This is a genomic window from Dysosmobacter acutus, assembly GCF_018919205.1.
GTDB lineage: Bacteria > Bacillota > Clostridia > Oscillospirales > Oscillospiraceae > Oscillibacter > Oscillibacter acutus.
The window spans coordinates 1,595,859-1,711,201 of sequence record NZ_JAHLQN010000001.1 but is presented as its reverse complement, the minus strand read 5'-3'; the positions used below and the strand labels follow the sequence as shown (position 1 = coordinate 1,711,201).

The following is a 115,343-nucleotide window of genomic DNA, read 5'->3' as shown; positions in this document are numbered from 1 at the left end:
GGCCTTTTTCTCCTGCTCCAGCGCCTCCCGGCAGATGGAGGGATGGGGTGTAACCTCCAGTCTCTCTATGGCAGCGTACTTTCGGACATACTGGCGGATCCGGTCTAAAATCCCTTCGATGAGCGGTTCAAGCCGGATGGAGTGCCGGGTGCACTGTCCCCCTCCGGCGGCATAGCGCCCGCACCGGAGGTAATACGCCTTCGCCTGTCCCTTCCGCCCGCTTGAGGTTCTGCTCATAGTGCCGCCGCAGTCCATGCACTTCACCAGGGAGGACAGCAGGTGGGCCTCCCCCCTTCCGTCGGATCTGGCCCGCAGGCCCAGGCCGCGCTGGACATCGTCAAAAATGTTCCGGTCGATGATGGCCTCGTGGGTTCCCTCCACCCGGTACCACCGGTCCTTGGGCACGCTGAGAAGCTTTTTTGACTTATAGCTGAGTTTTTTTCGCCGCCCTTGGATCATGACGCCGGTGTACATCTCATTGCGGAGGATACGCCATACCGTTGTCTTGTTCCACAGGCCGTCTAACTTCTCCTCCGACCGATAACCAGCCGGACTCGGCGTCCCCCGCCGGTTGAGCAGCCGGGCGATCTCCTGGATGCCCCGGCCCTCCACGGACCAGAGAAAAATCTGGCGTACCACCGCAGCCGCCGGCGGGTCCACAAGGAGCCGGTTTCTGTCGTGTGGATCCTTTCGATAGCCGTAGAGCGCTGCCGCGCCGATGTACTGCCCTTCCCGCCTCTTCAGGTCCAGGACCATGCGCACATTTTCCGACAGATCCTCCAGATACCACTCATTGATGAGTCCGTTGATCTGGCGGGCCTTTTTGTTGCCCCGGACCTCGGTGTCCACGTTGTCGGCCACCGCGATGAAGCGGATGCCCCAGAGAGGAAAAAGGCCGTGAATGTACTTTTCCACCAGCTCCATGTCCCGGGTGAACCGGGACTGGCTCTTGCAGAGAATCACCTGAAAGCGCCCCTGCCGCGCGTCCTCCATCATCCGGTTAAAGTCCGGCCGCAGACCATCCGCGCCGGAGTAGTCCTCGTCGCAGTAGATCTGGTACACCTCCCACCCCCGCTCTAACGCATAGCGGACCAGGATGGACTTTTGGTTCTGGATACTTTCGGATTCGGTCTTTTTTTCCTCGTCCTCCTTACTCAGCCGGGCATAAACCGCGCAGAGCATCCGCTCCGCCTCCTCACTTGCGGCGCTGCGGCTCATCTGCTCAGCTCATCCCTGAGCCAACGCTCCACCTCCTGGCGGAGCCGCTCCCGCCGGGCGCTATCTTCATCGGACTGGAACTGCTCTTCCCATATGATGGTGGTTTCCTTCATGCAAATCGCCTCCACCAGAGCATATGCGCTCCCTTCCTCAGGATATGAAAAAGCAGATGTGCGGAGACTCCGCACATCTGCCATTTTTTATTTCTTTCGCTGACCGCTTATGGTCTGTTCAATGGCGCTTTCCATCATCTCCCGGGACATCTGACCGGAGACGTATCCGAATACATTTCCGTCAGAGTCGATGAGGAAAGTGGTGGGAAATGCCTGAATGCCGTAGTTGCCAAAGACCTGGCCTGTGGTATCCATCACCACCGGGAAGGTATAGCCTCCGTCCTTCAGGAACTGCTCCACCTCCTCCTGGGTCTTATCCTGATTATAGGGATACTCCTTGGACTTGGGATTGGCCACACCCAATACCACAATGTCCTCTTCGTTGCTGCCGTAATCCTCATAGAGCTCCTGAATCTCCGGCATCTCGCGCTGGCAGGGTCCGCACCAGGTGGCCCAGAAATTTAAAAACACGGTCTTGCCCTGATAGTCGGAGAGGGTATGCGTGTTCCCATCCTGATCCACAAGCGTGAAGTCCGGCGCGGCCACCGTGTCCTCTTGACCGGATTCCGGCGACACCTGGGAGGCGGACGGACTTCCGCTCTGCTGGGCTCCGCCGGTGGTGGAGAGATAGCCGGAGATGCCGTTCATAAAGCCGGTCATGGTCATGACTCCCATGAGGATCAAAAGCACCGCCCCGATCTTCACCGTGTAGCGCACCACCTGCTGGTGGTGCTTGAAAAAGCCCAGTACAGCCCCGGTAAAGAGTCCCACCGCCAAAAACGGAATCACAAAGCCCAGGGTATACACGCCGATGAGAAGGAATCCCATGCCGGCGCTGGACGCGGAGGAGGCCATCAGCAGCACGCTGCCCAGTGTGGGACCCACGCAGGGAGTCCAGGCAAAGCTGAAGGTAAAGCCAAGGAGCAGTGCCACTACAGGGTTCATGGCCCATTGATCAAGCCGGAAAGGCAGCCGGTGCTCCCGCTCCAACACGCCGGACGTCCCAAAGGCGCCAAGCTGGTAAACGCCGAACAGGAACATAATCAAACCGCTGACTGTGGTGAAAAGCCGCTGATTGGAGCTGAAAAAACGCCCCAGAGCGGTAAAGCCGAATCCCAGCAGGAAAAATGCAAAACTGACGCCCACCACGAAAAACGCCGTGTTGACCATAACCTTCCCCCTGGGGTAGCGGATGTTCCCCTGTCCATCCACCGTCCTGGCGCCTCCCGCCAGATAGCTCACATAAAGCGGAACCAGAGGCAGCACGCAGGGAGAGAAAAAGCTCAGCAGCCCCTGAAAAAACACCGTAATCGCGGGTATGCTGGTTCCAAGGGATAAGTTCATACCATGCTCCTTTCCGCATTTTTTTGCCGGTCAGTGCAGAAAATCCGATGATCCAGATCGGCAATGCTGACCTGCGCCAGCCGTTCTTTGCAGCGCGTATTCAGGTCAAGAAAAAGTTCATCCATCAAATCCGCCATGCCGGAGGCCACCAGACATTCCATGTCGGCGTCCCCGCTGTGCCACGAGGAATCCACAAACCGCGCTCCCAGTGCATCCGCAACCAGGTCCAGCGTAAGCTGCTCCGGATCGCCTGCAAACCGATATCCCCCCACACTGCCCTCTTTCGTATGCACCATCCCCGCCTTCTTCAGCGCGGACATCACTCTGCGCACCCGGGCCGGATTCGTGCAGATGTTTTCCGCCAGGTCCTCACTTGAGAGCATACACGCTTTGTGATTTAGATAGACCAGGGCATGCACCGCAACGCAAAACGAACTGTCCATATTTTATCACTCCTGTCCAAAGGCTGTTTGGCGAGCCCGTTTGAATCTGTAATATTTTCAGTTACAGTTTATACTGTAACAATACCAGATACAGTTTAATTTATCAAGCTTTTTCCGGAGTGCTCTCTCCAATTTCCAAAAAAACAGAGGAGAGCGTTCCTCTCCTCCGTTTTCCTGAGACCGCCATTTTTAAAGGGCGCTATTCTTCAAGCTCCTTCATCTGCTTCAGAAGGGTTTTCAGATTGTTGTAAAAGTAGGCGCACTCCTGAATGTCCAGATATTCGCCTGTGGAGTGGCAGTTGTAGGCGGAGGGTGTCAGAGACACCGCGTTCAGCCCGGGGATGTGCTTGGTAAAGTATCCGATCTCCCCCGTGCCGCCCAGCAGGAAGGGCGGATACTCCGGGTAGAGCCTGCGGACCATATCCATCCACCGGTCATTGACGCTGTACTCCCAGGCGGGAAAATCACACAGCAGCTCCACATCCACCCCTAAGATTCCAGCAAGGCGGCAGACCTGCTCATAGAGATAAAACCGCTTTGTATCGGTGCTGCGGATGGTCAGAGCGAATTCCACCACATCCTCCCGGCTCTCCAGTACGCCCACGTTGGACGAGCTGCCAAGGGTCTGGGCAAAGTCCTGATGGGTAGACCGCAGTCCATCGGGCAAAAGCGTGAGAAGGTCCAGTACCTTGGCCGCATCCTGGTCGCAAAGGGCGTCCAAGCGGCTCTTGCAAGGCTCCATCATGATTGAAATATCCGGATCCCGTCTGGCGTACTCCTTTTTCAGCATGGCCGCGCATGCGGCCACCACATCGCAGGCGCTGTCCGGACAGGATTCCGGAACGGCGATGAGCGCCGACGCCAAGGTGGGGATCGCGGTGGCCATGCAGCCGCCTGAGCGCCCACCCTGGAGGGAGAGAATCTGAATGTCCCCATGTTTCGTCAGCTCTATCAGAACACGGTTGAGCAGAGTGATCGCATTGGCCCGCTCAAAAAGCGCTTCCGCTCCGCTGTGGCCGCCCTTGAGCCCACTGACGGACACCTTATAAACCGCGCTGTGCTCCTTGACAGGCGTATGGCCGCGGGGCATCAAAAGGCGCACATCGATCTCGCCCGCACTGCCCACCGCAACCCCCATGCCGTCGATGTTGATATAGTACCTGCTTTGAATCCGACTATAGTCCAGCCGTCGGCCACCGTCCATATCGGTTTCCTCATTGGCTGTAAATACACACTCCAGGGCAGGGTGCTCCGCTTCAGTATCAGCCATGTATGCCAGCATAAACGCCATTCCGATCCCGTCGTCCCCACCAAGGGTAGTCCCTTCGGCAGTGACGATGCCGTTTTCCGCATACACACGGATTGGGTCTTTGGAAAAATCATGTTCCACGCCCTCGTCCTTTATGCAGACCATATCCACGTGAGAATGCAGGATGACGGAGGGCGCATGCTCATATCCCGGCGTGGCCGGGATCTCCGCAATCACGTTGTACGCTTCGTCCCGGCGCGCTTTGATTCCGTGCTTGCCGCAAAAGTCCATCAGATAGGCTGTGATCGGCCCTGCGTTGCCGGAATTCCTTGGGATTTGGGAAATCTGATAAAAATAGTTCCACACGTCCGCAGGCTCAATCCCGGAAAGCGTATAGTTTTTCCCCATTTGTTTTCCCCCTTAAAAATAATCAAGTCCTTCTCTCTTGCTGTATCATCGCCTTGGCCTATGTGTAGGATACACCCTTCCGCCGCCGTTGGGCAAGCTCCGATTTGTGTTTTCCTTCTCCCGAACGGGCGGGCCGGCGGCCTCAGCCCGGGTGATGTCTTCCTAATCTGCGGGAAGCACGCCCAAAGGGAAGCCTGTCCGAATTGTCTCTGACCTGGGCCCGGCAAAGCCGGCGGCACCTCTTTCGGACGCTGTGTCCTTTCGTTGCTCTCCCGTGGGGGGATGTGCCGTCCGCAATGGCGGTGCGGCACTCCGGCAGCAAAACCGCGTCCAGGGAATCCGGGTCTCCGGAACAGTAGATGTACTCCACCGGGGTGCCGGCCTGTTCGGCCGCCTGGGCGATCCGCTTCATAAATGTGGACTTGCCCGCCCCCGGGCCGCCCTTTAAAATCAGGAAATCGTGGGTTTCGTGCAGATCCAGCATCTGCGGGTATAGGCTCTGGAATCCCTCGCCGCTGTTTGCGCCGAGGAAAAAACGAATTGACATGCATCTTTCCTCCTCTCTCTCCAAGCTATGCGAAAGCGGTGGAAATGGCATCCGCAATCCATAAAAAAGAAGCGGGAAGTCCCGCTTCTTTTTTGTATCACCGCAATAAACACCCATGCGCCACTGTGGACGCGGCCAAAGCTTCAGCCATGTCCGCGGAGCGGCTATGGCGTAAAATGGCGCTTTTCCCTATTTTTATATCACAGTGTTCCGACAGGCAGCAGCGGCTCCGGACACTCCGGGTGGCCGGCCAGCATCTTCTCCATCCAAACCATGTCCCACCAGCGGCCCAACTTATAGCCGCACTGAGTGAAGTGGCCGATGGTCCGGTAGCCCATGTGCTGATGGAAGGCAATGCTGCCCGGGTTGGGATAGGCGATGCAGGCATAGACGTTGAGGACATTCTGCCGCGCCAGCAGCTCCTCCAAGGTTTGGTAGAGCCGCCTGCCCACACCGCCGCGCCGGCAGCCCTGCTCCACATAGACGGAGCATTCCACCGCCCAGCTGTAGGCGGCCCGGTCATGGAAGGCGGAGGCGTAAGCGTAGCCCATCGGCTTTCCGTCCCGCTCCGCCACCAGGTAGGGGTAGCGCTCCAACGTCTTTTGAATCCGGCCGGCAAACTCCGCTGCCGCAGGCACCTCGTACTCAAAGCTGATGGCCGTCTGCTCCACATAGGGGGCGTAAATGGCCACAAGGGCCTCAGCGTCCTCCGCCGTCGCCATCCGGATGCTGATTTCCATACGGTCCTCTCCTTTTTGATAGAAATCTCACAGGATCACCCTGTTCTCCTTCGCCTCTGAGAAGGTTTGCTCCAGCATGGCCTTGTGGGAGAGGAAGGCCGGGTCATCTAAGTACTTGGCGTGGGTGGGGCAGCGCTTGATGCAGGCGTGGCACTTGATGCATAGCCCCGGCACGTTGGACACATCCGCCGGATCGATGGCGCCCATGGGACAGATGCTGGCGCAGAGTCCGCAGGAGACGCACCTGCCGGGATCGGTCTTGGGCTTGGCCTTCAGGAATTTGGCGCTCTGGCCGTCCACGCCCATGGGCACATAGTAGGGCGCCGCCGGGTCGCCGGGCACCTGGATCGGCCCGGGAAGGGCGGTGAGGCCGCTCACCTTGTCGGCGACCTGCGAGGCAAAGTCCGCCGCCTGGCGCAAATCCGCCTCAGCCGGCCGGCCGGCGGCCAGGACGTCGGAAAAGGCGTGCTGGCCCACAAAGGCGGCCGCCGCCACCGTGTGGAAACCGTGGTTCTCCAGCTCGAAAGAAAGCTCCGCCAGGGAGTTGTCAAAGCTGCGGTTGCCAAAGAGCACCACGCTCACCGCCAAAGCTCCGTTTCCCACAAATTGGCTCTGAACAAAGGGCAGCACCTTGTTGGGCACCTTGCCCGCATAGGTGGGCGTTCCGAAAAACACCAAATCCGTCTCCCGGAAGGAAAACACCTTCTCCCGCATGCGGGGAAGCGTAAAATCGATCTTCTCCAGCGGCAGATTCAGGCGCTTTGACGCCTCCTCCGCCATGGCGGATACCACTTTCTCCGTGGTTAGCGTGGCGCTCCAGTAGACAGCCCAGACTTTTTCCATCTTCATCTTGATTTCCCCTTTTCTCTCAGTTCGCGCTCAGAGCGGAGCGCGGCAGCGGGCACGCCCCTACAGCGAAAAATCCTCCTGCTTCAGCTTGCCGGTGTCCAGTGCCGCAGGGCGGGGCGGCACCCGCTTCAGGGGGTCGTACCGGAAGGCCCGGCAGTGGCCTTCAGATGGCACGATGCCCTTTTTCAGGCATGCCACCTCTTTTTCACTGATGGGGCTTCCCTTTTTACAGTAAATGCAGCAGGGTTCGATATCCTTGCGAAACAGCACGCGGCATTCCCCCTTTTAAAGCGTGTACAGCTTGACGGCATTGTCCTCCACAGTGGCTCTGATCTGCGTCACCGGGGACTCGTAGCTCTGAATAATGGCCATGGCCATGGGGTCCTCCAACTCCTTTTGGATGGTGCGGCGCAGATTTCTTGCGCCGTAGGCCAGGGAGTAGGATTTGTGGGTCAGCCAATCCACCAGCGCGTCGTCGCAGCTGAGGGCAATGCCCTTCTCCTTCAGGGAGTCCGTCAGTTCTCCCAACATAATGCGGGCGATGGATCGGAAATTCTCCTCCGTCAGCTGGTTGAAGTAGACGATTTCGTCCACCCGGTTAATAAACTCTGGCCGCAGGAACTGGCCCAGCGCCTTCAGCGCCCGGTCCCTGCCCTGGTCGTTGCGGGTGCGGTCAAAGCCGACGGTACCCTCTTTTTTATCGCTTCCGGCGTTGGAGGTCATGACGATCACCGTGTTCTCAAAGTTGACCTTCCTGCCGTGGGCGTCGGTGATCTCGCCGTCGTCCAAAATCTGTAAAAGAATGTTCAGCACATCGGGATGAGCCTTTTCAATCTCGTCAAAGAGAATCACCGCGTAGGGCTTGCGGCGGATTTTTTCCGTCAGCTGGCCGGCCTCGTCGTAGCCCACATAGCCGGGCGGCGAACCCACGATGCGGGAGACGGAGTGCTTCTCCATAAACTCAGACATATCCAGCCGGATCAGGGCGTCCGGGGTATTGAACAGGTCGTCGGCCAGCTGTTTGACCAACTCCGTCTTGCCCACGCCGGTGGAGCCCACAAAGATGAAGGAGACCGGCTTATGCTTGGGGGAAATGCCCACCCGGTTGCGGCGAACCGCCGCGGCAACGGCGGCAATGGCCTCGTCCTGACCGATGATATGGGCCTTCAGCCGGCCCTCCAGCTCCGCCAGGCGGCGGAACTCCTCCTCCCGGATACGGGAGGCCGGAATCTTGGTCCACAGCTCGATGACATGGGCCAGGTTCTCCATGGAGAGCTTGGGATCGCCCTTGGCGCACAGCTCATCCAACTCGGTCTTCAGCTTCAGTTCCTTGCTCTTGAGGTAGGCCAGGCGCTCGTAGTCGCTGTTGGTCTTCTCCTCTTTCTCCTCCAGCATGGCCCGCTCTTTTTCATAGTCGTCCATCTCGCGCTGGGCCATCATCCGGCGTGAGATGGACGGGTCCTTCAAATTCAGGTCCGAGCAGGCCTCGTCAATGAGGTCAATGGCCTTGTCCGGCAGGAAGCGGTCGGTGATATAGCGCTCGCTGAGCACCACCGCCTGGCGCAAAATCCCATCCGGGATTTTCACGCCGTGATAGGACTCATAATAGTGGGCAATGCCCTTGAGAATTTTCAGCGTGTCCTCCAGGTTGGGCTCGTTCACCGTCACGGGCTGAAAGCGCCGCTCCAGGGCGGTGTCCTTCTCAATGCTCTTGCGGTATTCGGTGAAGGTGGTGGCGCCGATGACCTGGATTTCGCCGCGGCTGAGAGCGGGCTTTAAAATATTGGCGGCATTCATGCTGCCCTCCGCGTCGCCGGCCCCCACGATGTTGTGCACCTCGTCGATGACCAGAATGATGTTGCCCAGCCGCTTGACCTCGTCGATCAGGCCCTTCATCCGGCTTTCGAACTGGCCCCGGAACTGGGTGCCCGCCACCAGGGCGGTGAGGTCCAGGAGATAGACCTCCTTCCCCTGGAGCTTGAAGGGCACGCTGCCGCCGGCAATCCGCTGGGCAAGCCCCTCGGCAATGGCGGTCTTGCCCACGCCGGGCTCGCCGATGAGGCAGGGGTTGTTCTTCTGGCGGCGGTTCAGAATCTGGATCACCCGCTCGATCTCCTGCTCACGGCCCACGATATTGTCCAGCTTCCCGTCTATGGCCTTTTGACTCAGGCTGATGCAGTAGCTCTCCAGATACTTACGCTTTTTATCGCCCTTGCGCTCCTTTTCCCGGCGGCCGGTTTCCTCGCCCTCGCCGCCGGCGGGCGAGGAGTTGGCGGAGGAGCCGGACTCGTTGGAGAAGAGACGGTTCAGGAAGGGGAACGTGGCGGTCTTGCCCTCCTCTTCCTCCTCGTCGTCCCCGTCAGGCAGGTCCTCCGCGTTTTCAGCGCCGCCAAAGGCCTGGAGCATCTCGGAGTTGATGTTCTCCAGGTCCTCGTCGGAGATGCCCATGCGCTTCATCATGTCGTCCACCTGGGGCAGCCCCAGTTCCTTGGCGCACTTGAGGCAGAGCCCCTCGTTCACCGTTTTGCCCTCTTCTAACTTGGAAATAAAGACCACGGCCACGTTTTTCTTACATCTTGAACAAAGTGTAGGTTGCATAATCGACCTCCAGATTTACATTGGCGGCCACAGTCCGCCCTATAGAGATGACAGCAAGTCCAGAGGACTCTTTGTCACAAACAGTTCCAGCAGATAGGTGGACTCCACCAACTCCTTGGAAAAACTCACTCCAAACTGCTCCAGCGCCCAAACCGCTAAAAACAGGAGTAAAAATCCCTCTCCCATGCCCAAAAGTCCCCCGCCGGCGCTGTTGAGGAAATGGAGCCCCGGCAGCTTCAGCGCCAGGTCCGTGGCCGCGACCACAAGCCGCAGCGCGAACAGCACCACCACAAAGGACAACACAAACAAAATCCCATGTATGATGGAATACAGCAGACTCTCCCCCACAGCGGAGGCGATCTCCATACCGGTGTCCCGCACCTTCTCCTGGACCCGGTCCGCAAGGGACCCCGCCTGGTGATCCCCCATCCCCAGAGCCTGGAGCAGCTGCCGTGCCTGCTCCCAAATGGGATCAGGCCCGCTCTCCGGCATGGTGACGCCGCCGTCAGTGGCGGCAGCTCCTCCGTCCATCACCCGGTCCACCTTCTGCTCTAACTTTGCCTCCAGCATGGGATGGAAAATCTCCATCACCGGCTCCGTCAGCACGTTGGCCAGCAGCGTGGCGCACACCAGCGACACCACGATCACCACCAGGCCGGCCAGGGAGCGGAACAGCCCCCTGCGGGCGCCCATGAAAAAGGCGCACAGCAGCACTGCCAGCAGACACAGGTCTATTATAACAGCTTGATTCATTCTTGCCTACCTTTCAAAGCCTGCCTCTTTCCGGCAGGGCGGGGAATATCAGGGAAGGAACAGCGTAGCCTTCTCCGACTCCAGCAGCAGCGCGGAGCCGTCCGGGCGAACCAGCACGTCTCTTGCGCTGGAGGTGTCCATCAAAATGGCGTACTCCTGGAGCTCCTCGGTGTAGATCACCAGCCGGTCGGCATAGAGCACAGCCACATACCTGCCCGCGGCGGAGAGGTTGAACACCTCGTCATTCACGTCTAACGACGCGATCTCTTCCCCGGAGTTCGACACCGTCACCAGCCGTCCCACGCTGCCGGCTTTGTAGCGGTTCAGCAGCAGCGGCACAAAATCGCCGCCGCCCAGGTCATATTCCCTCAAATAGCCGCCGCCATAGGAATACGTCCCCTTCACGCCGCCGCTCTCGTCGGCAAAGGTCAGCTGGGTATCGGATACCGTGGCCAGCCGGCCGTTGACGCCGCCCATGGCCAGCACCATTCCGTCGGAGATGGTATAGCTGCCGGAGGGCTCCTCTGAATCCAGGGGATAGATCACCACAGTGCTGAGGAAGGTGCTGTCCTTCTGGCCCAGCGTCACCACAGCCACACTCCTGCAGTTTTCCAGCACATAGCCGTCCGTCACAAAGCGGTCGGAGGAGTGGAAGGAAAACAGCAGCTCGCCGCTGGGGTCATAGACGCTGACGCTCCCCTTGTACCCCCTTTTCTCCGATGTCACCGCCAGGTAGTCGGAGCCGTTGAGATTTGCGCTGAGGAAGGGCTCCTCCGCCTCCGCCTTCAGCTCCAGCATCGTCTCCTGGGCGCTGAGCACGTAGAGGCTGGTACCGCCGATGTCGTAGGCCACCATGTGGTCCTTGCCCACATCTATCGCAGGATGGGTCATCTTAACCTCCTGGGTGCAGCTCTCCTTGGCGGTCATCACCTGTGCGGCAGTGGCGGACACCATGGCCAATCCGCCGCCCATGGGGGCAAAGCGGTTGGAGGTACTGGCGTCATAAGTAAAGGGAACCGCGCCGGACCCCTCGGAGGTTCCATAGGAGAAATAGCGGCGCAGCACGTCAAAGCCGGTGCCGTCCCGGTAGGCCGCCACCAAAACGACGGCCAAAACCACAATTAGCGTCAGGAGGAAAATCAAAAAGCGGCGCAGCCGCCCTTGAGTCTTTTTCTTCTCATCCATTGAGCCGTTCATCCTCATACCAAAGTTTTGTCAGGTACAGTCCCCCCGGCGGAACCGTGGGGCCGGCCGCCGTCCGCTCACCCCGCTCCAGAATCAGCGGGATGTCCTCCGGCGTCAGCTTGCCCTCCGCCGCATAGAGCACCGTGCCTGTGATGGCTCGTACCATATTATACAAAAAACCGTTGGCGCAGACCTTCAGTTCCAGAAGGTCCGACTGCCGGGTGACATAACAATAGTAAATTGTCCGCACCGTGCTCCTCACATCCGTGCCCACGGAGCGCACCGCCGCAAAGTCGTGCGTCCCTTCAAACGCCCGGGCCGCCCGGTTCAGGAACTCCTCGTCCAGATGCTTTGGATAAAAATAGGCGCGGTTTACGTAAAATGGATTTTTGATCCGGGAGTTGTAGATCCGGTAGGTATACTCCTTTTTCAGGCACGAGCCGATGGCGTTGAACTCCTCCGGCACCTCCAGGGCCTCCCTCACCACAATGTCCTCCGGGGTGTGGGTGTTGACGGCAAAGGGCAGGCGGTCCACCGGGATGCGGGACTCCGTGCGGAAATTGGCCACATAGCACTCGGCGTGCACGCCGGCGTCGGTGCGGCCGCAGCCGGTGAGGTGGACCCTCCCACCGCAGACCTTGGCAATGGCCCTCTCCAGGGTGCCGCAGACGGTGACGTCGTTTTTCTGCACCTGCCAGCCATGGTAGGCCGTGCCGTTGTACATCAGCTTTAAGGCAATGTTTCTCATGCTCAATAACCCATTCTACCCAGCAAAATCACTGCTGTTGTCAAAATCAGTCCTCCCATGATCACAAGGTAATCCGCCGCCCTGTAGCGCAGCACGCGGAGCTTGGTACGGCCCTCTCCGCCGTGGTAGCAGCGGCACTCCATGGCCACCGCCAGCTCGTCCGCCCGGCGGAAGGCGCTGATGAACAGGGGTACCAGCAGTGGGATCATGGCCTTGGCCCGCTGGAGCAGGTTTCCGCTTTCAAAGTCCGCGCCCCGGGCCTTCTGTGCGGACATGATTTTATCCGTCTCCTCGATGAGAGTGGGGATGAAGCGCAGGGCGATGGACATCATCATGGAGAGCTCATGCACCGGCAGCCGGAGCTTTTTCAGGGGGTTCATCAGGCTCTCCAGCCCGTCCGTCAGGGTGATGGGGCTGGTGGTGTAGGTCAGGAGGAAGGTGCCCATGATGAGCATGGTGATGCGCAGCACCATGAACACCGCCATCTGAAGCCCCTGCTTTGTGATGCGGAACACCCACCACTGCACCAGAGTGTCTCCGGAGGTGAAGAACAGATTCAGCACCGCCGTGAAGGCGATGATCAGCAGCACCGGCTTTAACCCCCGGAACAGGGCTCTGGCGCCCACTTTGGACACTTTGACGCACAGAAGCAGCGCGGCCATCATCATGGCATAGGTCACCACGCTTTTGGCGCAGAACAGCCCCACGATATAGAGCACCACCAAAATCAGCTTGGTGCGGGGGTCCAGCCGGTGGGCAATGGTATCTCCCGGGAAGTACTGGCCCAGGGTGATGTCTTTCAGCATACGCCTCCGCCTCCCCTCAGCGCCAGAATCGCCCGGCGAAGCTCCTCCACCGTGTAGACCGCCGGGTCAATGGGCAGGCCCCGCCGGTGGAGGGCCCGGGCGATCTTCGTCACTTGGGGCACATTGAGTCCCGCGGACTCCAACTCCTCCGCCCGGGCGAACACCTCTCTTGGCGTGCCCTGCATCAGGACCTTGGCATCCTTCAGCACCAGGATGCGGTCCACGTTCCGGGCAATCTCGTCCATGCTGTGGCTGACCAGGATCACCGTATTGCCCTTGGCGGCGTGATAGGCCCGGATGTTGGAGAGCAGGCGCTCCCGCCCCTGCGGATCGAGGCCGGCCGAGGGTTCGTCCAGGATCAGCACCTCCGGATCCATGGCGATGACTCCGGCAATGGCCACCCGGCGCTTCTGGCCGCCGGAGAGATCAAAGGGCGACTGGTTCAGCTGCTGCTCGGAGACGCCCGCAAAGGCCGCGGCCTCCCGGACGCACCGGTCCACCTCCTCCGGTGTTTTCCCCATGTTGGTGGGACCGAAGGCAATGTCCTTATAGACCGTCTCCTCAAAGAGCTGGTACTCCGGGTACTGAAACACCAGTCCCACCCGGAACCGCACGTCCCGGATTTTCTTGGGCTCCGCCCAGATATCCTTCCCGTCCATGAGAATCCGGCCGGAGGTGGGCTTCAGCAGCCCGTTCAAATGCTGGATCAGCGTGGACTTCCCGGACCCGGTGTGCCCGATGACGCCCAAAAATTCGCCCCGGCGCACCGAAAAGGACATATCCTGCACCGCGCTGCGGCAAAAGGGCGTCCCCTCGCTGTAGGTGTGCACCAGGTGTTCCACTTGCAGTATCGGCTCCACTGTCATCTTCCCTTCCCTTCCGGCAGCGCCTGGATGACAGCGTCCGCGCATTCTTCCACGGAGAGGGCGTCCAGCGCCACCTCCACTCCGTCCTGTTTCAGCTCATATAAAAGCTCTACCGTGTCCGGCACGGTCAGTCCAAGCTCATGGAGCCTCTGCACCTGAACAAAGACCTCCCTTGGCGTACCGTCCATTTCCACTTTCCCGTCGGACATGACCACCACCCGGTCGGCCTCCGCCGCCTCGTTCATGTGGTGGGTGATGAGCACAATGGTGATTCCCTTCTCCCTGTTCAGACGGTGAACGGTGGAGAGCACCTCCTGCCGGCCGATGGGATCCAGCATGGCCGTGGACTCATCCAGCACAATACACTCCGGCTCCATGGCGATGACTCCGGCAATGGCGATGCGCTGTTTCTGGCCGCCGGAGAGAAGGTGGGGCGCGTGGCGGGCAAATTCGCTCATTCCCACCGCGCGCAGGGCGCTGTCCACCCGATGGCGGATCTCCTCCGTGGGAACGCCCATGTTCTCGGGAGCAAAGGCCACGTCCTCCTCCACCACATTGGCCACTATCTGGTTGTCCGGGTTTTGAAACACCATCCCCACCCGGCGGCGGATCTCCAGCAGGGCGGACTCATCCATGGTGTCGCGGCCCGCCACCCACACCCTGCCGCCGGAGGGCAGCAGGATGGCGTTGAAGTGCTTGGCCAGGGTGGACTTTCCGGAGCCGTTGTGGCCCAGGACCGCCACAAAGCTCCCCTTCTCTATGCTCAGGTCAATCCCGTGGAGGGCGGCGGCGCGCTTGTGCCCCTCCTCCGCCGGGTAGGAATATGCAAGCTGTTCCGTTTGGATCATAGTTGACATAACTTATTCCACTTTCTCCATGAAAGAATTGCTATTCGCTCATCCAGCGGCCGGTGGCACCGCAGGGCAGCCACAGCCCCGTCTCGGTGACGGGCAGTCCCAACTCGTCCCACTCGCAGCGGCCGCCGTACTTCTGCCCCACCAGCAGGCTGAGCAGATATCCTAATACAGACGGGGCCAGGCCGGTGGTGTAGGAGTTGATCAGCACAAAAAGGGGCTTGTCCGACAGCACCCCGGCGCACAGCTTCACAAACTCGTAGAGGTTGTCCTCCAACTTCCAGACCTCGCCGGAAGGGCCACGGCCATAGGAGGGCGGGTCCATGATGATGGCGTCGTAGGTCTTGCCCCGGCGGATTTCCCGCTCCACGAATTTGGCGCAGTCGTCCACAATCCACCGGATGGGGGCCTCCTCCAGGCCGGAGGCGCGGGCGTTCTCCCTGGCCCAGGAAACCATGCCCTTGGCCGCGTCCACATGGCACACCGACGCGCCCGCCGCCGCGCAGGCCACGGTGGCGCCGCCTGTGTAGGCAAAGAGATTCAACACTCGAATGGGACGGCCGGCGGAGCGGATTTTTTCCATGGCAAAGTCCCAGTTCACCGCCTGCTCGGGAAAGAGGCCCGTGTGCTTGAAATTCATGGGTTTGATCTGGAAGGTCAGCTCTCCATACCGGGCGCTCCACTGCTCCGGCAGGTTCCGTTTCTCCCAGTGGCCGCCGCCGGTGGCGGAGCGCAGATACCGGGCATTGGCCCTGCGCCAGTTGGGATTTTTGTGAGGCGTCTCCCAAATGGCCTGCGGATCCGGCCGCACCAGAATCTGCCTGCCCCAGCGCTCTAACTTTTCGCCTCCGCCGCAGTCCAGCAGCTCATAGTCCTGCCATTTGTCCGCAATCCACATGTTCGCTTCCCTCCGCTTTCCGTCCGCGCCCGATCGCGGCGGGCCGGTTCGTATAACAAATCATTTTATTATACCTCTGTTCTGTTTGCCCCGTCAACCGCTTTCACTTTATTTACAGGTCGTTCACAAAAAAGGACCGGGGAGAAACCTTCCTTTTTCTGGAAGATTCCTCCCCGGTTAAGCGATGCTTCAAATACAGGCCGCGCCTTTGGAGGTCAGCAGCACTTTTGCTTTGTGCCCTCTGGTCTCCGGAGCCGGTGAGCCGCCGGACTCCGCGGCCTCCTTCTGGGGAAGCCGCTCCCGGGCCACGGCAAGCATCAGCTTGATCCGATTCTCCTGGTTGACCCGGGTGGCGCTGGGGTCGTAGTCTATGGGCGTGATGTTGGCCTCAGGGTACAGGGCGCGGATTTTGCTGACCATGCCCTTGCCGCAGATGTGGTTGGGGAGGCACCCGAATGGCTGGGCGCAGACGATGTTCTCATAGCCCGAGCGGACAAGCTCCACCATCTCCGCCGTGAGCAGCCAGCCCTCGCCCATTTTATCGCCGGTACCGATGATGCCGTCGGCCTGGCGCACCAGCTCCACAAAGGGCAGCGGCGCATGGTAGCCGTTTTTTCGCAGCGCATCGGCCATAGCCTTCTCCGGTCCGGCAAGGAGGCGCAGCAGCCAGCCGGACAGGTGCTGTTCCACCCACTTCCCGCCGTAGAGCCTTGCCGTCTCGGACAGGTTGTAGATACAGTATTGCAAAAATCCCATCAGCCCCGGCAGGTTGACCTCGCAGTCCTGAGAGGCCAGGAACTGCTCCAGGTCGTTGTTGCCAAGGGGCGAGTACTTCACGTAGATCTCACCCACTACGCCAACCTTGACCTTGGGGACGGAGCGGTCCACGGGAATGGATGCGAACTCGGCGGCGATCCGGGGCATGGTGCGCTTCATGGCCCGGAAGGAATAGCCCTTCCCCCGGCGGATGTCGGCGCAGATGCGATCCAGCCACCTTTGGGTCATGGCCTCCGCCGCGCCCTTCTGCGTTTCATAGGGTGCTGTCTGGGAGCGCAGGGCCACCAGCATATCTCCGTAGAACACGGCGGCGATGAGCTGGCGGATCAGCGGCAGCGTCATCTGGAAGCCGCTGTCCTTCTCAAGGCCCGAGAAGTTCAGGCTGGCCACGGGAATCTGGCCGTAGCCCGCCCGGTCCAGCGCCTTGCGCAGCAGGTGGATGTAGTTGGAGGCCCGGCACCCGCCGCCGGTCTGGGTGATCAGCAGCGCCGTGTGGTCCAGGTCGTACTTTCCGGAGTTCAGCGCGTCTAAGAACTGTCCGATCACCAGCAGCGCCGGATAGCAGGTGTCGTTGTGCACGTACTTCAGCCCCAGCTGGGCAACCTCGCTTCCGCAGTTGCCCAGGATTTCGCTTTTATACCCCTCGTGATCCAACACGGCCTTTAAAATGGTGAACTGCGTCACCGCCATGTTGGGGATGAGAATGGTGTGTGTCTTCTTCATCTCCGGGGTGAACTTGGGATAATCCATCTCATCCCTCCCTTTCTTCTTGTTCGTCCAGAGCCGCGAACAAACTCCGCAGACGGATGTTCACAGCCCCTAAGTTTGTGATTTCGTCAATTTTCAGCTGGGTGTAGAGCTTGCCGCCGGCCTGGAGAATCTCCCGGGTCTCATCGGTGGTGATGGCATCCACGCCGCAGCCGAAGCTCACCAGCTGCACCAGGTTCATATCCCTCTGTGTACAGCAGTACCTGGCGGCCGCATAGAGCCTGGAGTGGTAGGTCCACTGATTCAGCACCGAGGTTGGGAATTTCTCCACCAGACAGGAGACGGAGTCCTCCGTCACCACCGCCGCCCCATAGCGGGTGAGCAGCGTGTCGATGCCGTGGTTTACCTCCGGGTCCACGTGGTAGGGCCGCCCGGCCAGGACAATGATCGGCCGGCGCTCCTCCCTGGCCCTGTCAATAATCTCACTTCCCCGCCGGCGGACCTGCTCCATGTGGCGGCGGTATTCCTCATAGGCATCGTCGGCCGCGTGCCGCACCTCCTGAAGGGAGATGCCGTCAAAGTACTTGGCCAGAATCCCCGTCATGTGTACGGGGAAGTCCTTGGGCCGGTGGATACCCACATAGTCATAGATGAACCGGGTGCCGGACAGTTCCGGGCAATTGCCGGCGATCACCTCCGGATAGTAGGCCACCACCGGACAGTTGTAGTGGTTGTCGCCCAGTCCCTCGTCCAGGTTGTAGGTCATGCAGGGATAGAAGATGGCGTCCAACTCCATCCGGGACAGCGCCTTGATGTGCCCGTGGGCCAGCTTGGCGGGGAAGCAGGCGGTGTCGCTTGGGATGGTGGCCTGCCCCTCCAGATACAGCTTCCGGGAGGAGACGGGGCTGACGTGTACCTCAAAGCCCAGCTTTGTGAAAAATGTGTGCCAGAAGGGCAGCAGCTCATAGAAGTTCAACACCAGCGGAAGCCCGATCCTGCCCCGGAAGCCGGGAACCGGCTGGTACTGATCTATCAGCTGCCGCTTATACGCATAGAGGTTCCACTCCCCGGAGTCGGCCTCTCCGGTGACGGGCCGGTCGCACCGGTTGCCGCTGACCAGCTTCTTCCCGTCGGAAAAGAGGTTCACCGTCAGCTGGCAGTGGTTGCCGCAGCCCCTGCACTGAACGGAGCGGGTTTCCTGGGTGAAATGCTCCAATTCCCGGGCGGAGAGCAGCGTGCTTCTCTTTCCCGGCACAGACTTCTTTTTTCCATGGAGGGCCGCGCCGAAGGCGCCCATCAGTCCGGCGATGTCCGGGCGGATCACCTCCACCCCCATCTCCTTTTCAAAGGCGCGGAGAACGGCCTCGTTGTAAAAGGTGCCGCCCTGGACCACGATGTTGCGGCCCAGTTCCTCGGGCGAGGAGGCCCGAATCACCTTGTAGAGCGCGTTTTTCACCACACTGATGGAGAGGCCCGCCGAGATATTCTCCACCGTGGCGCCGTCCTTTTGTGCCTGCTTCACGCTGGAGTTCATAAATACGGTGCAGCGGCTGCCAAGGTCCACGGGCCGGTCGGCAAAAAGGCCCAGCTTGGCAAACTCCTTCACGTCATACCCCAGCGTCTGGGCAAAGGTCTGGAGAAAGCTGCCGCAGCCGGAGGAGCAGGCCTCGTTGAGAAAGATGTTGCTGATGGCCCCATCCTCGATCTGAAAGCACTTCATATCCTGTCCGCCGATGTCGATGATGAAGTCCACATCCGGCATAAAGTGGCGGGCGGCAGTAAAATGAGCCACCGTTTCCACCACGCCGCAATCGGCGTGAAAGGCATGTTGGGCCAGTTCCTCGCCGTATCCGGTGGTGGTAACGCTGGCCACCTGCAAATTGGGGTGCTCCTGATAAATCTGCTGCAAAACGGTGCGGATCAGGGGGATGGGGTTGCCCAAATTGGGGCGGTAGTCGCTGAAAAGGATATGATCCTTCTCATCGATCACCACGATCTTCACCGTGGTGGAACCGGAGTCGATGCCGATGTGCACCGGTCCGCATGTCTCGTCAAAGGGCGCGTGAGGCACCGTGGCCCTGGCATGCCGGGCCGCAAATTCGTCGTATTCAGCCTGGTTTTGAAAAAGCGGCGACTGGCTCACATAGTGGGCCGTGGCATTGACCCCGCTCAGCCTCCGGGCCAGCAGTTCCAGGTCATAGGCCGTGTCCGCGTAGAAGGCAGCGCCCAGTGCAACGTAGAGCAGGCTGTTCTCCGGGCAGCTTCCCTCCACTCCAAGCGTGGCGTCGAAATCCTCCCGCAGCACCTGGCTGAAGGTCAGCGGACCGCCTAAATACAACACGTTCCCCTGGATGGGCCGGCCCTGGGCCAGCCCGGCAATGGTCTGGTTCACCACCGCCTGGTAGATGCTGGCGGCAATGTCCTCCGACCGGGCTCCCTGGTTGATCAGTGGCTGAATGTCGCTTTTGGCAAATACGCCGCAGCGGCTTGCAATGGTATAGGTCTTTTCGGCCCTGGCCGCGGCCAGGTTCATATCCTCGGCACTCATCTTCAGCAGCGTGGCCATCTGGTCGATGAACGCCCCGGTGCCTCCGGCGCAGCTGCCGTTCATGCGCACCTCCATGCCGCCGGTCAGAAAGAGGATTTTGGCGTCCTCGCCGCCCAACTCGATCACCACATCGGTGCCGGGCGCCAGCCGGTTCGCCGCCACGCGGGTGGCGAAAACCTCCTGTACGAACGAGATGCCGCAGGAGTCCGCAAGCCCCATCCCGGCGGAGCCGGAGATTGCAAACAGCGCGCTCTGCCCGCGGAGATACTGCTTTGCGACGTGATGCAAAAGCGCCTCCGACTTTTCCAGAATATGGGAGAAATGTCGTTCGTATGTATGATATATGATTCGGTCGGAATCATCCAGAACCACACATTTGATGGTAGTGGATCCGACGTCCAATCCAACTTTCAAGGAATAGCCTCCTTTGATAAAAATGCGAAGGATTCGCATTACGTCCTCATTTTAGCGGACTTTCTCCAAAGATTCAATGGGCAAACTGCCGGAAATGTTTAGCAGAGCCCTCCAGCGCGATTTCTTAACGGATTCTTTACTGGGACCGGCCGCTTGCCGGGTCAGGCAAGCCGTGTTATAATAACCGCAGAGCGGAAATACCGACTAATCTCTTCACGAATTGAGGCCACGGATATGGAATCCATTCTGCTGCACTGCTGCTGTGCCCCCTGCTCCGTCTTCTGCGTCGACTCTCTGCGGCAGGAGGGCATTGAACCCACCGCCTTTTGGTACAACCCCAACATCCATCCCTGGCAGGAGTATAAAGCCCGGCGGGATACCCTGACGGACTATGCGTCCTCCATCGGCATGGAGCTGATCGTCCGGGAGGAGTACGGTCTGCGGGACTTTGTGGTCCATGTGGCCAGTGACATCCCCCACCGCTGCGGCTGGTGCTACGCCTGCCGCATGGAGGAGGCGGCCCGCTGCGCGTCGGAGCGCGGCTTCTCCGCCTTCACCACCACGCTGCTCATCTCCCCCTATCAGCAGCATGAGCGCATCGCCGCCGTCGCCGAAGAGATGGCGGCGCGGTACGGCGTTCACTTCCTCTACCGGGATTTCCGTCCCGGCTTTCGCCAGGGCCAGGCCAAGGCCCGGGAGATCGGCCTCTATATGCAGAAATACTGCGGCTGCGTCTTCTCCGAGGAGGACCGCTATCAAAAGCAGATCCAGCGGGACCGGGACCGCTTTGGCGGCGCCGCGGAATAAAAAAGGAGGCTTCCGACCGGAAGCCTCCTTTTTTCAGCAGGGGATTGTGGCCAAGGCCGCCACATCGCTTGGGTCCAGAAACGGCCCCGCCATGGGCGGCAGAAACGTGAAGAGCACATAGGCCGCCGCCATTGCCGCCGCAAGAAGCAGCCACACCTGCCTCCCCTTGCAGCCGCGTCCGGAAAGAGCCCATCCCGCCGCCAGGGCCACCACCCAAAGAAGCAGGAAGTAGCTGCCGTGAGACTGGGTCAGCCACAGTGCAAGGCACAGTGCAATCGGCGTCAGCACCAGCATGGGCAGCTCTGCTCCGCCCTTTTCCTTTGTGGACACTCTTGCAATGGCCATTCCGCCTAAGATGGGCCAGAACGCCAGCTTGCTCTGTTCCCATGGGCTGCCGCATACGGGCGCGAACAGGTTGGTCAGCCAGCAGGGCCAGTTGGACTGCAGGCAGGCAAAGATCACTCCCAGAAAAATTGCGGCCAGAAAGCCGATGCAGAACCGGTAGAACGAAACCTGTTTCAATTCGGATCACCTCGTCCTATCCTTATGCGCAATTGGGAAAAAGAGAACAAAAGCCGGTCTCGGAATGAGACCGGCTTTTTGCGTTTAAACTTCGTCGAAGAACTTGGCATGGACGGCGCGGACGGCCCGGTCCACATCATTCTCGTCGATCAGCACGGAGACCCGGATTTCCGAGGTGTTGATCATCTGGATGTTGATACCCGCCTCGTAAAGCGCCTCGAACATCTTGGCGGCCACGCCGGCGTTGGACATCATGCCCGCGCCCACGATGGACACCTTGCCGATCTTGTCGTCCACCGCCACGTGATCGAACTTCAGCACATCCTTGTTGTCCTCCAACACCTGCTGGGCATCCTCCAGGTCCTTTTTGTGAACCGTGAAGCTGATGTCCTTGGTGTCGCCCCGGCCGATGGACTGGATGATGACGTCCACGTTGATGTTTGCCTTGCCCAAAAGGGAGAAGACCTGGAAGGCCACGCCGGGATTGTGCTGCAGGCCCACCAGCGCCACCCGGGCCACGCTTGTATCCTTCGCCACACCGGCGATATTGGTTTTTTCCATTTTGACGACCTCCTTGACTTTTGTGCCCGGCTTCTTTTCCAAGCTGGAGAGGACCTCCAGATTCACATGGTACTTCTTGGCCAGTTCCACGCTGCGGTTGTGCAGCACCTGGGCCCCCTGAGACGCCAGCTCCAGCATCTCGTCGTAAGTAATGGCCTCCAATTTCCGGGCGTTGGGCACAATCCTTGGATCGCAGGTGTAGATTCCATCCACGTCGGTATAGATCTGGCACAGGTCGGCCTGGAACGACGCCGCCAGCGCCACGGCGCTGGTGTCGCTGCCGCCCCGGCCCAAGGTGGTGACGTCACCGTTCTTGTTCACCGCCTGGAATCCGGCCACCAGCACCACCCTGCGCTGGTTCAGCTCTCCCCGGACGCGCTCTTCGTCAATGCGCTTGACCCGCGCGTCGCTGTGGACGCTGTTGCTTTGAATCCCCACCTGCCACGCGGCCAGGGAGACCGCCGGCACGCCGATTTTCTCCAATGCCATGGCGCACAGAGCGACGGATATCTGCTCCCCGGTGGACAGCAGCATATCCATCTCCCGTTTTGAGGCGTGAGGATTGATCTCATTGGCCTTGCTGATCAGCTCATCAGTGGTGTCGCCCTGGGCGGACAGCACAACGATCACATCGTTGCCGGCCCTGTAGGTCTCCGCGATAATGTCGGCAACATGAAAAATCCGCTGGGCGTCCCGGACGGAGCTGCCCCCGAATTTCTGGACAATTAAACTCATTGTTTTCCCCTCTTTACAAGTACTCACCGCTGGGGCGGTTTCATACCATTATAGTTGTATCCGGCACCTCAGGTGTCAAGCACCCGGAATTTGGACAGCACGTTCAGATTCTTTGCCCGGCTGGCCGCTTCGATGCCGGGGATGGGTTCGGTCAGAAACGCGGTTTCGCCATCCTCCGACAGCACCTCCACCTGGCCAAATGCCAGGGCGGCGTCGGTCAGACTGCCGTCGATGCGGAAGTAAAAGCGCATGGGCAGCGTCTCCGGCCCCACAAAGCCGGCGCCGTTTTCAGACCAGCCGATCTCCTTCCGTTTTTCCCGGTGCTGCAGCGCGTCGATCACATCGGCCACCACGGCGGAGGCCGTGGGCAGGGCGCCCGCGCCCCGGCCGTAGAACATCACCTCGCCGGTGGCATTGCCCTTGACCACGATGGCGTTGAACACGTCCTCCACCGTGGCGATGGGCACATCCTCGGGAATCAGATGGGGCGCCACATAGGCGGTGCGGCTGCCGTCGGGCAACCGCATGGCGCGGCCTAAGAGTTTGATCCGGTATCCGGCCCGCTCTGCCACCTTCACATCCCGCAGCGAAAGCCGGGAGATTCCCTCCATGGGCACGCTCGCCGGCAGCACCTGCTGGCCAAAGGCCAAATCCGCCAGAATGCAGGTCTTCCGCCCGGCGTCGATGCCCTCGATGTCGGCGGTAGGGTCCGCCTCCGCGTAGCCCTTAGCCTGAGCCTCCCGCAGCGCGTCGGTGAAAAAGGCGCCGGTGTGGACCATGCGGGTGAGGATGTAGTTGGTGGTCCCGTTGAGGATGCCGTAGACCTCTTCAATCTGGTTGGCGGCCATGCACTGGCTCAGAGGGCGCAGGATGGGAATGCCCCCGCCCACGCTGGCCTCAAAGAGATAGTTCACATTCTTCTCCTCGGCTATCCTCAGCAGTTCCGCGCCCCGTTCGGCCACCAGCTGCTTGTTGGCGGTGACCACGTGCTTTCCCGCCTCAAGGGCCCGGCGGGTGTAGTCATAGGCCGCGTCCACGCCGCCGATGGTTTCCACCACCACGGAGAGGTCCGGGTCGTCTTCAATCCGGGAAAAGTCGTCGGTCATCAGCGAACGGTAGGAACCGTCCTTAAAGCGGCGCACCAGGATGGTCTTGACGGCCACCTCCTCCCCCAACTTCTGGGCAATCTGCATGCCGTTGCGGGAAAGCACCTCGGCCACGCCGCCGCCCACCGTGCCAAATCCCATAATCGCGATCTGAATCATTTCTGCTCTCTCCTTATCCGGTTATCCGGCCAGAATTTCAAATTTCACCACTCCGGGCGCGGAGGAGACCTCCGCGATCAGCGCCTCCAGCGTCTCCTCCATGTCGGAGGTCTCCGCGGAGATGGTCACGGCGGCGCACCCGTTGGTGGGAATGCTCTGATTGATGGTCAGTATATTTGCCCCCGAGTTGGCAAAAATAGACAGGACGCTGGACAAAACGCCCGTGTTGTCCTTCAGCATGGCGTAAAAGGTGATGATCCGCCCGGCCTTCATGTCGTTGAAGGGCTGCACCGCATCCTTATATTTGTAGAACGCGCTGCGGCTGATGCCCACCTGCCGGGTGGCCGCGCCCACCGTATCCGCCTCCCCTGTCTGCATCATGCGCTTGGCCTCGGCCACCTTGATGAAAATCTCAGGCAGCGCGTCCGCCGCCACCAGGTAATATTTGATCTGAATACTCATGGTGTCCACCTCCTATAGGCATTTGTCTTTGAATGTTCATCATCATAACACATCTGTCCGCAATGGGCAAGCAAAATTTTATCCAAATTTCGACAGTTTCTTTCTCAGGAAATTTATGAACCGGAGAGGAGCCTCTATGAACCGTCAGATTTCCTTTTTGCTGTGGATCGGGTGCGCGTCTGCCGGGATCGCGCTCTTCTATCTGGCCTTTCGGTATTTTCTCCCCTGGATGCTGCCGTTTGTGCTGGCCCTGGCCATTGCCGCCTGCCTGGAGCCGGCGGTGCAGTGGCTGCGCCGGCGCTTTGGGTTTCAGCGTGGATTTTCATCCGCCAGTCTGACGCTCCTCCTGTTGGGGCTGGCGCTCTTCCTGCTGATCCGGGGCTTCACCACCCTGGCAGAGGAAGCCTACGGCTTTTTACAGCAGCTGCCCTCTTTGATGGCGCCGCTGCCAAATGTGCTGGCCGGGTGGGAACAAAAATTGGAGCGGTTTTGCGCGGCCTGCCCGGAAGGGATGCAAAACTGGCTGCGCACCCTGCCGGAGGCCGTGGCAAGTCAGGCGCCCCAGGCCGCCACCCGCCTGTCCCAGGAGCTGCTGGACCTTCTCTCCGCCTGCGCGGAAAAGCTGCCGGACCTGGTTCTGTTCCTTGTGACCACCGTGCTGGCCGTCTTCTACACCACCAGCCGCTATCCTCAAATCCGCGCTTTCATCGTGCGCCAGCTGCCCGAGCGGTGGCGCCCTTCGGCCCGGGGCGTAAAAAAGAGCGTGCTGGTCACGCTGAGCCGCTGGCTGCGGGCGGAGTGCATACTGATCCTCCTGACCTTTGTTCAGCTGCTGGCCGGTTTTTTACTGCTGAGGGTGGACTACGCGCTGCTGATGGCCGTGCTGACGGCGGTGATCGACGCCCTGCCCATCTTAGGGGTGGGCACGGTGCTGCTGCCGTGGGGGCTGTTCTGTTTTTTGAGCGGTGCCGTTCCCCGGGGTGTCGGATTGCTGGCCCTCTATGCGGTGATCCTCCTGGTCCACAGCTTCATGGAGCCGAAGCTCATGGCCTCTCAGGCCGGACTGCCCCCTATTGCCGCCCTGGCGGCCATGTATCTTGGCTACCGCTCCCTTGGTCTTGCGGGGATGATTTTCTTCCCGTTTTTGCTGCTGCTGCTCAAGCAGCTTCAGGACTCCGGCTGGCTGCATTTGTGGAAATAAAAGACAAAGAGGAGGCCTCCCGTGGGAGGTCTCCTCTTTTGGTTGAAATCGGATGGAGTCAATCGCGTCACTGGATGGGCTCGGAAGGCTCTGAGGGACCCCAGAACTCGTCAAACCAGTTGTCCCCTCCCCCCTCCGGGCTGTCTGTATTTCCACCGGAGCTGCTGCCGGAGCCGCTGCCGCCGGGGTTCTCTCCCTCGCCGCCGCTGCCGCCAGGATCTCCGCCGGGTTCGCCTCCCTCTTCCGGAGGCGGCTCGGGAGCTGTGGTGTGAACGGTGCAGGTAGTGCCCGAGGCGGCCTTGGCCTCTTCCGCGGCGGCCTCCAGCGTGCCCAGAAGATAGGGCGTGTCCGCCACAGAGGCGCCGAAGCTGTCACGGGTGTAGTCCAGGACGGACACGGTGGTCACCGTATCCTCCGGGCAATACTCACCGGCAATGCACTTTCCCTCTGTGCAGTACTGAATTTCCGTGTGGAGGCTGCAGGTTTCCGTAGGCTCGGTTCCCTTTGCCACCTCCACCGACTGAACCCGGCTCTCACCCCGGATGTCGTGGGCGCAGGCGTCTGTGGCCAAAAGGCCGCTGTCCTTGCAGACCTGCACCGTCACAAGACCGCTGCTTGGCTTGGAGAAGTCCTTGTTGGAAAGGCCCTCATGGACCTTGCTCATGACCTTGCGCCACAGGGCCGCGGAGGGGTTGACGCTGGAGACGATCTTCTCATTCTCCTTATAGCCGCACCAGACGGCGGCGCTGTAATAGGGCGTGTAGCCTACGAAATACCGGTCGTAGTTGTCGGAGGTGGTGCCGGTCTTTCCGGCGATGGTCATTCCGGGGAAGTAGGCGCCGCCGCCGGTTCCGCCGCTGACAACCCCCTTGAGCAGCTTGTTCATAAAGTAGGCCGTGGTCTCCTTCATAGCCACCTGGGACTCCTGGGGATTCTCCAGAACCAGCTCGTCCGAGGAATCCCGGACCTCCGTATACAGCCGGGGCTTGTTGTAGACGCCGTCATTGGCAAAGGAGGCAAAGGCGGCGGCCATCTGCTCCGTGGTGACGCCATAGGTCAATCCGCCCAGGCCCAGGGCCGACAGATTCAGGTCGTCGTCCACCAGTGTGGTGATGCCCAGGTTGTTCTCAAGGAAGGAGTAGGAGTTGGACACGCCTAACATCTGGTTGACCCGGACCGCCACGGCGTTGACGGAACCGGCCACGGCGGCGCTCAGCGTCATCAATCCGGTGTAAGTTCCGTTGGAGTTCTTGGGCCAGGGATTTCCATTGAGCAGCTGCACCGGCGAGTTGTCAAGGACAGAGGCCATGGTGATGACACCGGAATCCAGGGCCGGCGCATAAGAGGCAATAGGCTTGATGGAGGAGCCGCACTGGCGCACCGTGGTGGCCCAGTTCCACACCAGATCGCCCTCTTTCGCCCCCACATCGCCCACCATGGCCACCACGTTTCCGGTGGTGGGCTCCACAATGGTGATGGCTGAGTGAAGCGGCTGTCCTTTGCGCGACGTGTAGTCCGCGTTGGAGCGGTCCTCAAACACGGACTCGGCAATGGACTGGATCTCCGGATCGATGGTGGTGTAGATCTTATAGCCGTTGTAATAGAGCTGATGCGTGGCCGCCTTCTCCGAAATGTCTAACTTTTCAGCAAGATCCGCGGACACATCCCGGATCACCTGATCCACAAAGTAGGAGTTGTACTTCACGCCGTCGGAATCATCCTCCGGCTCCGTGGCGTCCTCGGTGAAGACCACCTTCTCCGCCATGGCGCTGTCGTACTCCTCCTGGGTGATGTAGCCCTGGTCCTGCATCTCGTACAGGATGGTCTCCTTACGGCTCTGGTTGTTGGCCAGGCTCTTCTCATTGCGCAGGGGGTCATATACCCAGGGGTTGTTGGTGATGCCGATCAGGCTGGCGCACTCCGCCAGGGAGAGCGCCGACACGTCCTTGCCGAAATAGTACTGGGAAGCCGACTGTACGCCATAGCAGTTGTATCCAAGGAAGATTTCGTTGAGGTACATCTCCAGGATTTCGCTCTTCTCGTACCGCTTCTCCAGGTCCAGGGCCCGGAAAATCTCCGTCACCTTGCGCTTGACGGTTCCCTCTTTGTCGCCGGTCAGGTTCTTGATCAGCTGCTGAGTGATGGTGGAGCCGCCGAAGGTATCCCGCATACCGAAAAACATGTTGACCACCGCGCCGGCAGTCCGCTTCCAGTCCACGCCGTTGTGGGTATAGAAGCGGGCGTCCTCAATGGCGACGCAGGCATCCTGCAAATTTTTCGGAATCTTGTCGATGGTCACCTCGATGCGGTTGACCTCGCTCTTGAGAATCTGCAGCTCCTCCCACTGGCCGGAATCCCTGTCCATATAATAGATGAAAGAGGTCTGGTCGCTGGTGAATTCACTCATGTCCAAGGAGGCTTCCTTGGACAGCGTGGTATTCACATAGGTCATAAAAATTCCCGCAAAGAAGCAGCAGGTCAGGACAAAGACCAGCATCAGTGTACCGATGATCTTCGCAATCCGTTTTCCGGTGCTCTGCTTTTTACGGCGTCTGCGCCGCTGAGCCGGCTGACGCTCCTGATGTTCATGATCCATGACAGGGCACCTCCCTTTCTTCCAAAATTCATGGAGTAAAAAACTCCAAGATAAGTTTTATTATAACACCGATGTCAACTTCTAAAATGACGCATTTTTGCTGGAAAATGTTCCAGGTTTTTTCTGAAAACGGCTTTTTTCTCCTTCCGCTTGCTTTTTGCCGCCAAACAGGATACACTACCCTTACCTTTATGAAGGAGGATCAGCCCATGAGCGAGGAGTTTGGACCCAATTTTATCACCCTGACCGACGAGGACGGCAACGAAATCGAACTGGAGTATGTGGACGCGCTGGAGCATAACGGCCAGACCTATATGGCCTTTTTCCCCGTGGTGGCGGATGAGCAGGACCCGGAGCAGGTGGAAAACGCCGAGGACTACGGCCTTGTCATTTTGAAATCCGTGCTGGAAAACGGTGAGGAGCTTCTCTCCACCCTGGATGACGACGCGGAACTGGACCGGGTTTACGAGCTGTTTATGGAGCAGCTGCTGGAAGACGAGGAAGAAGATTCCTAAAAAGCTGAAGCGCCTTTTCTCCAAAAACTGATTGCATGTTGACGGAAAACGTGCTATCTTAAAGTTGCCCTGCGCGGTACGTGTCAGATCATTTTTTATAACCCACATTTCGTTATAAGGGATGCCAGATCAGTCTGCGGATTGCAGGCCTCCCGGCTGCTGTCTGCGGCCGGAAGTTGGAAGCAGTGAACCAGGCTGGAGGCAACCCACCTGCCGGTAAAGGTGCAGGTTATAGCGGGGTCTGCACGGCCGCGGCGGGGCTTGGATCAAGCAAACGTCAGGGAGCCGGCCAGTTGGCCGGCTCCTTTTTGAGTTGTTTCAGGTATGTTTCAGCAAGCCGGCCTATAATTGGGACTTGCAGAATGCGCCGGCATCCAGTATAATAACAACTGCATTTTGTAATTTAACAAAGTTTGGTTTGCAATACTATTGAGAGGATTGAATGAAATGAGCGCTTCACGAGAGAAGAAAAACCGGCAGGGCCAGGAGGGCACCGGTTTCAACGACCCCCGCACCGCCCGGGAGGCGGAAAACCGCAGGCAGGAAAAGCGGTCCAACATCCTGTACGCCACCATCGGCGTGCTCTTTGCGGTGGTGGCTTTGATTGTCCTCGTGGTCAAGTCCGGCGTGCTGCAAAACACCGTCGCCGCGGCCACCATTCACGGCGAAAAATACAAGGCCGAGGAAGTCAATTACTACTATGTCAACGCCTACAACAGCTTCCTCAATCAGTACGGCGACTATATCTCCTATATCGGCCTGGACCCCACCCAGTCACTGAAGGCCCAGCAGTCCGCCTTCAGCGAGGGGCAGACCTGGCATGAGTATTTTGTGGACCAGGGCCTGGCAACCATGTCCTCCGTCCACGCCCTGGCCGACAAGGCCGAGGCGGAAGGGTTTACGGTGGATGATCTGGATCAGCAGGTCCAGACCAATTTGGATGACCTGGCCGCCTTTGTGGAGGAGTTCAACACCAACAACACCACCTCCTATACGGCCGAAACCTACCTGCAGGCCATGTACGGCGAAAAGATGACCATGGACCTCTACAAAGAGCAGGTCCGCCTGGCCATCATTGCCTCCGCATTCTCCAGCGACTATCAGAACAACCAGCTCTCCTACACTCCGGACGACCTGAAGGCCGAATATGAGGTCAACCGGCAGAACTACGATGTGGTGAACTACGAGAGCATTTACGTCAGCGGCTCCGTGCCCACCAAAGACGCCGACGGCAACGACGTGGAGGTCACCGATGAGATGACCGCGGCCGCCATGGCGGAGGCCAAGACCGCCGCCGACGGCGTGCTCACCGCCTTCCAGTCCGGCGAGACCCTGGAGGCCCAGTCCGCTGCAAATGAGGACCTGAGCTACAATTTTGCAGAGGAGTCCACTTACTCCTCCGCTCCCGCGGCCGCCCAGGAGTGGCTGTTCGACATCTCCCGCAAAGAGGGAGACGTCACTGTCCTTGAGGCCGACACCGGCTACTATGTGGCGCTCTTCCACTCCCGCAGCCGTCATGACTACAGCACTGTGGACGTCCGCCACATTCTGATCCAGACCGAAGCCTCCCAGCTGGCTGAGTCCGACGAGGGATACGACGCCGATGTGGAGCGCCTGAAAGCTCAGGCCAAGAGCCAAGCGGAAAGCCTGTACCAGGCGTGGAAGGACGGCGCGGCCACCGAGGACTCCTTTGCCGAACTGGCCAATGAGCAGTCCTCCGACCCCGGTTCCAACACCAACGGCGGCCTCTATGAGCAGGTCTACAAGGGACAGATGGTCGCCTCCTTCAACGACTGGTGCTTCGACGAGAACCGCAAGACTGGCGACACCGGCATCGTGGAAACCGACTATGGCTGCCACATCATGTATTTTGTGGGACAGGACGCCCCTTACTGGCAGGTGCAGGTGGAAAACACCCTGCGTACCAAGGATTACAACACATGGTACGAGGAAGTCACCTCCGGCTATGAGGCCACCACCTCAAAGTTGGGCCTGCAATACGTTGGTTGATTCGAAGAGCCGGCTTTGTTCACGCAAAGCCGGCTCTTTTATGAGGTTTTTATGGACGGACAATTTTTACGAAATGAAATGATCTGGGGGAGATCGGGCCAGGAGCGGCTTGCCGCCTCCCACGTCATCGTCTTCGGCCTGGGCGGTGTGGGCAGCTACGCCGTGGAGGCTCTGGTCCGCTCCGGCGTGGGAGAGCTGACCCTGGTGGACAGCGACACCGTGGCCGCCACCAACCTGAACCGCCAGCTGGAGGCCCTCCACTCCACCCTCGGGCAGAGCAAGGCCGAGGCCATTGCCGCCCGGGCCAGGGACATCCATCCGGAGGCGTTGCTTCATCCGGTCTGCGCCGCCTACGACGCGGCCCACCGGGAGGCGTTCTTTCCGGAGGGCTGCCGCTACGACTACATTGTGGACGCCATCGATCTGGTCTCCTGCAAGATCGATCTGATCGAGACCGCCCGGCGCCTCCGGATTCCCATTCTCAGTGCCCTTGGCACCGGCAATAAGTTAGACCCCTCCCTTCTGCAGATCACCGACCTCTCCAGAACCTACGGCTGCCCGCTGGCCCGGGTCATGCGCCGGGAGCTGCGGGGCCGGGGAATCGAGCACCTGAACGTGGTCTTCAGCCCGGAGGAGCCGGTCCCCACCGAGCAGCTTGAGGCTCCGCCGCCGGGACGGCGCAGCGTCCCCGCCAGCACGCCCTGGGTCCCGGCCTGCGCGGGGCTGATGCTGGCCTCCCGTGTGGTAACAGATTTGGTGAAAGAGAGAGAAGCACAATGTTGATTGGTACTACTGTCAATGCCCTTGCCATTATGGCCGGCGCGTTGGTCGGCCTGCTCCTCCGGCGTCTGGCGGGTCTGCCCGGCGAAAAAAGCGCGGCCGGGCAGCTGACCCTTGGCGACCGGCTCCAGGAAATTATTATGAAGGGCCTTTCCCTGTGCGTGTTTTACATCGGCGTGGACGGAATGCTGGAGGGGGAAAACACCTTGGTGGCCATTTTGTCCATGGTCATCGGAGCCGTGATCGGCGAGCTGCTGGACCTGGACGCAAGGATGCAGGGCCTTGGAGACTGGCTTCAGAAGAAGGTATCCGGCCTTCTGAAGGGCAGCGGCACCGTCAACGTCTCAGAGGGGTTCGTCACCTCCTGCCTCCTTTTCTGCGTGGGCGCCATGGCCATTGTGGGCGCCCTGGAGGACGGGCTCACCGGCGACCACTCCACCCTGTTCGCCAAAGCCCTGCTGGACGGCGTGGGCTCCATCCTGTTTGCCTCCTCCCTTGGCGTAGGCGTTCTCTTCTCCGCCTTCGCGGTTTTTCTCTACCAGGGAACCATCGCCCTGCTGGCCTCCTTTCTCACCCCCCTGCTGGCCCCTGAGATCATCACGGAGATGACCTGCGTGGGCTCCATCCTCATCGTGGCCCTCTCCCTCAATATGCTGGGGCTTACCCGCATCAAGGTCATGAACCTGGTGCCCGCCTGCCTCATGCCGATCCTGCTGATCAATATCACAAGGCTGTTCAGCTGACCGCGGCATAAGAAAAGACATGGTACGGAAATTCCGTACCATGTCTTTTCTTATATGGAATGCGGGCGGTCTCTGCGCCCGGCGGCTCAGCTGACGCTCTGGCCCACGGGGCAGCCGTCGTGGGCAAAGAGGACCTTGCAGTCGTCCTGCTCCGGCATGTCCACGGCGATCAGCATGCCCTCGCTGACCACACCGCAGAACTTGTGGGGCTTCAGATTCACCAGCACCACGATCTTCTTCCCCACCAGTTCCTCGGGCTTGTAGTAGGAGCGGATGGTGGACATGATGGTCCGCTCTCCCTGGCCGTCGTTGACGGTGAGCTTCAGGAAGTTGCGGCTCTTGACCACCTCTTCACAGGCTACCACCTGGCAGATCCGAAAATCCAACTTCCGGAAATCCTCCAGCTCGATCTCCGCCTTGAAAGGCTCTTGCTTCAGTTCATTGGGTTCCATTTGTACGTCTCCTTTTTTCGGTCATTTATCTGAAAAATGGGCCTGATCCATCTTCCGATACAGTGTTCGCAGACTGATCCCCAGCGCCTCGGCGGTGCGGGCTTTGCCCTTCATATCCCAGCCGTAGTGGTCCAGCATCTCCCGGATGGTGGCGCTCTCCATCCCCTTCAGGGTGGGCGCGGGCTGATTGCTGACCTCCCGGAGGAAATAGGCCGGCAGGTCCTCCACCTTCACCGTAGACCCCTCCGCCATATTGACGCAGTACTCCACAATATTCTCCAGCTGCCGGATATTGCCCGGCCAGCTGTAGCGGTAGAAGAGGTCCAGCACCTCCTGGCTGAAGGAAACCACATGGGAATTGAGCCGCTGGTTGAACTTGGCCAGGAAGGCGGTCAGCAGCTGCGGCATGTCCTCCATCCGCTCCCGCAGGGGCAGCATCTCAATGTTGATGACATTCAGCCGGTAAAAGAGGTCCGCGCGGAAGCGGTTCTCCGCAATCCGCTGGTTCATATCCGCGTTGGAGGCCGAGATGATCCTGGCGTTGACACGAACGGTGTTTGTGCCGCCCACCCGCTCAAAGCGGTAGTCCTGCAGCACGTTGAGCAGCTTGGCCTGCATGTTCATGGGCATCTCGCTGATTTCATCCAAAAACAGCGTCCCTCCCTCGGCCATCTCCAGTTTGCCCCGCTTCCCGGACTTCAGTGCCCCGGTAAAAGCGCCCGCCTCATATCCGAACAGCTCGCTTTCAAAAAGGGACTCCGGGATGTTGGCACAGCTGATGGTCACAAAGGGCTTGTCGCTGCGGTCGCTCTCATAGTGAATGGATTTGGCCAGCAGCCCCTTGCCGGTCCCCGTCTCTCCGGAGATGAACACGGAGGAGGGACTGTTGACCACTTTCTTCATTCGGCGCTTGATGCTGCTCATGTGGGCGCCGCTGCCCTGCATGGTGTCTGTCTCCGGCAGTTTTGCCTTGGCCAATATCCGCCCGGACTTGCGCACCAGCCGGACCGCCGCTCCCTCCACCTCCTCGGCGGTTTTGATGGGAACGGTGCTGACGGAAAAGGAGTTCTCCTTGTCCGCGGTGACGCTGTGGTCCTCCACCCGGCTTCCCTCCAGGATCATGGCGACCAGTTCCTCCGGCAAAAAGTCCCTGACGGATTTCAGACACGAGCCGCTCAGCATCCCAAGCGCCGCCCCGTTCATGCTGAGGATGTTTCCCTGCCGGTCCGTGACCAGCAGGCCGTCCGGCATCAGTTCCGTCAGGGCGGAGAGATATCCGTCGATGTTTCCGCTGTTGATGTCCCCGCCGGATCCCCGCAGCAAATTGGAGATCAGCTCCACAAAATCGTAGATGATCTGCTTGAAAAACTCGATGTCCCGTGTGAGCCTGTCGTGGTCGCTCTTGGAAAAGGCGGAGAAGGACAGCACGCCCACCGGATAGTCCGCAAGCATAATCCGTTTTAATATCTCCAGCGTGGCGGGACAGTTTCCGTTGAACCGGCAGCCGATGCATGAGGGCATGTTGCCGGGTGTGAACACGGTGACCTCATCCTGCTCAATGACCTCAAGGATCGATGGCTTGTGCACCATGGTCCCCTTCTTTTCAAGGTACTTGCTGCTGCTGACCACCAGGGTTGCCGAATTGTCAAAAATGGCAGATTCTATGCCAAACAGATGCTGGATCAGCTGCAAAACCTGTGACAATTCCGCGGAATGCGCCTGTAAATCCATGCTGCTCCCTTCCGCCCGCTCCCGCTTTCCGGTTTGGGCCGTTCTTTTTTGGCCAGCTGCCGCCTCCATATAAAATACGCGGATTTTTTGTGTAATACTGCAAAAATCCCCTGAAATTTTTAAAAAAACATAAAAACAGCTGACTTTATATTCACAGTGAGGAGTTTACCATGACATCCTTAAAAATGCAAGTGCCATCACAGCGGCATTTGACAAATTTGTCATTTGTCTTGGCAAATCTGTCTATACAAGCTTGTCACATTTCTGTCAATTCAAATTTTTTCCATTGAATTTTCCTGTTATTTTCTCCTTGTATCACAAAAACATCGTTCATTTTTTGTTCATTTTTTCACTTTTTTTCATTTATTCGCCTTCTGAAAGAAAGTGGCACGCTAATTGCTTTATAAATCTTGGCAGACAAAAAATTGAGAATTCCGCGTAATTGTCAATTTGATTTGTTTCTTAGAAAAAAGAGGAGGACGTAATCATGTTACAGAAAAAAGATCCGCTGAATCTGACCGGCAAAGTCGCCGTCATCACCGGCGGCGGTTCCGGAATCGGCCTGGGTGTCTCCCAGCTGCTGTCCGCCTATGGCGCTGCGGTAGCCATCGTGGACGTGAGCGACAAGGCGGAGGAAAAGGCCCAGGAGCTGCGCGACGCCGGCCGTCAGGCCGCCTTCTTCAAGTGCGATGTCACCAACGAAGAGAGCGTCATCGCCACCGTCAAGGCCATTGTCGATAAGTTTGGCCGTATCGACATCCTGCACAACAACGCCGGCGTCACCGTCCGCAAGACCATTGAGGATCTGGCTGAGAAGGAATGGGACTTCGTTTTGGACGTGGGTCTGAAGGGCCTGTTCCTGATGAGCAAGCACGTGATCCCCGAGATGAAGAAGGTCGGCGGCGGCTCCATTGTCAACACCGGCTCCGGCTGGGGTCTCAAGGGCGGCGACCTGGCTGCCGCTTACTGCGCCGTGAAGGGCGGCATCGTCAACGTCACCCGCGCCATGGCCATTGACCACGGCAAGGACAACATCCGCGTCAACTCCATCAACCCCGGTGACACAGTCACCGCCATGATGGTCAGCGAGGGCCGCCAGACCGGCGAGATCAAGAGCGACGCCGACATCGACGAGTTCCTCAAGTCCTGCGGCGCTGGCCGCCCCCTGGCCCGCATCGGTCAGCCCGAGGACATTGCCAACGGCGTGCTCTTCCTCTGCTCCGACCTGGCCAGCTGGGTCACCGGCGCTGCGCTGGTGGTGGACGGCGGCGGCATCGCCTAATCCCATCAATACAGAAAGGAAATGAATGCTATGAGCGTGAAAGGTTTTAAAAGTCACCCGTACATCCCGAATTCCGTTCCGGAAGTAGAGCAGGAGATGCTCCGCGAGCTGGGTCTGAATTCCATAGAAGAGCTCCACGCCGAAGTGCCCGATGAGATCATCCTCAAGGATCAGATGGATCTCCCCGAGGCCTTTGGCTCCGAATATGAGCTGCGCCGCCATGTGGAGGGCGTTCTGAAGAAGAACAAGACCTGCGCCGACAACCTGAACTTCTTAGGCGCCGGCTGCTGGCAGCACTATGTGCCCGCCATCTGCGACGAGGTCAACGGCAAGGGCGAGTTCGTCACCGCGTACGGCGGCGAGTCCTACAACGATTTCGGCCGGTTCCAGAGCCTCTTTGAATATGAGAGCCTGATGGCAGAGCTGGTGGACATGGAAGTGGTCAACGTCCCCACCATGGACTGGGCCCAGGCCGCCGCCACCGCCATCCGCATGGGCTGCCGTGTCGCGGACCGCACCCAGGTGCTGCTGACCGGCTCCATTGACCCGGAAAAGTTAGCGGTCATCAAGAACTACTGCGAGCCCGATCTGGAGATCGTGACCGTGGCCATCGACAGCGCCACCGGCTGCATGGATCTCAATGACCTCAAGAGCAAGCTCTCCGGCAAGACCGGCGTTGTCTACTTTGAGAACCCCTCCTATCTGGGCGTTCTGGAGGTTCAGGCCCAGCAGATTGCCGACGCGGCCCACGCCGCGGGCGCACAGTGCGTGGTGGGTGTGGATCCCATCTCCTTGGGCGTCGTCTCCGTCCCCCGCTCCTATGGCGCGGACATCGTCTGCGGCGATTTGCAGCCTCTGGGCATCCACATGAACTACGGCGGCGGTCAGTCCGGCTTCATGGCCACCATGGATGACCCCAAGTACGTGCTGGAGTTCCCCTCCCGCCTGTTCGGCATCTGCTGCACCAACACCCCGGGCGAGTATGCCTTCGGCGACGTCGCCTATGACCGCACCTCTTTCGGCCACCTGCGTGAGAAGGCCAAGGAGTATGTGGGCACCCAGTCCGCCCTGTGGGGCATCACCGCCGGCGTGTACCTGGCCACCATGGGCCCCAAGGGCATGCAGGAAGTGGGCGAGACCATCATGCAGAACGCCCAGTACGCCGCCAAGGAAATCGCCGGGCTGAGCAATGTCTCCATTCGCTTCTCCACCCCCTTCTTCAAGGAGTTTGTCGTTGACTTCTCCAAGACCGGCAAGACGGTGGAGCAGGTCAACAAGGCTCTTCTGGACAAGGGCATCTTCGGCGGCAAGGATCTGTCCAAGGACTTCCCGGCCCTGGGTCAGTGCGCCATGTACTGTGTGACAGAAATCCACACCAAGGAAGACATCGACCGCCTGGTCTCCGCTCTGGGCGAGATCCTGTGATGTGTGAAAGGAGAAACGAATATGAAAAAGATTGACAGAAGCTCCAAGGTTCGCACGGGGTTTCACCAGGCCAAGTGGGACGAACCTGTTATTTTTGAACTGACCAAGCCCGGCGAGCGCGGCATCCTGGTCCCCAAGGCCAGCCCCGCCGTTCAGCAGGCGGTGGCCGGAACCTCCGCCATGCCCGAGTTTTTGCAGCGCAAGAGCGCTCCCGCCCTGCCTGAGATCTCTCAGCCCCGGGTGCTGCGCCACTATGCCCGTCTGGCTCAGGAGACCCTGGGCGCCGATGTGAACATCGAAATCGGCCAGGGCACCTGCACCGTGAAGTACAGCCCCAAGGTCAACGACCAGCTGGCCAACCTGCCTGAGATGCGTGAAATGCACCCCCTGCAGGACGAGAGCACCTGCCAGGGCATCATGCAGATCATGTACGACACCAACCGCTACATGTGCGAGATTTCCGGCATGGACCGCTTCACCTTCCAGCCCAGCGGCGGCAGCCAGGGTATCCTGACCATGGCCTCCCTGGTCTACTCCTATTTCAAGTCCAGAGGCGAGGAGAACGAGCGCAACGAGATCATCACCACCATCTACTCCCACCCCTCCGACGCCGCAGCCCCCCATGTCAAGGGCTTCAAGATCATCTACATCCACCCCGACAAGGACGGCTATCCCGACTACGAGGCCTTTAAGGCTGCCGTAAACGAGCACACCGCCGCTTTCATCGTGGCCAACCCCGAGGACACCGGCGTCTACAACAAGAATGTTCTGGAATTCACCAAGCTGGTCCACGAAAAGGGCGGCCTGTGCGGCTATGACCAGGCAAACGCCAACGGCCTGCTGGGTGTCACCCGCGCAAGAGAAGCCGGCTTTGACATGTGCTTCTTCAACCTGCACAAGACCTTCTCCACGCCTCACGGCTGCGGTGGCCCCGCCTGCGGCGCCACCGGCTGCGCCAAGTTCCTTGAGAAGTTCCTGCCCGGCCCCCTGGTGGATTTTGATGGAGAGAAGTACTTCTACAACTACGACATTACCTCCGATCCCTCCGCCATCGGAAAGGTCCGCGAGTTCAATGGCGTGGCGCCCGTTATCCTGAAGGCCTATGCCTGGATCCGCTCCATGGGTCCCGACGGCCTGTATCAGGTGGCCAAGACCGCTGTTTTGAACAACAACTACATGTTCAAGAAGCTGATGGATCTCCACTGTGTGGATGCTCCCTACATCCCCGGCAAGCAGCGCATCGAGCAGTGCCGCTACACCCTTGAGACCCTCTTCGACGAGACCGGCGTCTCCACCGCCGACGTGCAGCGCCGCATGATGGACTTCGGCATGCACTATTGGCAGAGCCACCACCCCTACTATGTGCCCGAGCCCATGACCCTGGAGCCCACCGAGACTCCCTCCAAGGATGATATCGACGAATACATCGAGACTCTGAAGTATGTCTTCGACGAGGCCTACAACAATCCTGAAAAGGTCAAGGGCGCTCCCTATCAGAGTGTCTGCCACCAGTTGGATGAGTCCAACATGGACGATCCCGACCAGTGGGCTGTCACCTGGCGCTGCTATCAGAAGAAGTTCAATTGAAAACCTTAGGCTTACTCATCAACCCCATCGCAGGCATGGGCGGAAGCGTGGGACTCAAGGGGACCGACGGCATGTATGAGGAGGCGGTGCGCCGCGGCGCGGTGCGCAAGGCCAACGACCGTGCCGCCGTGGCGCTGAAGGCGCTGCTCCCTCTGAAGGACGAACTGCTGGTGCTGTGCGCCTCCGGCGAGATGGGGGAAGATTTGGCAAAAAGCTTGGGCTTTCGGGTACAGGTGGTTTACACCACCTGTACCCGGGAGAGCTCCGCCTCCGACACCATCGCCGCCGCCCGCGCCATGAAGGACGCCGACCTGCTGCTCTTTGCAGGCGGCGACGGCACGGCCCGTGACGTGGTGTCCGCCGTTGGCGGCGAGAAGGTGGCCCTTGGCATCCCCGCCGGCGTAAAAATCCACTCCCCCGTATACGCCATCCGGCCTGAGGCGGCCGGCAGCCTGGCCTTAAACTATCTCAAGGGCGGCTGCGCCCAGACCCGCGAGGCCGAGGTGGTGGACATCGACGAGTCCGCCTATCGGGAAGGGCGCGTCAGCACCAGCCTCTACGGCTATCTGCAGGTTCCCTACGAACGGCGGTTTTTGCAGAGCAGCAAGGCGCCGTCCCCCCTGAGCGAGCACTCCCAGCAGGTGAACATCGCCTGGGAGATGATCGACCAGATGAAGCCCGACCTCTATTATCTGGTCGGCCCCGGCTCCACCACCAAAACGCTGATGGACGTGCTGGGACTGCCGGATACCCTGATCGGCGTGGATCTGATCTTAAACAAGCAGCTGGTACAGTCCGACCTCTGCGAGCAGGATATCCTGCGCCGCATGGATGAGCGGGAAACCCACCTGATCATCACCCCCACCGGCGGACAGGGCTTCCTTCTTGGGCGCGGCAACCAGCAGCTCAGCGCGGCGGTAATGCGCCGCATCGGCAAAGAGCGGCTCCATGTGCTGGCCACCCAGGAAAAGCTGTTCCATCTCCAGGGAAGCCCCCTGCTTGTGGATACCGGCGACAGCGAGGTGGATGAACTGCTCTCCGGGTATGTACGGGTCATCATCAACTATATGGAAGAGCAGATTTGTAAGATCGGCAGAGACCGGACCTGACAAAGCGCTTTTGAATTCCAAACAGGCAAAATAGAGAACGGGGGGACTTTCATGGCAAAGGCTTATATCAACGGCAAATTTTACACAATGGAAAAAGAGCACGACGTCTGCCAGGCGGTTGTTGTGGAAAACGGTAAATTTGTTTACTGCGGCAGCAATGACGGCGCGGTTCAGATGGCGCAGGAGATTGTCGACTTGGGCGGGGCTGCGGTCCTGCCTGGAATGATTGACACGCACCAGCATCTGTTTGCCTCCGCACGCAACCTGACACGGCTGGACCTGAAGCATGTGACCACCATGGCTGAACTGCTTGAGCGGGTTCGTCAGCGCGCTGAAGAGACTCCGGACGGACAGTGGATCCTGGGAGCCGGGTTCGATCAGGAGATTTTCACCGATCAGCGTGTGCTGCCCACCCGGGAGATGCTGGACCGGGTCAGTCCCCGCAATCCCGTGGTCCTGTCCCGCTACTGCGCCCATATGTTTTCCGTCAACTCCATGGCGCTGGCCGCCGGCGGCATTGGCCGCGGCTTCCAGCCCAAGGTTCCCAATACCGTGGAGTTTGACGCAGACGGGGAGCCCACCGGAGTTCTGTTTGACGCCGCCGGCTCGGACGTTATCGCCCTTGCTCCCGATCCCCTGAAATCCCTGGAGGCGAAAAAGGATATTCTGGAAAAAGCCTGCCGCGACCTGAACAGCCACGGCCTCACCGGTGTACACCCCATCCAGGGCCTGCACTGCGACCTCCCCGAGTATTTAGACGCCTATCAGGAGCTGAACCGTGAGGGCCGGCTGACTGTCCGCGTCTATGTGAATTATGATGAGCTGCCCGGCCAGAACCTCCACTTCCACACCGGCCTGGGCGACGACATGGTAAAATACGGCTTTTATAAGCTGTATCTTGACGGCAACTTGGGCGGCCGCAACGCCTATATGACCGAGCCCTACGCGGACGATCCCGGCAACGCGGGCACGCCCAACTACACCCAGGAGGAACTGAACGCTCTGGTGCGGGCCGGCTACGAACGCGGATTCCAGGTCGGCGCCCACGCCATCGGCGACCGTGCGGTGGAGATGTTTACCACCGCGATCGAGACAGTCTATTCAGAGCATCCGAGGCCGGACGCCCGGTTCCGCATGATCCACCTGGCGCTGCTCAGCGATGAGCTGATCGAACGGATCAAGAAGCTCCCGGTGGTCATCGACATGCAGCCCCTGTTCATCTCCACGGATTTGAAGTGGGTGGGCAGCCGGGTCAGAGAGGAGCGTCATAAGTACTTATACTGCTGGCGCCGCCTCATCGACGAGGGGCTGATCCTGACGGCGGGCTCCGACGCCCCCTGCGAAAGCTACGATCCCATTGAGGGCATATACGCGGTGGTCAACCGCAAAGATATGTCCGGTTTCCCGGAAGGCGGCTGGTATCCTGAAAACCGCGTCACCGTGTATGAGGCGGTGGCCATGTTTACGAAGAATGCCGCGTACTCCTCCTACGAAGAAGACATCAAGGGAACCATCGCCCCCGGCAAGCTTGCCGACTTTGTGGTGCTGGACTCCGATCTCTTTGAAGTGGACCCCATGGCAATCAAGGATATCCATGTGGAAAAGACCTATCTTGGCGGCAAGGAAGTTTACTCCCGCAGATAATGTTTGATCGAATGAAGAGAGGGTAGATCCACGAGATCTAAAAAGCGGAATTCAGCGGGCACCTGCCTGCTTGATTCAAATAGGTAAATAGAGAATAGGAGGAATTTCAATGGTAAAAAAATACGAGGAGCTGAAAGGCAAAAGAGTCGTTGTCACTGGCGGCGCCAGCGGCATCGGCAAGGCAACTGTTCAGCGCTTTGTAGATGAGGGCGCCAAAGTCGTGGCGTTCGACATCAACGAAAAAGCGCTGGAAGCCGTGAAGGCGGAAATCCCCGGCCTGGCCGGCACCGTCGCAGTGGACGTCAGCAGTGAAGAGAGCGTTGTCAACGGCTTCAAAAAGGTTGACGAGCTGATCGGCGGCATCGACGTTCTGGTCTCCAACGCGGGCATCAGCGTCCGCAAGAAGTTCGTGGAAACCGATTTTGCCCAGTGGCGCAAGGTCATGGGCATCAATCTGGACGGCATGTTCCTGTGCTGCAAAGAGGCCGTGTCCCGCATGATGCCCCAGAAGTCCGGCGTCATCCTGATGACTGCTTCCACCAACGGCATGGAAGGCCATCCCTATTACACCGACTACAACGCATCCAAGGCCGGCGTGATCCTGTTAGGCCGCTCCCTGGCTCTGGAGTGCGCTCCCTACCTGCGGGTCAACTCCGTGTGCCCCGGCTATGTGCTGACCCCCATGCAGCGCGCTGAGTACACCGACGAAATGCTGGCAGTGGTCAACGAGGGCATCCCCATGAAACGCCACGCCGAGCCTGAGGAAGTGGCCGCTCTCTATGCGTTCCTTGCCTCTGATGAAGCCAAGTACATCACCGGCCAGCACATTCCCATCGACGGCGGCGAAACCGCCTGATCGGTGAAACAGAAAGGCGCGATCAATTTGAAAACAGCATATGTAAACGCAAATGTCATCACCATCAATCCCGCTCAGCCCAGGGCTGAAGCGTTTTTGGTGGAAGACGACAGGTTCGTCAGGGTCGGCAGCCGGGAGGAAGTCCTTGCAGCCGCCGGTTCCGACGCGGCTGTGGTGGATCTTTCGGGCAACACCGTGCTCCCCGGATTCAACGACAGCCACCTGCACCTTTTGAATTTCGCCTACTCCCGCACCAAGATCAATCTGTACGGGACCGGTTCCATCGCGGAGGTGCAGGAGCGCTCCAGAAAGTGGCTTTCAGAGCGCAGGCCAGCCCCCGGGTCCTGGGTCTCCGGCGCCGGCTGGAACCAGAGCTCCTTCCCGGAAAAGCGGACCCCGAACCGGGATGATCTGGACGCAATTTCCACGGAGTACCCCATAATCTTCACCCGCGTGTGTGAGCATATCGTGGCGGTCAACTCCAAGGCCCTGGAGCTCATCGGCATCGATGACTCCACCCCCAATCCGGAGGGCGGCGAGATCGAGCGGGACGCCACCGGCCGCGCCACCGGCGTGCTGAAGGAAAACGCCCGGTATTTGGCCTATTCCAAGGTTCCCGACAAGAGCGTCGCCGAAATCAAGGAGATGCTCTATGATGCCATCGACTTCGTCTCCAGGCTGGGTCTCACCTCCGTTCAGACGGACGACTTTGAGACCTTCTCCTCCAAGAACTGGAAGAACGTCATCCAGGCTTATCAGGAGCTGGAGGCCGAGGGCAGGCTGAAGGTCCGCGTCTATGAGCAGTGCCTGCTGCCCCAGATCGACCGGTTCAATCAGTTCCTGTCCGCCGGCTACAAGACCGGTGTGGGTTCCGACATGTTCAAGATCGGGCCTCTCAAGCTGTTGACGGACGGTTCCATCGGCCAGCGTACCGCCTATCTCAACGCGCCCTACTCCGACGACCCCAGCACCCGCGGTATCCATGTCTTTACCCAGGATGAGCTGGATGAGCTGATCTGCACGGCATATGCCAACGGGATGCAGGTTGTCTGCCACGCCATCGGCGACGGCGCCATGGACATGGTGCTCAACGCCTATGAAAAGGCGCAGAGCGAGCACCCTGTGGAGGACCCAAGAAGCGGCATCATCCATGTTCAGATCACCACAAAGGAAATCCTGAACCGTATGCTCAAAAACCACATCCTTGCCTATGGCGAGCCGATCTGCGTGGGCGCCGACATGCACTGCGTGGAGGACCGGGTGGGCAAAGAGCGTATGAAGGAATCCTATGCCTACCGCACCATGAATGAAATGGGCCTTCGGGTCCCCCTTTCCTCTGACTGCCCTGTGGACTCTGTCAACCCCATCGACAGCGCTTACATCGCGGTCAACCGCAAAGACCTCACTGGCTGGCCGGAGGGCGGCTGGTATCCCGAGGAGCGCCTGTCCATCGACCAGGTGCTCAAGGGCTTTACCCTGGACTCCGCCTACGCCTCTTTTGAGGATGGCACCAAAGGCAGCGTGGAAGCCGGCAAGTACGCCGATTTCGTCGTACTCAACGGTGATCCCACTTCCGTCGACCCCAGCGATCTCCGCTCCATCTCCGCCGTTGGCACATATCTGGGCGGCAAACAGGTGAATTGACTGTTTGTCAAAAATCAGGCCGGATCTGTGTGTTCCGGCCGAAAGAGAGAGGAATCTATTATGGAAAACAACGAACAAAACTATTTCCGTCCAAAAACCTGGGTATCCTTTGTCATTATGGCTTTCCTGGTTGCGGCCATGTGTTCCGCCATCTTCCTGACCGGCCAGCAGCTGCACATCACCATGCTGACCTGCATGGGCTTTTGCATCCTGATGCTGGTGCTCACCGGCTGCCCCTATTCCAAGATTGAAGAAGCCATCATCTCCAGCGGCAACCTGACCATTCCCACGCTGATCATCCTGTACACCATCGGCGCCGTGATGGGCTCTTGGATTGCCAGCGGCACGGTACCCATGATCATCTACTGGGGCCTGAAGCTGATCAGCCCGGGCCTGTTCCTGACCACCGCCTGCATCGCCTGCATGATCACCGCCATGGCCACCGGCAGCTCCTGGTCCACCATCGGCACCGTGGGCGTCGCTCTGATGGGCGTCGGCATGGGCCTGAATATGAACCCCGCCATGACCGCCGGCGCCATTGTCTCCGGCGCCGCCTTCGGCGACAAGATGTCCCCCATGTCCGATACCACCAACGTGGCCCCCGCTGTGGCCGGCGCAGACCTCTTTGACCACATCAAGGCCATGGTCACCACCGGCGGCCCCGCCATCGTGATCGCCCTGGTGGGCTTCACCGTTATGGGCATGTCCGCCAGCGGCGACGCCAACAGCGAGACCATTGCCCAGATTCTGGATTCCCTGAACAGCATCTTCCACCTGAACCTCACCACCCTGATTCCCCTTATTCTGGTGCTGGCCCTCGCCATCATGAAGTTCCCCGCCTTCCCGACCCTGCTGATTTCCGCACTGGTGGCGGCCGCCATGGCGATCCTGGCCCAGGGCCAGAGCATCCCAAGCATCATGAGCATCATGGAAAACGGCTTTGTCTCTGAGACCGGCTTCTATGACATCGACAAGCTCCTCTCCCGCGGCGGTATGTTTTCCATGCACTACACCGCCAGCCTGACCGTCATCGTCATGGCCTTCGGCGGCATCCTTGAAAAGTGCGGTGTCCTTGACGAGATCCTCAGCAAGATGCGCGGCCTGACCCGCACCGTGGGCACCATGGTCTGCACCACCGTAGTGATCGAGATTCTGCTGAACCTGGTCACCGCCAGCCAGTACATGACCATCATCCTTGGCGGCAAGCTGATGATGCCCGTCTACAAGGAGAAGGATATGCTGCCCCAGTGCCTGTCCCGTACTCTGGAGGACTCCGGTACCGTCACCTCCCTGCTGATTCCCTGGAACCTGTGCGGTGCCTTCGCCTCAGCGGCGTTGGGCGTGGGCTGCTTTACCTACCTGCCTTTTGCCCTGTTCAACTGGATCTGCCCGCTGATCGCTGTTGTCTGGGGCTTTACTGGTCTGTTCCAGTGGAAGACCGGTCAGAAACCCAGCAAGAAGACCTACCGTCCTGTGGACTCTGAGGCGCCTGTCTCAAAGTAACATGACGCACAGCACGAATCCCAGCATACGGAACCGCCAAAAAAAACTCCGATCGTTGCTAAAAGACCAGTGAAAATTTGTAACTTCTAAAGTCTATATAAAACGGAAAGGATGTTCATTCAATGAGTACAGATACCAAAAACAAGGGCCCGAGAGAGGAATCCGTAGGACTGGCAATCTTTAAGTTCCTGCCCCTGCTCGTCTTCATCCTGCTGGTTATCTTCCTTCAGCTTGACCTGTTGGTTGCCGCCCCCATCGCCGTTTTCGCTGCCGTTGTGGTGAGCATGTACGTCAACCGCAACAACTTCGACGCCGCCTTTGAATTCGGCGTCAACTCCGTCCGCAGCATTGTCATGGTATTCTTCGTCAGTATGTTCGCCTACGGCGTAGGTGAGTGCTTCATGGCCACCGGCGTCGGCGCTGCCATCATCAACCTCTCCCTGGCAGCCGGCGTCACCGGTCAGACCATCGCCCCACTGTCCTTTATTCTGACCTGCCTGCTGTCCCTGGCGACCGGTACCTCCTGGGGCACCTTTGCCGCCTGCGCCCCCATCTTCCTGTGGCTGAACTACATCTTAGGCGGCAACACCGTCCTGGTGCTGGGCGCCATTGCCGGCGGCTCCTGCTTTGGCGACAACATCGGCATGATCTCCGACACCACCGTTCTTTCCTGCGGCATGCAGGACATCAAGATCATCGACCGTGTAAAGCACCAGGGCCCTTGGTCCCTCATCTGCGTCGTGCTTACGCTGATCATCACCTTTGCGATGTCCCTCTCCCTGCCCTCCACTCAGGGCAGTCTGGCCGAGGCTCTGGAAAACATTCCTCCCGAGGCCTACGCGGCTCTGGAAGTGGAGCGCCCCGCCGCACTGGCTCTGCTGGAGCAGGTCCAGACCGGTGTCCCCATTTACATGGCCATCCCCTTCGTTGTGGTCATCGGCACTGCCTTCACCGGCATGAACACCATGCTGTGCCTGGGCTGCGGCATGGTCTCCGCCATGATTTTAGGAACCTTTGCCGGCACCTGCACCCCCATGACCTGGCTGAACGACATGGTCCTGTCCGCGTTTGGTGAGTCCGGCAGCTGGGCCATCGTCATGATGATGTGGGTCGCGGCCTTCGGCGGCATCATGAACAGCATGAACGCCTTCCAGCCACTGGCGAATCTGGTTAGTCAAGCTGTCCAAGAATGTCCACCATCTGATGGGCTGGTGCGGTATTCTGTGCGTCGTCGGCAACGCCGCCCTGTCGGATGAGTCCGCTGAGATCGCCACCTTCTCCCCCATCGTCCGCGGCATCGTCGAGGAGAACGTGGAGGCCACGGAGGAAGAGCACTACAGACTTCGTACCCGTCTGGCCACCTTTACCGACGCCTTGGGCGTGTACGGCTCTGAGATGATCCCCTGGCACTGCTTCCCCGTGTTCTACCTGGCCATCGCTTCCGCTGTGTTCCCCATCGTCGACATCAGCGTCTGGGACATCATCAGAAACAACTGGATGTCCATGATCTCCGTGGTCAGCATCCTGGTCCTCACCTTCACTGGTTTGGATCGCTTTATCCCTCTATTCAGACTGCCCGATGTGAAGCTGAAGAAAGAGGCCAAGGCGGCAAAGTAAATTCGATCCACTCTATTTGCACATAACAGGGAAGAGGCGCGCCGCAGATGCGGCGCGCCTCTTCCCTGTTCTCTTTTCATTTTCTTTTTCCGGCGTTGTGGCGCTCCTTGATCCACTCTTGATTGAAGAAAGTCTCTCGGACGAAGCAACGGGATTCTCATCTTTTGCGGGGCGCTTCCCCGCCCCTGATATCAACTGCGTGAAAAAGCCCCCAAGGCAAATGCCTTGGGGGCTTTTTATGGAAATACGGTTTGTGCTGATTGAGGCGGCTTACTTCAGCTCGACCTTTGCGCCGGCCTCTTCCAGGGTCTTCTTCAGGGTCTCGGCCTCGTCCTTGGAAACAGCTTCCTTCAGGGTCTTGGGAGCGCCTTCAACGGTGGCCTTGGCCTCGGCCAGGCCCTGGCCGGTGATCTCACGGACAGCCTTGATGACCTTGATCTTGGCAGCGGCGTCAAAACCGGTCAGAACAACGTCAAAGTCGGTCTTCTCCTCAGCAGCGGGAGCAGCGGCGCCAGCGGCGGGAGCGGCCATGGCAGCGGCGGAAACGCCGAACTCTTCCTCCAGAGCGTGAACCAGCTCGGACAGTTCCAGAACGGTCAGAGCCTTGATCTCTTCGATCATAGCAGTAACTTTTTCAGACATTTGATTAGCCTCCTAATAGTAAATTTCAGATTTTAGTACCGCTGGTTATTCAGCGGCGGGAGCAGCCTCTTCAGCTGCGGGAGCGTCCACAGCGCCGTTCTTTTCGGCGATCTGCTTCAGGACGCAGGCCAGACCGGAAATGGGGGCCAGCATGGTGCCCAGCACCTGAGCCTGCAGAACAGGCAGAGCGGGGATGGAAGCCAGCCGCTGGATGGTCTCCATGGGGACAACCTTGCCCTCCATAAAGCCGCCCTTGATCTCGAACTTGCCGTCCAACTTCTTGGCAAAGCCGGACAGGACCCGGGCGGGAGCCACGGGATCATCGGACAGGGCCAGAGACGTAGTGCCGTTGAGCAGCTCGTCCAGCTCATTGAGGCCAACGTTGTTGAATGCAAAGCGGAGCAGCGTGTTCTTCACCACGGCATAGTCCACACCGCTTTCGCGGCACTCACTGCGCAGAGCGGTATCCTGTGCAACGTTGATGCCCTTGTAGTCGACGATCACGCCCGCCGCGGCTTTCTGCAGCTTTTCAGTCAGATTGGCGACAATGGCTTGCTTCTCACTGAGAACTTTTGCGTTAGGCATACTTGTTTTCACCTCCAGAGATTGATCGGTGCGTTCAAAAAGAAAACCGTCCTTGTGCGCAAAGACACAAGGACGGGTAGCAATCGCTTGCTGTCCTCGGCAGGTCTTATGGGGAATTCCCCTCCTGCTGTCTTTGGAACGCATCATTTAGTATATCAAACCGACAGAATTTGTCAAGAGACAATTTCGCGGCAGATACCGAACGTGGAATAATTAGACCTTGGCGGCGTTCATCTTCACGCCGGGGCCCATGGTGGAAGCAGCAACGCAGCTTCTCACATACTGGCCCTTGGCGGAGGCGGGCTTCGCCTTGATGATGGCGCCCATCAGGGCGTTGTAGTTGTCCGTCAGCTTCTCAGGGCCAAAGGACACCTTGCCGATGGGGCAGTGAATGATGTTGGTCTTGTCCAGGCGGTACTCAATCTTACCGGCCTTGACTTCCTTCACAGCCTTTGCCACGTCGGGAGCCACGGTTCCGGCCTTGGGAGAGGGCATCAGGCCCTTGGGGCCCAGCACCTTACCAAGACGGCCCACCACGCCCATCATATCGGGGCTGGCGATGACCACATCAAAATCAAACCAGTTTTCCTTCTGGATCTTCTCCACCAGGTCCATGTCGCCCACATAGTCGGCGCCGGCCTCACGGGCGGCGTCGGCCTTATCGCCCTTGGCGAACACCAGGACGCGGACGGTTTTGCCGGTGCCGTGGGGCAGCACAATGGCGCCGCGGACCTGCTGGTCGGCGTGACGGGAGTCAACGCCCAACTTCACGTGCAGTTCGACGGTCTCGTCAAACTTGGCGGAAGCTGTCTTACAAATCAAACCAAAGCCCTCGGCAGCATCGTACAGGGTGTTCTTGTCGATCTGCTTCGCGCTCTCTTTATACTTCTTGCCTCTAAACAATGTTACTTCCTCCTCATAGTGGTTATTCGGAATACTCCTCCCACTGTATGGAACGGCCTAAGCCGCTCAAATATGTGAGTATTTTTGCGGTTGCCGTGACGAATCAGTCGCCCACCACGACGCCCATGGAACGGGCGGTGCCGGCGACCATGCTCATGGCTGCTTCCAGGCTGGCCGCGTTCAGGTCCTTCATCTTAAGCTCGGCAATCTTCTGAACGGAAGCCTTGGAGATGGTGGCCACCTTGGTCTTGTTGGGGACGCCGGAGCCGGACTCGATGTTGCACTCCTTCTTGATCAGGACAGCCGCGGGAGGCGTCTTGGTGATGAAGGAGAAGGAGCGGTCGGCGTAGACCGTGATCACGACGGGGATAATCATACCCATGTCGTTCTTGGTGCGCTCGTTGAACTCCTTGGTAAATGCAGCGATATTGACGCCGTGCTGACCCAGGGCGGGTCCGACGGGGGGCGCGGGAGTTGCCTTGCCCGCGGGGATCTGCAGTTTTACATAACCGGTAATTTTCTGTGCCACGAAGTAGCACCTCCTAATTGAATAATGTGGTGTCGGCCGCTCTGCGGCCGGATTTGGCGGGGCCGGAGCCCCTCCCACTTGGTATGCCGCCGAGGCGGCCTGTTATTTCTGAGTCTCCACCTGGTCAAGCTCAAGCTCCACCGGTGTCTCTCTGCCGAACATGGACACCACGACCCGGACCTTGTTCTTCTCCGGCTCGATCTCCTCCACGATTCCCATAAAGCTGGCCAGCGGGCCGTCCACGATCTTCACATGGTCGCCCACGTTGTACTTCACGACGATCTCGTGTTTCTCCATGCCCAAGGCAAGCACCTCCTCCTCGGAAAGAGGAATCGGCTTATTGGCAGAACCGACAAACCCCGTCACACCGCGGACATTGCGCACCAGGTGCCAGGTCTCATCGGTCAGAACCATTTTGATCAGCACGTAGCCGGGAAACACCTTCCGCTCCACTTCCTTGCTGGCGCCGGAATCGGAAACCTCGGTGACCATCTCCATGGGGATTTCCATCTTCAGGACCATATCCTCCATGCCGCGGCCCTTGACAAACTTCTCAATGCTGGTCTTTACGGCATTTTCATAGCCGGAATAGGTATGCAGCACATACCACTTAGCGCTATCAGCCATACCGGTCCCCTTAACCTGCGAAGGCGCCGATCAACAGCTGAATGGCGTTGACGGCCACATAGTCAAAGACCCAGATGCATACGCCAATCGCCAGAGAACAGAGCAAAACCGTACCGGTGTTCTTTGCCACGGTCTTGCCTTCAGGCCAAACGATCTTTTTTAGTTCGCTTTTCATCTCGCGGAACCAACGGCCGCGATCCTTCTTTTTCTTTTCCTCTGCCATGTTCAGTTTACACGCCCTTTCTCATTCGTCCGTTTTTCCATTACTTGGTCTCGGTATGAAGCGTGTGCTTACGGCAGAAGGGGCAGTACTTGTTCATCTCCAGACGATCCGGGTCATTCTTCTTGTTCTTCATCGTGTTATAGTTTCTCTGCTTGCACTCGTTGCATCTCAAAGTGATCTTAACGCGCATCTAACGGCACCTCCTTATTATTGGGCGATCCGCTCTTCGGGATCGCCGCTTGCCTCCCTGCTTTGGGAAAAGGAATTCTCTGCCCTGCGTAAAAAGCGAAAAAAGCGCATGACAAAAAAGCCCTTTTTCACAGGTAAGTATAAGTTTAACACAGGAAAATCATCAGGTCAATCACTTTTTCAGCTGAATCCGAAAATTTCCCGCCCTTCCGCAACGGTTGTGTGCTCAATCGGACACATTCCCCGTTTTCCGGCGGCGGCAGATTATATGATAATGAAAACAGCTCAAAGAGCTATTGTTCTATGCCCGCTCTGCGCCATGCCTGTCATTTCAGCCGCGCCACGGAGCGGCGCATGGCATGTTTTATTGCACGGCAATAAAACATCAAACGGAAATAAGGAGTTTTCTATGCGTATCATGGCCATCGACTACGGCGACGCCCACACCGGCATCGCCATCTCTGACCCCACCGGCTTTCTGGCCGGCCACACCGACACCATCCACTCCAGGCGCCAGGAGCAGGTAGTGGCGGAGCTCTGCAAGCTGTGCCGGACCCATGGCGTGGAGGAGCTGGTGCTGGGCCATCCGCTGAATATGGACGGCACCCGCGGTCCCCGGGCGGAAAAGGCGGAGGCCATGGCGGAGATTCTGCGGCGCTCCACAGGGCTTCCGGTTGCGCTGTGGGATGAGCGGCGCACCACCATCGACGCCCATCAGATTCTTATGGGCGCGGGCAAAAACGCCAAAAAACGAAAAAAAACCGTGGACGCAGTGGCTGCCGCGCTGATTCTGGAAGGGTATCTCACCTTTAAAAAGAGTCAGGATGAGCTATGATGCCCGCGCCGGAACATAAGAAAGCCGCCCCCAACAGGAGGCGGCTTTTTCACGCTCTTTTACTCGGGGATGTCCCACTCCACGGAGGTGATCACGCCGCCGGTGACTTCGATGAACTCACTCTTTACGATGTGGTCGCTCTTGCCCACGCGGATCTCCTGGGACCCCACCTCGGAGGTGATGACCGCGGTGTTTGCCACCGTGCCCTCCAGAGAGAAGACCAGGTCCACCTTGCCGTACTCCTCCACCCACTGTCCGTCGGCGGTCATCACGTAATGGGGCTCCTTCTCCACGCCCACGATGTTCACCGAACACAGCTCGCCGTTTGACATCACCTGGGAGGGAATGTATTTGAGGGCTTCGTCGTAAACCCGCTCATTGATCTCCTCACACTTCACCGTGTACTTGATGCCGATGCGGTTGCTTTCCCCTCCGGAACCCGAGCCCCGGTTGAGCAGCTTATAGCCCACAAACGCCACCACCACGACCAGCAGTATGATCACAAGGAAGTCGATGATATTCAATTTCCCGAACAGCTTCTTCTCTTTCATGGCAAACTCCTTTGCTTGACCTTATGGGACAGGCACTGTATAATACTTTCGTCAACTTTGACATTGTACCATGGTTTTTCCATCGGCACAAGTCCCATTCTTCATTCTTTACGATTCGAGGACAGCTATGAAAGTCATTCATCTCATCAGCGGCGGCGACTCCGGCGGGGCCAAAACCCACGTGCTCAGCCTCCTGAAAAACCTGAACAGGAGCATCACCGCCCAGCTGATCTGTTTCCGGGACGGTCCCTTCGCGGAGGAGGCCAGGGGCCTGGGCATTCCGACGCAAATCATGGGCGGCAACAACGTGCGCCACGTCTGCCGCCAGCTGAGCGCCCACATCCAGGCGGAGGGCTTTGAGGTGATCCACTGCCACGGCTCCCGGGCCAACATGATCGGCGCGCTGCTGCGCCGGCGGCTCCAGGTTCCCGTGGTGACCACCGTCCACAGCGACTACAAGCTGGACTACCTGGGCCGTCCCCTCAGCCGCCTCACCTTCGGCAACATCAACTCCTGGGCGCTGCGGAAGTTAGATTACCGCATCGGCGTGTCCGACGCCATGGTGGACCTGCTGATCTCCCGCGGCTTTCCCGCCGACCGGTTCTACACCATCTACAATGGCATCGACTTCACCCCCACGCCGGTGGACGAGGACCGGCTGGAGTACCTCAGGTCCCTTGGGGCGGACGTGGATGAGCACTCCGTGGTGGCCGGCATCGCCGCCCGCTTAAACCCGGTCAAGGACATGTCCACCCTGATTCGGGGCTATGCCGCCGCCTACCGCCAATGTCCCAATCTGCGGCTGGTCATCGCGGGCGACGGCGAGGAGCGCCAGCTGTTGGGCAAACTGGCAGAGGAGCTTCAGGTGCCGGTGTGCTTTGCCGGGTGGATATCCGGCGGCATGGACCGCTTTTACCACGCGCTTGACATCAACTGCCTGACCTCGCTGTCCGAGACCTTCCCCTATGCCCTCACGGAGGGCGCCCGCTGGAAGCTGGCCACGGTGGCCACCTCCGTGGGCGGCATCCCCTATCTGATCGACCAGGACGTCAACGGTTTTTTGTTCACTCCCGGGGACCACGAGGCCCTGGGCCGCTCCCTGATCACCCTGACCCGGGACGAACAGCTCCGCCGCGACATGGGCCGGCGGCTCTACGAAAAGGCCTCCACCCATTTTTCCATTCAAAATACGGTGGATACCCAGATGCACATCTATGAGGAGGTGCTGCGGCGCTACCACCGCCCCAAGCAGAAGCGGGACGGCGCCGTGATCTGCGGCGCCTATGGCCGGGGCAACGCGGGGGATGACGCCATTTTGGAGGCCATTCTCCGGGAGATGCGCCAAATTGACCCGGACATGCCCATTACCGTGCTGAGCAAAAATCCAAGGGACACCCGCCTCGCCTACCGGGTGCAGGCCGTCCACCGCTCCAACCTCTTTGTCTGGCCACGGATCATGGGCCGCAGCAGACTCTATATCAACGGCGGCGGCAGCCTGATCCAGGATGTCACCAGCCGCCGCTCCCTGTGGTACTACCTCAACAACATCGCCACCGCCAAACGGCGCGGCTGCCAGGTGCAGATGTACGGCTGCGGCATCGGTCCCATTTTGCGGGAAAACCACAAGAAGCTGGCCGCCGATATGCTCAACCGCTATGTGGACGTCATCACCCTCCGGGAGCCGGACTCCCTCCAGGAGCTGCGCTCCATCGGCGTCACCAAGCCCAAAATCCTGCTGACGGCGGACCCGGCGCTGACCCTTCCCAAGGCGGACGACGACGTGGTGGACAGCACCATGCTGAAGGCCGGAATCCCACCCCATGGCAGGTATATCTGTTTCGCCCTGCGCCACTGGAAGGGCTTTGACGCCCGCGCCGCCTGCTTCGGCGAGGCGGCGGAGTACGCCTACAGCACCTATGGCCTGACTCCGGTTTTCGTTTCGGTGGAAAAGCACTCCGACCCCTCGGCCGCGGTGCTGGCCGCCCGGGACCTCAAGGTGCCCCATTACTTCCTGCCCGACGGGGGCGGTGCTGGGTCCATCATCGGCGTGCTGTCCCGGATGCAGGTGGTGGTCTCCATGCGGCTCCACGCGCTGATCTTTACCGCCGGTCAGGGGATCCCGCTGGTGGGTGTGGTCTATGACCCGAAGGTGAGCGCCTTTCTGCGCTACATCGGTCAGGAGCTGTTCGTGGATTTGGAGCGCCTTTCCACCGACGACCTCAAGGCCATGATCGACCGGGCCGTGAAGTTGGGGGAAAATCCCGAAGTCCAGCGCCAGGCTGTGGAAACACTGCGGGAGATTGAGAGCGGCAATGTGCGGGAGGCGCGGGAGCTGCTCCGGCAGTCGGAGGAAAACGAATAAAGAATGGACCGGGAGCCTATCCCGGTCCATTCTTTTTTGCCTCACACTGCGCCCGTACCACGGCAATCGTGGCCAGCGTATCTCCCAACTGCGTCAGGAAGGCCGCCGCCAGAGCCAGCTCGTCGTCCGTCAGCGTCTGCGCCAGCGTCACCGCCAGCGTATTGATCCCCGTTGTCAGGCAGAAGCCATCCATCTTTCATCACCCGTCTCTATTCTATGCCGGCGGATTCCGGTCCTTTCGGCGGATACATGGGAAATACGGTGAGCTGATTGCTTCCGTCGCACAGCGCCAGAAGCACCTCCTCCGCCCCGTGGTAGCCCTGCCTGGAAAGGGTGCGCTGCAGCCAGGTTTCATCCTTCCCCATCCGCTTCAGGTTCCCGGGCAGCGCATGGCCGTCCAGAACCAGGGGCAGCTGCAGCAGCTCCTGCTGCGGCTGGATGGAGAAATCCGCCGGCGTGGCCGGCCGCTGCATGGCCTTGGGCAAAAAGCTCACCTTTCCGTTGTGCTCAAATACGGCCGTCTGAATCTGGTTCAGGTCGAAATACCCCTCTATGCGGCAGTAGGTCAGAAATTCCGACAGATCCAGCTTGGCCCTTTTCAGGTTTTCCCGGTAGATGACCCCTTTGTCCAGCAAAATGATGGGCTTCCCGCTGAGCATGCGGCGGGCCTTCAGGGACTTGCTTGTCCAGATGGTGATACCCAATGCCACAAGGCCGTAGACGATCATCGCCACCAGCGGCTGAATCGGCTGCTCCAGCTCCGTTGCAAGCTCCGCGGCAATGGAACCGATGGTGATTCCAATCACATAGTCGAACATGGTCATCTGGGAGACCTGCTTGCTGCCCATCAGCTTGGTCAGAATCAGCAGAACGCCCAGGGAAACCAGGGAAATTCCGGCGACACTCAGCACTTCAGTCATAAAACCCCTCCTGCCAGGCCCGGCAGAAGGCCTGCCGGGCAATACGGGAGCAGTTTGTGTCATAAGCCGGAATTTATTCCTCCTCTTCCCAGATCTGTCCCGCGTGGTATTCGTTGGTCTTGGCATTGATGTACTGGGCCTTCAGCTTGGAATAGAGGATGGTCTGGCTGCTGTACAGCCCGTTGTATCCGGAGAGCATGTAGCTGATGCCGCAGGAAAGGGCGAAATAGAGCATCCCTCCGGCGCCGAAGAGTTCAATGCTCAAAAAGATGGAGGCGATGGGACAGTTCACCGCCCCGCAGAATACGGACACCAGTCCCAGCGCCGCGCCGAAGGCGGCCGGAATTCCCAGCAGCGGCCCCATCCAGCAGCCGAAGGTGGCCCCCACAAAAAAGGACGGCACCACCTCGCCGCCCTTGAACCCGGCGCCCAGCGTCACGGCGGTGAAGAGAATCTTCAAAAGGAACGACTCAGGCCGCGCCGCGCCGCCCTCCACCGCCCGGACGATCACCTCCATGCCGGCCCCGTTGTAGTCCCCGGTGCCGCAGAGGAAGGTCAGCGCAATGACGGCGAATCCGCCTGCGGCCGCCCGAATCCACGGGTTGGGCAGCCATCTTGTCAGGATGTGCTGGAGGAAGTGGATGCTGTTGCAAAAGAGAATGGACACCAGCGCGCACAGCGCCCCCAGGATCGCCACCCGGGCCATCATGGCCGCGTCCAGTTCCGGAGCGGCCACGGCAAAGTGGGTGGGCTCCACCCCCAACTCCAGGGAGACCCAATAGGCGGTCAGCGCTCCCACCAGGCAGGGGATAAACGCGGCGTGGTACAGCACGCCGATGCTGACCACGACGATGGCGAACACGGTGGCGGTGAGGGGCGTCCCAAAAAGCGCGGAGAAAAAGGCCGCCATGCCGCACAGCGTGGCCGTGCGGATGTCCCGATCGTCCATATGGAAGGCCGCGCCCATGTGGTAGCCGATGTCGCCGCCCATCTGAAGCGCCGCGCCCTCGCGGCCCGCGCTGCCTCCGCAGAGGTGGGTCAGCAGCGTGCTGAAAAAGATGGTGGGCAGCAGCCAGATGGAAAGGCCCTTCCCCAAATGCACCACGTCGATGATGTCGTTGGTGCCCTGGCCCTCGGTACGGGTCAGTTTATAGAGCCCCACAATGGCCAGACCCGCTGCCGGCAGCAGCCACAAAAGCCAGGGATGCTCCGTCCGGTACTTCGTCGCCATCTCCACCCCCATGTGGAACAGCGCGCCAAGAAACCCGCAGCAAAAGCCCGTCACCACCGCCAGGGCCACCCACTTGCCCAGGGCGGTCAGATACAGCTTCACCCGGTAAAAAAATGCCCTGCACGCGTCCATGCCGTCTCTCCCATCCCTTCAAATGCGTCTCTTCATTCCAGCCGGCCCGGTTGAGCCGTTTAAATCCCGTTAAAATATTATAAAAAATTCCTCTGCGGAATGCAACTCCCTTTCCGCGGGGGCAAAAAACACAAATTCCGCCGTTTGATCCGCGGCCCGGCTTCAACATGACGCTTTTTCATTGCTGAGAGTTCAAAATTTTCACCTTCCTTGGTTGAATATCCCATCCGGATGTCGTATACTGGTGACATAAATGAAAAAACAGAGTACCCACAACTGAAAACAGAAAATGGAGGCAACGAAAATGAAGTACGGTCGCACATTTAATTTCTCCGCAGGTCCCGCCATGATGCCTGAGCCTGTCCTGGAGGAGATCGCCGCCGAGGTGATGAACTATCGCGGCAGCGGTATGAGTGTGATGGAGATGAGTCACCGCTCCAAGGTGTACCAGACCATCATCGACGAAACAGAGGCTGATCTGCGCAAGCTGATGGGCATTCCCGACAACTACAAGGTCCTGTTCGTCCAGGGCGGCGGCACGCTGCAGTTCGCCATGGTTCCCATGAACCTGATGAAAAACGGCGTGGCCTGCTATGTGGAAACCGGCTCCTGGTCCAAGAAGGCCATTGCCGAGGCCAGGAAGTACGGCGAGGTGAAGGTCGTCGCCTCCAGTGCCGACAAGAACTTCACCTATGTCCCCGACTGCTCCGATCTGGACATCCCCGACAACGCCGACTATGTCTACATCTGCGAGAACGAGACCATCAACGGCACCACCTACACCTCCCTGCCCAACACCAAGGGCAAGATCCTGGTCTCCGACCAGTCCTCCATGTTCCTGTCCAGACCCTGCAACGTCTCCGACTACGGCCTGATCTGGGCCGGCGTCCAGAAGAACGTGGGTCCCGCCGGCATGGCCGTGGTGATTGTCCGTGAGGACCTGATCCGCGACGACCTGGCGGACTATGTGCCCACCTATATGAAGTACAAGACCCACGCCGACAGCGGCTCCATGTACAACACCCCCAACTGCTGGGCAATCTACTGCTGCGGCAAGGTATTTAAGTATCTGATGGACATGGGCGGCCTGGAGGCCATGAATCAGCGCAACATCGAAAAGGCCCAGGTCCTCTACGACTTCCTTGATTCCAGCAAGCTGTTCAAGGGCACTGTGGAGAAGGAGTACCGCTCCCTGATGAACATCCCCTTCACCACCGGCGACAAGGAGATGGACGCCGACGTGGTTGCCGCCACCAAGGCCGCCGGCTACGACAATCTGAAGGGCCACAAGAGCGTGGGCGCGCTGCGTGCTTCCACCTACAACGCCATGCCCAAAGAAGGCGTGGAGGCTCTGGTGGACTTCCTGAGCAAATACGAGGCGGAGCACACCAAGTAAAAGCCGCTGACTCTACATTATAAAATTAAAGGAGATTTTCATATGCGTATTCTGGTTACTGACGGTATGGACAAGACCGCCCTGGCCAAGCTGAAGGAAAACGGTCACGAGGTGGTGGAGCAGTTCTATGAGCCCGACGCCCTGGGCGCTGCGCTGAAAGAGTTCGACGTGGCTGTGGTCCGCAGCGCCACCAAGGTGCGCGCAAAGCAGATCGACGAGGCCAAAGGCGGTAAGCTGAAGGTCGTCATCCGCGGCGGCGTGGGCGTGGACAACATCGATGTGGACTACGCCAAGGAAAACGGCATTGAAGTCCGCAACACCCCCCGCGCCTCCTCCAACGCCGTGGCGGAGCTGGCTCTGGCCCACATGTTCTCCTGCGCCCGCAACGTGTCCGTGGCCGGCCACACCATGCGGGAAGGCAAGTGGGAGAAGAAGGCCTACTCCAAGGGCATGGAGCTCACCGGCAAGACTCTGGGCGTACTGGGCTACGGCCGCATTGGCCAGTCCATCGGCGCCAAGGCCCAGGCATTCGGCATGAACGTCCTTGCATACGATATCTTCAAGGTGGACGGCTTGGAGTGCGACACCATGCACTATGCCGAGATGGATGAGGTGCTGGCAAACTCTGACATCATCACCCTCCACACCCCGGCCATCGAGGGCAAGCCCTTCATCAACCGTGAGACCATTTCCAAGATGAAAGACGGCGTGATCTTCATCAACACCTCCCGGGGCACCAACGTGGACGAGGCGGCCCTGCTTGAGGCTCTGAACTCCGGCAAGGTCCGTGCCGCCGGCCTGGACGTGTTTGCCGAAGAGGCCGCCAGCAATCAGGAGCTGCTCAACCACCCCCACGTCTCCTGCACCCCCCACATCGGCGCCGGTACCCAGGAGGCCCAGCAGCGCATCGGCATGGAAATCGTCGACATCATCGAGAGCTTTGCCAAATAAATTTGTTTTCCTCTTTCCCCTCCGGCTTTTGCCGGAGGGGATTTTTTTATCCAATTCATTCTGACAACTTCCATTTTATTGCAAGTTGTAATTAAATTATTACACTTTTTACATAATATTAACGTCATTTCTTCTTAATTTATTCTGTTTTTGCAATGTTCACAAATAATTAATAACTGACATCCTATTGACTTTTGAAAGTTGTTAGTATATAATAAGTCCATCTTACTTACAGATGGATTGGAAGTGACTGCATGGCAGAAAAAGTGGTTCCCGCGCAATACCTGCAAATCGCCTACGATCTGGCGTCCCGAATTGCCAGCGGTGAATTCCAGGAGGGCAGCAAAATCTACGGCCGGTCCGTGATGGCATCGGAGTATTCCGTCTCTCCGGAGACCATCCGCCGGGCGCTGAAGCAGTTAGCGGACATGCGCGTGGTGGATGTCCGGCCCCAAAGCGGCGTCAATGTGCTGTCCGCGGACAATGCCCGGCGGTATCTTGAGCAGTATGACGAGCACTCCGACACCTTTGCACTGTACGCCCAGCTGAAGGACCTGATCGGCGAGTACACCGAACTCAACCACCGGCTGATCGACGTGTCTGCAGCGCTGCTCAGCAATGGCTCCACCTACTCCGCCGCCGCCAACCGCCCCTTCCCAAACTACGAAATCCGCATTCCAAGGGACTCCGCCCTGATTGGAAAGAGCATCGGCTCCATCCGCTTCTGGCAGGCCACCGGCGGCACCATCGTGGCTATCCGGCGGGGGCAGCACGTGATCCTTTCTCCCGGTCCCTTTGCCGAGCTGTACGCGGGAGACGTCATATTGATGGTGGGAAGTGAAGAGGCGGTCAGTGCCGCCGAGGAATTTGTCAATCGTAAAATTGTAAAGGAGAGTGTAATATGATCGAATTTCAACACGTGTCAAAGTCCTATGGGAAAACGAAGATCCTGAAGGATCTGACCTATACCCTGAACGACGGCGAATTTGTCGTTTTGATCGGCCCCTCCGGCTGTGGAAAGACCACCTCATTGAAAATGATCAACCGGCTCATCGAGCCTGACAGCGGCCACATCCTCATCGACGGGAAGGATGCCGCCGCGATGAACCCGGTGGAGCTGCGCCGCCACATCGGTTACGTCATCCAGCAGATCGGCCTGTTCCCCAACATGACGGTGGCTCAGAACATCTGCGTGGTACCCCGGCTGCTGAAGTACGACAAAGCCCGCTGCGACCAGATTGCCCGCGAACTGCTGGAGATGGTAAACCTGCCCTACGAGCAGTACGGCAACAAATACCCCAGTGAGCTCTCCGGCGGACAGCAGCAGCGCATCGGCGTACTGCGGGCCCTGGCTGCCTCCCCTCCCATTGTGCTGATGGATGAGCCTTTCGGCGCGCTGGACCCCATGACCCGCGAGGTGCTGCAGGACGAGGTGAAAAGCCTCCAGCAGAAGCTGAACAAGACCATCGTCTTTGTCACCCACGACATGGGCGAGGCCCTGAAGTTGGCGGACACCATCATCTTTATGGAGTCCGGCGAGATCGTGCAGCAGGCCTCTCCCGAGGAGATGCTGGAGCATCCCGCCAGCGACCTGGTGCGCAGCTTCTTAGGCAAGCACACCTCCGAGTCCTCCGCCCCCTCTAAGGTGGAAAACTACATGCGCACCAACGTGTTCCGGGTCAAGAAGAACCGTGGCGTCTTGGAGTGCGCGGAGATGATGGCCCGCAACAGCGTGGATACACTGCTGGTCACCGATGAAACCGGCAAGTACCTTGGCACCGTCTCCATCGGCGACATCCGCCACTGGGGCCGGGAGCTGACCAGCATCGAGCCGCTGATCCGCCAGAGCGTGCGGACCGCTCAGGTGGGTGACGACGCCAGGGAGAGCTTCGACTACCTGCTGGATTCCGGCGCCAACTACGTGGTCATCCTGAACGAGGACAACACCATCGCCGGCATTGTAACCAAGACCAGCGTGGCCCGGTCGGTGGCGCAGAACCTCTGGGGGGACGGCAAATGAAAGAGTTCTTTGCTACATACGGCAGTATGCTGATCAAGGCCATTGGGATTCATACCGTGTATGTGCTGATCTCTGTGGCCATCGGCTTTGTGCTGGGACTTGCCTTCGGCATTCTGCTCTCCCGTATTCCCAAGTGGTCCGGCATCATCCTGCCGGTCATCTCCATCTTCCAGACCATTCCCGGTCTGGTATTCATCGGCGTGCTGTTTCTCTACGTCGGCATGGTGCCCGCCACGGTCATCATCGCCCTTTCCATCTACGCCATGTTCCCGGTGCTGAAAAACACCTACACCGGCATATTGGGCGTGGCGCCCCAGTACGTGGAGGCGTCCAAGGGCTGCGGCATGTCCGCCGTCCAGACCCTCTTCCAGGTGGAGCTGCCGCTGGCTATGCCCACCATCATCGCCGGGCTCCGGATGGCGGCCATTTATACCGTCAGCTGGACCGTCCTTGCCTCCATGATCGGACTTGGCGGCCTGGGTGACTTCGTCTATCAGGGCGTATCCTCCAACAACAACACGCTGATTGTTGCCGGCGCCATTCCCGCCGCCATCCTGGCCATTGCGGTGGGCGCTGTCATCGATCTGCTGCAAAAGAGGGTCACGCCCCGCGGTATGCGCAAGGAGGTGGGCAAATGAGTTGGGCACTGGTATGGGAACACCTGTTCATTGTGCTGGCCGCCAGCGTGCTGTCCATTTTGGTGGGCCTGCCGTTAGGCGTGCTGTCCTACATGTTCCCCAAGGCCCGGTCCGTCATCCTGCGGATCGTTGACCTGCTGCAGACCATCCCCTCCCTGGCCCTTCTTGGCATCATCATGGTGTTCCTTGGGGCCGGAAAGCTGACGGTCATCATTGGAATCACCCTTTACTCCCTGCTGCCCATTGTGCGCAACACCTGCTTAGGGCTCCAGGAGGTGGACACCGGCGTCAAGGAAGCCGCCCGGGGCATGGGCATGAGCCGGATGTACCGGCTGGTGAACGTGGAATTCCCCCTTGCCTTCCCCATGGTGTTCACCGGCGTGCGCATCGCCGTGGTCAATGCCATCGGCTCCGCTGTGTTCGCGGCCTTTGTGGGCGGCGGCGGCCTGGGCAGCATCATCACCCGGGGCATCCGCATTCAGGACATGGGCCTGATCCTCTCCGGCACAGGAGCGCTGATGATCATCGCCGTGGTGCTGGACCTGCTGATGGGCGGCTTCGAGCAGAAGATGAAGAAGACCCGCGGCGGCGGGGGCAAGCGGATGTGGATCCCCGTGGCGGCTCTGCTGCTTGCCTTCGTGCTGATCCTCCCCTTCGGCCTGCGGGATACCACCGGAGCCAACGAGCTGATCCTCTATGACGGCGACTACAGCGAAACCCAGGTCATGCACCACATGATCAAAATGCTGGTGGAGGATAAGACGGACCTGACCGTCACCATCAAGGACCAGATGTCCCAGGTGAACAACTTCAACTCCCTCAAGGGAGACAACCACACCTGCGACATGATGATCAGTTACGACGGTACACTCCTGACCACCTTCCTCAAACAGGACCCGGAGGATGTGCCGGAGGGCATGTCCATCTACGACTATGTCAATGAGGAGGCCATGGAGCGTTACGACATGCGGTTGCTTGAAAAGTTGGGCTTTGACAATACCTATGCCATCGCCGTGCCGGAAACCGTGGCGGAGCAGTACAACCTGACGACGGTCAGCGATCTGATCCCGGTGGCAAAGGGACTGGTTTTCGGCGCCGAGCATGAGTTCTTTACCCAGGAGGGCAGCATGAAGTTCGGTCCCTTCACCGCTTTCTACGGTCTGGACTTCAAGGATGTCGTCTCCGTGGACGTGAGCCTCAAATACGCCGCCGCGGAAAAGGGCAGCTTCGACGTCACAGAGGTGTACGCCACCGACGGCCTGAACCGCAAGGCCAAGCTGAAGGTCCTGGAGGACGACAAGGGCTTCTTCCCCGATTACAACGGCGCGTTCCTGATTCGGGAGGATACCTTTGAAAAGTTTGCCGACACCGCCCCCAACCTGGAGGAGGTCCTGAACCTGCTGGCCGGCCAGATCTCCAACGACGACATGGTGGAGATGACCTATCAGGTGGACGTCCAGGGCCGTGCTGTGGACGATGTGGTCCGGGATTTCCTGGGCAGCCGCGGCCTCGTGGGATAATGTGAAAAAGGACCGTGGGAGGCTTTCTCCCACGGTCCCTTTGTGCAATATTGTTAAAAAGGGCGAGATCGTTCTCCCATTTTATGCAAAAAGATGGTAAATACGACGATTGACTTTTCTTCCGCTCTTCTTTATTATAGTAAATACCTTCATAAAATCATGCAGAAAGGAGCCTCATTATGACGATGTACCGCAACGCCAATCAGCCCGCGTTTGCGTCTGCCTGTGATGCAGAGGCTTCTTTTTCCTGCGCTCATACTGCCGTTGTTGTCCTGGACGCCATTCTGGCGTCCTTTTTTGTTATTCTGGTATGCCTGGGCATCCTTGTATCCGTATGCCTGGTATCCATGATTCTGGTATGCTTGATTAGCCTTTTGATTTTGGAGACAACTGAATCGCCAAGAGAACGAGCGCTTACCGCTTAAACTGGTATGCAAAAAGTGGCTCTGCTCTTTTGGCAGAGCCACTTTTTTGTATAAATCGTCATCACATTAAAAAGGAGATCAGAAAAGATGAAAAAGTTTGTGTGTCTCATGATGGCCATGGTTATGGTCGTCGCATGTCTGGCAGGCTGCGGTAATTCCGGCGGCTCTTCCGGTTCCGCCTCCGGTTCCGGCGCCGCGTCCGGCTCCGGCGCTGCCTCCTCCGGTTCCTCCTCCGGCGCGGCCTTTAAGCTGGGCGGCACCGGCCCCCTGACCGGCGGCGCCGCCATCTACGGCATCGCTGCCCGCAACGGCGCCCAGATCGCCGTGGATGAGATCAACGCCATGGGCGGCATCCAGTTCGAGCTGAAGTATGAAGACGACGCCCACGACGCCGAAAAAGCCGTCAACGCCTACAACGCCCTGAAGGGCTGGGGCATGCAGCTGTCCCTGGGCTCCGTCACCTCCAAGCCCGCTGAGGCCACCTCTGCCAAGAACTTTGAGGACCGCATTTTTGCCCTGACCCCCTCCGCCTCCTCCGTGGCCACCACCGAGGGCAAGGACAACGTCTTCCAGATGTGCTTTACCGACCCCGGCCAGGGCGCCAAGTCCGCTGAGTACATCGCAAGCAAGGACCTTGGCACCAAGATCGCCGTCATCTGGAAGAACGACGATGTGTATTCCAAGGGCCTGTACGACACCTTCACCGCCGCGGCCAAGGATCTGAACCTGGAGATTGTCTCCGACACCACCTTCAACGACGGCAACGCCACCGACTTCTCCGTCCAGCTCTCCGACGCTCAGAGCAAGGGCGCCGACCTGGTGTTCCTGCCCATGTACTATGACGTGGCCGCTCTGATCTTCAACCAGGCCAACTCCATGGGCTATGCGCCCAAGTGGTTCGGCGTGGACGGCATGGACGGCATCCTCTCCGTGGAAGGCTTTGACACCTCCCTGGCCGAGGGCGTCATGCTGCTGACTCCCTTTGCCGCCGACTCCAGCGATGCGCGCACCCAGGCTTTCACCGCCAAGTATCAGGAGCAGTTCAATGAGATCCCCAACCAGTTCGCCGCCGACGCCTATGACTGCGTCTACGCCTACAAGCAGGCTCTGGAAGCCGCCGGCTGCACCCCCGACATGAGCAACGAGGAGCTGTGCAGCGCCATGATGGAGCAGTTCGCCTCCATGACCTTTGTGGGTCTGACCAGCGATGAATCCGGCATGACCTGGGAAGCTTCCGGCGCCGTCTCCAAGAGCCCCAAGGGCATGGTCATTCAGAACGGCTCTTACGTGGGCCTGGATTAATCAAAACTCAACAGATCACCCGGCGGAGGGGGCCACAGTGCGCCCCCTCCGGCCCCGGGGGCCAGTGCGTATCTGAAAGGCGCCGGCGCTGCCGGTACTTTTCAGATGCGCTCTGCTCCCGTCTGCGGGGGCTCTTCCTCCTGTCAATTTGAATCAAGAGGTGTGTGCAAATGACTTTCCTCAATTTCCTGATCAACGGGATCAGTCTTGGCAGCATCTACGCCATCATCGCCTTGGGCTACACCATGGTCTACGGCATTGCCAAGATGCTGAACTTCGCCCACGGCGACGTGATCATGGTGGGTGCGTATGTCTGTTTTTTCGCCGTATCCACCTATTCCCTGCCGCCCCTGGTGGGGATTTTGCTGGCCATTGTGGTCTGCACGGTGTTAGGCATGGTGGTGGAGCGGCTGGCCTACAAGCCGCTGCGTCAGGCACCCTCTCTGGCGGTGCTGATCACCGCCATCGGCGTCAGCTATTTTTTGCAGAACGCGGCGCTGTTGCTGTGGACCAGCAACACCAAGATGTTCCCCAACTTCTTCACCATTACGGAGAAAACCGCGGACGGTGAGACGGTGAAAAACGGCATCCAGCTCTTTGGCGGCGCGCTGAACATCTCCTTTGTCACCATCATCACCATCGTCAGCTGCCTGGTCATTATGCTGGCCCTCACCTTCTTCACCGGCAAGACCAAAATGGGCAAGGCCATGCGGGCCTGCTCAGAGGACAAGGGCGCCGCGCAGCTGATGGGCATCAACGTCAACTCCACCATCTCCCTGACCTTTGCCATCGGCTCCGGTCTTGCCGCCATCGCCGGCGTGCTGCTGTGCTCCGCCTATCCCACGCTGGTGCCCACCACCGGCTCCATGCCCGGCATCAAGGCCTTTACCGCCGCAGTATTCGGCGGCATCGGCTCCATCCCCGGCGCGCTTTTGGGCGGATTGATGCTTGGCATCATCGAAATCTTTGCCAAGGCCTACATCTCCACCCAGCTCAGCGACGCGGTGGTGTTCGCCGTGCTGATCATCGTACTGCTGGTCAAGCCTGCGGGCCTTCTTGGCAAGCAGCTCCGCGAGAAAGTGTGAGGTGGGACGGATGAAAAAACTCAAAACCGGCTCCCGCGTCTTTCGTCGGAACCTGATTACTTACGCGCTGGTCATCGTCGCCTACGTTGTGCTTCAGATTTTAAACGGCGCCGGAGCCGTGGGCTACTCGCTGCAGGGCATGCTGGTACCCATCTGCGCCTATGTGGTCATGGCCATCTCTTTGAACCTGACCGTAGGTGTGCTGGGCGAGCTGAGCCTGGGTCACGCGGGCTTTATGAGCGTGGGCGCCTTTACCGGCGTCACCGCCGCCGTCGCCCTCCAGGACCTGATCCCTCTTGCTCCGCTGCGTCTGGCCATCGCCATGGCGGTGGGCGCCGCCTTTGCGGCCCTGGCCGGCTTCCTCATCGGCATCCCGGTGCTGCGGCTCAACGGCGACTATCTGGCCATTGTGACCCTTGCCTTCGGCGAGATCATCAAGAGCATCTTCAACAACCTCTATGTGGGCCTGGATTCCAGCGGCTTCCACATGAGCCTCCTCAGTGACAAAACCCATCTGTCTGAGGGCGGAAAGCTGATTATCGGCGGTCCCATGGGCGTCGGCGGCATTCAGACTATCTCCACCTTCACCGCCGGGTTTCTTCTCATCCTCATCACGCTGGCGGTGGTGTTCAATCTGGTGAACAGCCGCTCCGGCCGGGCCATCATGGCCATCCGCGACAACCGCATCGCCGCGGAGAGCATCGGCCTCAACATCACCCGCTACAAGATGATGGCCTTTGTCACCTCCGCCGCCCTGGCCGGCGCGGCGGGCACCCTCTTTGCCATGAACTATTCCACCATCGTGGCCAATAAGTTCGATTTCAACACATCCATCCTGATCCTGGTGTTCGTGGTTTTAGGCGGCCTGGGCAACATGTTAGGCTCCATCATCGCCGCCGCGGCGCTGACTATCCTGCCGGAGGCGCTGCGTCAGTTCTCCGACTACCGGATGCTGGTCTACGCCATTGTCCTGATCCTGGTGATGCTGGCCACCAACAGCCCCCAGGTCCGTCAATTCATCGTCAAAATCAGAGTCGCCATCGCAGGCAAGGGAAAGGGGGCAGCGGAAGATGTCTAAAATGGTACCGGTTCCCGGCCGGGGCATTGTCCCTGAGCGGGACATCGACAAGTCCCCGATCCTTGAGTGCATCGACCTGGGGATCAAATTCGGCGGCCTGGCCGCTGTGGACAACTTCAATCTCACCATCGGCCGCACGGAGATCGCCGGCCTTATCGGCCCCAACGGCGCCGGTAAGACCACCGTGTTCAACCTGCTGACCAAGGTCTACCAGCCCACCCGGGGCACCATCCTCTTGGACGGTGTGGACACCAACAGCATGACCACAGCCCAGGTCAACCGCTCCGGCATTGCCCGCACCTTCCAAAACATTCGGCTCTTTACCGCCCTCAGCGTGGAGGACAACGTAAAGGTCGCCATGAACAACCAGATGCACTATAACATGTGGAGCGGTGTTTTCCGCCTGCCCGGCTACTGGAAGGAGGAAAAGGTGGCTCACGACCGCGCCATGGAGCTGCTGTCCTTTTTCGGTATGCAGGATCTGGCCTCCGCCCGGGCCGGCTCTCTCCCCTACGGTGCGCAGCGCCGGCTGGAGATCGTCCGCGCCCTGGCCACCAATCCCAGCCTGCTGCTGTTGGATGAACCTGCGGCAGGCATGAACCCCTCCGAGACCGCGGACCTGATGGAGCACATCCGCATGATCCGGGACACCTTCCACATCGCCATTATGCTCATCGAACACGACATGAGTTTGGTGATGAACGTGTGCGAGGGCATCTGCGTCCTCAATTTCGGCCATGTGATTGCCAAGGGCACTCCTGCTGAGATTCAGGCCAACCCCACGGTCATTGAGGCCTACCTGGGCAAGAAAAAGGAGGCGTAACGATGGATACGATTCTGAAAGTGGAGGATATCAACGTCTACTATGGCAGCATCCACGCCATCAAAGGGGTTTCCTTTGAAGTCCGTGAAGGAGAAATCGTCACGCTGATCGGCGCCAACGGCGCCGGTAAATCCACCACACTGAACACGATTTCCGGCCTGCTGCACAGCAAGTCCGGCTCCATCTCCTTCATGGGCAAGCCTTTGGACCGGATCGCGCCCCACAAGATCGTAGAGATGGGCCTGGCCCAGGTTCCCGAGGGGCGGCGGGTCTTTTTGCAGATGACGGTGGAGGAAAACCTGGAGATGGGCGCTTACACCCAGCCGGGCTCCGGCGTGGACAGCGACCTGGAGAAGGTCTACGGCCTCTTCCCCCGGCTGAAGGAACGGCGCAGACAGATTGCCGGCACCCTTTCCGGCGGCGAGCAGCAGATGCTGGCCATGGGCCGCGCCCTGATGAGCCACCCCAAGCTGCTGATGCTGGATGAGCCCTCCATGGGATTGGCCCCCATCTTAGTGGAGCAGATTTTTGACATCATCCAGGACCTGCATAAGGCCGGCTCCACCATTTTGCTGGTGGAGCAAAACGCCTTGATGGCTCTCTCCATCGCCGACCGTGGCTACGTGCTGGAAACCGGCACCATCGTGACCACCGGCACGGGGACGGAGCTGATCCAGAGCCCAGCCATCAAAAAAGCCTATCTTGGCGGATAAAAAGAAAGGCGCCGTGAAGTTCACGGCGCCTTTTTCTCGTTTTCTTTTCGCATCTCATCCAGTTTCTTCTGGCCCTCCACCCGCTCGCGGACCAACGGTCCGGTCCGGCCCAGTCAGCCGTGGCAGCCATCAACGCCGCCTTTCCCGGCCATGAACCAGGAGACCCCAATCCAAACAGCAAGCAGCACAATTCCACCAATGATCATCTGCGGCGACATGGCGTCCCTCCTTTGTATTCGGCCTCGGTGTCAGCGAGAGAGATGCATCGCGCTGCGCTCCTGTGACACAAGCGGTCCGAGCGCATACAATCAGCACGATACCAGCCATCGGTATCTCCCCTTTTACGGGAAAAGCATACCACATCCGCCGCCTTTTGTCAGTAGCTATTGCAACAGCGCTCCCAACAGCAGTCTGGTCCCCATCAGAGCCAAAACCCCCTCTTCCGGAAGGTGGAGCACTGTATCCGGCAGTGGAATCTCCTGGGGCTCGACAGTGGTTCCGCCCACACTGCGCAGCTCCCGCTGGATGCAGAGCACCTTCTGCCCGTCGCCCATGCTGGAAAAGGTCAGGCTGTCCTTTCGATCCACGCCGTAGCCCACTACCCGCTCCGCCCGGATTCTCTGCAGCAGCGCCCCGCCGCAGTCTCCAGGCACCAGCAGCGTTTCACAGGCGCAGAAGAGGCCCTTATGCGCCTCCAGCCGTTCGCAGCCCCCGCGGCTCAGCGTCAGTAAATCCCAGCGCCTGGTGGTGAGCACCTCCGGGCGCTGGGGATCGATCCAGATGACCTCCGGCGGCAGCCTCCCCGCCGCAAACAACTCCGATGCGCCTAAAAATCCAGCCTGTATCATGTTTTCACCTCGTCTCCAGTTTGAGCGGGAAGTAGCGTTTTATACGCCGATTCTTCTTTCCGTTTTCATTCGTCCGTGATATAATAGCCGTAGGCGCCGCTTCCCGCTCCGGTATAAGCAATGCGCAAACGCCCATCCTACTATACAGCACGCCTTAAACGCAAAAAGCGCCCATTCCTGAGGAGGGATTTGTCATGCACCCGCTCTCTCACCTGAAAACCGTGAACCATCATCGCTATCTGGTGTGTAAATACTGCTTCCGTTTGGGGCTTTACTGGCAGGGACTGACCCACGACCTGTCCAAGTACTCCCCCAGGGAGTTTTGGGTTGGAGCCAAATACTATCAGGGGGACCGCAGCCCCAACGATGCCGAGCGCCAGGCCACGGGGTGCAGCACCTCGTGGCTGCACCACAAGGGTCGCAACCGCCACCACCTGGAATACTGGATCGATTACTCCCCCAACGGCGATCACAACATGACAGGCATGGAGATGCCGGTCAAATACGTGGCGGAGATGTTCTGCGACCGCCTGGCCGCCTGCAAGACCTACCACAAGGGGGATTACAAGGACAGCGATCCCTACGACTTTTTCATCCGCGGCAAGAGCCACACCATCTTCAACAAAAACTCCTCCGCCCTGCTGGAGAAAATTCTCCTCATCCTCCGGGACCAGGGGGAGGATGCCGCCTTTGACTACATCCGGCGTGAGGTCCTGCACAACGCAAGATAACAGCAAAAGCGGCCCAGCCTTTTTGGCCGGGCCGCTTTTTATATTTGCTTATTTGGACAACTGCTCGTCGATGGCCTTGGCGGCGGTCTTGCCGGCGCCCATGGCAAGGATCACAGTGGCAGCGCCGGTGACGGCGTCGCCGCCGGCATAGACGCCCTCGCGGGAGGTCAGACCGTCTTCGTTGACGATGATGCCGCCCTTCTTATTGATCTCCAGGCCCTTGGTGGTGGACTTGATCAGGGGGTTGGGGCTGGTGCCCAGCGCCATGATGACGCAGTCCACATCCAGCTCAAACTCAGACCCTGCGATCTCCACAGGACGGCGGCGACCGGAGGCGTCGGGCTCACCCAACTCCATGCGGATACACTTCATGCCGCACACGTCGCCCTTGTCGTCGCCCATGATCTCCGTGGGATTGGTCAGCAGGTCAAAGATGATGCCCTCTTCCTCGGCGTGCTCCACTTCCTCCCGGCGGGCAGGCAGCTCATCCTTGCCGCGGCGGTAGACAATGTGGACATCCGCGCCCAAGCGCTTGGCGCAGCGGGCCGCGTCCATGGCCACGTTGCCGCCGCCCACCACGGCCACTTTTCTGCCGTGCTGGATGGGTGTGTTGGAACCGGGCTGATAGGCCTTCATCAGGTTGATTCGGGTCAAGAACTCATTGGCAGAATAGACGCCGCAGAGGTTCTCGCCGGGGATGTGCATGAACATGGGCAGTCCCGCGCCGGAGCCGATGAACACGGCCTCAAAGCCGTACTCCTCCATCAGTTCGTCGATGGAGAGCACACGTCCGATGACCATATCGGTCTCCACCTTGACGCCCATGGCCTTCAGGCCGTCCACTTCCTTCTGCACGATGCTCTTGGGCAGACGGAACTCGGGGATGCCGTAGACCAGCACGCCGCCGGCCAGATGCAGCGCCTCAAACACAGTGACCTCGTAGCCTTTGCGGGCCAGGTCGCCGGCACAGGTCAATCCCGCAGGGCCGGAGCCCACCACAGCCACCTTGTGGCCGTTGGAAGCCGGCTTGACAGCGGCCTCGGTACAGTGTGCGTTATGCCAGTCGGCCACAAAGCGCTCCAGACGGCCGATTCCCACCGGCTCACCCTTGACGCCGCGCACACAGTACTTCTCGCACTGGCTCTCCTGGGGGCAGACGCGACCGCAGACGGCGGGCAGGGCGGAGGTGGCGGAGATGATCTGATAGGCCGCCTCAAAGTCTCCCTTGGCCACCTCGGCGATGAAATCGGGGATATGTACCATGACCGGGCAGCCCTGCATGCAGGGCTTATTTTTGCAGTGCAGGCAGCGCTGTGCCTCGTCCAGAGCCTGCTCCTCCGTGTAGCCCAAGGCCACTTCCTCAAAATTCTTATTGCGGACATCCGGCTCCTGAGAGGGCATTGGATTCTTCTTCAAAGACATGTTTGCCATTGTTATTTGACCTCCTGTTTGAACAGATTGCAGGCTTCCTCGTAAGCATGGCGCTCAAATTCCTTGTACATGGCGCCGCGCTTCACAGCCAGATCCCAATCCACCTGGTGTCCGTCAAAATCAGGGCCGTCCACACAGGCAAACTTGGTCTCGCCGCCCACGCTGATCCGGCAGCCGCCGCACATGCCGGTGCCGTCGATCATGATGGGGCTCATGGAGACGATGGTCTTCAATCCGTAGGGCTTGGTGGTCAAAGAGACAAACTTCATCATCATCATGGGGCCGATTGCAAACACCTCGTCATAGGTGTTGCCCGCTTCGATGAGCTGCTTGAGGGCGTCGGTGACAAGGCCCTTTTCGCCATAGGTGCCGTCGTCAGTCATCAGCTTCATCACATCGCTGACCGCACGGAAATCCTCTTCAAGGATGACCAGGTCCTTATTCTTAAAGCCCACCACCGTGTGGACCTCGGTGCCGCATTCGTGGAAGGCCTTGGCCACGGGATAAGCAATGGCGCAGCCGACGCCGCCGCCCACCACGCAGACCTTCTTGCGGCCCTCCGTCTCGGTGGCCTTGCCCAGAGGACCCACGAAATCCTGCAGATATTCTCCTTCCGCCTTGTGGTTCAGCTTCTCGGTGGTCGCGCCCACAATCTGGAAGATGATCGTAATGGTGCCCTTGGCTGCGTCGGCATTATAGATGGTCAGAGGGATGCGCTCCCCGTCCTCATCCACCCGCAGGATGATGAACTGACCCGGCCGGGCCTTTTTGGCAATCAGAGGCGCTTCCACTTCCAGCAACGTCACTGTGGGCCGGAGTGCCTCTCTTCTAACGATGCGATACATACTGTTCCTTCTTTCCCTCAAAAGTCATGTAATCCAGAGTTGTCCTTCCTCTTTCGCTGTATGCTGCTTTTGTATAATTGCCAAACAATTAACAAGCGTACGGTATTATATTAACACGGTAAGCCTACCTCGTCAAATGATTTTCATCGGCTTTTCGCCGGAATTTCAACAACTTTTTTGTCATTTTCGACGTTTTACAATCCCCCAGCCGGTCGGGCCGCTGCGTGGAACAATTGCTTACTGGAGCAGGGTGATCTCCCCATTTTTCACCTCCGCCAGCCCCTCTTCCCGGATCTTTTTCAGCTCCCGCATCATGGCGCTGCGGTCGGTGCTGATGTACTCCGCCAGACGGCTCAGTGAAAAGGGCAAAAGAAAGGTGCTGCCGCCGTTTTTCGAGGCCTGGAGGGTAAAGTAGCACATCAGCTTATCCCGGATAGAGCGCTGGGAAAGCACCTCCACCCGCTCACCAAGGGCCAGGGTCTTATCGGAAATCAGCCGGAGCATATTCTGCACCAGCATGCTGTGGTGGATGCAGGCCTGCTCACAGCGCTTGACGATATGTGCATAATTCACAAACTCCACCCGGCAGTCCTTTTCGCAGACCACCATCAGGCTGTCGCCGCCGACGCCGGAAAACGCCACGGTTTCGCCGAATACGCTGCCGGCCCCCATCTCCTCCAGAATGGTGTTGTTCCCGTCGGCGTCAATCCGCAGCAGGGCCGCTGTCCCATCCTCCAAAATCCCCACCTGCTGGGGGGTTCCCTCCCCATAGTTCAGAATGATCTCGCCGGGCTGATAGGCCTTGGTTCTCATTTGGAAGCAATCCACCATCTGAAGGTAGCTGTCATAGCTGATCCCCTCGAAAAGCGGGCTCCGTCGAATTTCCTCCTGCGTCATCATAAACTGCTCCCCCTCTCATCTGTTGCAAAGGCAACCTTTTTTCTATCATATCGCAAGACACAAAAAAAGTAAACAGACCCCTTTGCGGATGTTTCCAAATTATTCACGATTTTTTCTTTCCCAGGCGTTATACTGTATATAACAAGGGAGTGCTCCTCCCGGACAACAGACGGAAAGAGGCGTATCGCTTGAACATTGCGTATTTTCTGATGCCAAAAAGCAAAGTCGCGTTTTTATATGACGACTGTACCTTCCGCCAAGGTCTGGAGAAGATGCGGCACCACGGTTACACCGCCATCCCGGTCATCTCCCGGTCCGGTCAATACATTGGCACTGTCAGCGAGGGGGATTTCCTTTGGGCGCTGGTTCAGGATACCCGGGGCGAGGTGGAGCCCATTGCCCTGAAGGATACGGAAACCCTTCACGTGCGGGACATCATCCGGCCGGGCCAGTACCCCTGTGTGCGGATCACCGTATCTATGGATGCCCTGCTGCACAACGCCACAAAGCAGAACTTCATCCCGGTGGTGGATGATCTGGGCAACTTCATCGGCATTGTTACCCGTAAGGACATCATCCGCTATTTCGCAGAAGAAAAGGTCCCAATGGAGGCATAGCCTACATATCACTGCCGCGGACCGCAGAAGCGGTCCGTGGCTTTTTGTGGTCTCCTGCTACGCCGCCTTCATTTTTCCACATCTCCGCCTCCGCTCTTTTCTTTGCCGCATCGCCTCTGTCCCCTTTGACGCAACGCGTCTTTTTTGCTTTAAAGAATCAGATTCGCCATTCCCCCTTCAAGCCATTCTGCATGCAGAGTCATGAAAAACTGCACTTTTCATTTATTTTTCTGCCTTTCTCTCCTTCTCCGTTCCATTTTCCCGTGAAAAGGTTGACTTTCTCCCTTCCAACTGCTACCATACAGTATTAGATTTCCGCGGGTTGTGTTTGCCTGCGTAAGTGTACGTGAAGGAGAAAGATCGAATGAAACGAGAAAACTTCCAATCCCGCCTGGGCTTTTTGCTGGTGAGCGCCGGGTGCGCCATCGGAATCGGGAACGTCTGGAAATTCCCCTACGTGACCGGCGCCAACGGCGGCGGCGTGTTTGTGCTCTTCTACCTGCTGTTTCTGATCATCATGGGCGTGCCCGTGCTGACCATGGAACTGGCGGTGGGCCGGGCCAGCCGGAAAAGCGCGGTACTGGGCTACAAGGCGCTGGAGAAGCCGGGCAGCAAGTGGCATATCCACGGCTGGTTCTGCGTGATCGGCTGCTATCTGCTGATGATGTACTACACCACCGTGTCCGGCTGGATGCTGGGCTATTTCTTCAAATTTGCCGGCGGCGCCTTTACCGGACTGGAAGGTGAGGCCATCGACGGTGTGTTCAACGCCATGCTGGGTGCCCCCGCCGAAATGGCTATGTGGATGGTGCTCACGGTGCTGGCCGGCTTCCTTGTGTGCAGCTTCGGCCTCCAGAAGGGGCTGGAGCGCATCACAAAGGTCATGATGACCGGGCTGCTGCTTCTGATTGTAGTGCTGGCGGTTCACAGCCTGACCCTGGAAGGGGCTGTGGAGGGCGTAAAATTCTATCTGCTGCCCGACTTCCAGCGGGCCTCCGAGGTGGGGCTGGGCAACGTGATCACCGCGGCCATGAACCAGGCCTTCTTCACCCTGAGTCTGGGCATTGCCGCCATGGAGATTTTCGGCAGCTATATGTCCAAGGACCACACCCTCACCGGCGAGGCCGTCCGCATCTGCGGACTGGACACCTTTGTGGCGCTGATGTCCGGCCTTATCATCTTCCCCGCCTGCTTCTCCTTCAATGTGGAGACCACGCAGGGCCCGGCTCTGATCTTCATGACGCTGCCCCGGGTGTTTGTAAATATGGCCGGCGGCCGGCTCTGGGGCACGCTGTTTTTCCTGTTCATGACCTTTGCCAGCTTCTCCACCGTCATCGCGGTGTTTGAGAACCTGCTGGCCAGCTGCATCGACAACTTCGGCTGGAGCCGGAAAAAAGCCGTGGTCATCAACTGCGTCTTCGTCCTGATCGCCAGCCTGCCCTGCCTGTTGGGCTATAATGTACTGAGCGACTTCCGCCCCATCTTGGGCAAGGATGTGCTGGACAGCGAGGACTTCCTGGTCAGCAACCTGCTGCTGCCCCTGGGCTCTCTGATCTATCTGCTCTTCTGCGTCAGCAGATGGGGCTGGGGCTACGACAAGTATCTGGAGGAGGCCAACACAGGCACTGGTCTGCGGATGCCCCGCAGCCGGGTTTTGAAGTTCTATCTTCAGTTCATCCTGCCTGTCCTGATCCTCATCATCCTGATCCTTGGCCTGTAAACATACGAATCCCCCTTGCGCGGTTTTTCCGCGCAGGGGGGATTTTTGTTGACAAAGCTCCGCCGGACTTTTCTATGACATAAACCATGCCGCATTTATCTGCATCTTTGTGTCCATCGTCTTCACAGTATGACCGCAATCGGCTATTTTTCTGGAAAGCTTGTTCGGATGATATCGACGAGTCCCTCAGCAAAAGGCGCAACCCATTTGCTTGTATGGTAAAGAATCTGACTGTAATACGTTTGCGGGGGCATATCAACATTAATTTTTGCAAGTTGCCCATCTTGTATTTGATTGATAACAGAATACTCAGGGAGGAATGCTATTCCTAAGTTTTTAGTCACCATCCGGATAATCGCAACTGAACTATCCACAATGAAAGAATGGTGCAGCTTCATCCCTTCTCTAATTGCAAGATTTTTCAGCCGTTTATACACAATGCCGCTTTGCTCCGTAACAATCAGAGTATGCTCAAAAATTTCACGCAGTGACACGTTTTTCTGTTTTGCCAATTCATGTTCAGGACTTGTAATAAAAATAAGCTGCTCCCTTCTTTTGTAGCAGCAGTAAAGTTCCGGATCCGCATTGATGTCTTCACACACATAGAGCATGTCCAGTTGATTTTGTTTAAGTAATTCCAATAAATCGATGGTACGGCCCATTTTAAGCTCAATATCAACAAGCGGATATTGCCACTTATAAGAAGAAAGAATAAGCGGCATGTTGCTGTCAAGAAGGGTTTCCAGTGCGCCAATGCGGAGAGTTCCCCGAATTTGGGAGGGAGAAGTTCCAAGTGAAGTTGCCTTTTGCATAATATGCAGCATCTCATATGCAAATGGCAAAAATTCTTTTCCAAAGGAAGTGAGCGCTACTTTCTTCCCTATCCGGTCAAAAAGAGGGTACCCCAATTCCTGTTCCAACTGCTGTACCTGAACAGTAACCGTAGATTGAACGTATCCCAATTTTTCTGCTGCTTTTGTAAAATTACCCAATTCAGCAACGCATAAAAAAGTTTTTACAATTTTTGTATCCATTTTTGCTCCTCAAATAACATCAATTGGTACGTCTTCCGATTATAAATTCTCCATTCCATGTATGGCGCTTTCTGCTGAATGCAAAGCGCCATTTGCTTTTGTTCCAAAAAATTCCAATCGATTTTATTTTACGATTGTAACAATCAAAATTATTTATTTTACAAATTTATCTTAGCTGTTTAAAATGAATCTGTAAAGTAAAAAGAAGAAAATTCGTGACTTTTTACAAAACATTTAAGGAAAGGTAGTATGGTCATGAGCAAGATGGAGTATTTAAAAGACCTGCCAGTTGCAGTGCTTGGCGGAGGCGCAGTCGGCAAAAGCTGCGCCGCGGACATCAAACTGGCAGGCCGGGAGGTGCGGCTGTTTGACGTGCCGCCATTTGCTGAAAAGTCCCTAAAGGACCTTGACAAGACCGGCATTCTCTTTGACGGTATTCAGCGAAACAAGTACTGCTTTGAGCGCAGTGGGCGCGCGTTTATCGACATCGTGACAACAGACATCGAAAAAGCGGTCAAGGGGGCGGGGCATATTGTTGTTTCCTGTGGCTCCTGGGGACATGAGGCAATGTTCCGCGCGATGATCCCCTATTTGGAGGATGGTCAGGTTGTCAATGTGTTTACCGATAACTTTGGCTGCCTGCTGCTGCGCAAACTCATGCGGGAGATGGGTTGCACGAAGAAGATTCTTGTCGGTGGGTGGTCCTCCGCGCCTTATGGCACCCGACTCGAAAATATCGGAAAATGTGTGTTTCCGCATGTAAGTGCAAAGTACCGCGCGATTACGCTGCGCGGCGCCGCTCTCCCGATGACTGACACGGACGACTTTCTGGAAGCCTCCAAATATCTGCCGTGTATGGACGCTGTGACCAACGGCGACGGCCCATCCAAAGGCAACACGATCTTAGACGTCGACTTCGCCAACGTCAACCCCGTTATCCATGTTCCCGCCACTGTCCTTGGCGTTTCCACAATGGAAAACTGGGGTGTAATTTTCGGCGGATATGATAAAACCAGTTATTCGATGTATTCTCACGGCCTGTGCCCGTCTATTTGTGAGGTGCAATATCAGTTCTACGGCGAGGAGATTCAATTGGCAAAGGCCATCGGTGTCGGCACGCCTACCTATAAGAAGGAAATGTTTTTTTCCCGCCGCAGCGTGCTGACACAAGAGTACATGGGCCTTGATGAAAATGGCGACGACAATGTCGTTTTTCCGCTTGACCAGCCCTCTTCCGAAGGAAACACCGGCCCCAACAGCATTCACCATCGTTACATGACCGAGGACGTTCCCATCGGCTGCAAGATTTATCATGACCTGGGTGTGCAGTACGGCGTGCAGACCCCGATCATCGACGCAATGATTGTTCTGGCGGGGGCGATGCACCGGAAGAACTTCTTTGAGGCCAGCCGCTACAGCCTCGCTTATCTTGGTATTGACAACATGAGCAAAGAGGAACTCCTCGCCTATCTCCACAAGGGAGTTTCAAAAGCGTAATATTCTTTTGAACGCGCCGCCGTACTTAATATTCTTCCGCTTGCCACCATACGGAAGATCTATATAAGGAACCAATAAAACTCAAACGGAAGGGACTTGTAAAATGGATAATTTTGTTATTTCTGACGCTCCCTTGACCTCTGGTTTGGAATTTCCCCTTGAAGAGTACAAAATGCGTCTGCGGCGTGCACAGGAAGAAATGAAAAAACACGGTCTTCCGTTGCTGTTGCTGCACCAGCCGGAAAACATCCTCTATCTGAGTGGCTTCTACACTTCAACTGGATTTTTTTCATACCACGCTTTGGCTGTCCCAAGTGAAGGCGACCCCGTGTTGATCGTCCGTGATATGGAGGTCCCCGCCGCGGAGGCGCTATCTTGGGTTAGGACTTTTACCGTCTATTCAGATGCGGCCGACCCTGTGCCTGTTTGGCTGGATGCGGCGCGCAGAGCAGTCGAGGGAATGGGGCTTGAAAACGGGAAAATTGGTGTGGATGAACATTCCTGGTTTTTGACAGTTGAACGTTGGAAAAAAATGCAGGAGCTGCTGCCTAATGCAACCTTGGTTGCGGAGCCCCGCATTGTTGATCATCTGCGTATTATTAAATCCCCAAGAGAAATCGAATATATGCGTATGGCCTGCCGTCAAGTGGAAGCAGGCATGCGCGCAGGTTTAAACGCTGTAAAAGAAGGAGCAGTTGAAAAGGAATTAGCCGCTGCCGTATTCAACGCCGAAGTCCATGCCGGCGCGGGAATCCCTCTCATCGGCATCATCACCTCAGGCAGCAGAACAAATCAATTGCACGGTGCCTATGGTGATAGGGTTCTTGAACGCGGCGATATCGCCTACTTTGAACTGGTTGCCTCCTGCCACAAATACGACGCAAAAATGATGCGAAGTGCCATTGTGGGACCGGCAAGCGACGAGCAAAAGCGTGTCGCGGAGATAATCCTCCGCACGCAGGACAAGGCTATTTCGCTAATGCTGCCGGGAACCCCTTCCAGCGTAATTGACAGCGCTTGCCGCGAACCGATTCTGAAGGCTGGGCTGCGCGAGACGTATACAAACCGTGTCGGCTACTCGATTGGTCTTAACTATCGCCCTTCCGCCGGTGAATTTATCCGTGAATTTGTCCCCGGGAAGGATTGGAAATTGGAATCCGGAATGATTTTCCATATGCTGATGATGGCGGGCGGAATGGGCTTTAGCGAAAGTGTTCTTGTAACGGACAATGGGCCCGAGCGCTTGACCACCCTGGAGCGTGTACTTTTTGAAAATATGTAAAATGGCTTAACCGGCTCGGTAAGGGGAACGGCTATCAATGACGGGGCGGCTATTCCCCAGCCAGCCGCGGAGCAATGTTTCAAATTGGCGTTGCGCTATTTTATAAATTCAATCAGGAGGTAAACAATGGTTCCGATTCATCAAGAAATTTCACCGCCTGAATTATGTTTTATTCCCGGGAAGGACAGGAATGAAAGTATGGCACTGACGGCTCCGATGCCAGAGAGCTCTCCGCGTCTTGACGAGGTTTGCACCGATGCAAGACCGCTTCTCACCTGGAGAAACAGCGATGGGGGGATTCCACCCCGCAAATATATACTTCAAATGGATACCGATGAGTCGTTTTGTACTACGGACTTTTTTCAAGTAGAGGGAATCCCGGAGGATGTCTATATCTCTGCGGCAAGAGTGGAAAAAGAATTGAAGGACAAAACCCAGTGGTTCTGGAGAGTGAAAGCTGTCGATTCCATGGGAGTGGAGAGCGACTGGAGTACAGAATACGGGGGAATTACAGCCAGGTTTTTTATTGATACCGCAGAAAAAGACAGCTTTGAATATTTAAGGCTGCCAATATCCGATATTACGACGTCGTTCGGATACGGCAAAGAGAATATTTTAGACCGGAATGACAAGAGCGAAACCTATTGGGAAGGAGCCGCCGGACAATCCAGTCACTGGATTCGCTTTGATTTGGGCGAACCTAAATTACTTTCGCGGATTTTCATGACAAGTGGGGCAGCCGGTTGGCGAGCCTGCCTGGCAAGCGGATCTGATTGGGCAAACCCTTCAAATCTTGACGGAAGGCTGGCGGAATATATCTGGCAATACAGCAATGATGATAAAACCTGGACGGATATTGCTGAAACGGAGCGGAGGGGCGCAAATTCCTTCAGAGCAGTTATCGACCTTGAAAAGGACATTTCAGCTCGATACGTCAGGCTCTGCATTAGAGCCTGGCATGGCCGCAGTCCCAAAATCTATGATATTTTGCTGTATTCAAGGGCTCAGCCTGCTGTTCCCGAAGTTCCTCACGGAAACTATGTCCTTGTAATAAGCAATATTTTTAGCTTTGTACCGGAAAAGGGCATAGTGAAAACCGACTTCGGCAAGATGATAAAGGGAACAGACGGACATATTGCTCCCCCATGGGACTTGGATGTTTTAGAGCTTCCCGCACACATGTTTTCACTGAAAATGTTTGAGCAGATAAAGCATAAGCCTTTGGCTATCTTTCTTTCCGGTTCCCCCAATGTATTTTGCCAGCTTCCCCTTTTTGAATTCAACGGCGAGTATGAGTTGATCAGGACCACCAATATCCCTGTCTGGGGGTCCTGTGCGGGGATACAGATGATGGGAATGGCTTACGGCAGCACTGCTGCAAGGGATACAGGGCGCTCATACAGGACCAACGAATTGCAGGATATTATTGAACAAGACATTCCTCCCATCTCTATCCAGAAAGAAGATCCCATTTGGAAGGGTATGAGTACTCCGTTTTATGGTACAGAGCTTCATTCATGGATGGTTTCCCTTATCCCGGAAGGATGGGAAATTCTTGCGACGTCAAAAGACAGCAAAGGGTTTGTTTGCAATGAAATGATTCGGGCCACCGGGAGGCTGATGTATGGCTCTCAGTTCCATCCGGAAATAGCCAAACCATTTAACTGCGCAAAAGAACTTATGATATCCTTTTTGAGCATGGCTGTAAATATTGCTAAGAATCAGGGAACATGGATTACTCAATTGAGCGCGGGCAATTTCTCTTAAGTGAATCTTATAAAATTATAGGACAAATTTCGCCATGATGAATTTGGAAATACCTGATACCGAAATATTGATTTCATCATGGAGCTTGGAGGTGGGAGGACATATAGAGTAGGCAATTGTAAAAGTTCGAGATTTCAAAAAATCAAATGGAAATTTTAAGTGCGGCTCCCCCATTGAGCTGAAAAATTTCATCGGCTTTTAAACGGTTATTGCAAGGCCGATATGTGCTTTCAAGAAAACAGCCGGAGGAATTGCTGCACTAAGCGTTCCCAAGAAGTGTTAAATTTACAGGATTTTTTGCGTTTTACAATCGACTATATACTATAAATAGAGGGAGAAAATGCTATGAGTACAATAGGATTTGTGGATATTGCAGTTATCTTTTTATACATGGTAATCATGATCGGCATTGGCATCATGTGTGGGAAGAAAGTCAAAAATTCCAAAGACTTTACAAGCGCGGGACAAAGCCTGAATCTGAAACTTGTTGTTGGTTCCAGCATTGCAACCTGCATGGGTGCAGGGGTTATTTTCGGCAACTTTGCCAATGTTTACAAACATGGTATGTCGGGATATGCCCAGACCTTATGCTACTTCATCGTGGGATTCCCCATCCTCATTCTTCTTTCCAAGCCTCTGCGTAAGAGTGGAGCTACATCAATTCCTGAATTCCTGGAGATGCGTTATAACAAGAATACCCGGTCCATCTCCTCTTTGTGCGTTCTTTTGATGGCTTGCAGCTATACCGCGGCACAATTTACCGCTTTTGGCACTACCTGCGAAGCTCTCGGACTGACGGATCGAACTACGGGGGCCTTGATCGGCGCGCTTGTTATTGTTCTTTTCACGGTATTCAGTGGTCTCTGGGGTGTTACTACAACAGATACCCTTCAATCTGTCATCCTCATTGTCGGTATGGCGATTATCATTCCCTTTATTTCTTTCCATCAGGCGGGCGGTGTTGAATTTGTCCTGGCAAATACGGATCCGGATCGCTTGAATGTTTTCAAGGGCATGGAGCCTCTCACGATGCTGGGCTATGTGTTAGCAAACGTGCTTGCCGTCTCTGTCGATCCCGCCTATTCCCAGCGAGCGCTCGCCGCGAAAGATGCCAAGACGGCCACCAGAGGCCTTACTATAGCGGGCATCATCGCATTCGTGACCTACGTCATCGTCATCATGTCCGTTTATTGCATACCTTTTATTTTCCCCGGACTGGAAGACGGTTCTCAATATGTTCCCATGCTCGTTTCCGCTTATTTCCCGCCCGTGCTGAAGGGTCTGATGCTATCTGCAATTCTCGGCCTGCTGCTTACGACAGGCGACTCTTTCCTGCTGATCATCTCCTCCACTCTCACAGACGATGTGATTCCCAGATTTGCTCCGAATATGGATAGTGACAGGAAGCTGAAGCTCAACAGAATTATTATTCCCTGCTCTGCTGTGGTAATCCTCCTTCTTGTCATGTACTGGGACGATGTATTCCAGCTGTTCAGAGTTGGCGGCAGCTCCTACGGCGCAGGCGTGTTCTTCCCGCTGGTGCTTGGTGTATTGTGGAAGAAAATGAATGCAAAGGTTGCAAATGTCGCTATGCTGACGGGTTGCCTTGTCTCAACTATTTGGGACTACACGTTTAACAAGGCAACTGGTATTGCCGGCGTTATTCTTGGCTCCAGTATTTGTTTGATTATCTGTGTTGTGGGGTCCCTTCTCTCCAATAAAAAAGGAAATGAGGCCTCTGAGAAATCTAACGAAGCGTAAAGCAAAAAGCAGTGGCATGGCCTATCATCCCCACATGGGGCTTTCGCACAGGCATCCAGAAAATGGCTACGGACCTACAACTGCTTAGGCTTTCTGCAAGAAGCGGTCAAGCAGGAAGCCGCCTTCCCTTGTGAAATCGTTGTTACCTAAAAGGAGGAGTGATTTCGAATGTTTCAGAAGGAATTGACAAAAATTCAATTAAAACAAACCTATGAATTTCCCATTGAGGAGTATCGTGCAAGATTGGAAAAGGTACAGGCAGAGATGGCTAACAACAACCTTCCTGCGCTGTTGCTGCACCAACCGGAAAACATCCGCTATGTTAGCGGCTTCTTTACTACCGGTATTTTTTCCTACCATGCACTGCTGATCCCCGCGGAAGGCGAGCCCGTGCTGATTATCCGTGACATGGAGGAGGGGGCGATGCGAAACACCGCCTGGGTGTCTCAGCGCACAGCCTATGCTGACGATAAGAATCCAGTTCCTGCCTCGATCGCTGCCGCTGCCTGTGCGGTAGAGCAGCTGGGACTTTCCGAAAGTGTGATCGGAGTTGACCTTCACTCTTGGTTTTTAACGCCAGAGCGCTTAAATGAGTTGAAGCGCCAGCTTCCAAAAGTCACTTTCGTTGAAGAACCCAAGATTGTCGATCTTTTGCGCGTCATCAAATCGCCTAATGAGATTGCGGTCATCCGCCGTGCAGCCGCAGCGGTCTGTGCTGGAATGCGCGGAGCCATCGCCGCCGTGCAGGACGGCATTACAGAGCGCGAACTTGCAACAGCCACGTACGCCTCGCTGATCAAGGGCGGGAGCGAGTCGCCGGTCGACGGTGTAATCATTTCCGGCGAACGGACGGTCGAGCTGCATGGACGGTTCACAGACCGCGTTGTACAGCCTGGTGATCCTGTCTACTTTGAGCTGACTGGCAGCGTGAGTTGGTATGTCGCCCGCACCATGCGTACGGTAATCAACGGCAAGCCTACTGACGCCCAGCGCCGCCTCGCCGATACTATTTACTCCATACAGGATGCCGGTATTGAAAAAATGCAGGTCGGTGCCAACGCCGGCGAGGTGGACCGTATCTTCCGCGAAGGGATGATCCGCAGCGGTGCTAAGGAGAGTTATACGAACCGTACGGCTTATTCCATTGGCCTTACCTACAGGCCTTCAGCGGGCGAGTTCATCCGCGAACTGGTGCCTGGCTCCGATTGGACCTTCCAGCCCGGTATGGTCTTCCATGTGCTGACAATGGCGCAGGGACTTGGCTTCAGTGAAACAATACTGATTACCGAAAATGGTCCTGAACGGTTGACTGATATCGAGCGCAAGCTTTTTTCTCTGAAATAAGCGTTACCACACAAATTGGATAGGCCTGTTCCAAGCAAAGGTAAGCAATAATACGGCTCTCTACGGCTCTTAATCTGTGCCGCGTGTTGAGAATTACGTTGAAATTAGCACGCGGCACAGATTTTTTATTGCTCCGCAATAAAAAACTCATCTCTATGACCGTGGGTCAGGGATGGCCCACATGGCCAAAAAATAGTGAGAATAAAGAAATCCCTGATTTGATATAAGGCGGCGAACAGAGTTGTTGTGCGGAATGATAAGGCCAGGAAGCGGTAAGCGATCCAGGCCCGCCATCGACTCAAACCAAGCCAAACAGCCAGTTGTTTCAACAAGCTTGATATGCACACTTTCAAGCTCTTGCCGGGATATATCCTTAATATCTCTGCTGGATTTACACCAGGAGGTGAACAAAAAAATTTCAAAATGAAGAGTACTCTTAAACGTACATGGGCAGAAATAAACCTTGATAACCTCACCTATAATTTTGAAGCCATCCGACGCACCGTCGCTCCCGGCACAAAACTTCTTGGAGTCGTAAAAGCTGACGCTTATGGCCATGGCGCTGTACTGGTGGCTAAGCATCTGGAGGCCATCGGCGCAAGCTTCCTTGCTGTTTCCAATATCGATGAATGCGAGGAACTGCGTTTCAGCGGTGTCCATCTGCCTATTCTCATGCTTGGCTATACACCTTCCGATCAGGCGGAACGCATTTTGCGTCTCGACATGACACAGTCCCTGCAGGACATCAACATTGCCAGAGCTTTCTCCAATGCCGCTGTTGCCTCAGGCAAGCAGATGCGGGTGCACATTAAACTTGACACCGGCATGAGCCGCCTCGGCTTCCAGTGTGATGACGTACACTTTGACAAAAGCCTGCGGGATATCCTTGAAGTACTTAAACTGCCCGGGCTCGATGTTGAGGGTGTATTCACACACTTTTGTGTTTCCGACGAAACAGCAGCGGAGCACACCGCGTTTACCAACATCCAGCACGACCGTTTCGTTCGTATGATAGAGGCAGTGGAGTCAAGGGGCGGCTTCAAATTTCGCATTCGCCACTGCTGCAACTCCGGCGGCATCGCCAACTACAGCGAATGGGCGGAAGACATGGTGCGCTGCGGCATCATCCTCTACGGTACAGACAGTCTTGCTAAAAAGATGGGTCTTAAACCGGTCATGACGCTCAAAACCACAGTATCCACAATCAAGGAATTAACAGCCGGCACTTCCGTAAGCTACGGTCGAGGGTTTTTTGCTGCCCGTCCAAGCCGAATCGCTGTTCTCCCCATCGGCTATGCCGATGGACTGCACCGATCACTCTCGGGCAAGTTACAGGTGCTCACATCTTGTGGCAGGGCCTCCCAGGTGGGGCGCATCTGTATGGATATGTGCATGATTGACGTGACCGACCTCCCGGAAATTGCAGTCGGCGATGAGGTTGAAATATTCGGCGAGCATATTCTGTGCGAAACCAATGCCAGGTTGTGCGGTACTATTTCATATGAGTTATTATGTGCCATTTCCAAGCGTGTGCCGCGTTACTACTATTACAAAGGTGAACTATCAGGGTACGACCTGCGGTTACTTGGATAAGATGCGGAGGAAAAAGTAGGACTGATTTATTGATGTGGTCGTAAGCATCCACTACCGTGTCTCCAGGGATCAGGAAATTTTACACACCGCATCATCGCTTCTGATCGCCCTCTATGCCCGCGGCGTATTCCTCCGCCTGGAACGGGAAAACAGATAGCGTTTGCCGCCCGCGCAAAGTGACAGTGGAAATTTAGGTCGGTTCCGACGCCCGGAAGGCGATTGCCTCCGGCCATGTTCTGTGCTATACTGACATCATTCAAAGCATCCAATCTTTTTAGGGGGAAACCGGCCGATGTGTGCTGAATTCGTCAATGTAACGGCAGAAACCCTGGCCAATGAGCACCTGTGCTGCATCATACGCACCAAAAAGCCTCATCCGGGCGTGGAGGCAAAGCGCGCCTGGCTTTCAGAGAGGCTGAAGGAGGGGCACGTCTTTCGAAAATTGGCCGCAAAGGCCACGGTTTTCATCGAATATGCGCCTCTTGAATCGGCGTGGGTTCCCGTCACCGGCGGCAATTATCTCTATGTGTACTGCCTGTGGGTGGAAAGCGGCCTCAAGGGAAACGGGTATGGCAAGGCGCTGATGGAGTACTGCTTGGCAGACGCAAAAGCGCAGGGGAAATCCGGCGTCTGCATGCTTGGATCGACCAAGCAGAAGGCCTGGCTCTCCGATCAGGCCTTTGCAAAAAAATTTGGCTTTGAGGTGGTGGATTCCACCGGATATGGCTATGATCTGCTTGCGCTTTCCTTTGACGGCACAGCGCCGCAGTTTACAGCAGCTGCAAAAGCCGGGGTGATTGACGAGGAAGAGCTGACCATTTACTACGATCTGCAGTGCCCCTATATCCATCAAGCCATTGAGGTGGTGCGCCGGCATTGCGGGGCGAATGACATCTCCGCCTCCTTTATCCCGGTGGATTCGCTGCAAAAGGCCAAGGAGCTGCCCTGCGTCTTCAACAACTGGTCCGTATTTTATAAAGGCAGATTTGAGACCGTCAATCTCCTGCTGGATGTCTCCAACTTAAAGAGACTGCTGAAAAAATGAATCAAGCATCCGGCCCGGATTACTCCGGGCCGGATGCTTTTTCTTTGCCGTACTCTATTTTCCGCCGCTTTTCTTGTACGTCTCCAGTTCCCGCTCCAGGTGAACGGTGTCCGCGTCCCGCTCAAACTTCAGCCCTATCAGCATGGCGCAGCAGCCGAAGGTCATGAACAGGCCCAGCAGGTAGGGGCACCAGCCGCCCAGTCCCTCCATCCATCCAAAGGCCAGCGCGCAGATCACCGTGGCGCCGGCGGCGCCGGCCACCCAAAGCCCGGATCGCCAAGCCATCTCCTTTGAATTGTAGGTCCGCTTCCCCTCCAGCAGCAGCACCTGCGCCAGGGCCACCACCATGGCCAGCAGCAGCATTTGCAGCAAGTGGATCAGCTTCAGCGAGTCGCCGCCGGAGATCGCCGTCACCAAACCGGAGAGAAATACCAGCGCCGCAAAATATATCCCCATATAGAACTTTGCATTCATGCCCCAGACATAGAATTTTTTGAACTCTTTCATATGCTCCTCCTTATCCGTTCAAAAGCGCCCACCGGATCGGCGCCGCGTAATGGCGGGAGATCAGGATTTTTTCCCCATTGGCCAATGTGGCGATCAGCCTTCCGTTGAGCCCGCTGCACAGCCGCTCAATCCGCCGGAGATTGACCACCATGCTTTTGGAGCAGCGGAAGAATCCCTCCGACAGCCCCTCCGTCTCGCTCAGCGTCAGCCGGGTGGGCCAGACCGCGTTCTCCGTGTAGACAAACGCGGTCCCCTCCACCGCCTCGATGTAGAGCACCTCTTCCGGCTCCAAAAGCCTGGTCTCCTCCTCTGCCCGGACGGCAATCCGTCCCTCTACCAGGGCAGAAATCCGATTTGCCAGGGACCGGATCTGTTCATCGGCCCTGGGACAGCGGAGAATAATCTCCAGCTCCGCGCCGGGCAGCTCCTCTATGGTGATTTTCAATGGCCTCCCCCCTTCCAGCTTCACTCTATCCGATTTCCCCGCTGCTTGCAAGTGCCTGGCCCCTAAGCGGTCGTTTTAGCTGCCCAAGTTGCAAAAAGCCCCGCCCGGATGGAACGGGTGGGGCTTTTTATTGCGGCGCAGTCAGAGTACCCGATGCTCCGTAGCCGGCGGACTCACATTCTCAGCGCCCGGTCTTGAAGCACATAAGGGCGTTCCAAACAGCGTGAAATACCGGCCCCTTATTCTTGGAGCGGCGCATCCAGACGGTGCATGGCCTTTTTAAACTGGATGGTAAAGAGGGTGACTGTGGTGGACACCGCCAGGAAATCAGCCACCGGCTCCGCCAGGAATACCGCCGTGGTCTTGTCGGCCATCAGCGCGGGCAGCAGGTAAATCAGCGGGATCAGCAGGATGATTTTGCGCAGCAGCGCAAGGAACAACGAACTTTTGGCATTTCCCAGGGCAATGAAGGTCTGCTGGCAGGCCAGCTGTGCGCCGAACACAAAGGAAACCGCCATATAGATCCGCAGCGCATGGACGGTAAATGCCACCAGTTCCGGTTCATTGTTGAAAATTTCGATAAACCCCTGTGGGAACAGCTGCACCGCGCCCCACAGGGCCGTGGAGTACACAAGGCAGCAGATCAGCAGCAGCCGGAAGGTCCCGCGGACCCTGCCGGCATTTTTCGCGCCGTAATTATAGCTTATGATGGGCTGGGCGCCCTGGGTCAGCCCCTGAAGGGGCAGCATGGAAAACTGCATCACGCTGGTGAGGATGGTCATGGCGCCCACGGCCAGATCGCCGCCGTATTTGAGCAGCGAGGAGTTGAAGCACACAGCGATCAGGCTCTCGGTGGACTGCATGATAAAGGGCGCAAGCCCCAGCGCCACGCAGGGCAGAATGATCTTTCCGGAGAGCTTCAGCTTTCCCGGGCGCAGACGGATTGTGGACTTTCTGCCGGTGAGGAATCTTAAAATCCAGGTCATGGAGATCGCCTGGGAAATGATGGTGGCCAGTGCGGCGCCGGCCACGCCAAGCTTCAGTCCAAAAATGAAGATAGGGTCCAAAATGATGTTGCAGACCGCGCCGATGAGTATGGTCAGCATGCTGGTCTTGGAGAAGCCCTGGGCGGTGATAAATGCGTTCATACCAAGGGTCAGCTGGACAAACAGCGTGCCCAGGCTGTAAATTTTCATATAGGACAGGGCATACTCTATGGTGTTGGGGCTGGCGCCGAAGGCCAGCAGCAGGTCTTTTGCAAACACCTGCACAATCAGTGTCAGAGCAATGGCGATCAAAACCAACAGCGTAAAGCAATTCCCCATGATCCGCTCCGCCGTATCGTTTTCCCGCTTTCCAAGGTAGATGGAGGCCCGGGAGGCGCCGCCCATGCTGACCAGTGCCGCAAAGGCCGAAATCACCATGATGATCGGCAGGCAGACGCCAACGCCGGTCAGCGCCAGCTTTCCCACCGTCTCAATGGGATGGATATGGCCGATATACATCCGGTCCACCAGGTTATACAGCAGATTGATGATCTGCGCCGCAACCGCCGGTGTCGCCATCTGGAACAGCAGCTTCCCAACCGGTGCGCTGCCCAGTGCTTCCGTTCTGTTTTCTTCCACGTGAGTCACTCCTTGACAAATTCAAATTCGCACCGCCCAAATATTTCATCTGTTATTAGCGGTTATAAGCAACCGTCAAAATCGGCGCAAAGCATTGAAATCACTGGGTTTATTGAGAAATCAAAACTACCCGAAATTATCTTCTTTTATACGCTGTTACCCTTGACCGCGTGAGCTGATAAGGGCAAAATCAAGGGAAAACCCCATGGGGGAAACACAATTATTTGACAAACGGCTGACAGTGATGTGTTAAGTCAAACTGAATAAGAATCCACCGGCAGGTCCGGTTACGGTAAGGGAGCATTGCGCGTCAATGCTCCCTTTTACTATACCACAGACCGCCGTTGAGAGATATAAAAAACTGTGGCAGAACGGAGGTGTCAGATATGCCGCAGGCGATCTTTGCGTACCATCTTGGCATGGACGCCGAGCAATACGCCTTTTTCCGCATCCCCAAGCTCCTGATCACCGAGCCGTACTTTCGGCGGCTCTCCACCGACGCGAAGCTGCTGTACGGCCTCATGCTGGACCGCATGAGCCTGTCCATGAGAAACGGCTGGATGGACGATGACGGCCATGTGTATATCTACTTTACGCTGGAGGAGGCGTGCGAACAGCTCTGCTGCAAGACGGATAAGGCGGTCAAGTTATTTGCGGAGCTGGACAGCGCCAAAGGCGTGGGACTCATCAAGCGTGTCAAGCAAGGGCTGGGAAGGCCGGCAAAGATCTATGTTCTCCGCTTCATGGGCATGGAGGACGAACCAGGCGAGGATACGCCGGAACCGGAGCCTCCGAGCTACCGAAATCCAGACTTCGGAAAAACCGAAGTCAAGAGTTCTGAAAAACCGAAGTCTGGACCTCGGAAAATCAGAAGTCAAGACCTCGGAAAAACCGAGGGTAATAAGACTGATAAGAATAATACTGAGTTGAGTAATACTGATTTATCTATCCATCCGGGCGCGCAGCCGGAGGAGGTGATCGAGGGATACCGAAAAGAGATTCGGGAGAACATCGAGTATGACCACCTGCGCCGGCAGCATCCCTATGACGACATCGACGAGATCGCGGACCTCATGCTGGAGGTCCTCTGCACACAGGGCAGCTTCATGCGGATCGGTGGAAAGCAGCTTTATACGGCGTTAGTGAAGGAGCGTTTTCTGAAGCTGGATTCCTCCCACATCGAGTATGTGCTGGACTGCCTGCGGGAGAGCACCGCGGACATTCGCAACATCAAAGCCTATCTGCTGGAGATGCTGTTCAACGCCCCGGCTACCTGCGGCAGCTACTACCGCGCCAAAGTGAATCACGACTTCCACGACAGCGGATAGGCAGAGCGAACAGCTCTGCTTTTTTGAAACCCATTTTACGACTGAAAGGAGCATCGAACCCGTGAAAACAATCGCACTGGCAAATCAGAAGGGCGGCGTGGGTAAGACCACCACAGCCGCCAGCCTCGGCATTGGTCTTTCTCGGCAAGGTAAAAAAGTCCTGCTGATCGACGCCGATGCACAAGGCAATCTCACGCAGATGTTGGGCTGGCCGCAGCCTGACGAATTATCCCCCACGCTCTCCACTCTGATGGAGAAGATCATCGCAGAGCAGCCCATCGCCCCCGGTGAGGGCATTCTGCACCACCCGTCCGGCGTCCACCTTGTCCCCGCCAATATCGAGCTGTCGGCACTGGAGGTCACGCTGGTCAACACCATGAGCCGCGAAACGGTGCTGCGGCAATATCTGTCCACCGTGGCAGACCGCTACGATTACGCACTCATCGACTGTATGCCGTCCCTCGGTATGCTGACCATCAACGCCCTGACCGCGGCGGACAGCGTGATTATCCCCGTGCAAGCGCAATATCTCCCTGCAAAGGGGCTGGAACAGCTTTTGCGAACCATCACCCGCGTGAAACGGCAGCTCAACCCGAAGCTGGAGGTGGACGGCATTGTGCTGACGATGGTGGACAGCCGTACCACACTGGCGCGGGAGATCAACGCGCTCATCCGCAAAACCTATGGCGGTCATGTGTTCGCAAGCGAAATCCCCCGGTCCATCAAGGCGGCAGAGATCAGTGTGGAAAACAAAAGTATTTACGACCACGACCGCAGCGGCAAGGCGGCGCTGGCGTATGAAAATCTGACGAGGGAGGTGTTGAGCCTTGGCAAGCAAATTAAGCGGCATCGAGCTGACCCGGTACGATGACCTGTTCAAAACAGACGCAGAGCGTGAAGCTGACCGGCAGGAGCGCATCCAGATCGTTCCCGCAGCAGAGGTTTTCCCATATTCCCGCCAGCCGTACACCATTGACCGCCCCACGCCTGACTTGGTGCGGCTCATGGACAGCATTGAGCACATCGGCATCGCTGAGCCGCTGATCGTTCGCCCCCGTGAGAGCAGCGGGTATGAGATCATTTCCGGCCACAGGCGCGATTACTGCGCAAAAGCGGTGGGGCTGGATACCCGTCCTGTCATCGTCCGCAATTACAGTGACGAGGAGGCGGACATCCTTGTTGTGGACTATAACATCAACCGCGAGGACTTGCTGCCCAGCGAGAAAGCCAAAGCCTACAAGCTGAAGCTGGACGCCATGAAACGGCAGGGACAGCGGACAGATTTAACTTCTCTCCAACTTGGAGAGAAGTTAAACAAGAAAACATCGGTAAGAATCCTCGCTGAGCAAGCGACTGACAATGTAACTTCAATCCAACGCTATGTGCGGCTGAACAAGTTAATCCCCCCTCTGCTGGACGCGGTGGACGCAGGAACGCTCAAGTTCGTTCCCGCAGCGGATTTCCTCTCCCACCTGTCCGAAAAAGAACAGACCTACCTCCTGCTGGTCATGGAGCGCGACGAGGTATCCCCGTCGCTGGGACAGGCCCAGCGGCTCAAGCAGCTCAGCGGCGAGGGAAAACTGGAAAATAACATCATCGACCTCATCATGCGGGAGGAAAAGCCGCTGGAACGCAAGGTCACCATCCGCAACGACCGCCTGCAAAAATACTTTCCCGCCAGCTACACCCCAAAGCAGATGGAAGATGTCATTATCAAGCTGCTGGAGGGCTGGCACCGCAAGCGGCAGCAGGAGCAGGTGCGATGAGGAACGAACCGATGCGCAGGAATGACCTGCCGGAAACCTGTTTTTCCATTCTGCCGTCCAGCGGGCAGCTTATTATCATCCGGTGCGGTGAGCGCGGCTATTATCCCTCCGAGTGGGACACTGGGAAACGCGAAGAAAACCGCGAGATCGCCAGCAGCCACAATGCGCGGCGCGGCATCACGGACATTCAGGAGGCCGCCATGCTGGCAGGTTCCATGTTTGGATGGGACACGCCCGGTGCAAACCCGCAATGGTATTTGGACAACGCAAGATATGTGAATTCCAACATCGTCCAAGGCCATATCAAAGACCCAATCATGAGCGTGTACTATCCCGTCAGCAGTTTCTTACTGTGCTATGAGATCATGGGCAAACAGCACTTTTATCTGCCCGTGGACAAACTGCCGCAAGAGCTGATGGGCCAAAGGTCGCAGTTCATCATGCTGCCGGATATGCTATGTGGAGTACCGGCCATGCCGGTGACAGCGACCTTTGCACAAAACGGGAGCTGCACCGTCCAGTTAGAACACGGCAGCTATGTAGTGGGGGAAATGGTCAATCAGGAATACCACATCACCGCCCGCGTTCACGTCGGCAGCGCGGAGTTCGTCATGGGAGAGTGCGATAAGGCCCCAGATCCATTTGTCACATGGCAGCGCAACTGTAAAAATGATGGCGACGGCCCGCCCAACTTCTTTTGGGGGCATTACCGCTCTGACCGTGCTTCCTGCATCGAGGACTTCTGTGAACGGGCTGGAAATGAGTACAAAAAGCAGAGAGATTATATAGCGCAGCAAGAACACCAGCACACCGCGCTGAAGAAAGAACAAGGTGAGGCCAGATGACGAACTATCAGAAACGAAAAGAAAAGAATGACGAATATCGCAGCAAAATCATGAGATTTACTTTCCAGCTTTCCCTTGGCGATGGAGAAGTCCGAGATTGGTTTGAACAGCAGCCCGAAAAGGGCGCGTATCTCAAAAAACTTATCTTGCGGGACAAAGCGGAACAGCTTGGATACGGAGAGCAAAAGGCACCAAAACAACGCAAGGTCGGTGATTACGAGATCATGCAGGAGATCCGCATGGGTGGACGTGTTTTGCTCATGGGTTTTCATCCGATGGACGGAACCTATATGACCTGCTATGAACAGTACAATTTCCTTGGAGAAACGATATATCCAGAAGCAGTTGCCAGCAAGGACTATCTTGAGATTGCGAATACTTTTATAGAACGCTTGCAGATGCAGCTGGAAAAGGTAAAAGAGTTCCGTGCGGCCCGCAATATTCCGCAGGTGGTTTTGGGCGCAGAGGACTGCCTTCCCCAATCAGAGGAATCCTTTCAAGGCAAACTGATCGTTGTCCGCTCCAGCAGTCTTGCCCCGGAATACCGCACCGCAGACTGCCAACTCGGTTTTGCAATAAGCGGCTTCGGCTGTACGCCCGGTTCCCGTGGACGTGCGGTTTTCTTTCAGGAGCTGTATTCCGGTGAGCGTTGCCGGTGGGACGCTTCCGACATTCTTGGCGTAGCCAATCCAGAAAAGATACCGGATTGGGCGAAAGAAAAGCTGAGAGAATATGAACAAAAGCGTACTGAGCCGAAAAAAGAAAGAGGTACAGCACGATGAGTGACCGTGAGCCGGTAAACATCATGGGCGTTATCGCCTTTCCAAACCCTAACAAGGAAGAGCGCGTGATCCGCTTCATCGACAGTGAATACCACACGCTCTTTACCATCAAGGACGGGGAAAGCATCGTCATTACCCGCTTTGACGGTGAAAAGATGGTTTTCCCTTGCAAGTACATTGACGATTGCCATGTCTGCATCGGTAATTCTGCCTATCATATTTGCGAGTTTGCAGAAATGCAGGAACGCAGCGGCAATACCTATGTTCCCAGAACGCCGAAAATCAGCGCCGAGATCGGCACCTATGAAATCTACCAAATCCCTGCAATCGCTGATGTAGACTACTGTTTCCGGCCTTATGCAGAGGCAAAGGGAAAACTCCAGAACGCTGATTATCAGCGTTCTTACGCCGGTATGTACGCAAAGGAAAATTCGCTGGAGCATCTTTGGACAAAGCACAACAGCGACCACCGCCCCTTTGCCCATCGGATGCGTTCCATGTCTGTAAGCGACATCGTGGTACTGACGCAAGGTGGAAAGAAAACCGCCTACTACACGGATAGCGTTGGTTTCAAGGAAGTGCCGGAGTTTTTGGTGCAGCAGAGGACACAAAAGAAACACAAAGAACGAGGTGAAGCCAGATGAGCTATGACGCGCAGAAGGTGACCTATCAGGAGGTCACGATTTTTGACCGACCGGCATTGTTTACGGAATGCCGCATTGACCGAGCCACCCTGCCGGAGGACGTATATCGCTACGAGCTACGCCACGGGGATGAGGATTGGGGAGAACCGAGGGAGTTGGCCCGAAACCTCATGGTCAACTTCTATGGCACTGTCCTCACTCGTGAGCCGTTCCAGCTTCCCATTGATGGGTGGATTCCGCTGGAGAACGGCAGCCTTTCCTTTCAAGATGGCGGATGCCGTACCCTTGCGGAATTTCAGGAGAAATATCCCGCCAGCGATAAGGATGTCATTGACTTTTACAGCGTCAATGAGCCTGCACTGTACGCTCTCTATTTCTCTCGCAGCGAGGAACAGGACAAGACCGTAGGTTGCGTGGGACATCTGCGGGGTGATTTTGGCAGCGGCAAGCAGTTTTATACAACATGGTGGCCCCACCAGCAGGATGCGCTGAACACGCCGGAGTTTAAGGCCGACATTGACCGTACCGTAAACTGGCTGCGGGAGCAGCCGGGCTCCCCGCTGCGGGACTTTGACAGCATGAAACGCTACTGCAACCGGTATGAGCAGATCTGCGCCATCAAGGGTGCGTTGCTTCCCTCTTGCGGATTCATGGCGAAAACACAGCGGTATGTGTATATGCTTCGCTGTACGCCAGTTAAAGGTGATTACCAGTTTTATATTTATTGCTATCAGCGGAAGCCATTTGAAAAGGCCCAAAAAGAACAGCAAAAGAATGACCGGCTTGCAGTAAAAAAGCGGGCGGAGCCGGAGAGATAGGAGGTGCCAACTTGCCTACAAAATTTCAGCTTATTACGGAGCTATATGACCAGACTGTGCAGAGCGTCACCGGCAGCTATCAAAGCTGGACGGGCTTTCTCCGCGCGGCCTGCTATAACTACAAATGCCCCTTTGATGATCAAATTCTGATCTACGCACAACGCCCGGACGCCACGGCGGTCCTTGAGATGGAGCGATGGAACCGTCAGTTTGGCCGCTGGGTCAATCGTGGGGCCAAGAGCATCGCCGTATTTGGTGATGACGGGCAAAACTGTCTGAAGCTCTACTTCGACGTGTCGGATACCCATGCGTCCCGTTTTGCCCGTCCGCTACCCATCTGGACGATGCACCCGGCCTTTGAGCCGGAGGTCATCGAAACCTTAGAAGCCACCTTCGGCAACCTGGCCGAAAAAGAAAATCTTGCGGACGCCGTGCGCTCTGCCTGCCACAATGCCGTGGCAGATAACATCACAGACTACCTGCAAGATCTCCGCGACTGCCGCGAGGACAGCCTGCTGGAGGAGCTGGACGATCTCAATTTAGAGGTGTTCTACCGGGATGCGCTGGAGGTCAGCGTGGCATATATGCTGATGACACGGCTGGGCCTGCGGGCAGACGATTATTTTTCGCCCGATGAGTTTGCCCACGTTTATGAATTCAACACGCCGCCCACCATCAACGCCCTGGGCATCGCCACCAGCGACATCGCGGAGATGGGCCTGCGGGAGATCAGCCGCACAGTCATGCAGGCCCAGCGGGATCAGTTTTTTGCAAACCGCGCGAGAATCGGTTATGATGGCCGCACAGAACAACACGAAACACCCCATGAAAGGAGCGAACAGCATGGAGGTCACTTACAGGATGCAGAACGGCTTTCAGGTGCCGAACCTGCTGATGCCGCAGATGCCGGAGGTGCATCTGGGCAAGTACGCGGAGCTGCGGAGAGAGTACCTGAAGAAGCACCGCAGGGTGCTTTACACCAACCTCAAGACCAGCGGCAAGCTGACGGAGCATCTGGCGGAGATCGAGCAGACCGCGCGGAAGATGGTGGAGCAGACCGTGGCGCGGATGGCGCAGGCCGAGGGCGTGACGGAGGAGCTGAAGGAGCGCGATCCGCTGCGCTGGACGGGCCTGATGAACAACCTCAAGCACAGCGCGGAGGAGCTGGTGCTGAACGACCTGATCTACAGCTAAATCAAGAAGAAACCGCAAAGGCAGGAAGTGATGAGCTTCCCGCCTTTTCCTCTGCCGACTCCCCTCAACCCACAGTAAAGGAGCTGTTTGCACAGTACAAACAAACCGTGGGCGACGCCCTGATGAAAGATGCGACGTTTGGAAACGCCTGCCGCAATTCAGACCGGGAGAACGCATTCTTGGAGGGGGCGGAGGCGATCCGGCGCATCGTCAGCGAAAGCGGCGATCTGCGGCTTGCCAAGCTCTATTACGATATGCCCGCATTCCATACCAGGCTGCATCAGGAACTTTTGGGCGAGACCTATCCCAAGCTGGCTGGCGGGGACTCGACGGATCGCAGCGGGGACTACGCGCTGCTGGACCGCCTGCGCGCCGACTGCGACTACTTCCTCGGCGCTGGGGGGCGGAGTGAAAAGCACCTGTGGGCAGGCAATGTCCACGCACAGATCAAAAAAATGCGGGAGCTGTATGACGCCCTCCCGGAAAAACCGGAATGGCTGACCGCAGAAGCCATTGACCGATATGCCGCGCAGATGGCCGCACCCTATCAGGTCGCAGCCTATCACCATTTTGAAAACGGCTTTGACGATAAGCTGGACTATCAAACGCTGGAAGAAGCGGAGGCCGCGGCGCAGGGCTATGTTGCCGGTACGATGGAGGAAGACGGTTTTGCCTATGACGGCGCTGCCGTGTATGACGCCGAAACACGCCAGTGCCTCCGTGTCTACGGTGATTACCCGGACGAAAAAGCACAGGAGCAGGCTGCGTCCTTTGCACAGGAACATGATGCCGTGCGGCAAAATACCGCAGAGCTGCCCGCCTTTTTGGATATGCACCTCATTGAAGCGAATCTGTTGGATGACGGCGGGCGCAAGCACAAGCGACAGGAGATTTTTGAGTATTTTCAGAGCCACAAGAGCCTTGCGGAGCGGACAGAATTTCTCAAAAACAGCTACAACGATATATGGGTGGAAGTCGTGACTGACGGTGTTCGGACAGGCTACCATGCTGAGAAAGACGGACTTTTGATGTGGGAGAGCAGCTACCTCTCCCGCACCTCGGAGTCCGTTTTTTCATGGTCGGTCATCACCGAAATGACCGAGGGCCTGATCGAGCGCGGCGAGTACAAGATCAAGCTGGGCCTGCAAAACGCCCCAATCGTCGCGGAGCAGCTTGCCCTATTCGACATGGGCGGCGACGCCCCGGTGTACGAGGCTCCAGCAGACGCGCCCTCTGGCATTCTGGCCCCGGCCCGCACGGTGCCGCAGGAGGTCATCGACCAGGCGCTTTACACAGCCGGAAACGAACCCGGCAGCGCCGAACGCATTGCGATGTTCTATATGCGGGAGCATTCTGAACAGGAAAATATAGCGTTTCTGCGTCGGGAGTTTGGCACAGAAAATGGGCGCGGCATCGAGTACGAAGGCCGCAAATATGCCGTTTGGTTTCTGGAGGACGGCATCCACCTCGCCCAAGGCGACAGCGTCCGCACCGGATACAGCAAAACCGTGGTCTCATGGGGACTGGCGGCGGGCCGCATTTTGGGGCTGCTACGGGCCGGGATCTATCTCTCCGCCGCCGAACTGACACAGGCCCCTGACAAGGTGCTGCACGAAGCAATGGACGCCCTCCTGATGACAGCCCGTGACCTGACCAAGGAAGGCCGGGACATGGGGCTGCTCCCGCAGACTTTGGCCATCCACGACCAGCACAAGGGCTACCCGGAACTGGACGAGGACATGGTCGCGTTCGCAAAGACGGATGGTGGCCTACAAATGCTGGCGCAGGAATACCACGCTTTTCTCGACGCTTATTATGATGATCCATCCATTCTGCGTTACCGTCTTTCAGCGTATAACACCCACCGCATCGGCATCATCCTCAACGACCTGCCATACGAGGAACGACACTTTGATGCTCAGCCCAGCTTCCTGCGGCAATGCAAAATGTTCATCACACAAGACGAGATCGACCATTATTTTTTGCGGGAGGGCGTCGAAAGTCGGCTGGCGATCTATTCCAACTTCTGCTATCCCCACACGCCGGAGGAACGTCAGAAGTTCATCAAGGGCAGCTTTGGCGAGTACAGCGGCGGAGCCCGCGCCGGGTATGGATACACCAAGACTTACAAGGGGCTGGACTACGAACGGGACTACAATTCCAAGAAATATGATACCGTCCATCTGACGATCCCCAATGTGGTCAAGGAGTATGAGCGCCTGATCGCGCAGAAACGATTCCCCGGCGAGGATGCCATCGCAAAGATCCCAGAGTATGAGCGGAGACAGGTGGCGCGGGCCATTTACTCCAGTCTGTACAATGCACCGGACAATGTGCCGCGTCCCTATTACATGGGCATGGATTATTATCAGGCGGTACCGCTGATTGAAGAAGAATTGCAGGATAAGTCCACTGCAATGTGGCTCATGGACGCATTGAATGCCCGGTTGGGTGAAATGCAAAAAGATGACCGCCACTATGAATTTGTCCATGAAACTCATTTTCAACTTTATGCCTATGTAAACGGTGAGTTCAGCCTGTTCAATCACCGGCATGATGCTCCTCAGCAGGAACGCAGCTTTGTGGAGCAGGTCGCAGAGGATGCAGCACGGCTTGCCGCAGAGCAGCCGCCCGCCTATGAGCGGTTCAGCGTGATCGAAACGGACGACGGCTACGCCGTCTGGGACGATATTCGGGACGAAATTTATGTTGACAGCGAGGGCGTCCGTGAGACCTTCCCCAGCGAGTGGCAGGCTGAGGATTATCTGGAGCAGGTCAGAAAGGCGGTCAGCGAAAAGGAAGCGGCGGAATGGCTCTATGTGGAGCAGTCCAGGAACACCGCAGCGAAGCCGGAGCAGCCGCAGTCCGAACCTGTTTCAACTGCCGATCCCGTTGTCGTTGGCACACGCCTGACCATAGATGGACGGCAGTTTGAAGTGGACAGCGTAGACGATCATACGCAAAATGTATCGCTGCGGGATGTGACCTTTGAAGGCGGGACGGGATTTCCCATCTTCCGAAAGGAATCCATCGACTATGTCCGCGCTCACATGGAGCAGCCGGACACGGTGCGGGAAACCACAGCACCGCAGACGGACGAGCCGCCTGCGGCGCTCACCCCGCCGAAAAAGAAAAAGCAAAATGCGCTTGCCTATCCGCTGGACGCGGATGGCCGGAACTATCGCATCATCGATGACCATATCGGAGAGGGCGCACCGCTGGAGCGTTTTCAGCGCAATCTGGACGCGATCCGTACTCTGAAAACCGTGGAGACCGAAAACCGCACCGCCACAGCGGAGGAACAGACGGTGCTGGCACAGTATGTGGGCTGGGGCGGTCTTGCCGATTTCTTTGACGAAAAGAACCCACGATACAGCGAGCTGAAAGATCTGCTGACGGACACCGAGTATGCCGCAGCCCGCGAATCCACGCTCACGGCGTTCTTTACGCCGCCTGTGGTCATCCGCGGCATCTATGCCGCCCTGGGGCAGATGGGCTTCACGCAGGGCAACATTCTGGAGCCAGCCTGCGGTATCGGCAATTTTCTCGGTATGCTGCCGGAAAGCATGAGCGGCAGCAAGCTCTATGGCGTGGAGCTGGACGATCTCTCCGGACGCATCGCCCGCCAGCTTTATCAGAAAAGCAGTATCGCGGTGCAGGGCTATGAGAAAACTGCCTTCCCGGATAACTTTTTTGATGTTGCCATTGGCAATGTCCCCTTCGGCCAGTTCCATGTGCCGGACAAGCGCTATGACCGGCTGAATTTCCCCATCCATGAGTATTTCGTGGCCAAAATGTTGGATCAGGTCAGACCAGGAGGCGTCATCGCTGTTGTGACCTCCAGCTACACCATGGACAAGCGCACCGCCAGCGCGCGAAAATACATCGCGCAGCGCTCGGAGCTGCTGGGGGCGATCCGCCTGCCCAACAATGCGTTCAAGGCCGCGGCAGGAACCGAGGTCGTTTCAGACATTCTGTTCCTTCAAAAGCGGGAACGAATGGTGGATATAGAACCCGAATGGGTACACCTTGCCACCAACGAGGACGGCATCCAGATGAACAGCTACTTCATCGACCACCCCGACATGGTGCTGGGCGAGATGAAGATGGTGTCCGGGCCGTTCGGCCCCACGCCTACCTGTGAGCCGTACCCGGAGCAGCCGTTGGAAGCACTGCTGGCGGAGGCCGTTCAAAATATCCACGGCGAGATCACCGCTTATGACCGGGAGGAGGAATTGGAGGGCGAGGATCATTCCGTTGAGGCCGACCCCGCTGTCCGTAATTTTTCCTATACACTGGTAGCGGGCCAGATCTATTACCGTGAAAACAGCCGCATGAACCCGGTGGAGGTATCCAAGACGGCAGAGAGTAGAATCCGCGGCATGATCGAGCTGCGGGACTGTGTGCGGACGCTGTTGGAATACCAGACCGAGGACTATCCCGATGAAGAAATCAAGGCGCAGCAGGCCAAGCTGAATACCCTCTACGACGCCTTTACCCGGAAATACGGCCTCATCAATTCCCGCGGCAACGCCATCGCCTTCGATCAGGACAGCTCCTATTTTCTGCTGTGCTCGCTGGAAATTCTGGACGAGGATCGGAACCTGAAACGCAAGGCGGACCTGTTCACCAAGCGCACCATCCGCAGCCACAAGCCCGCTGAAAAGGTAGACACGGCGGTGGAGGCGCTGGCGCTGTCCATTGGTGAAAAGGCGCACGTGGATATGGACTATATGGGCAGGCTCACCGGCAAGGACGAAGAAACGCTGTTTGCCGAGCTGACCGGCGTGGTGTTCCTGAACCCTGCTTACACCGGCGAAAACGATGGGCATGAGAAATACCTGCCCGCAGATGAATACCTCTCCGGCAATGTGCGTCAGAAATGGGCGGTTGCCCAAGGCAAGGCGGAACAGGACCCGCAGTATCAGATCAACGCTGAGGCATTGGCGCAGGTGCAGCCCACCGACCTCACCGCCAGCGAGATCTCCGTCCGGCTGGGCGCTACATGGCTGGACACCGAATATGTCCGCCGGTTCATCTTTGAAACGCTGGGGACACCCCGCAGCGCGCAATGGGGCATGGAGGTCCACTATTCTAAAATCACCGGTGAATGGCGTATCGAAGGTAAAAGCAAGGATCGCGGCAACGTGAAGGCCATCAGTACCTACGGCACTAAGCGCATCAACGCCTATGAAATCATCGAGGACACTTTGAACCTGAAAGATGTCCGCATTTTTGATTATGTGTACGATGCAGATGGCAGGAAAAACGCTGTTCTCAACAAGAAAGAAACCGCCATCGCCCAGAGCAAGCAGGAACTCATTAAAGACGCTTTTGCTGAGTGGATCTGGAAAGACCCTGACCGGCGCGAGGCCATCTGCAAAACCTACAATATCCTGTTCAACAGCAACCGCCCCCGTGAGTATGATGGCAGTCACATCAATTTCAGCGGTATGAACCCGGAGATCACGCTCCGCAAGCACCAGGTCAACGCCATCGCCCACATCCTTTACGGTGGAAATACGCTGCTGGCACACGTTGTCGGCGCGGGAAAAACCTTTGAAATGGTCGCAGCGGCGATGGAATCAAAACGGCTGGGCCTGTGCCAGAAGTCCCTCTTTGTGGTGCCCAACCACCTGACAGAGCAGTGGGCCACTGAGTTTTTGCAGCTCTATCCGGCAGCGAACATTCTTGTCGCTACCCGCAAAGATTTTGAATCCAAAAACCGCAAGAAATTCTGTGGTAGGATCGCCACCGGCGACTATGACGCCGTTATTATCGGGCATTCGCAGTTCGAGAAGATCCCCATGAGTGTAGAGCGCCAGCGGGCCATTCTGGAGCAGCAGATCGACGAAATTATGATGGGCATTTCCGAAGCCAAGCGAGAAAAAGCGGAGAATTTCACGATCAAGCAGATGGAGAAAACCAAGAAGGGGCTGCAAGCCAAGATCGACAAGCTGAATGACCAGAGCCGCAAGGACGATGTGGTCACCTTTGAGGAATTGGGTGTTGACCGCATCTTCATTGATGAGAGCCATTATTTCAAAAATCTCTTTCTCTACACGAAAATGCGGAATGTGGGCGGTATTGCCCAGACCGAGGCGCAGAAAAGCTCAGACCTCTTTATGAAGTGCCGCTACCTCGACGAGATTACCGGAGGGCGCGGCATTGTCTTTGCCACCGGCACCCCCATTTCCAACAGCATGGTGGAGCTTTACACCATCCAGCGTTACTTGCAGATGTCGGCGTTGGAGGAGCAGGGCTTACAGCACTTTGACGCATGGGCGGCGAACTATGGGGAAACCGTCACCGCAATCGAGCTGTCCCCGGAAGGCACCGGCTACCGGGCCAAGACGCGCTTCGCCAAGTTTTATAACCTGCCGGAGCTGATGAGCGCATTCAAAAATGTGGCGGACATCCAGACGGCGGATATGCTCAAGCTGCCCGTGCCGGAGGCGCATTATCACAACATCGCCCTGAAACCGTCTGAGTATCAGAAAGAGATCGTGGCATCGCTGGCGGAGCGCGCTGAGAAAGTCCGCAACCGCGAGGTGGACAGCAGCGTGGACAATATGCTGCTTATCACCAATGATGGCCGCAAGCTGGCGCTGGATCAGCGGCTGGTCAACCCCATGCTTCCCAGCGATCCCAACAGCAAAGCCGCCAAGTGCGCGGAGAATGTGTTTGAGATCTGGCGGCGCACCACAGACCAACGCTCCACCCAAATGATCTTTTGCGACCTCTCCACCCCAAAGGATGACGGCATCTTCAGCGTTTATGATGACATTCGGGCGAAGCTGCTGGAATTGGGTATTCCTGAAAATGAGATTGCCTTCATCCACAACGCTAAAAGCGAGGTGCAGAAGAAAGACCTGTTTGGCAAGGTGCGGAGCGGTCAGGTGCGTATCCTGCTGGGCAGCACCCAGCGCATGGGCGCTGGCACCAACTGCCAGCAAAAGCTCATCGCTTTGCACCATCTGGATTGTCCGTGGCGTCCGTCCGACCTTCAGCAGCGGGAGGGGCGCATCATCCGGCAGGGCAACGAAAACCCGGAGGTAGACATTTACAGCTATGTCACCGAGGGCACCTTCGACGCCTACCTTTACCAGCTTGTGGAGAGCAAGCAGAAATTTATCAGCCAAATCATGACCAGCAAATCGCCTGTCCGCTCCGCCGAAGATGTAGACGAACAGGCGCTTTCTTATGCCGAGATCAAGGCGCTGGCCAGCGGCAACCCCATGATTAAAGAAAAAATGGACTTGGACATTGAGGTGTCCAAGCTGAAGCTGCTGAAAGCCAACCATCTTTCTCAGAAATACGCGCTGGAGGACGCCATCAGCAAGGGTTTTCCGAAGCAAATCGCGGAAACGCAGGCACGGATCGCCGGGTATGGCGCGGATATTGCCGCCGTCAAGGAGAATACCCATCCCAATGGGGACGGCTTCTCTCCGCTTACACTGGCGGGCGTCACCCATGCCGACAAGAAGGAGGCGGGCGCGGCGCTGCTGACCCTATGCCAGAATATGCTCTCCCCGGAGGCGACACAGGTCGGCAGTTATCGCGGCCTGACGCTGGAGCTGGCGTTCGATACCTTCGCGCGGGAATACCACCTAACCATGATCGGGCAGCTCCGCCATACCGTTACGCTGGGAACCGATGTGTTCGGCAATTTACAGCGCATGGACAATGCACTGGAGGGACTGCCCATCAAGGAGCAGGCTTGCCGGGAGCAGCTTTCCAATCTGCAAACGCAGTTGGAAACCGCAAAGGCAGAGGTACAAAAGCCGTTTCCCCGCGAGACGGAGCTGAACACCAAAACGGCACGGCTGGAGGAATTGAACACCCTGCTGAATTTAGACCACAAGGAGCCGGAGATCGTAGACGCCGAGCCGGACGAGGACCAAAGGCCGCCGGAGCGCCGCAGACCGCAACTGGAGCGGTAAAACCAATAGAAATTGGAGGAAATTATGGGTTATCAGGAAAGCTGGTTCTATATCGAGCCGCAGCACAAATTCAAGAAATTGATCCAGGCATACGAAAAGGCGGAGCAGTCCGGCTACTATGAGGTAGCCGGTGCGGAACCACATTCCGTTATTGTTTTGAAGCAGCCCTTTGGCGATATTCCTGCCGGGAAGAAGCTGCTTTGGGTGTGCGGTGACCGCGGCTTTCACTGTGCCGCTGGGGTATTCGGCGGAGAGCTGAAATGCTCCGGCAGGCTCCGCGTCATTCCGGTGGAGGAGGTACTGGACGGCACCGATGATCCCCGCATGGAGGGGCTGGACTTTGACAGTCCGGCTCCAAGCGAAAACGCCTATATGAAACGATACAGCGTCGCCAATTACGCCCACCGGATGCGGGCGGGGCTGGCGAGATAATTTTTGAAATGGAGGATCGTTTACAATGAAACGGTTAGAAAGAAAGCAGGAAAAAGAACGGTTAGAACGCCAGATACATCAGCAGATGCTAAAAGAGCAGGAAAGCCTCATGAAAGAATTACGCACGATGCTGCCCGAAGCAGCAGAGTCCTTTTCTTCGGAACGTATCGTTTGCCTTTGTCATGTTGTTGACCTGTGGGCCTGCATTGTGGCCCTGTTTGAAGCACCAACTCCGCTTTCCATTAGCAAGCTGAGACGGCTGGCAGCCTCGGATATGCCATTGATATTATTGAGCAGCGAGATCATGGAAAAAGAGAGCGATTTCCGTATTATTGAGTTATAAGGAGAACATCATGCCTACAAAAGACGAATTGGAAACCAAATTATACGAAAAAATGTCGCAGGAAAACGAGGCGTTTCTTGCAGAGATGAAAACGCAGTCGCCTGATGAGATCATTTCTCACGCCTACGAGATCGCTTGCCGTGATAATCTGCTGATGCTTTTTGAGGATGAAACAAGCCTCTCCGAACGGCAGCTTGCGGTGCTGACTGAGTTTGAGCATCCCCTGTCACAGCTTTATACGGACTGGCTCTCCCGCGATACGGATGAGATGGATGCCTTTCGTGACAGCATTGCGTGCTGTGCGGATGATATTCTGCGGAAAAGAGTCGAAGAAGAATATCGAGATCCCGCACAGCCCATATATCCTAATACCCGTTCTGAGGCCGTGGTTCGCGGAGAGGTCTTTGAGTGGATGGCCAGCAGGGATCGGACGCTGACCTGTGCGGGAGCCTTTGAGAAGGACGCAACCAACGCCTACAACGATGGAAAGCTGTCTGCTTTTTTGAAGGAGTGGACAAACACCTACGGCAAGGGCCGCTGTATGTTCGTACTGGCCTGCACCATGCGGCAGCGCACGGGAGATGAGCGATTCTACCCACCGGCGCGTCAGGCCGCAGGCCGCTTTGCGGCGCTCCAAAAGCAGATGGGCGGGCACACAGACGTTTACGCGGTGGACAATCACTCCTGCGTGATCAATGCGGCAATGGAAGAACTGGCTAAGCCGGAGCGCAGCGTGGAGCGAAAGGCGGTGAAAAAGGACGCGCCGGAGAGGTAAAATCGTTTTTGAAATAAGGCAAAGGAACAAATGACTTTATTTCAAAAAGTGATTGTCTTTTTGAAATAAAGCAGGTATAGTAGAGAGTATATTTCAACTTCTTTCAAAAGGAGGCGCATGAACAGATGAACCGGGCAGGTAAATTTGTCAATAATATGCCGGGAGATACTTCATATCAGTCATTTTGTCCTAATCCACTTCCACCAGTTCCGGGACTTGAATTCGATGAGGATTTGCTTCAAATTCTGGTCAAGGCAAGCCGCAGTTTGAAGCAGTTGGATGTTTCTGCCCAATTGATTCCAAACGCCGAGCTGTTTATATCTATGTATGTCCGCAAAGAGGCGCTCATGTCCTCGCAGATGGAAGGAACACAATGTACCTTGGACGACATCCTTGACCCTGAGCTTGATACCAACGCAAACTTGGATACAGCAGATGTCGTGAACTATGTAAAGGCAGCTCAATATGCCCTTACAAGGCTTCATGAACTTCCTATTTGTAACCGTCTTTTCCGTGAAGCTCATGCTATTTTGTTGGAAGGCGTCCGTGGGCAGGAAAAGAACCCCGGAGAATTTCGACGCTCACAGAACTGGATTGGCCCTGCCGGTTGCGGCTTGAAGGATGCGCGATATATTCCGCCAAATCCGGAAGATATGGTGACTGCTATGTCGGATCTGGAAAAGTATATCAACGAAAATCAGGACTATGATCCTCTGGTACGGGCTGCCTTGATCCACTATCAATTTGAAACGATTCACCCGTTTTTGGATGGCAATGGACGAATCGGCAGATTGCTGATTTTGCTTTATCTGATGGAACAGGGATTACTGAAGGAACCAGTTATCTATGTGTCCTACTTTCTGAAAAAGAATCAGGTGGAATACTATGACCGAATCAGCGAGGTACGCAGAAGCGGGAACTACGAGCAATGGGTAAAATTCTTCTTGGAGGCAGTAGATTCCGCAGCCTCAGATGCCGTGGAATCTATAGAAAAGCTCTCAAAACTGCATGAAAAGAATATCGCTTTGTTGCCAAAGCCAAAGCGGAAAAAGGATAATCTGCGTATGCTGTTCGATTACCTTGAAAAGCATCCTATCATTGATATTAAGCACACATCAGAGACTCTTAAAATCAGCTATAACACGACTTCTACCGCGGTAAAGACGCTTGTGGAGTTGGGTATCCTGCGTGAAACGACAAATGCAGCACGAAATCGTGTGTTTTCTTATGAAGCATATCTTGAAATACTCAGAAATGGAACTTAATAAGTCTAAAGCGCAGGCAGAAATGCTTGCGCTTTTTTCATGTCTCCAGAAGATGAACACTGTGCCCTATCTATCAAAAGACCAGATCGCCGCCGCCCGCGAGATGGACCTGCTGACCTACCTGCACCGCTTTGATCCGGAGGAGCTGGTGCATATCGGCGGAGATACCTATGCCACCCGCACACATGATTCACTGAAAATCTCCAACGGAAAATGGTGCTGGTGGTCGCGGAACATCGGCGGCACGAATGCGCTGGACTATTTGACCCGCGTGGAGGGACTTTCCTTTCTGGATGCCGTTCAGCGCATCCTTGGAGAATTGCCCCGTGTGCCGCCCACGCCAATGCGTACTGCACCGCTTCTGAAAACTGAATTTACCCTGCCACCCAAACACGCCGACACCCGGCGTGTTTTTGCATATCTGCGGAGCCGGGGCGTTGACGCGGAGATCATCAACCACTGCATCAAGCACGGGCAGCTTTACGAGGATGCCGAGCGTCACAACTGCGTATTCGTGGGTTATGAACATGGAAAGCCTGCCTATGGTGCGCTGCGCGGAACTCTTTCGGATACCACCTTTGCCGGTGAAGTCCCCGGCAGTGATAAGCGGTTTTCCTTTGCCGTTCCCCTCCGCGCCGGTGGCAAAACCCTCTGCGTGTTTGAATCCGCCATCGACGCCCTTTCGTACCTAACGCTACTGAAGCTGCGGGGGCAGGATTGGCGCGCCGCCAATACGCTGTCCCTCTCCGGCATCTATCAGCCGCGGAAGGATGGCTCGATCCGATTCCCCGCGGCACTGGAGCAATACCTAAAGGACAATCCTGGCGTGAAACGGATCGTGCTGTGCCTGGACAACGATGAACCGGGGCGGGCGGCGTCGGCAGCAATTAAGCAAGCGTTAGCTGGCTACGAAGTCATCGACAACCCACCACGGCGCGGAAAGGACTACAACGACCAGCTCCAGATGGTGAAAGGAATCAGCGGCAGGGTAAAGACCCGTGGCGGTGAGGCGCGCTGATTTTGTTTTTCGGCTGGTTTAGGACTGCAAGCGGCCTGCGGCTGCTTTGCAGTCGCAAGCATAGCATTTGGCTATCCAAATGCGCTTGTTAGGGGAGCAAGCCCCCTAAGACCCCACCCTATTTCAAGGAGGAATCTGTTATCAGAAAACGATCTATCTCTATTCTTCTCCGATTGAACGAAACGGAACACCGGCACCTAAAGGAGCAGGTGGCAATTTCCGGTTTCCCTACGGAGGTCTATCTTCGGGCATTGATCGCCGGTGAAAAAATGCGGCCAAGGCCACCCAACGAATACGCTGAAATTCGCCGCCAGCTTGCCGCCATCGGCAACAACATCAATCAGATCGCCCGCACAGTCAACGCCCGCGGCTTTGCCAGCGGTGAGGACATCGCCGCGATCACGGCGGCGCAGGAAACGATCTGGAACATCGCGGAACGGCTGTGACATGGCATACACCAAGGTATTCGCCATCCGCGCAAGGCTGGACGACCGCGTAAAGTATGCCGTCAATGGGGAAAAGACCGAGCTGGACGAGCGGATCGTCTACACCGCTGACCCGGAGAAAACCGATACCGTGCGCTTTGTGACCACGCTGAACTGCCGGTCTGCCGAAACCGCCTTTGCTGCCATGCAGAAAACGAAAAAGAAATACAAAAAGACGGGCGGCGTTCTCGGCTACCACTTCATCCAATCCTTTGCTCCTGGCGAGGTGACGCCGGAGCAGGCCCATGAGATCGGGTGCGAGTTTGCGCGGCGATTATTCGGCGAGGATTTTGAAGCCGTCATCGGGACCCATTTGGACAAGGCCCATCCCCATAATCACATCGTGGTCAATTCTGTCTCCCGCACGGACGGCCACAAGTATCATTCCAGTCCGGAAAGCTATTACAACGATGTGCGCGGCACTTCGGACGCGCTATGCCGGGAGAATGATTTAACCGTCATCACCCCGCAGGGCAAGGGCAAGCATTACGCTGAGTGGAAGGCGGAGCAGGGCGGCAAGTCCACCGTGCGCGGCGTCATCCGCGCCGATATTGATGCCATCATCCGGCAAGCCTATACCTACGATTCCTTTCTCATGCTTCTGCGGAAAAACGGCTATGAGGTGCGGCGCGGCCCCAATCGGAAATACACAACGGTCAAGCCCCCCGGCGCAAAGCGGGCGATCCGCCTGGACAGTTTGGGCGAGGGCTACACCGAAGCGGATATTCTGCTGCGGCTCTCCCGCCAGCGGCACGGCGGCATGACCCCGCCGACCGTCACCCATGCCGTCAAGCGTTACCGAATAAAGGGTAAGCTGTCCACCGTCCGAAAAAAGAAAATTACCGGCTTTCACGCCCTCTATCTCCGCTATCTCTACCTGCTGCGTGGGGGCAGACGGAAAAAGCTACCGCCCAAGCTGCCCTTCTCCGTCAAGCGGGAGGTCATTCATCTGGAGCGGTATGAGCAGCAATTCAAATACCTTTTATCAAGCGGGATCACTACCGAAACGGAGCTGGAGCAACGTATCCGTTTGCTGGAGTGGGACATCCGCTTGCTGGAGGAACAGAGAAAACCACTTTATCAGGAAAGGAGGAATACCAGTGATGAAGAAGCACAAGCCAAGTACAGCGCGGAGATCCAACAGCAGACTGCCATCCTGTGGGAAAAGCGCGGGGAGCTGCGGCTGTGCCACAGGATACAATCGGACATTCCGAGGGTATCCCAGCAGTGCCAGCAGGCGCAGGCTGAACGGCAGGAAAATCTAAAGAACAAGGAGGAACACGAGCATGAGTACCAACGGTGAAACCGCTGACCTGATGGTGCGTGAGGGTATCCAGATCACCGAGAGTGCCCTCAAGCTGGCAGGGCTGGGGGCGAAAAACCTTGCCGCCCTTCTGATTGCCCTTGCCAACGACAATCAGAAGCTCGCCGGTAAAACCAACCTCAAGCGCCTGATCCACGACGGCGAGGAGCTGACGATCTTTTCCGTCAAGCAGGAGGACTTGAAGGGCTTTCAGATGGAAGCCAAACGCTATGGCGTCCTGTTTTACCCCATCGTTAATAAGGTGGAAAAGACCGGGACGGTAGAAATTATGGCAAAAGCCAAGGACGCCAAACAAATCAACCGCATTTTTGAACGCATGGGCTATCCCGCCCCGGTGAAGGAGGATACTGCCGCAAAAAAAGAGAACGCCCGCGCTCCGTCCGAGAGCAGCTCCAAGGAGCGCGGGACTGGTGCGAGAGCGTCTACGGAACCGGCTACGGAGAAGGCTGACGCCCGCCCCTCCGTCCGCAGCCGTCTGATGGCGCTGCAAGCCGCGGCAGAACGGGATGGCACAGCTCCCACCAAGGACACCGTGCGGGAAGCCATTCAAAAGGCTATGCCTACGCGGGAATAAATTGATTTTGAGAAGGAGAAACGAACATGGCAAAGTTAGACGATTTGATCCAGCAGAAGCAGCAGAGGGACGAGGACTGGAAGGCAAAGAAAACAGCGGAGCGCGAGGAATTGGGACAGCTATCCGACGATGCGGTCATGCATGTCACCAGTGAACCCGGCGCATATCTGCATTATCTGGACACGCAGGCCATCAACCCGCGATACAGCGCATCCAATGTGATGCTGGCGATGGCGCAGAACCCGGAGATCACCTACATCAACAGTCTGGAGGTGTGGAACCGGCTGGGGCGCAGTGTTAACCGCGACGAGAACGGCATGAAGATCCGCGTGTCGGATACCTATGTGAAGGACGGGCGGGAGTATCACGGCTATAAGATCGGGCGCGTGTTCGATATTTCCCAGACCCACGGCAAGGCCGGTGTTCCGGCGCTGAGCCTGAAAGACAATACGCCGGAAATGGACGCCGCCCTGCGCCGACTGCTGGACAGCTCCCCCGTTCCCGTGGTCACCAGCAGCACCATGTATCAGGACGCCGTTTATGATCCTAAAACGCAGAGCATTACGGTATCCAGCCGCCTGATCGACAGCAAGATCTTCGCGGCGCTCTCCCGCGAGATCGTCCACGCCGGCATCCATGACCACGGGCGCTATCCCTACTATACCCGCGAGGACTGCGCCATGGACGCCGAGAGCGTCAGCTATATGCTCTGCCGCAATTTCGGCGTGGAGACCCCGCAGCCCGATGTGAGCCGCGTGGGGCAGGTATTCGACGGCATGGAGGTGCAGGATCGGCGCGGCGTGGTAGACAGCCTGCAAAAGTATTTCCGCAAGCTGCAAAATGATATTCAGCGTGAGATCTCTCCGCAGGAGCGCAAGCAGCCGGAGCAGAATCGGCCCGTTCGTTAAGAAAGAGAGGTATAATGTGAAAAAGAAACTTGCATTTGCTCTCTGCACGGCGCTGATGCTGTGCAGCATGAGCATCGCGGCGCTGGCCGCAGAGCCAATGACAGAAGCTGATACGGTATCTACGATGATCTCTGCCGCAGATACGCTCCCCGGCATTTCCGCCTATCCCGCCGAGGTCAGAGCCAGCGAGGAAAACGGTGTGTACCGATTAGAAAAGGTCTACTACCTGACCGCAAAGGACGATCCCACCACGATCCCCACCGCTGACTTTGAGCGTGAGGGCCGCACCTATACGCTCCTTGATTTGCTGAAAAACGACCAGACAGAAACGGACACGCGGGAGCATATCGAGGTGGTCACGCTGGAGAGCAAGACCAAGGATATGGCGGAAATCCTGAAAATGCTGGAGCCGAAGCTGGAGGTCAAGACCGAGGACGGCTATGAGGGCGTCCTGTCCCTTGACCATACTACCATTCAGGTGGAGGCAGCGGGCTACGGGACCAGCAGCCGCACGGTGACGGCGGAGCGCACCTATCCCAACCTCTCTGACGCGGATGTGTCCCTTGTCCCCAAGTCTGTGAACGAAAATGGCCGCACCCTGACTCTTGCCGATGTGAGCTGGCAGGAGGCGGCGGTCGATCCCACGGACGGCTATGACATTCCCATTCGCTATACCGCTGTGGCAAGCTACACCGGCACCGCCACCAGCAAATACGCCACCGGCTACACCGTCACGGCAGACTATAAAGGTGACATCACCCGCACAAGCTGTGATACAGTGGTCTACACCGCAGTCTTTTCCAGCGTCGGTAATGAAGCAGCAACGGACAGCAGTAGCTTTAACTGGCTGTGGCTGCTGATCCCCGTGGGAGCGGCGGCACTGGGCGGCTGCGGCTATGCCGGTTATAAGGGCTATCGCCACTACATCAATAAGAAAAGAGGGTACGCCGCATGAAAAAATATCTGACCACTCTGCTGGCCGCCTGCTGTATGCTGGCGGCTTTTTCCATGCCTGCATCGGCATTGGAGTATCACTTTGACGGTCCGGACGCAGGGCTGTTCGGACGCCCCACCTCGGACGATACCATTTATGTCACGATGGATAAGCCTTCGAATACCGACCGCAGCAAAAACGCCGCCTATATCCCGCCTGCCTTCGGCTCTCCCACCTCCTACACCCTGAACGCTGGGGAACTGCTGACGCCAAACCTTGTGAGCGGTTCGGCCACGGGAGCGGTCAGCGGCACAGGCGGTGTGACCGTCCTGCCGCCCTCCACCTCCGGCAGTACCAGCGGGAACACTGGTTCCTACACGCAGACCAAGTACACAACAGTCACGAAAGACCTCTATTACAGCGGCGGCTACCTCGGTACACTGAAAATCCCTACCCTCGGCCTGTCCGTCAAGGTGTATCAGGGGACGGATGCGGACGCGCTTCGCAAGGGCGCGGGCCATTTTGCCAGCACCTCCATCTGGGAAGGCAATGTGGCGATTGCGGGCCATAATCGGGGCGTCAACAATCACTTTGGCAAAATTCACACCCTTGACATTGGCGACACCATCAAGCTGACCACCCAGCTCGGCACACGCAGCTATGAGGTGTACTCTGTCAGTAAGATCGGCGTGGACGATACCAGCGTCCTAAACGACAGCACAGAGAATATCATCACCCTTGTTACCTGCGTGAAGAATCAGCCGGATTACCGCTGGTGCGTGCAGGCAAAGGCCAGTTGATTTTTTGACAACAAAAATGAGCCGCGTTATGCTGTATCTATCAAAACATAGGAGGTACAGACAATGAAGCGAGGAAGTTTTGCAGCCGGTTTTCTTACCTGCCTGCTGTTGGCTGGAGTCACTACCACGGCCTTTGCTGCCGGGATCATGGCGGAGCGCAGCAATCACCGCATTTTTGTAGACGGGCAGGAGGTCCAGATGGAAGCCTATGTCATCAACGGCAACAACTATGTGAAGCTGCGGGACATTGGCGAACAGGTCTGTTTCAATGTTTATTGGGACAGCGACAACGGCTGTGTGCAGGTGGAAAGCGGAAAGCCCTACACCGGAACCGCACCCCAGCAGACTGCCGCAGCCCCCACAGACGGTTCTCGGTATGTTCCCAAGGTGGGTGATGTGATCCGCTGCGACGATGGTACGGACTACACTATTAAAGATGTATCCCGCTGGGATAAAAACGCTTTTTCCAGCGCACCGCTGGGAGAACTGCCTGCCGCCACCTGTGACTGGAGCAAACTGCCCCAGCCGGAAATGCCGCAGGCAGAAGCGCGCCACTTTACCAGCGGCGGGCAGGACTACCTGTTCCAGCGCAATCTCTACGAAACGCGCCGGATGCTCTATACCTTGTATAATGCCATCGGGGAAAACCCCGAAACATGGCAGAACGGCCAGCCGGTGAAATTCCCCAGCGGGAATGATAAGGTGAAGATCAACCTGACCATTCCCGCAGATGTCACACCGCAGAGCTTTTGGCCGTGGCGCTCGGAGCAGATCACAGAGCTATTCAATTCCTGCCCTCCGGGGACTTACTCTCTGGAGGCATGGAATGTCTACAAAAACGGCGTGTTTCAATACACTGAGTACAGCATCTATGTGAGCTGACAACTTCATATCTCAACGCGCGGGCGGTATGCGAAAGCATACCGCCTTCTCTATTTCCCAAAATCAATAAAAGGAGAAAATGCACATGAAAAAACGATTGGTTTCCATGCTCCTTGCGCTGGTAATGGTGCTGGGGATGCTCCCCGTCACGGCCCTTGCCGCCAGCAGCGAGGAGGACGCCCTGGGCGAAGTCAATATTTACAACGGAGAGCAGAGACTCTCCTACCTCTCCATCAACGGGCGAATCCGTGAGCTGATCTACACCTATTTCAACCATGTGGATGCCAACGGCAGGACGAAAGAAATTCCTGCCTACTGCGTCAATCCGAATATTTACGGCGTCCCGCAGACGGTAGGCCCCGGCGAGAGCATTAAATACATCGCCAAGGAAAAGGGCAGCGATCCGAAGGTCATGGGTATCATCGCCAGCGGATACCCTACCCGCGGCCTTTCGGAGCTGAAGCTGGAGAACAAGTACCACGCCTACTATGCGACCAA

Annotated in this window: 105 protein-coding genes, 1 other RNA gene and 1 other annotated feature (2 of these 107 cut by a window edge); of the genes, 62 read left to right on the top strand and 44 right to left on the bottom strand. The window is 57.2% G+C overall.

Translation table 11 applies throughout. From position 1 onward, the window contains the following. The 18 genes from KQI82_RS08230 to KQI82_RS08145 form a co-directional block, all read right to left on the bottom strand. A protein-coding gene (locus tag KQI82_RS08230; protein ID WP_241426664.1) for a recombinase family protein crosses the window boundary here: on the bottom strand, positions 1 to 1,218 show its 5' portion. Its footprint begins 321 nt before the window's first position; 1,218 of the gene's 1,539 nt are visible here — the first part of the coding sequence; it begins with the start codon at positions 1,216 to 1,218; its stop codon lies beyond the left edge, outside the window. Positions 1,219 to 1,418: 200 nt separating this feature from the next. Then, positions 1,419 to 2,675, bottom strand: a complete 1,257-nt coding sequence (locus KQI82_RS08225; RefSeq protein ID WP_216632324.1) for a redoxin family protein — start codon at positions 2,673 to 2,675, stop codon at positions 1,419 to 1,421. Continuing rightward, positions 2,672 to 3,118 carry an RrF2 family transcriptional regulator gene (locus tag KQI82_RS08220; RefSeq protein WP_216632323.1) on the bottom strand — a complete coding sequence of 149 codons (447 nt, stop codon included), beginning with the start codon at positions 3,116 to 3,118 and terminating at the stop codon, positions 2,672 to 2,674. Before KQI82_RS08220 ends, KQI82_RS08225 begins: the two co-directional genes overlap by 4 nt. 199 nt (positions 3,119 to 3,317) lie before the next feature. Further along, complete coding sequence (pepD, locus tag KQI82_RS08215) at positions 3,318 to 4,775, bottom strand: beta-Ala-His dipeptidase (RefSeq protein WP_216632322.1); 1,458 nt, start codon at positions 4,773 to 4,775, stop codon at positions 3,318 to 3,320. A 142-nt stretch (positions 4,776 to 4,917) separates the two neighbouring features. Further along, positions 4,918 to 5,322, bottom strand: coding sequence for a P-loop domain-containing protein (locus KQI82_RS08210; RefSeq protein ID WP_216632321.1), 405 nt, complete (start codon positions 5,320 to 5,322; stop codon positions 4,918 to 4,920). A 200-nt stretch (positions 5,323 to 5,522) separates the two neighbouring features. Then, the gene (locus KQI82_RS08205; RefSeq protein WP_216632320.1) at positions 5,523 to 6,062 is read right to left on the bottom strand and encodes a GNAT family N-acetyltransferase; all 540 of its coding nucleotides are present in this window, start codon (positions 6,060 to 6,062) and stop codon (positions 5,523 to 5,525) included. A 27-nt stretch (positions 6,063 to 6,089) separates the two neighbouring features. Next, positions 6,090 to 6,911: a 4Fe-4S binding protein gene (locus KQI82_RS08200; RefSeq protein ID WP_216632319.1), complete on the bottom strand. Its 822-nt coding sequence runs from the start codon at positions 6,909 to 6,911 to the stop codon at positions 6,090 to 6,092. A 60-nt stretch (positions 6,912 to 6,971) separates the two neighbouring features. Then, positions 6,972 to 7,181 (bottom strand): hypothetical protein, encoded by a 210-nt coding sequence (locus KQI82_RS08195; protein WP_216632318.1) that lies wholly within the window; start codon positions 7,179 to 7,181, stop codon positions 6,972 to 6,974. A 15-nt stretch (positions 7,182 to 7,196) separates the two neighbouring features. Further along, the gene (locus tag KQI82_RS08190; protein WP_216632317.1) at positions 7,197 to 9,509 is read right to left on the bottom strand and encodes an ATP-dependent Clp protease ATP-binding subunit; all 2,313 of its coding nucleotides are present in this window, start codon (positions 9,507 to 9,509) and stop codon (positions 7,197 to 7,199) included. Positions 9,510 to 9,548: 39 nt separating this feature from the next. After that, entirely contained in the window at positions 9,549 to 10,262 is a 714-nt protein-coding gene (locus KQI82_RS08185) for a CvpA family protein (protein WP_216632316.1), read from the bottom strand. A 48-nt stretch (positions 10,263 to 10,310) separates the two neighbouring features. Beyond that, complete coding sequence (locus KQI82_RS08180) at positions 10,311 to 11,447, bottom strand: DUF5711 family protein (RefSeq protein ID WP_216632315.1); 1,137 nt, start codon at positions 11,445 to 11,447, stop codon at positions 10,311 to 10,313. Continuing rightward, entirely contained in the window at positions 11,440 to 12,195 is a 756-nt protein-coding gene (gene truA / locus KQI82_RS08175; protein WP_216632314.1) for a tRNA pseudouridine(38-40) synthase TruA, read from the bottom strand. Before truA ends, KQI82_RS08180 begins: the two co-directional genes overlap by 8 nt. Before the next feature lie 2 nt (positions 12,196 to 12,197). Next, positions 12,198 to 13,001 (bottom strand): energy-coupling factor transporter transmembrane component T family protein, encoded by an 804-nt coding sequence (locus KQI82_RS08170; protein WP_216632313.1) that lies wholly within the window; start codon positions 12,999 to 13,001, stop codon positions 12,198 to 12,200. Then, positions 12,995 to 13,861, bottom strand: a complete 867-nt coding sequence (locus KQI82_RS08165) for an energy-coupling factor transporter ATPase (RefSeq protein WP_420908103.1) — start codon at positions 13,859 to 13,861, stop codon at positions 12,995 to 12,997. Before KQI82_RS08165 ends, KQI82_RS08170 begins: the two co-directional genes overlap by 7 nt. 2 nt (positions 13,862 to 13,863) lie before the next feature. Further along, complete coding sequence (locus KQI82_RS08160; protein ID WP_216632311.1) at positions 13,864 to 14,724, bottom strand: energy-coupling factor transporter ATPase; 861 nt, start codon at positions 14,722 to 14,724, stop codon at positions 13,864 to 13,866. Between the two features lie 31 nt (positions 14,725 to 14,755). Beyond that, positions 14,756 to 15,619, bottom strand: coding sequence for a class I SAM-dependent methyltransferase (locus tag KQI82_RS08155; protein ID WP_216632310.1), 864 nt, complete (start codon positions 15,617 to 15,619; stop codon positions 14,756 to 14,758). A 189-nt stretch (positions 15,620 to 15,808) separates the two neighbouring features. Further along, complete coding sequence (locus KQI82_RS08150; protein WP_216632309.1) at positions 15,809 to 17,146, bottom strand: 2-hydroxyacyl-CoA dehydratase; 1,338 nt, start codon at positions 17,144 to 17,146, stop codon at positions 15,809 to 15,811. A 1-nt stretch (position 17,147) separates the two neighbouring features. Further along, positions 17,148 to 20,066: an acyl-CoA dehydratase activase gene (locus KQI82_RS08145; protein ID WP_216632308.1), complete on the bottom strand. Its 2,919-nt coding sequence runs from the start codon at positions 20,064 to 20,066 to the stop codon at positions 17,148 to 17,150. Between the two features lie 234 nt (positions 20,067 to 20,300). Here KQI82_RS08145 and KQI82_RS08140 point away from each other — a divergent pair, with 234 nt between their 5' ends. Further along, the gene (locus tag KQI82_RS08140; RefSeq protein WP_216632307.1) at positions 20,301 to 20,873 is read left to right on the top strand and encodes an epoxyqueuosine reductase QueH; all 573 of its coding nucleotides are present in this window, start codon (positions 20,301 to 20,303) and stop codon (positions 20,871 to 20,873) included. Between the two features lie 33 nt (positions 20,874 to 20,906). Here KQI82_RS08140 and KQI82_RS08135 read toward each other — a convergent pair whose 3' ends face one another. The 4 genes from KQI82_RS08135 to KQI82_RS08120 form a co-directional block, all read right to left on the bottom strand. Then, entirely contained in the window at positions 20,907 to 21,395 is a 489-nt protein-coding gene (locus tag KQI82_RS08135; RefSeq protein ID WP_216632306.1) for a hypothetical protein, read from the bottom strand. A gap of 84 nt (positions 21,396 to 21,479) precedes the next feature. Beyond that, a complete protein-coding gene (locus KQI82_RS08130) occupies positions 21,480 to 22,691 on the bottom strand; it encodes an aspartate kinase (protein WP_216632305.1) in 1,212 nt (403 codons plus the stop codon). Between the two features lie 68 nt (positions 22,692 to 22,759). After that, positions 22,760 to 23,956, bottom strand: coding sequence for a homoserine dehydrogenase (locus KQI82_RS08125; protein ID WP_216632304.1), 1,197 nt, complete (start codon positions 23,954 to 23,956; stop codon positions 22,760 to 22,762). Positions 23,957 to 23,977: 21 nt separating this feature from the next. Beyond that, positions 23,978 to 24,418: an ACT domain-containing protein gene (locus KQI82_RS08120; protein WP_187331967.1), complete on the bottom strand. Its 441-nt coding sequence runs from the start codon at positions 24,416 to 24,418 to the stop codon at positions 23,978 to 23,980. Between the two features lie 136 nt (positions 24,419 to 24,554). Between KQI82_RS08120 and ytvI the strand changes: the two genes are divergently transcribed. After that, positions 24,555 to 25,619, top strand: coding sequence for a sporulation integral membrane protein YtvI (ytvI, locus tag KQI82_RS08115; RefSeq protein ID WP_216632303.1), 1,065 nt, complete (start codon positions 24,555 to 24,557; stop codon positions 25,617 to 25,619). A gap of 67 nt (positions 25,620 to 25,686) precedes the next feature. Here ytvI and KQI82_RS08110 read toward each other — a convergent pair whose 3' ends face one another. Beyond that, the gene (locus tag KQI82_RS08110; RefSeq protein ID WP_216632302.1) at positions 25,687 to 28,215 is read right to left on the bottom strand and encodes a transglycosylase domain-containing protein; all 2,529 of its coding nucleotides are present in this window, start codon (positions 28,213 to 28,215) and stop codon (positions 25,687 to 25,689) included. 209 nt (positions 28,216 to 28,424) lie between these two features. Between KQI82_RS08110 and KQI82_RS08105 the strand changes: the two genes are divergently transcribed. The 5 genes from KQI82_RS08105 (at position 28,425) to KQI82_RS08085 (ending at position 32,263) form a co-directional block, all read left to right on the top strand. After that, on the top strand, positions 28,425 to 28,730 hold the full coding sequence (locus KQI82_RS08105; RefSeq protein WP_216632301.1) for a DUF1292 domain-containing protein: 306 nt from the start codon (positions 28,425 to 28,427) through the stop codon (positions 28,728 to 28,730). Between the two features lie 63 nt (positions 28,731 to 28,793). Further along, positions 28,794 to 28,995, top strand: a non-coding RNA gene (gene ssrS, locus KQI82_RS08100) — 6S RNA. A 182-nt stretch (positions 28,996 to 29,177) separates the two neighbouring features. Next, positions 29,178 to 30,740, top strand: coding sequence for a peptidylprolyl isomerase (locus tag KQI82_RS08095; RefSeq protein WP_216632300.1), 1,563 nt, complete (start codon positions 29,178 to 29,180; stop codon positions 30,738 to 30,740). A gap of 51 nt (positions 30,741 to 30,791) precedes the next feature. Next, positions 30,792 to 31,523: a tRNA threonylcarbamoyladenosine dehydratase gene (locus tag KQI82_RS08090; RefSeq protein ID WP_216632299.1), complete on the top strand. Its 732-nt coding sequence runs from the start codon at positions 30,792 to 30,794 to the stop codon at positions 31,521 to 31,523. After that, positions 31,517 to 32,263, top strand: coding sequence for a DUF554 domain-containing protein (locus KQI82_RS08085; RefSeq protein WP_338148962.1), 747 nt, complete (start codon positions 31,517 to 31,519; stop codon positions 32,261 to 32,263). Before KQI82_RS08090 ends, KQI82_RS08085 begins: the two co-directional genes overlap by 7 nt. A gap of 86 nt (positions 32,264 to 32,349) precedes the next feature. Here KQI82_RS08085 and metG read toward each other — a convergent pair whose 3' ends face one another. Further along, the gene (gene metG, locus KQI82_RS08080) at positions 32,350 to 32,715 is read right to left on the bottom strand and encodes a methionine--tRNA ligase subunit beta (RefSeq protein WP_216632298.1); all 366 of its coding nucleotides are present in this window, start codon (positions 32,713 to 32,715) and stop codon (positions 32,350 to 32,352) included. Between the two features lie 21 nt (positions 32,716 to 32,736). Beyond that, positions 32,737 to 34,446: a sigma-54 interaction domain-containing protein gene (locus tag KQI82_RS08075; RefSeq protein ID WP_216632297.1), complete on the bottom strand. Its 1,710-nt coding sequence runs from the start codon at positions 34,444 to 34,446 to the stop codon at positions 32,737 to 32,739. 487 nt (positions 34,447 to 34,933) lie between these two features. On the opposite strand from KQI82_RS08075, the gene KQI82_RS08070 reads away from it, so the two are divergent. From KQI82_RS08070 to KQI82_RS15660, 10 genes are all read left to right on the top strand, one after another. Continuing rightward, positions 34,934 to 35,728, top strand: a complete 795-nt coding sequence (locus tag KQI82_RS08070; RefSeq protein WP_216632296.1) for an SDR family NAD(P)-dependent oxidoreductase — start codon at positions 34,934 to 34,936, stop codon at positions 35,726 to 35,728. A gap of 30 nt (positions 35,729 to 35,758) precedes the next feature. Continuing rightward, positions 35,759 to 37,153, top strand: coding sequence for an aminomethyl-transferring glycine dehydrogenase subunit GcvPA (gcvPA, locus tag KQI82_RS08065; RefSeq protein WP_216632295.1), 1,395 nt, complete (start codon positions 35,759 to 35,761; stop codon positions 37,151 to 37,153). Positions 37,154 to 37,174: 21 nt separating this feature from the next. After that, positions 37,175 to 38,740, top strand: a complete 1,566-nt coding sequence (gene gcvPB, locus KQI82_RS08060) for an aminomethyl-transferring glycine dehydrogenase subunit GcvPB (RefSeq protein WP_216632294.1) — start codon at positions 37,175 to 37,177, stop codon at positions 38,738 to 38,740. Next, the gene (locus KQI82_RS08055; protein WP_216632293.1) at positions 38,737 to 39,849 is read left to right on the top strand and encodes an ATP-NAD kinase family protein; all 1,113 of its coding nucleotides are present in this window, start codon (positions 38,737 to 38,739) and stop codon (positions 39,847 to 39,849) included. Before gcvPB ends, KQI82_RS08055 begins: the two co-directional genes overlap by 4 nt. Positions 39,850 to 39,900: 51 nt before the next feature. Further along, positions 39,901 to 41,493 (top strand): amidohydrolase, encoded by a 1,593-nt coding sequence (locus KQI82_RS08050; protein ID WP_216632292.1) that lies wholly within the window; start codon positions 39,901 to 39,903, stop codon positions 41,491 to 41,493. A 109-nt stretch (positions 41,494 to 41,602) separates the two neighbouring features. Beyond that, a complete protein-coding gene (locus tag KQI82_RS08045; protein ID WP_216632291.1) occupies positions 41,603 to 42,349 on the top strand; it encodes an SDR family NAD(P)-dependent oxidoreductase in 747 nt (248 codons plus the stop codon). A 27-nt stretch (positions 42,350 to 42,376) separates the two neighbouring features. After that, a complete protein-coding gene (locus tag KQI82_RS08040) occupies positions 42,377 to 43,993 on the top strand; it encodes an amidohydrolase (RefSeq protein ID WP_216632290.1) in 1,617 nt (538 codons plus the stop codon). A 60-nt stretch (positions 43,994 to 44,053) separates the two neighbouring features. Beyond that, entirely contained in the window at positions 44,054 to 45,496 is a 1,443-nt protein-coding gene (nhaC, locus tag KQI82_RS08035; protein ID WP_216632289.1) for a Na+/H+ antiporter NhaC, read from the top strand. Positions 45,497 to 45,618: 122 nt separating this feature from the next. After that, a complete protein-coding gene (locus KQI82_RS08030; RefSeq protein WP_241426663.1) occupies positions 45,619 to 46,752 on the top strand; it encodes a Na+/H+ antiporter NhaC family protein in 1,134 nt (377 codons plus the stop codon). After that, complete coding sequence (locus KQI82_RS15660) at positions 46,700 to 47,113, top strand: hypothetical protein (protein ID WP_241426662.1); 414 nt, start codon at positions 46,700 to 46,702, stop codon at positions 47,111 to 47,113. Before KQI82_RS08030 ends, KQI82_RS15660 begins: the two co-directional genes overlap by 53 nt. Positions 47,114 to 47,383: 270 nt before the next feature. Here the strand turns inward: KQI82_RS15660 and rplL are convergent, their stop codons facing one another. The 7 genes from rplL to rpmG form a co-directional block, all read right to left on the bottom strand. Next, the gene (gene rplL, locus KQI82_RS08025) at positions 47,384 to 47,755 is read right to left on the bottom strand and encodes a 50S ribosomal protein L7/L12 (protein ID WP_187331984.1); all 372 of its coding nucleotides are present in this window, start codon (positions 47,753 to 47,755) and stop codon (positions 47,384 to 47,386) included. 45 nt (positions 47,756 to 47,800) lie between these two features. Continuing rightward, positions 47,801 to 48,340 (bottom strand): 50S ribosomal protein L10, encoded by a 540-nt coding sequence (gene rplJ / locus KQI82_RS08020; RefSeq protein WP_216632288.1) that lies wholly within the window; start codon positions 48,338 to 48,340, stop codon positions 47,801 to 47,803. A 31-nt stretch (positions 48,341 to 48,371) separates the two neighbouring features. Beyond that, positions 48,372 to 48,495 (bottom strand) — a sequence feature (ribosomal protein L10 leader region). A 58-nt stretch (positions 48,496 to 48,553) separates the two neighbouring features. Then, positions 48,554 to 49,243, bottom strand: coding sequence for a 50S ribosomal protein L1 (rplA, locus tag KQI82_RS08015; RefSeq protein WP_187331986.1), 690 nt, complete (start codon positions 49,241 to 49,243; stop codon positions 48,554 to 48,556). 103 nt (positions 49,244 to 49,346) lie between these two features. Further along, entirely contained in the window at positions 49,347 to 49,772 is a 426-nt protein-coding gene (gene rplK, locus KQI82_RS08010) for a 50S ribosomal protein L11 (RefSeq protein ID WP_187331987.1), read from the bottom strand. Positions 49,773 to 49,874: 102 nt separating this feature from the next. Then, positions 49,875 to 50,399 carry a transcription termination/antitermination protein NusG gene (gene nusG / locus KQI82_RS08005; protein ID WP_187331988.1) on the bottom strand — a complete coding sequence of 175 codons (525 nt, stop codon included), beginning with the start codon at positions 50,397 to 50,399 and terminating at the stop codon, positions 49,875 to 49,877. A gap of 10 nt (positions 50,400 to 50,409) precedes the next feature. Then, positions 50,410 to 50,622, bottom strand: coding sequence for a preprotein translocase subunit SecE (gene secE / locus KQI82_RS08000; RefSeq protein WP_216632287.1), 213 nt, complete (start codon positions 50,620 to 50,622; stop codon positions 50,410 to 50,412). A 40-nt stretch (positions 50,623 to 50,662) separates the two neighbouring features. Beyond that, positions 50,663 to 50,812 carry a 50S ribosomal protein L33 gene (gene rpmG, locus KQI82_RS07995; RefSeq protein ID WP_187331990.1) on the bottom strand — a complete coding sequence of 50 codons (150 nt, stop codon included), beginning with the start codon at positions 50,810 to 50,812 and terminating at the stop codon, positions 50,663 to 50,665. A 408-nt stretch (positions 50,813 to 51,220) separates the two neighbouring features. Between rpmG and ruvX the strand changes: the two genes are divergently transcribed. Then, positions 51,221 to 51,646: a Holliday junction resolvase RuvX gene (ruvX, locus tag KQI82_RS07990; protein WP_216632286.1), complete on the top strand. Its 426-nt coding sequence runs from the start codon at positions 51,221 to 51,223 to the stop codon at positions 51,644 to 51,646. 59 nt (positions 51,647 to 51,705) lie between these two features. Here ruvX and KQI82_RS07985 read toward each other — a convergent pair whose 3' ends face one another. Next, positions 51,706 to 52,197 carry a DUF4330 domain-containing protein gene (locus KQI82_RS07985; RefSeq protein ID WP_216632285.1) on the bottom strand — a complete coding sequence of 164 codons (492 nt, stop codon included), beginning with the start codon at positions 52,195 to 52,197 and terminating at the stop codon, positions 51,706 to 51,708. Between the two features lie 127 nt (positions 52,198 to 52,324). Between KQI82_RS07985 and csaB the strand changes: the two genes are divergently transcribed. Then, positions 52,325 to 54,559: a polysaccharide pyruvyl transferase CsaB gene (csaB, locus tag KQI82_RS07980; protein WP_216632284.1), complete on the top strand. Its 2,235-nt coding sequence runs from the start codon at positions 52,325 to 52,327 to the stop codon at positions 54,557 to 54,559. Positions 54,560 to 54,575: 16 nt separating this feature from the next. Here the strand turns inward: csaB and KQI82_RS07975 are convergent, their stop codons facing one another. The 3 genes from KQI82_RS07975 to KQI82_RS07965 form a co-directional block, all read right to left on the bottom strand. Further along, positions 54,576 to 54,752, bottom strand: coding sequence for a DUF6774 domain-containing protein (locus KQI82_RS07975; RefSeq protein ID WP_216632283.1), 177 nt, complete (start codon positions 54,750 to 54,752; stop codon positions 54,576 to 54,578). A 16-nt stretch (positions 54,753 to 54,768) separates the two neighbouring features. Continuing rightward, a complete protein-coding gene (locus tag KQI82_RS07970) occupies positions 54,769 to 55,479 on the bottom strand; it encodes a DUF421 domain-containing protein (RefSeq protein ID WP_216632282.1) in 711 nt (236 codons plus the stop codon). A gap of 73 nt (positions 55,480 to 55,552) precedes the next feature. Further along, positions 55,553 to 56,842 (bottom strand): chloride channel protein, encoded by a 1,290-nt coding sequence (locus tag KQI82_RS07965; RefSeq protein ID WP_216632281.1) that lies wholly within the window; start codon positions 56,840 to 56,842, stop codon positions 55,553 to 55,555. A 304-nt stretch (positions 56,843 to 57,146) separates the two neighbouring features. Between KQI82_RS07965 and serC the strand changes: the two genes are divergently transcribed. The 11 genes from serC to KQI82_RS07910 all read left to right on the top strand — a co-directional run bounded on the left by serC (position 57,147) and on the right by KQI82_RS07910 (position 68,793). Next, entirely contained in the window at positions 57,147 to 58,238 is a 1,092-nt protein-coding gene (gene serC, locus KQI82_RS07960) for a 3-phosphoserine/phosphohydroxythreonine transaminase (RefSeq protein WP_216632280.1), read from the top strand. A gap of 42 nt (positions 58,239 to 58,280) precedes the next feature. After that, positions 58,281 to 59,189 (top strand): D-2-hydroxyacid dehydrogenase, encoded by a 909-nt coding sequence (locus KQI82_RS07955; protein WP_216632279.1) that lies wholly within the window; start codon positions 58,281 to 58,283, stop codon positions 59,187 to 59,189. Positions 59,190 to 59,443: 254 nt separating this feature from the next. Further along, a complete protein-coding gene (locus KQI82_RS07950) occupies positions 59,444 to 60,094 on the top strand; it encodes a GntR family transcriptional regulator (RefSeq protein WP_216632278.1) in 651 nt (216 codons plus the stop codon). After that, a complete protein-coding gene (locus KQI82_RS07945) occupies positions 60,091 to 61,209 on the top strand; it encodes an ABC transporter ATP-binding protein (protein ID WP_216632277.1) in 1,119 nt (372 codons plus the stop codon). Before KQI82_RS07950 ends, KQI82_RS07945 begins: the two co-directional genes overlap by 4 nt. Continuing rightward, positions 61,206 to 61,847, top strand: coding sequence for an ABC transporter permease (locus tag KQI82_RS07940; protein ID WP_216632276.1), 642 nt, complete (start codon positions 61,206 to 61,208; stop codon positions 61,845 to 61,847). Before KQI82_RS07945 ends, KQI82_RS07940 begins: the two co-directional genes overlap by 4 nt. After that, positions 61,844 to 63,367, top strand: coding sequence for a glycine betaine ABC transporter substrate-binding protein (locus KQI82_RS07935; RefSeq protein WP_216632275.1), 1,524 nt, complete (start codon positions 61,844 to 61,846; stop codon positions 63,365 to 63,367). Before KQI82_RS07940 ends, KQI82_RS07935 begins: the two co-directional genes overlap by 4 nt. Before the next feature lie 512 nt (positions 63,368 to 63,879). Then, complete coding sequence (locus KQI82_RS07930) at positions 63,880 to 65,094, top strand: ABC transporter substrate-binding protein (RefSeq protein WP_216632274.1); 1,215 nt, start codon at positions 63,880 to 63,882, stop codon at positions 65,092 to 65,094. 170 nt (positions 65,095 to 65,264) lie between these two features. Further along, positions 65,265 to 66,179: a branched-chain amino acid ABC transporter permease gene (locus KQI82_RS07925; RefSeq protein WP_216632273.1), complete on the top strand. Its 915-nt coding sequence runs from the start codon at positions 65,265 to 65,267 to the stop codon at positions 66,177 to 66,179. 10 nt (positions 66,180 to 66,189) lie between these two features. Further along, positions 66,190 to 67,257, top strand: coding sequence for a branched-chain amino acid ABC transporter permease (locus KQI82_RS07920; RefSeq protein WP_216632272.1), 1,068 nt, complete (start codon positions 66,190 to 66,192; stop codon positions 67,255 to 67,257). Position 67,258: 1 nt separating this feature from the next. Continuing rightward, positions 67,259 to 68,080: an ABC transporter ATP-binding protein gene (locus KQI82_RS07915; protein WP_241426814.1), complete on the top strand. Its 822-nt coding sequence runs from the start codon at positions 67,259 to 67,261 to the stop codon at positions 68,078 to 68,080. Between the two features lie 11 nt (positions 68,081 to 68,091). Continuing rightward, the gene (locus KQI82_RS07910; RefSeq protein WP_216633667.1) at positions 68,092 to 68,793 is read left to right on the top strand and encodes an ABC transporter ATP-binding protein; all 702 of its coding nucleotides are present in this window, start codon (positions 68,092 to 68,094) and stop codon (positions 68,791 to 68,793) included. A gap of 383 nt (positions 68,794 to 69,176) precedes the next feature. On the opposite strand, the gene KQI82_RS07905 is transcribed toward KQI82_RS07910, so the two are convergent. Continuing rightward, entirely contained in the window at positions 69,177 to 69,641 is a 465-nt protein-coding gene (locus tag KQI82_RS07905; RefSeq protein WP_216632270.1) for a hypothetical protein, read from the bottom strand. A 194-nt stretch (positions 69,642 to 69,835) separates the two neighbouring features. Between KQI82_RS07905 and KQI82_RS07900 the strand changes: the two genes are divergently transcribed. Continuing rightward, positions 69,836 to 70,372, top strand: a complete 537-nt coding sequence (locus KQI82_RS07900; protein ID WP_216632269.1) for a DUF5662 family protein — start codon at positions 69,836 to 69,838, stop codon at positions 70,370 to 70,372. Positions 70,373 to 70,420: 48 nt separating this feature from the next. Here the strand turns inward: KQI82_RS07900 and gltA are convergent, their stop codons facing one another. The 3 genes from gltA to KQI82_RS07885 form a co-directional block, all read right to left on the bottom strand. Beyond that, complete coding sequence (gltA, locus tag KQI82_RS07895) at positions 70,421 to 71,803, bottom strand: NADPH-dependent glutamate synthase (protein ID WP_216632268.1); 1,383 nt, start codon at positions 71,801 to 71,803, stop codon at positions 70,421 to 70,423. 2 nt (positions 71,804 to 71,805) lie between these two features. After that, on the bottom strand, positions 71,806 to 72,648 hold the full coding sequence (locus tag KQI82_RS07890; RefSeq protein ID WP_216632267.1) for a sulfide/dihydroorotate dehydrogenase-like FAD/NAD-binding protein: 843 nt from the start codon (positions 72,646 to 72,648) through the stop codon (positions 71,806 to 71,808). 237 nt (positions 72,649 to 72,885) lie between these two features. Next, the gene (locus KQI82_RS07885; RefSeq protein ID WP_216632266.1) at positions 72,886 to 73,548 is read right to left on the bottom strand and encodes a Crp/Fnr family transcriptional regulator; all 663 of its coding nucleotides are present in this window, start codon (positions 73,546 to 73,548) and stop codon (positions 72,886 to 72,888) included. Between the two features lie 209 nt (positions 73,549 to 73,757). Here KQI82_RS07885 and KQI82_RS07880 point away from each other — a divergent pair, with 209 nt between their 5' ends. Together KQI82_RS07880 and KQI82_RS07875 are read left to right on the top strand one after the other, a co-directional pair. After that, a complete protein-coding gene (locus KQI82_RS07880) occupies positions 73,758 to 74,165 on the top strand; it encodes a CBS domain-containing protein (RefSeq protein WP_420908100.1) in 408 nt (135 codons plus the stop codon). Between the two features lie 364 nt (positions 74,166 to 74,529). Continuing rightward, positions 74,530 to 75,885 carry a sodium-dependent transporter gene (locus tag KQI82_RS07875; protein WP_216632265.1) on the top strand — a complete coding sequence of 452 codons (1,356 nt, stop codon included), beginning with the start codon at positions 74,530 to 74,532 and terminating at the stop codon, positions 75,883 to 75,885. Positions 75,886 to 76,028: 143 nt separating this feature from the next. On the opposite strand, the gene KQI82_RS07870 is transcribed toward KQI82_RS07875, so the two are convergent. Beyond that, the gene (locus KQI82_RS07870) at positions 76,029 to 76,919 is read right to left on the bottom strand and encodes a LysR family transcriptional regulator (RefSeq protein ID WP_216632264.1); all 891 of its coding nucleotides are present in this window, start codon (positions 76,917 to 76,919) and stop codon (positions 76,029 to 76,031) included. Between the two features lie 255 nt (positions 76,920 to 77,174). Here KQI82_RS07870 and KQI82_RS07865 point away from each other — a divergent pair, with 255 nt between their 5' ends. The 7 genes from KQI82_RS07865 (at position 77,175) to KQI82_RS07835 (ending at position 87,208) form a co-directional block, all read left to right on the top strand. Beyond that, complete coding sequence (locus KQI82_RS07865; protein WP_216632263.1) at positions 77,175 to 78,416, top strand: NAD/NADP octopine/nopaline dehydrogenase family protein; 1,242 nt, start codon at positions 77,175 to 77,177, stop codon at positions 78,414 to 78,416. A 103-nt stretch (positions 78,417 to 78,519) separates the two neighbouring features. Further along, positions 78,520 to 79,698, top strand: coding sequence for a M24 family metallopeptidase (locus KQI82_RS07860; RefSeq protein WP_216632262.1), 1,179 nt, complete (start codon positions 78,520 to 78,522; stop codon positions 79,696 to 79,698). Between the two features lie 126 nt (positions 79,699 to 79,824). Beyond that, positions 79,825 to 81,465 carry a discoidin domain-containing protein gene (locus tag KQI82_RS07855; protein WP_216632261.1) on the top strand — a complete coding sequence of 547 codons (1,641 nt, stop codon included), beginning with the start codon at positions 79,825 to 79,827 and terminating at the stop codon, positions 81,463 to 81,465. A gap of 345 nt (positions 81,466 to 81,810) precedes the next feature. Further along, positions 81,811 to 83,226, top strand: a complete 1,416-nt coding sequence (locus KQI82_RS07850) for a sodium:solute symporter family protein (RefSeq protein ID WP_216632260.1) — start codon at positions 81,811 to 81,813, stop codon at positions 83,224 to 83,226. A gap of 168 nt (positions 83,227 to 83,394) precedes the next feature. Then, complete coding sequence (locus KQI82_RS07845; protein WP_216632259.1) at positions 83,395 to 84,570, top strand: M24 family metallopeptidase; 1,176 nt, start codon at positions 83,395 to 83,397, stop codon at positions 84,568 to 84,570. A 339-nt stretch (positions 84,571 to 84,909) separates the two neighbouring features. After that, positions 84,910 to 86,163 (top strand): alanine racemase, encoded by a 1,254-nt coding sequence (gene alr / locus KQI82_RS07840; RefSeq protein ID WP_338148961.1) that lies wholly within the window; start codon positions 84,910 to 84,912, stop codon positions 86,161 to 86,163. A gap of 292 nt (positions 86,164 to 86,455) precedes the next feature. Continuing rightward, positions 86,456 to 87,208, top strand: a complete 753-nt coding sequence (locus KQI82_RS07835; protein ID WP_216632258.1) for a GNAT family N-acetyltransferase — start codon at positions 86,456 to 86,458, stop codon at positions 87,206 to 87,208. Between the two features lie 54 nt (positions 87,209 to 87,262). Here KQI82_RS07835 and KQI82_RS07830 read toward each other — a convergent pair whose 3' ends face one another. The 3 genes from KQI82_RS07830 to KQI82_RS07820 form a co-directional block, all read right to left on the bottom strand. Then, the gene (locus KQI82_RS07830) at positions 87,263 to 87,715 is read right to left on the bottom strand and encodes a hypothetical protein (protein WP_216632257.1); all 453 of its coding nucleotides are present in this window, start codon (positions 87,713 to 87,715) and stop codon (positions 87,263 to 87,265) included. Between the two features lie 10 nt (positions 87,716 to 87,725). Then, positions 87,726 to 88,160, bottom strand: coding sequence for a LytTR family DNA-binding domain-containing protein (locus KQI82_RS07825; protein WP_216632256.1), 435 nt, complete (start codon positions 88,158 to 88,160; stop codon positions 87,726 to 87,728). Between the two features lie 239 nt (positions 88,161 to 88,399). Then, positions 88,400 to 89,725 carry an MATE family efflux transporter gene (locus tag KQI82_RS07820; RefSeq protein ID WP_216633665.1) on the bottom strand — a complete coding sequence of 442 codons (1,326 nt, stop codon included), beginning with the start codon at positions 89,723 to 89,725 and terminating at the stop codon, positions 88,400 to 88,402. Between the two features lie 446 nt (positions 89,726 to 90,171). Between KQI82_RS07820 and KQI82_RS07815 the strand changes: the two genes are divergently transcribed. The 22 genes from KQI82_RS07815 to KQI82_RS07710 all read left to right on the top strand — a co-directional run. Further along, complete coding sequence (locus tag KQI82_RS07815; RefSeq protein WP_216632255.1) at positions 90,172 to 91,113, top strand: DUF6017 domain-containing protein; 942 nt, start codon at positions 90,172 to 90,174, stop codon at positions 91,111 to 91,113. 61 nt (positions 91,114 to 91,174) lie between these two features. Next, a complete protein-coding gene (locus KQI82_RS07810; protein WP_338134991.1) occupies positions 91,175 to 91,984 on the top strand; it encodes a ParA family protein in 810 nt (269 codons plus the stop codon). Then, entirely contained in the window at positions 91,941 to 92,879 is a 939-nt protein-coding gene (locus tag KQI82_RS07805) for a ParB/RepB/Spo0J family partition protein (RefSeq protein ID WP_154250991.1), read from the top strand. Before KQI82_RS07810 ends, KQI82_RS07805 begins: the two co-directional genes overlap by 44 nt. Continuing rightward, on the top strand, positions 92,876 to 93,724 hold the full coding sequence (locus tag KQI82_RS07800) for a hypothetical protein (protein WP_216632254.1): 849 nt from the start codon (positions 92,876 to 92,878) through the stop codon (positions 93,722 to 93,724). Before KQI82_RS07805 ends, KQI82_RS07800 begins: the two co-directional genes overlap by 4 nt. Further along, the gene (locus KQI82_RS07795; RefSeq protein ID WP_216632253.1) at positions 93,721 to 94,506 is read left to right on the top strand and encodes a hypothetical protein; all 786 of its coding nucleotides are present in this window, start codon (positions 93,721 to 93,723) and stop codon (positions 94,504 to 94,506) included. The genes KQI82_RS07800 and KQI82_RS07795 overlap by 4 nt, the downstream gene beginning before the upstream one ends. After that, positions 94,503 to 95,150 carry a YodL domain-containing protein gene (locus KQI82_RS07790; RefSeq protein WP_216632252.1) on the top strand — a complete coding sequence of 216 codons (648 nt, stop codon included), beginning with the start codon at positions 94,503 to 94,505 and terminating at the stop codon, positions 95,148 to 95,150. The genes KQI82_RS07795 and KQI82_RS07790 overlap by 4 nt, the downstream gene beginning before the upstream one ends. Then, on the top strand, positions 95,147 to 95,968 hold the full coding sequence (locus tag KQI82_RS07785; RefSeq protein WP_216632251.1) for an LPD28 domain-containing protein: 822 nt from the start codon (positions 95,147 to 95,149) through the stop codon (positions 95,966 to 95,968). Before KQI82_RS07790 ends, KQI82_RS07785 begins: the two co-directional genes overlap by 4 nt. Before the next feature lie 843 nt (positions 95,969 to 96,811). Continuing rightward, on the top strand, positions 96,812 to 97,162 hold the full coding sequence (locus tag KQI82_RS07780) for a TnpV protein (protein WP_216632250.1): 351 nt from the start codon (positions 96,812 to 96,814) through the stop codon (positions 97,160 to 97,162). A 122-nt stretch (positions 97,163 to 97,284) separates the two neighbouring features. Further along, the gene (locus tag KQI82_RS07775) at positions 97,285 to 105,105 is read left to right on the top strand and encodes an LPD11 domain-containing protein (protein ID WP_216632249.1); all 7,821 of its coding nucleotides are present in this window, start codon (positions 97,285 to 97,287) and stop codon (positions 105,103 to 105,105) included. Positions 105,106 to 105,129: 24 nt separating this feature from the next. Then, entirely contained in the window at positions 105,130 to 105,537 is a 408-nt protein-coding gene (locus tag KQI82_RS07770; RefSeq protein ID WP_216632248.1) for a hypothetical protein, read from the top strand. A 25-nt stretch (positions 105,538 to 105,562) separates the two neighbouring features. Further along, complete coding sequence (locus tag KQI82_RS07765) at positions 105,563 to 105,880, top strand: hypothetical protein (RefSeq protein WP_154250983.1); 318 nt, start codon at positions 105,563 to 105,565, stop codon at positions 105,878 to 105,880. Between the two features lie 10 nt (positions 105,881 to 105,890). Then, positions 105,891 to 106,655, top strand: a complete 765-nt coding sequence (locus KQI82_RS07760) for a DUF3848 domain-containing protein (RefSeq protein ID WP_277602909.1) — start codon at positions 105,891 to 105,893, stop codon at positions 106,653 to 106,655. A gap of 125 nt (positions 106,656 to 106,780) precedes the next feature. Then, positions 106,781 to 107,920, top strand: a complete 1,140-nt coding sequence (locus KQI82_RS07755) for a Fic family protein (protein WP_216632246.1) — start codon at positions 106,781 to 106,783, stop codon at positions 107,918 to 107,920. A 52-nt stretch (positions 107,921 to 107,972) separates the two neighbouring features. Further along, a complete protein-coding gene (locus KQI82_RS07750; RefSeq protein WP_241426660.1) occupies positions 107,973 to 108,938 on the top strand; it encodes a DUF3991 and TOPRIM domain-containing protein in 966 nt (321 codons plus the stop codon). Between the two features lie 140 nt (positions 108,939 to 109,078). Next, complete coding sequence (locus KQI82_RS07745; protein ID WP_420908122.1) at positions 109,079 to 109,384, top strand: plasmid mobilization protein; 306 nt, start codon at positions 109,079 to 109,081, stop codon at positions 109,382 to 109,384. 1 nt (position 109,385) lies between these two features. After that, positions 109,386 to 110,726 carry a relaxase/mobilization nuclease domain-containing protein gene (locus KQI82_RS07740; RefSeq protein ID WP_216632244.1) on the top strand — a complete coding sequence of 447 codons (1,341 nt, stop codon included), beginning with the start codon at positions 109,386 to 109,388 and terminating at the stop codon, positions 110,724 to 110,726. Beyond that, the gene (locus KQI82_RS07735) at positions 110,710 to 111,321 is read left to right on the top strand and encodes a PcfB family protein (protein ID WP_216632243.1); all 612 of its coding nucleotides are present in this window, start codon (positions 110,710 to 110,712) and stop codon (positions 111,319 to 111,321) included. The genes KQI82_RS07740 and KQI82_RS07735 overlap by 17 nt, the downstream gene beginning before the upstream one ends. Positions 111,322 to 111,347: 26 nt before the next feature. Next, on the top strand, positions 111,348 to 112,229 hold the full coding sequence (locus KQI82_RS07730; RefSeq protein WP_216632242.1) for a hypothetical protein: 882 nt from the start codon (positions 111,348 to 111,350) through the stop codon (positions 112,227 to 112,229). A 16-nt stretch (positions 112,230 to 112,245) separates the two neighbouring features. After that, positions 112,246 to 113,184 carry a hypothetical protein gene (locus KQI82_RS07725; RefSeq protein WP_216632241.1) on the top strand — a complete coding sequence of 313 codons (939 nt, stop codon included), beginning with the start codon at positions 112,246 to 112,248 and terminating at the stop codon, positions 113,182 to 113,184. Beyond that, on the top strand, positions 113,181 to 113,963 hold the full coding sequence (locus tag KQI82_RS07720; protein WP_216632240.1) for a class D sortase: 783 nt from the start codon (positions 113,181 to 113,183) through the stop codon (positions 113,961 to 113,963). Before KQI82_RS07725 ends, KQI82_RS07720 begins: the two co-directional genes overlap by 4 nt. Before the next feature lie 63 nt (positions 113,964 to 114,026). After that, entirely contained in the window at positions 114,027 to 114,845 is an 819-nt protein-coding gene (locus KQI82_RS07715) for a copper amine oxidase N-terminal domain-containing protein (protein ID WP_216632239.1), read from the top strand. Between the two features lie 85 nt (positions 114,846 to 114,930). Then, on the top strand, positions 114,931 to 115,343 hold the start of the coding sequence (locus KQI82_RS07710; protein WP_216632238.1) for a SpaA isopeptide-forming pilin-related protein. It continues 4,762 nt past the right edge of the window; the window shows 413 of its 5,175 coding nt (coding positions 1–413); the start codon lies at positions 114,931 to 114,933; the stop codon falls past the right edge of the window.

Bases quoted from the DNA above. Each gene is read 5' to 3' on its own strand.
- KQI82_RS07790 (WP_216632252.1), top strand. From the start codon at position 94,503: ATGAGTGACCGTGAGCCGGTAAACATCATGGGCGTTATCGCCTTTCCA.
- KQI82_RS07875 (WP_216632265.1), top strand. From the start codon at position 74,530: ATGAAACGAGAAAACTTCCAATCCCGCCTGGGCTTTTTGCTGGTGAGC.
- KQI82_RS08220 (WP_216632323.1), bottom strand. From the start codon at position 3,118: ATGGACAGTTCGTTTTGCGTTGCGGTGCATGCCCTGGTCTATCTAAAT.
- rpmG (WP_187331990.1), bottom strand. From the start codon at position 50,812: ATGCGCGTTAAGATCACTTTGAGATGCAACGAGTGCAAGCAGAGAAAC.
- KQI82_RS07835 (WP_216632258.1), top strand. From the start codon at position 86,456: ATGTGTGCTGAATTCGTCAATGTAACGGCAGAAACCCTGGCCAATGAG.
- KQI82_RS07855 (WP_216632261.1), top strand. From the start codon at position 79,825: ATGGTTCCGATTCATCAAGAAATTTCACCGCCTGAATTATGTTTTATT.
- KQI82_RS07925 (WP_216632273.1), top strand. From the start codon at position 65,265: ATGACTTTCCTCAATTTCCTGATCAACGGGATCAGTCTTGGCAGCATC.
- KQI82_RS08185 (WP_216632316.1), bottom strand. From the start codon at position 10,262: ATGAATCAAGCTGTTATAATAGACCTGTGTCTGCTGGCAGTGCTGCTG.
- KQI82_RS08205 (WP_216632320.1), bottom strand. From the start codon at position 6,062: ATGGAAATCAGCATCCGGATGGCGACGGCGGAGGACGCTGAGGCCCTT.
- KQI82_RS07750 (WP_241426660.1), top strand. From the start codon at position 107,973: ATGAACACTGTGCCCTATCTATCAAAAGACCAGATCGCCGCCGCCCGC.
- rplL (WP_187331984.1), bottom strand. From the start codon at position 47,755: ATGTCTGAAAAAGTTACTGCTATGATCGAAGAGATCAAGGCTCTGACC.
- KQI82_RS07760 (WP_277602909.1), top strand. From the start codon at position 105,891: ATGCCTACAAAAGACGAATTGGAAACCAAATTATACGAAAAAATGTCG.
- KQI82_RS07720 (WP_216632240.1), top strand. From the start codon at position 113,181: ATGAAAAAATATCTGACCACTCTGCTGGCCGCCTGCTGTATGCTGGCG.
- ruvX (WP_216632286.1), top strand. From the start codon at position 51,221: ATGCGTATCATGGCCATCGACTACGGCGACGCCCACACCGGCATCGCC.
- KQI82_RS08050 (WP_216632292.1), top strand. From the start codon at position 39,901: ATGGCAAAGGCTTATATCAACGGCAAATTTTACACAATGGAAAAAGAG.
- KQI82_RS07935 (WP_216632275.1), top strand. From the start codon at position 61,844: ATGAGTTGGGCACTGGTATGGGAACACCTGTTCATTGTGCTGGCCGCC.
- KQI82_RS07770 (WP_216632248.1), top strand. From the start codon at position 105,130: ATGGGTTATCAGGAAAGCTGGTTCTATATCGAGCCGCAGCACAAATTC.
- KQI82_RS07740 (WP_216632244.1), top strand. From the start codon at position 109,386: ATGGCATACACCAAGGTATTCGCCATCCGCGCAAGGCTGGACGACCGC.
- gltA (WP_216632268.1), bottom strand. From the start codon at position 71,803: ATGGCAAACATGTCTTTGAAGAAGAATCCAATGCCCTCTCAGGAGCCG.
- metG (WP_216632298.1), bottom strand. From the start codon at position 32,715: ATGGAACCCAATGAACTGAAGCAAGAGCCTTTCAAGGCGGAGATCGAG.
- KQI82_RS07735 (WP_216632243.1), top strand. From the start codon at position 110,710: ATGAGTACCAACGGTGAAACCGCTGACCTGATGGTGCGTGAGGGTATC.
- alr (WP_338148961.1), top strand. From the start codon at position 84,910: ATGCACACTTTCAAGCTCTTGCCGGGATATATCCTTAATATCTCTGCT.
- KQI82_RS07845 (WP_216632259.1), top strand. From the start codon at position 83,395: ATGTTTCAGAAGGAATTGACAAAAATTCAATTAAAACAAACCTATGAA.
- KQI82_RS08160 (WP_216632311.1), bottom strand. From the start codon at position 14,724: ATGTCAACTATGATCCAAACGGAACAGCTTGCATATTCCTACCCGGCG.
- gcvPB (WP_216632294.1), top strand. From the start codon at position 37,175: ATGAAAAAGATTGACAGAAGCTCCAAGGTTCGCACGGGGTTTCACCAG.
- KQI82_RS07775 (WP_216632249.1), top strand. From the start codon at position 97,285: ATGAAAGATGCGACGTTTGGAAACGCCTGCCGCAATTCAGACCGGGAG.
- pepD (WP_216632322.1), bottom strand. From the start codon at position 4,775: ATGGGGAAAAACTATACGCTTTCCGGGATTGAGCCTGCGGACGTGTGG.
- KQI82_RS08150 (WP_216632309.1), bottom strand. From the start codon at position 17,146: ATGGATTATCCCAAGTTCACCCCGGAGATGAAGAAGACACACACCATT.
- KQI82_RS07765 (WP_154250983.1), top strand. From the start codon at position 105,563: ATGAAACGGTTAGAAAGAAAGCAGGAAAAAGAACGGTTAGAACGCCAG.
- KQI82_RS07755 (WP_216632246.1), top strand. From the start codon at position 106,781: ATGAACCGGGCAGGTAAATTTGTCAATAATATGCCGGGAGATACTTCA.
- KQI82_RS07930 (WP_216632274.1), top strand. From the start codon at position 63,880: ATGAAAAAGTTTGTGTGTCTCATGATGGCCATGGTTATGGTCGTCGCA.
- KQI82_RS08045 (WP_216632291.1), top strand. From the start codon at position 41,603: ATGGTAAAAAAATACGAGGAGCTGAAAGGCAAAAGAGTCGTTGTCACT.
- secE (WP_216632287.1), bottom strand. From the start codon at position 50,622: ATGGCAGAGGAAAAGAAAAAGAAGGATCGCGGCCGTTGGTTCCGCGAG.
- serC (WP_216632280.1), top strand. From the start codon at position 57,147: ATGAAGTACGGTCGCACATTTAATTTCTCCGCAGGTCCCGCCATGATG.
- KQI82_RS08190 (WP_216632317.1), bottom strand. From the start codon at position 9,509: ATGCAACCTACACTTTGTTCAAGATGTAAGAAAAACGTGGCCGTGGTC.
- KQI82_RS07880 (WP_420908100.1), top strand. From the start codon at position 73,758: ATGCCAAAAAGCAAAGTCGCGTTTTTATATGACGACTGTACCTTCCGC.
- KQI82_RS07820 (WP_216633665.1), bottom strand. From the start codon at position 89,725: ATGGCGACACCGGCGGTTGCGGCGCAGATCATCAATCTGCTGTATAAC.
- KQI82_RS07940 (WP_216632276.1), top strand. From the start codon at position 61,206: ATGAAAGAGTTCTTTGCTACATACGGCAGTATGCTGATCAAGGCCATT.
- KQI82_RS07985 (WP_216632285.1), bottom strand. From the start codon at position 52,197: ATGAAAGAGAAGAAGCTGTTCGGGAAATTGAATATCATCGACTTCCTT.
- KQI82_RS07795 (WP_216632253.1), top strand. From the start codon at position 93,721: ATGACGAACTATCAGAAACGAAAAGAAAAGAATGACGAATATCGCAGC.
- KQI82_RS07945 (WP_216632277.1), top strand. From the start codon at position 60,091: ATGATCGAATTTCAACACGTGTCAAAGTCCTATGGGAAAACGAAGATC.
- KQI82_RS08180 (WP_216632315.1), bottom strand. From the start codon at position 11,447: ATGGATGAGAAGAAAAAGACTCAAGGGCGGCTGCGCCGCTTTTTGATT.
- KQI82_RS07865 (WP_216632263.1), top strand. From the start codon at position 77,175: ATGAGCAAGATGGAGTATTTAAAAGACCTGCCAGTTGCAGTGCTTGGC.
- nusG (WP_187331988.1), bottom strand. From the start codon at position 50,399: ATGGCTGATAGCGCTAAGTGGTATGTGCTGCATACCTATTCCGGCTAT.
- csaB (WP_216632284.1), top strand. From the start codon at position 52,325: ATGAAAGTCATTCATCTCATCAGCGGCGGCGACTCCGGCGGGGCCAAA.
- KQI82_RS08120 (WP_187331967.1), bottom strand. From the start codon at position 24,418: ATGAGTATTCAGATCAAATATTACCTGGTGGCGGCGGACGCGCTGCCT.
- KQI82_RS08210 (WP_216632321.1), bottom strand. From the start codon at position 5,322: ATGTCAATTCGTTTTTTCCTCGGCGCAAACAGCGGCGAGGGATTCCAG.
- KQI82_RS07715 (WP_216632239.1), top strand. From the start codon at position 114,027: ATGAAGCGAGGAAGTTTTGCAGCCGGTTTTCTTACCTGCCTGCTGTTG.
- KQI82_RS07950 (WP_216632278.1), top strand. From the start codon at position 59,444: ATGGCAGAAAAAGTGGTTCCCGCGCAATACCTGCAAATCGCCTACGAT.
- KQI82_RS08130 (WP_216632305.1), bottom strand. From the start codon at position 22,691: ATGAGTTTAATTGTCCAGAAATTCGGGGGCAGCTCCGTCCGGGACGCC.
- KQI82_RS15660 (WP_241426662.1), top strand. From the start codon at position 46,700: ATGGGCTGGTGCGGTATTCTGTGCGTCGTCGGCAACGCCGCCCTGTCG.
- nhaC (WP_216632289.1), top strand. From the start codon at position 44,054: ATGGAAAACAACGAACAAAACTATTTCCGTCCAAAAACCTGGGTATCC.
- KQI82_RS07730 (WP_216632242.1), top strand. From the start codon at position 111,348: ATGGCAAAGTTAGACGATTTGATCCAGCAGAAGCAGCAGAGGGACGAG.
- gcvPA (WP_216632295.1), top strand. From the start codon at position 35,759: ATGAGCGTGAAAGGTTTTAAAAGTCACCCGTACATCCCGAATTCCGTT.
- KQI82_RS08200 (WP_216632319.1), bottom strand. From the start codon at position 6,911: ATGAAGATGGAAAAAGTCTGGGCTGTCTACTGGAGCGCCACGCTAACC.
- KQI82_RS07785 (WP_216632251.1), top strand. From the start codon at position 95,147: ATGAGCTATGACGCGCAGAAGGTGACCTATCAGGAGGTCACGATTTTT.
- KQI82_RS07975 (WP_216632283.1), bottom strand. From the start codon at position 54,752: ATGGATGGCTTCTGCCTGACAACGGGGATCAATACGCTGGCGGTGACG.
- KQI82_RS07885 (WP_216632266.1), bottom strand. From the start codon at position 73,548: ATGATGACGCAGGAGGAAATTCGACGGAGCCCGCTTTTCGAGGGGATC.
- KQI82_RS07780 (WP_216632250.1), top strand. From the start codon at position 96,812: ATGGAGGTCACTTACAGGATGCAGAACGGCTTTCAGGTGCCGAACCTG.
- KQI82_RS08105 (WP_216632301.1), top strand. From the start codon at position 28,425: ATGAGCGAGGAGTTTGGACCCAATTTTATCACCCTGACCGACGAGGAC.
- KQI82_RS08030 (WP_241426663.1), top strand. From the start codon at position 45,619: ATGAGTACAGATACCAAAAACAAGGGCCCGAGAGAGGAATCCGTAGGA.
- KQI82_RS07850 (WP_216632260.1), top strand. From the start codon at position 81,811: ATGAGTACAATAGGATTTGTGGATATTGCAGTTATCTTTTTATACATG.
- KQI82_RS08110 (WP_216632302.1), bottom strand. From the start codon at position 28,215: ATGGATCATGAACATCAGGAGCGTCAGCCGGCTCAGCGGCGCAGACGC.
- KQI82_RS08125 (WP_216632304.1), bottom strand. From the start codon at position 23,956: ATGATTCAGATCGCGATTATGGGATTTGGCACGGTGGGCGGCGGCGTG.
- KQI82_RS08095 (WP_216632300.1), top strand. From the start codon at position 29,178: ATGAGCGCTTCACGAGAGAAGAAAAACCGGCAGGGCCAGGAGGGCACC.
- KQI82_RS08155 (WP_216632310.1), bottom strand. From the start codon at position 15,619: ATGTGGATTGCGGACAAATGGCAGGACTATGAGCTGCTGGACTGCGGC.
- KQI82_RS07915 (WP_241426814.1), top strand. From the start codon at position 67,259: ATGGTACCGGTTCCCGGCCGGGGCATTGTCCCTGAGCGGGACATCGAC.
- KQI82_RS08225 (WP_216632324.1), bottom strand. From the start codon at position 2,675: ATGAACTTATCCCTTGGAACCAGCATACCCGCGATTACGGTGTTTTTT.
- KQI82_RS08075 (WP_216632297.1), bottom strand. From the start codon at position 34,446: ATGGATTTACAGGCGCATTCCGCGGAATTGTCACAGGTTTTGCAGCTG.
- KQI82_RS08140 (WP_216632307.1), top strand. From the start codon at position 20,301: ATGGAATCCATTCTGCTGCACTGCTGCTGTGCCCCCTGCTCCGTCTTC.
- KQI82_RS08090 (WP_216632299.1), top strand. From the start codon at position 30,792: ATGGACGGACAATTTTTACGAAATGAAATGATCTGGGGGAGATCGGGC.
- KQI82_RS07965 (WP_216632281.1), bottom strand. From the start codon at position 56,842: ATGGACGCGTGCAGGGCATTTTTTTACCGGGTGAAGCTGTATCTGACC.
- KQI82_RS07900 (WP_216632269.1), top strand. From the start codon at position 69,836: ATGCACCCGCTCTCTCACCTGAAAACCGTGAACCATCATCGCTATCTG.
- truA (WP_216632314.1), bottom strand. From the start codon at position 12,195: ATGAGAAACATTGCCTTAAAGCTGATGTACAACGGCACGGCCTACCAT.
- KQI82_RS07870 (WP_216632264.1), bottom strand. From the start codon at position 76,919: ATGGATACAAAAATTGTAAAAACTTTTTTATGCGTTGCTGAATTGGGT.
- rplJ (WP_216632288.1), bottom strand. From the start codon at position 48,340: ATGCCTAACGCAAAAGTTCTCAGTGAGAAGCAAGCCATTGTCGCCAAT.
- KQI82_RS08070 (WP_216632296.1), top strand. From the start codon at position 34,934: ATGTTACAGAAAAAAGATCCGCTGAATCTGACCGGCAAAGTCGCCGTC.
- KQI82_RS07905 (WP_216632270.1), bottom strand. From the start codon at position 69,641: ATGATACAGGCTGGATTTTTAGGCGCATCGGAGTTGTTTGCGGCGGGG.
- KQI82_RS07815 (WP_216632255.1), top strand. From the start codon at position 90,172: ATGCCGCAGGCGATCTTTGCGTACCATCTTGGCATGGACGCCGAGCAA.
- KQI82_RS07860 (WP_216632262.1), top strand. From the start codon at position 78,520: ATGGATAATTTTGTTATTTCTGACGCTCCCTTGACCTCTGGTTTGGAA.
- ytvI (WP_216632303.1), top strand. From the start codon at position 24,555: ATGAACCGTCAGATTTCCTTTTTGCTGTGGATCGGGTGCGCGTCTGCC.
- KQI82_RS07890 (WP_216632267.1), bottom strand. From the start codon at position 72,648: ATGTATCGCATCGTTAGAAGAGAGGCACTCCGGCCCACAGTGACGTTG.
- KQI82_RS07830 (WP_216632257.1), bottom strand. From the start codon at position 87,715: ATGAAAGAGTTCAAAAAATTCTATGTCTGGGGCATGAATGCAAAGTTC.
- KQI82_RS08170 (WP_216632313.1), bottom strand. From the start codon at position 13,001: ATGCTGAAAGACATCACCCTGGGCCAGTACTTCCCGGGAGATACCATT.
- KQI82_RS08085 (WP_338148962.1), top strand. From the start codon at position 31,517: ATGTTGATTGGTACTACTGTCAATGCCCTTGCCATTATGGCCGGCGCG.
- KQI82_RS07800 (WP_216632254.1), top strand. From the start codon at position 92,876: ATGAGGAACGAACCGATGCGCAGGAATGACCTGCCGGAAACCTGTTTT.
- KQI82_RS07955 (WP_216632279.1), top strand. From the start codon at position 58,281: ATGCGTATTCTGGTTACTGACGGTATGGACAAGACCGCCCTGGCCAAG.
- KQI82_RS07970 (WP_216632282.1), bottom strand. From the start codon at position 55,479: ATGACTGAAGTGCTGAGTGTCGCCGGAATTTCCCTGGTTTCCCTGGGC.
- KQI82_RS07920 (WP_216632272.1), top strand. From the start codon at position 66,190: ATGAAAAAACTCAAAACCGGCTCCCGCGTCTTTCGTCGGAACCTGATT.